106 protein-coding genes, 1 tRNA gene and 2 pseudogenes (1 of these 109 running past the window's edge) are annotated in these 113,303 nt (G+C 70.9%); 63 read left to right on the top strand and 46 right to left on the bottom strand.

All coding sequences use genetic code 11. From position 1 onward, the window contains the following. Positions 1–1,242 precede the first annotated feature (1,242 nt). A complete protein-coding gene (locus tag ABT053_RS11425; protein ID WP_350968839.1) occupies positions 1,243–2,238 on the bottom strand; it encodes a LacI family DNA-binding transcriptional regulator in 996 nt (331 codons plus the stop codon). Positions 2,239–2,665: 427 nt separating this feature from the next. Here ABT053_RS11425 and ABT053_RS11430 point away from each other — a divergent pair, with 427 nt between their 5' ends. Further along, positions 2,666–4,426 carry a discoidin domain-containing protein gene (locus ABT053_RS11430; RefSeq protein WP_350968840.1) on the top strand — a complete coding sequence of 587 codons (1,761 nt, stop codon included), beginning with the start codon at positions 2,666–2,668 and terminating at the stop codon, positions 4,424–4,426. A gap of 186 nt (positions 4,427–4,612) precedes the next feature. Then, positions 4,613–5,476 carry a DUF1996 domain-containing protein gene (locus tag ABT053_RS11435; RefSeq protein ID WP_350968841.1) on the top strand — a complete coding sequence of 288 codons (864 nt, stop codon included), beginning with the start codon at positions 4,613–4,615 and terminating at the stop codon, positions 5,474–5,476. 262 nt (positions 5,477–5,738) lie between these two features. Here ABT053_RS11435 and ABT053_RS11440 read toward each other — a convergent pair whose 3' ends face one another. Then, positions 5,739–6,662 (bottom strand): hypothetical protein, encoded by a 924-nt coding sequence (locus ABT053_RS11440; RefSeq protein WP_350968842.1) that lies wholly within the window; start codon positions 6,660–6,662, stop codon positions 5,739–5,741. Between the two features lie 406 nt (positions 6,663–7,068). On the opposite strand from ABT053_RS11440, the gene ABT053_RS11445 reads away from it, so the two are divergent. From ABT053_RS11445 to ABT053_RS11460, 4 genes are all read left to right on the top strand, one after another. Next, complete coding sequence (locus tag ABT053_RS11445; RefSeq protein WP_350968843.1) at positions 7,069–7,833, top strand: 2,3-dihydro-2,3-dihydroxybenzoate dehydrogenase; 765 nt, start codon at positions 7,069–7,071, stop codon at positions 7,831–7,833. Between the two features lie 52 nt (positions 7,834–7,885). Further along, positions 7,886–9,067, top strand: a complete 1,182-nt coding sequence (dhbC, locus tag ABT053_RS11450) for an isochorismate synthase DhbC (RefSeq protein WP_350968844.1) — start codon at positions 7,886–7,888, stop codon at positions 9,065–9,067. Positions 9,068–9,319: 252 nt separating this feature from the next. Beyond that, positions 9,320–9,988, top strand: coding sequence for an isochorismatase family protein (locus ABT053_RS11455; protein ID WP_350968845.1), 669 nt, complete (start codon positions 9,320–9,322; stop codon positions 9,986–9,988). Between the two features lie 80 nt (positions 9,989–10,068). Continuing rightward, entirely contained in the window at positions 10,069–10,350 is a 282-nt protein-coding gene (locus ABT053_RS11460; protein ID WP_350968846.1) for a metal-sensitive transcriptional regulator, read from the top strand. A gap of 44 nt (positions 10,351–10,394) precedes the next feature. On the opposite strand, the gene ABT053_RS11465 is transcribed toward ABT053_RS11460, so the two are convergent. Next, entirely contained in the window at positions 10,395–10,871 is a 477-nt protein-coding gene (locus ABT053_RS11465; protein WP_350968847.1) for a helix-turn-helix domain-containing protein, read from the bottom strand. Between the two features lie 173 nt (positions 10,872–11,044). Then, positions 11,045–11,377 (bottom strand): Cd(II)/Pb(II)-sensing metalloregulatory transcriptional regulator CmtR, encoded by a 333-nt coding sequence (gene cmtR, locus ABT053_RS11470; protein WP_350968848.1) that lies wholly within the window; start codon positions 11,375–11,377, stop codon positions 11,045–11,047. 82 nt (positions 11,378–11,459) lie between these two features. On the opposite strand from cmtR, the gene ABT053_RS11475 reads away from it, so the two are divergent. Further along, the gene (locus ABT053_RS11475; RefSeq protein ID WP_350968849.1) at positions 11,460–12,383 is read left to right on the top strand and encodes a cation diffusion facilitator family transporter; all 924 of its coding nucleotides are present in this window, start codon (positions 11,460–11,462) and stop codon (positions 12,381–12,383) included. Between the two features lie 165 nt (positions 12,384–12,548). Here the strand turns inward: ABT053_RS11475 and modA are convergent, their stop codons facing one another. Beyond that, complete coding sequence (gene modA / locus ABT053_RS11480) at positions 12,549–13,367, bottom strand: molybdate ABC transporter substrate-binding protein (protein ID WP_350968850.1); 819 nt, start codon at positions 13,365–13,367, stop codon at positions 12,549–12,551. A gap of 282 nt (positions 13,368–13,649) precedes the next feature. On the opposite strand from modA, the gene ABT053_RS11485 reads away from it, so the two are divergent. The 3 genes from ABT053_RS11485 to ABT053_RS11495 all read left to right on the top strand — a co-directional run bounded on the left by ABT053_RS11485 (position 13,650) and on the right by ABT053_RS11495 (position 16,822). Then, positions 13,650–14,132 carry a GNAT family N-acetyltransferase gene (locus ABT053_RS11485; protein ID WP_350968851.1) on the top strand — a complete coding sequence of 161 codons (483 nt, stop codon included), beginning with the start codon at positions 13,650–13,652 and terminating at the stop codon, positions 14,130–14,132. Between the two features lie 549 nt (positions 14,133–14,681). Further along, complete coding sequence (locus tag ABT053_RS11490) at positions 14,682–16,253, top strand: aldehyde dehydrogenase family protein (RefSeq protein ID WP_350968852.1); 1,572 nt, start codon at positions 14,682–14,684, stop codon at positions 16,251–16,253. Positions 16,254–16,315: 62 nt separating this feature from the next. Beyond that, on the top strand, positions 16,316–16,822 hold the full coding sequence (locus ABT053_RS11495) for a type II toxin-antitoxin system RatA family toxin (protein ID WP_350968853.1): 507 nt from the start codon (positions 16,316–16,318) through the stop codon (positions 16,820–16,822). Between the two features lie 393 nt (positions 16,823–17,215). Here ABT053_RS11495 and ABT053_RS11500 read toward each other — a convergent pair. Then, positions 17,216–17,289: transfer RNA gene (locus ABT053_RS11500), tRNA-Pro, on the bottom strand. 35 nt (positions 17,290–17,324) lie between these two features. Then, positions 17,325–18,248, bottom strand: a complete 924-nt coding sequence (locus tag ABT053_RS11505) for a metallophosphoesterase (RefSeq protein ID WP_350968855.1) — start codon at positions 18,246–18,248, stop codon at positions 17,325–17,327. Positions 18,249–18,328: 80 nt separating this feature from the next. On the opposite strand from ABT053_RS11505, the gene ABT053_RS11510 reads away from it, so the two are divergent. Beyond that, positions 18,329–18,787: a GatB/YqeY domain-containing protein gene (locus ABT053_RS11510; RefSeq protein ID WP_350968856.1), complete on the top strand. Its 459-nt coding sequence runs from the start codon at positions 18,329–18,331 to the stop codon at positions 18,785–18,787. Positions 18,788–18,990: 203 nt separating this feature from the next. Here ABT053_RS11510 and ABT053_RS11515 read toward each other — a convergent pair whose 3' ends face one another. Further along, on the bottom strand, positions 18,991–21,267 hold the full coding sequence (locus ABT053_RS11515) for a transglycosylase domain-containing protein (protein WP_350968857.1): 2,277 nt from the start codon (positions 21,265–21,267) through the stop codon (positions 18,991–18,993). A 267-nt stretch (positions 21,268–21,534) separates the two neighbouring features. Here ABT053_RS11515 and ABT053_RS11520 point away from each other — a divergent pair, with 267 nt between their 5' ends. Continuing rightward, entirely contained in the window at positions 21,535–21,831 is a 297-nt protein-coding gene (locus tag ABT053_RS11520; RefSeq protein WP_012887233.1) for a WhiB family transcriptional regulator, read from the top strand. Between the two features lie 186 nt (positions 21,832–22,017). Here the strand turns inward: ABT053_RS11520 and bagB are convergent, their stop codons facing one another. Then, a complete protein-coding gene (gene bagB / locus ABT053_RS11525; RefSeq protein WP_350968858.1) occupies positions 22,018–23,145 on the bottom strand; it encodes an ATPase BagB in 1,128 nt (375 codons plus the stop codon). Beyond that, positions 23,142–24,146: an ATPase BagA gene (gene bagA / locus ABT053_RS11530; RefSeq protein WP_350968859.1), complete on the bottom strand. Its 1,005-nt coding sequence runs from the start codon at positions 24,144–24,146 to the stop codon at positions 23,142–23,144. The genes bagB and bagA overlap by 4 nt, the downstream gene beginning before the upstream one ends. Positions 24,147–24,550: 404 nt before the next feature. Between bagA and sp36 the strand changes: the two genes are divergently transcribed. From sp36 to ABT053_RS11550, 4 genes are all read left to right on the top strand, one after another. After that, a complete protein-coding gene (gene sp36 / locus ABT053_RS11535; RefSeq protein ID WP_344742745.1) occupies positions 24,551–24,706 on the top strand; it encodes a Sp36 family protein in 156 nt (51 codons plus the stop codon). Beyond that, positions 24,703–25,161, top strand: coding sequence for a RidA family protein (locus ABT053_RS11540; protein ID WP_350968860.1), 459 nt, complete (start codon positions 24,703–24,705; stop codon positions 25,159–25,161). The genes sp36 and ABT053_RS11540 overlap by 4 nt, the downstream gene beginning before the upstream one ends. 427 nt (positions 25,162–25,588) lie before the next feature. Then, positions 25,589–26,425: an NUDIX hydrolase gene (locus ABT053_RS11545; protein WP_350968861.1), complete on the top strand. Its 837-nt coding sequence runs from the start codon at positions 25,589–25,591 to the stop codon at positions 26,423–26,425. After that, positions 26,422–27,294: an MBL fold metallo-hydrolase gene (locus tag ABT053_RS11550; RefSeq protein ID WP_350968862.1), complete on the top strand. Its 873-nt coding sequence runs from the start codon at positions 26,422–26,424 to the stop codon at positions 27,292–27,294. Before ABT053_RS11545 ends, ABT053_RS11550 begins: the two co-directional genes overlap by 4 nt. A gap of 303 nt (positions 27,295–27,597) precedes the next feature. Here the strand turns inward: ABT053_RS11550 and ABT053_RS11555 are convergent, their stop codons facing one another. Continuing rightward, positions 27,598–28,278, bottom strand: coding sequence for a Crp/Fnr family transcriptional regulator (locus ABT053_RS11555; RefSeq protein ID WP_329088899.1), 681 nt, complete (start codon positions 28,276–28,278; stop codon positions 27,598–27,600). Positions 28,279–28,365: 87 nt separating this feature from the next. On the opposite strand from ABT053_RS11555, the gene nth reads away from it, so the two are divergent. Both nth and ABT053_RS11565 read left to right on the top strand, forming a co-directional pair. Further along, positions 28,366–29,085, top strand: a complete 720-nt coding sequence (nth, locus tag ABT053_RS11560; protein ID WP_350968863.1) for an endonuclease III — start codon at positions 28,366–28,368, stop codon at positions 29,083–29,085. Between the two features lie 116 nt (positions 29,086–29,201). Beyond that, entirely contained in the window at positions 29,202–29,846 is a 645-nt protein-coding gene (locus tag ABT053_RS11565; protein WP_350968865.1) for an NUDIX hydrolase, read from the top strand. Between the two features lie 152 nt (positions 29,847–29,998). Here the strand turns inward: ABT053_RS11565 and ABT053_RS11570 are convergent, their stop codons facing one another. Continuing rightward, complete coding sequence (locus ABT053_RS11570; protein ID WP_350968866.1) at positions 29,999–30,529, bottom strand: HEAT repeat domain-containing protein; 531 nt, start codon at positions 30,527–30,529, stop codon at positions 29,999–30,001. A gap of 72 nt (positions 30,530–30,601) precedes the next feature. Between ABT053_RS11570 and ABT053_RS11575 the strand changes: the two genes are divergently transcribed. Continuing rightward, the gene (locus ABT053_RS11575; protein WP_350968867.1) at positions 30,602–31,801 is read left to right on the top strand and encodes a MarP family serine protease; all 1,200 of its coding nucleotides are present in this window, start codon (positions 30,602–30,604) and stop codon (positions 31,799–31,801) included. Positions 31,802–32,199: 398 nt separating this feature from the next. On the opposite strand, the gene ABT053_RS11580 is transcribed toward ABT053_RS11575, so the two are convergent. From ABT053_RS11580 to acs, 5 genes are all read right to left on the bottom strand, one after another. Beyond that, complete coding sequence (locus ABT053_RS11580) at positions 32,200–32,640, bottom strand: DUF309 domain-containing protein (RefSeq protein ID WP_350968869.1); 441 nt, start codon at positions 32,638–32,640, stop codon at positions 32,200–32,202. A gap of 13 nt (positions 32,641–32,653) precedes the next feature. Further along, positions 32,654–33,577 carry an alpha/beta fold hydrolase gene (locus ABT053_RS11585; RefSeq protein WP_350968870.1) on the bottom strand — a complete coding sequence of 308 codons (924 nt, stop codon included), beginning with the start codon at positions 33,575–33,577 and terminating at the stop codon, positions 32,654–32,656. Further along, complete coding sequence (locus ABT053_RS11590; protein ID WP_350968871.1) at positions 33,574–34,041, bottom strand: phage holin family protein; 468 nt, start codon at positions 34,039–34,041, stop codon at positions 33,574–33,576. Before ABT053_RS11590 ends, ABT053_RS11585 begins: the two co-directional genes overlap by 4 nt. Next, positions 34,038–34,193 (bottom strand): hypothetical protein, encoded by a 156-nt coding sequence (locus ABT053_RS11595; RefSeq protein WP_350968872.1) that lies wholly within the window; start codon positions 34,191–34,193, stop codon positions 34,038–34,040. The genes ABT053_RS11590 and ABT053_RS11595 overlap by 4 nt, the downstream gene beginning before the upstream one ends. A 965-nt stretch (positions 34,194–35,158) precedes the next feature. Then, positions 35,159–37,144 carry an acetate--CoA ligase gene (gene acs, locus ABT053_RS11600; RefSeq protein WP_350968873.1) on the bottom strand — a complete coding sequence of 662 codons (1,986 nt, stop codon included), beginning with the start codon at positions 37,142–37,144 and terminating at the stop codon, positions 35,159–35,161. A gap of 428 nt (positions 37,145–37,572) precedes the next feature. Here acs and ABT053_RS11605 point away from each other — a divergent pair, with 428 nt between their 5' ends. The 9 genes and pseudogenes from ABT053_RS11605 (at position 37,573) to ABT053_RS11645 (ending at position 46,407) form a co-directional block, all read left to right on the top strand. Next, on the top strand, positions 37,573–38,511 hold the full coding sequence (locus ABT053_RS11605) for a Fic family protein (protein ID WP_350968874.1): 939 nt from the start codon (positions 37,573–37,575) through the stop codon (positions 38,509–38,511). A 675-nt stretch (positions 38,512–39,186) separates the two neighbouring features. Next, on the top strand, positions 39,187–39,426 hold the full coding sequence (locus ABT053_RS11610) for a hypothetical protein (protein ID WP_350968875.1): 240 nt from the start codon (positions 39,187–39,189) through the stop codon (positions 39,424–39,426). Positions 39,427–39,926: 500 nt separating this feature from the next. Then, positions 39,927–40,973 (top strand): septum site-determining protein Ssd, encoded by a 1,047-nt coding sequence (ssd, locus tag ABT053_RS11615; protein WP_350968876.1) that lies wholly within the window; start codon positions 39,927–39,929, stop codon positions 40,971–40,973. Further along, positions 40,970–42,133: pseudogene (locus tag ABT053_RS11620) on the top strand (TadA family conjugal transfer-associated ATPase); the annotation flags it as partial. The gene ssd and the pseudogene ABT053_RS11620, both read left to right, overlap by 4 nt. A 581-nt stretch (positions 42,134–42,714) precedes the next feature. Continuing rightward, entirely contained in the window at positions 42,715–43,335 is a 621-nt protein-coding gene (locus ABT053_RS11625; RefSeq protein WP_350968877.1) for a type II secretion system F family protein, read from the top strand. 711 nt (positions 43,336–44,046) lie between these two features. Next, positions 44,047–44,589, top strand: a complete 543-nt coding sequence (locus ABT053_RS11630) for a type II secretion system F family protein (protein ID WP_350968878.1) — start codon at positions 44,047–44,049, stop codon at positions 44,587–44,589. A gap of 303 nt (positions 44,590–44,892) precedes the next feature. Beyond that, positions 44,893–45,150, top strand: coding sequence for a DUF4244 domain-containing protein (locus tag ABT053_RS11635; RefSeq protein WP_350968879.1), 258 nt, complete (start codon positions 44,893–44,895; stop codon positions 45,148–45,150). Between the two features lie 65 nt (positions 45,151–45,215). Next, positions 45,216–45,527, top strand: coding sequence for a TadE family type IV pilus minor pilin (locus tag ABT053_RS11640; RefSeq protein WP_502991731.1), 312 nt, complete (start codon positions 45,216–45,218; stop codon positions 45,525–45,527). 487 nt (positions 45,528–46,014) lie between these two features. Further along, positions 46,015–46,407, top strand: coding sequence for an Rv3654c family TadE-like protein (locus ABT053_RS11645; protein ID WP_350968881.1), 393 nt, complete (start codon positions 46,015–46,017; stop codon positions 46,405–46,407). Between the two features lie 376 nt (positions 46,408–46,783). On the opposite strand, the gene ABT053_RS11650 is transcribed toward ABT053_RS11645, so the two are convergent. Continuing rightward, entirely contained in the window at positions 46,784–49,087 is a 2,304-nt protein-coding gene (locus tag ABT053_RS11650) for a DEAD/DEAH box helicase (RefSeq protein WP_350969257.1), read from the bottom strand. Between the two features lie 203 nt (positions 49,088–49,290). Here ABT053_RS11650 and ABT053_RS11655 point away from each other — a divergent pair, with 203 nt between their 5' ends. The 5 genes from ABT053_RS11655 (at position 49,291) to ABT053_RS11675 (ending at position 56,304) form a co-directional block, all read left to right on the top strand. Further along, the gene (locus ABT053_RS11655) at positions 49,291–49,641 is read left to right on the top strand and encodes an STAS domain-containing protein (protein ID WP_030916965.1); all 351 of its coding nucleotides are present in this window, start codon (positions 49,291–49,293) and stop codon (positions 49,639–49,641) included. Between the two features lie 2 nt (positions 49,642–49,643). After that, a complete protein-coding gene (locus ABT053_RS11660; protein ID WP_329088933.1) occupies positions 49,644–50,096 on the top strand; it encodes an ATP-binding protein in 453 nt (150 codons plus the stop codon). An 854-nt stretch (positions 50,097–50,950) separates the two neighbouring features. Then, complete coding sequence (locus ABT053_RS11665; RefSeq protein WP_350968882.1) at positions 50,951–53,281, top strand: sodium-translocating pyrophosphatase; 2,331 nt, start codon at positions 50,951–50,953, stop codon at positions 53,279–53,281. A 181-nt stretch (positions 53,282–53,462) separates the two neighbouring features. Continuing rightward, on the top strand, positions 53,463–53,936 hold the full coding sequence (locus tag ABT053_RS11670) for a SixA phosphatase family protein (protein ID WP_350968884.1): 474 nt from the start codon (positions 53,463–53,465) through the stop codon (positions 53,934–53,936). Between the two features lie 142 nt (positions 53,937–54,078). After that, positions 54,079–56,304, top strand: a complete 2,226-nt coding sequence (locus ABT053_RS11675) for an FUSC family protein (RefSeq protein ID WP_350968885.1) — start codon at positions 54,079–54,081, stop codon at positions 56,302–56,304. Between the two features lie 219 nt (positions 56,305–56,523). Here the strand turns inward: ABT053_RS11675 and serB are convergent, their stop codons facing one another. Then, positions 56,524–57,747 (bottom strand): phosphoserine phosphatase SerB, encoded by a 1,224-nt coding sequence (gene serB, locus ABT053_RS11680; RefSeq protein WP_350968887.1) that lies wholly within the window; start codon positions 57,745–57,747, stop codon positions 56,524–56,526. 115 nt (positions 57,748–57,862) lie between these two features. Here serB and ABT053_RS11685 point away from each other — a divergent pair, with 115 nt between their 5' ends. Together ABT053_RS11685 and ABT053_RS11690 are read left to right on the top strand one after the other, a co-directional pair. Further along, entirely contained in the window at positions 57,863–58,621 is a 759-nt protein-coding gene (locus tag ABT053_RS11685) for a GNAT family N-acetyltransferase (RefSeq protein ID WP_350968888.1), read from the top strand. Further along, on the top strand, positions 58,618–59,541 hold the full coding sequence (locus ABT053_RS11690; RefSeq protein ID WP_350968889.1) for a lysophospholipid acyltransferase family protein: 924 nt from the start codon (positions 58,618–58,620) through the stop codon (positions 59,539–59,541). Before ABT053_RS11685 ends, ABT053_RS11690 begins: the two co-directional genes overlap by 4 nt. 147 nt (positions 59,542–59,688) lie before the next feature. Here ABT053_RS11690 and ABT053_RS11695 read toward each other — a convergent pair whose 3' ends face one another. The 5 genes from ABT053_RS11695 to ABT053_RS11715 form a co-directional block, all read right to left on the bottom strand. Then, positions 59,689–60,369 carry a response regulator transcription factor gene (locus tag ABT053_RS11695; RefSeq protein ID WP_350968890.1) on the bottom strand — a complete coding sequence of 227 codons (681 nt, stop codon included), beginning with the start codon at positions 60,367–60,369 and terminating at the stop codon, positions 59,689–59,691. Between the two features lie 319 nt (positions 60,370–60,688). Further along, entirely contained in the window at positions 60,689–61,240 is a 552-nt protein-coding gene (locus tag ABT053_RS11700) for a hypothetical protein (RefSeq protein WP_350968891.1), read from the bottom strand. Between the two features lie 296 nt (positions 61,241–61,536). Next, complete coding sequence (locus ABT053_RS11705; RefSeq protein ID WP_350968892.1) at positions 61,537–62,076, bottom strand: hypothetical protein; 540 nt, start codon at positions 62,074–62,076, stop codon at positions 61,537–61,539. A gap of 109 nt (positions 62,077–62,185) precedes the next feature. Further along, on the bottom strand, positions 62,186–63,298 hold the full coding sequence (locus ABT053_RS11710; RefSeq protein ID WP_350968893.1) for an S-adenosylmethionine:tRNA ribosyltransferase-isomerase: 1,113 nt from the start codon (positions 63,296–63,298) through the stop codon (positions 62,186–62,188). Beyond that, positions 63,295–63,960 (bottom strand): SDR family NAD(P)-dependent oxidoreductase, encoded by a 666-nt coding sequence (locus ABT053_RS11715; protein ID WP_350968894.1) that lies wholly within the window; start codon positions 63,958–63,960, stop codon positions 63,295–63,297. The genes ABT053_RS11710 and ABT053_RS11715 overlap by 4 nt, the downstream gene beginning before the upstream one ends. A 123-nt stretch (positions 63,961–64,083) precedes the next feature. Here ABT053_RS11715 and ABT053_RS11720 point away from each other — a divergent pair, with 123 nt between their 5' ends. Continuing rightward, positions 64,084–65,232: a GAF domain-containing sensor histidine kinase gene (locus ABT053_RS11720; RefSeq protein ID WP_350968895.1), complete on the top strand. Its 1,149-nt coding sequence runs from the start codon at positions 64,084–64,086 to the stop codon at positions 65,230–65,232. Next, positions 65,229–65,879, top strand: coding sequence for a response regulator (locus ABT053_RS11725; protein WP_350968896.1), 651 nt, complete (start codon positions 65,229–65,231; stop codon positions 65,877–65,879). Before ABT053_RS11720 ends, ABT053_RS11725 begins: the two co-directional genes overlap by 4 nt. 302 nt (positions 65,880–66,181) lie before the next feature. On the opposite strand, the gene ABT053_RS11730 is transcribed toward ABT053_RS11725, so the two are convergent. After that, complete coding sequence (locus ABT053_RS11730) at positions 66,182–66,889, bottom strand: hypothetical protein (RefSeq protein ID WP_350968897.1); 708 nt, start codon at positions 66,887–66,889, stop codon at positions 66,182–66,184. A 171-nt stretch (positions 66,890–67,060) separates the two neighbouring features. Here ABT053_RS11730 and ABT053_RS11735 point away from each other — a divergent pair, with 171 nt between their 5' ends. Next, a complete protein-coding gene (locus ABT053_RS11735) occupies positions 67,061–69,766 on the top strand; it encodes a protein kinase domain-containing protein (protein WP_350968898.1) in 2,706 nt (901 codons plus the stop codon). Between the two features lie 145 nt (positions 69,767–69,911). On the opposite strand, the gene ABT053_RS11740 is transcribed toward ABT053_RS11735, so the two are convergent. Next, positions 69,912–70,631 carry an Rv1486c family protein gene (locus ABT053_RS11740; RefSeq protein WP_350968899.1) on the bottom strand — a complete coding sequence of 240 codons (720 nt, stop codon included), beginning with the start codon at positions 70,629–70,631 and terminating at the stop codon, positions 69,912–69,914. A gap of 66 nt (positions 70,632–70,697) precedes the next feature. Between ABT053_RS11740 and ABT053_RS11745 the strand changes: the two genes are divergently transcribed. From ABT053_RS11745 to ABT053_RS11760, 4 genes are all read left to right on the top strand, one after another. Beyond that, positions 70,698–71,492, top strand: a complete 795-nt coding sequence (locus ABT053_RS11745) for an ABC transporter ATP-binding protein (protein ID WP_350968900.1) — start codon at positions 70,698–70,700, stop codon at positions 71,490–71,492. A 103-nt stretch (positions 71,493–71,595) separates the two neighbouring features. Further along, positions 71,596–72,789: an SPFH domain-containing protein gene (locus ABT053_RS11750; protein WP_350968901.1), complete on the top strand. Its 1,194-nt coding sequence runs from the start codon at positions 71,596–71,598 to the stop codon at positions 72,787–72,789. A 139-nt stretch (positions 72,790–72,928) separates the two neighbouring features. Further along, on the top strand, positions 72,929–73,684 hold the full coding sequence (locus ABT053_RS11755) for a sulfite exporter TauE/SafE family protein (protein WP_350968902.1): 756 nt from the start codon (positions 72,929–72,931) through the stop codon (positions 73,682–73,684). 30 nt (positions 73,685–73,714) lie between these two features. Beyond that, positions 73,715–73,942 carry a DUF8836 family protein gene (locus ABT053_RS11760; protein WP_329088968.1) on the top strand — a complete coding sequence of 76 codons (228 nt, stop codon included), beginning with the start codon at positions 73,715–73,717 and terminating at the stop codon, positions 73,940–73,942. A 195-nt stretch (positions 73,943–74,137) separates the two neighbouring features. Here ABT053_RS11760 and ABT053_RS11765 read toward each other — a convergent pair whose 3' ends face one another. From ABT053_RS11765 to ABT053_RS11785, 5 genes are all read right to left on the bottom strand, one after another. After that, positions 74,138–75,004, bottom strand: a complete 867-nt coding sequence (locus ABT053_RS11765; RefSeq protein WP_350968903.1) for a Rieske (2Fe-2S) protein — start codon at positions 75,002–75,004, stop codon at positions 74,138–74,140. Between the two features lie 89 nt (positions 75,005–75,093). Beyond that, on the bottom strand, positions 75,094–75,648 hold the full coding sequence (locus ABT053_RS11770; RefSeq protein ID WP_350969258.1) for an HD domain-containing protein: 555 nt from the start codon (positions 75,646–75,648) through the stop codon (positions 75,094–75,096). A gap of 101 nt (positions 75,649–75,749) precedes the next feature. Continuing rightward, a complete protein-coding gene (locus ABT053_RS11775; protein WP_350968905.1) occupies positions 75,750–77,960 on the bottom strand; it encodes a molybdopterin-dependent oxidoreductase in 2,211 nt (736 codons plus the stop codon). A 106-nt stretch (positions 77,961–78,066) separates the two neighbouring features. Continuing rightward, on the bottom strand, positions 78,067–78,780 hold the full coding sequence (locus ABT053_RS11780; RefSeq protein WP_350968906.1) for a hypothetical protein: 714 nt from the start codon (positions 78,778–78,780) through the stop codon (positions 78,067–78,069). Then, positions 78,764–79,024 carry a hypothetical protein gene (locus tag ABT053_RS11785; RefSeq protein WP_350968907.1) on the bottom strand — a complete coding sequence of 87 codons (261 nt, stop codon included), beginning with the start codon at positions 79,022–79,024 and terminating at the stop codon, positions 78,764–78,766. Before ABT053_RS11785 ends, ABT053_RS11780 begins: the two co-directional genes overlap by 17 nt. Positions 79,025–79,491: 467 nt before the next feature. Here ABT053_RS11785 and ABT053_RS11790 point away from each other — a divergent pair, with 467 nt between their 5' ends. The 3 genes from ABT053_RS11790 to ABT053_RS11800 all read left to right on the top strand — a co-directional run bounded on the left by ABT053_RS11790 (position 79,492) and on the right by ABT053_RS11800 (position 81,058). After that, the gene (locus tag ABT053_RS11790) at positions 79,492–80,355 is read left to right on the top strand and encodes a helix-turn-helix domain-containing protein (RefSeq protein ID WP_350968908.1); all 864 of its coding nucleotides are present in this window, start codon (positions 79,492–79,494) and stop codon (positions 80,353–80,355) included. 46 nt (positions 80,356–80,401) lie between these two features. After that, on the top strand, positions 80,402–80,608 hold the full coding sequence (locus ABT053_RS11795) for a DUF397 domain-containing protein (RefSeq protein WP_350968909.1): 207 nt from the start codon (positions 80,402–80,404) through the stop codon (positions 80,606–80,608). 255 nt (positions 80,609–80,863) lie between these two features. Beyond that, entirely contained in the window at positions 80,864–81,058 is a 195-nt protein-coding gene (locus tag ABT053_RS11800) for a DUF397 domain-containing protein (protein WP_350968910.1), read from the top strand. 125 nt (positions 81,059–81,183) lie between these two features. On the opposite strand, the gene ABT053_RS11805 is transcribed toward ABT053_RS11800, so the two are convergent. Both ABT053_RS11805 and ABT053_RS11810 read right to left on the bottom strand, forming a co-directional pair. Continuing rightward, positions 81,184–82,638, bottom strand: coding sequence for a catalase (locus ABT053_RS11805; RefSeq protein ID WP_350968911.1), 1,455 nt, complete (start codon positions 82,636–82,638; stop codon positions 81,184–81,186). Continuing rightward, on the bottom strand, positions 82,635–83,081 hold the full coding sequence (locus tag ABT053_RS11810) for a Fur family transcriptional regulator (RefSeq protein WP_350968912.1): 447 nt from the start codon (positions 83,079–83,081) through the stop codon (positions 82,635–82,637). Before ABT053_RS11810 ends, ABT053_RS11805 begins: the two co-directional genes overlap by 4 nt. Positions 83,082–83,214: 133 nt before the next feature. On the opposite strand from ABT053_RS11810, the gene ABT053_RS11815 reads away from it, so the two are divergent. Together ABT053_RS11815 and ABT053_RS11820 are read left to right on the top strand one after the other, a co-directional pair. Beyond that, the gene (locus ABT053_RS11815) at positions 83,215–84,321 is read left to right on the top strand and encodes a CapA family protein (RefSeq protein ID WP_350968913.1); all 1,107 of its coding nucleotides are present in this window, start codon (positions 83,215–83,217) and stop codon (positions 84,319–84,321) included. 71 nt (positions 84,322–84,392) lie between these two features. After that, positions 84,393–86,120 (top strand): SDR family oxidoreductase, encoded by a 1,728-nt coding sequence (locus ABT053_RS11820; RefSeq protein WP_350968914.1) that lies wholly within the window; start codon positions 84,393–84,395, stop codon positions 86,118–86,120. A gap of 102 nt (positions 86,121–86,222) precedes the next feature. Here ABT053_RS11820 and ABT053_RS11825 read toward each other — a convergent pair whose 3' ends face one another. The 4 genes from ABT053_RS11825 to ABT053_RS11840 form a co-directional block, all read right to left on the bottom strand. Continuing rightward, positions 86,223–86,618 carry a RidA family protein gene (locus ABT053_RS11825; protein WP_350968915.1) on the bottom strand — a complete coding sequence of 132 codons (396 nt, stop codon included), beginning with the start codon at positions 86,616–86,618 and terminating at the stop codon, positions 86,223–86,225. Positions 86,619–86,721: 103 nt separating this feature from the next. Further along, a complete protein-coding gene (locus ABT053_RS11830; protein WP_350968916.1) occupies positions 86,722–87,468 on the bottom strand; it encodes a DNA-3-methyladenine glycosylase family protein in 747 nt (248 codons plus the stop codon). Positions 87,469–87,558: 90 nt separating this feature from the next. After that, positions 87,559–88,308: a haloacid dehalogenase type II gene (locus tag ABT053_RS11835; RefSeq protein ID WP_350968917.1), complete on the bottom strand. Its 750-nt coding sequence runs from the start codon at positions 88,306–88,308 to the stop codon at positions 87,559–87,561. Positions 88,309–88,456: 148 nt separating this feature from the next. After that, on the bottom strand, positions 88,457–89,098 hold the full coding sequence (locus ABT053_RS11840; RefSeq protein ID WP_350968918.1) for a protoglobin domain-containing protein: 642 nt from the start codon (positions 89,096–89,098) through the stop codon (positions 88,457–88,459). Between the two features lie 286 nt (positions 89,099–89,384). Between ABT053_RS11840 and ABT053_RS11845 the strand changes: the two genes are divergently transcribed. After that, complete coding sequence (locus ABT053_RS11845) at positions 89,385–90,170, top strand: ArsR/SmtB family transcription factor (protein ID WP_350968919.1); 786 nt, start codon at positions 89,385–89,387, stop codon at positions 90,168–90,170. 74 nt (positions 90,171–90,244) lie between these two features. Here the strand turns inward: ABT053_RS11845 and ABT053_RS11850 are convergent, their stop codons facing one another. Further along, the gene (locus ABT053_RS11850; protein ID WP_350968920.1) at positions 90,245–90,712 is read right to left on the bottom strand and encodes a YkgB family protein; all 468 of its coding nucleotides are present in this window, start codon (positions 90,710–90,712) and stop codon (positions 90,245–90,247) included. A gap of 275 nt (positions 90,713–90,987) precedes the next feature. Between ABT053_RS11850 and ABT053_RS11855 the strand changes: the two genes are divergently transcribed. From ABT053_RS11855 to ABT053_RS11890, 8 genes are all read left to right on the top strand, one after another. Beyond that, positions 90,988–91,488 carry a methylated-DNA--[protein]-cysteine S-methyltransferase gene (locus ABT053_RS11855; protein ID WP_350968921.1) on the top strand — a complete coding sequence of 167 codons (501 nt, stop codon included), beginning with the start codon at positions 90,988–90,990 and terminating at the stop codon, positions 91,486–91,488. Between the two features lie 69 nt (positions 91,489–91,557). Further along, entirely contained in the window at positions 91,558–92,067 is a 510-nt protein-coding gene (locus ABT053_RS11860) for an RNA polymerase sigma factor (protein ID WP_350968922.1), read from the top strand. Further along, on the top strand, positions 92,064–92,684 hold the full coding sequence (locus tag ABT053_RS11865; protein ID WP_350968924.1) for a methylated-DNA--[protein]-cysteine S-methyltransferase: 621 nt from the start codon (positions 92,064–92,066) through the stop codon (positions 92,682–92,684). Before ABT053_RS11860 ends, ABT053_RS11865 begins: the two co-directional genes overlap by 4 nt. Further along, positions 92,681–93,427: a 2OG-Fe(II) oxygenase gene (locus ABT053_RS11870; protein WP_350968925.1), complete on the top strand. Its 747-nt coding sequence runs from the start codon at positions 92,681–92,683 to the stop codon at positions 93,425–93,427. Before ABT053_RS11865 ends, ABT053_RS11870 begins: the two co-directional genes overlap by 4 nt. Before the next feature lie 78 nt (positions 93,428–93,505). Continuing rightward, positions 93,506–93,823, top strand: a complete 318-nt coding sequence (locus tag ABT053_RS11875) for an Ada metal-binding domain-containing protein (protein ID WP_350968926.1) — start codon at positions 93,506–93,508, stop codon at positions 93,821–93,823. A 589-nt stretch (positions 93,824–94,412) separates the two neighbouring features. After that, on the top strand, positions 94,413–94,562 hold the full coding sequence (locus ABT053_RS11880; RefSeq protein WP_350968927.1) for a hypothetical protein: 150 nt from the start codon (positions 94,413–94,415) through the stop codon (positions 94,560–94,562). Positions 94,563–94,571: 9 nt separating this feature from the next. Further along, the gene (locus ABT053_RS11885; protein WP_350968928.1) at positions 94,572–95,099 is read left to right on the top strand and encodes a YetF domain-containing protein; all 528 of its coding nucleotides are present in this window, start codon (positions 94,572–94,574) and stop codon (positions 95,097–95,099) included. Positions 95,100–95,458: 359 nt separating this feature from the next. Next, a complete protein-coding gene (locus tag ABT053_RS11890; RefSeq protein ID WP_350968929.1) occupies positions 95,459–96,106 on the top strand; it encodes a TetR/AcrR family transcriptional regulator in 648 nt (215 codons plus the stop codon). Positions 96,107–96,452: 346 nt separating this feature from the next. On the opposite strand, the gene ABT053_RS11895 is transcribed toward ABT053_RS11890, so the two are convergent. Then, the gene (locus ABT053_RS11895; RefSeq protein WP_350968930.1) at positions 96,453–97,301 is read right to left on the bottom strand and encodes a hypothetical protein; all 849 of its coding nucleotides are present in this window, start codon (positions 97,299–97,301) and stop codon (positions 96,453–96,455) included. A gap of 202 nt (positions 97,302–97,503) precedes the next feature. Between ABT053_RS11895 and ABT053_RS11900 the strand changes: the two genes are divergently transcribed. After that, positions 97,504–98,010 (top strand): tetratricopeptide repeat protein, encoded by a 507-nt coding sequence (locus tag ABT053_RS11900; RefSeq protein WP_350968931.1) that lies wholly within the window; start codon positions 97,504–97,506, stop codon positions 98,008–98,010. Between the two features lie 314 nt (positions 98,011–98,324). Here the strand turns inward: ABT053_RS11900 and ABT053_RS11905 are convergent, their stop codons facing one another. The 7 genes and pseudogenes from ABT053_RS11905 to ABT053_RS11935 form a co-directional block, all read right to left on the bottom strand. Next, positions 98,325–99,740, bottom strand: a complete 1,416-nt coding sequence (locus tag ABT053_RS11905; RefSeq protein WP_350968932.1) for a hypothetical protein — start codon at positions 99,738–99,740, stop codon at positions 98,325–98,327. 192 nt (positions 99,741–99,932) lie between these two features. Next, positions 99,933–102,515, bottom strand: coding sequence for an ATP-dependent chaperone ClpB (clpB, locus tag ABT053_RS11910; RefSeq protein ID WP_350968933.1), 2,583 nt, complete (start codon positions 102,513–102,515; stop codon positions 99,933–99,935). Positions 102,516–102,715: 200 nt separating this feature from the next. Beyond that, positions 102,716–102,968, bottom strand: a pseudogene (locus ABT053_RS11915) (heat shock protein transcriptional repressor HspR); the annotation flags it as partial. A 2-nt stretch (positions 102,969–102,970) separates the two neighbouring features. Further along, on the bottom strand, positions 102,971–104,170 hold the full coding sequence (gene dnaJ / locus ABT053_RS11920) for a molecular chaperone DnaJ (RefSeq protein WP_350968934.1): 1,200 nt from the start codon (positions 104,168–104,170) through the stop codon (positions 102,971–102,973). Positions 104,171–104,204: 34 nt separating this feature from the next. Next, the gene (grpE, locus tag ABT053_RS11925) at positions 104,205–104,828 is read right to left on the bottom strand and encodes a nucleotide exchange factor GrpE (protein WP_350968935.1); all 624 of its coding nucleotides are present in this window, start codon (positions 104,826–104,828) and stop codon (positions 104,205–104,207) included. A 28-nt stretch (positions 104,829–104,856) separates the two neighbouring features. After that, positions 104,857–106,734 (bottom strand): molecular chaperone DnaK, encoded by a 1,878-nt coding sequence (dnaK, locus tag ABT053_RS11930; protein ID WP_350968936.1) that lies wholly within the window; start codon positions 106,732–106,734, stop codon positions 104,857–104,859. A gap of 526 nt (positions 106,735–107,260) precedes the next feature. Continuing rightward, the gene (locus ABT053_RS11935) at positions 107,261–107,752 is read right to left on the bottom strand and encodes a hypothetical protein (protein WP_350968937.1); all 492 of its coding nucleotides are present in this window, start codon (positions 107,750–107,752) and stop codon (positions 107,261–107,263) included. A gap of 186 nt (positions 107,753–107,938) precedes the next feature. Between ABT053_RS11935 and proC the strand changes: the two genes are divergently transcribed. The 6 genes from proC to ABT053_RS11965 all read left to right on the top strand — a co-directional run. Continuing rightward, positions 107,939–108,733, top strand: coding sequence for a pyrroline-5-carboxylate reductase (gene proC / locus ABT053_RS11940; protein ID WP_350968938.1), 795 nt, complete (start codon positions 107,939–107,941; stop codon positions 108,731–108,733). Positions 108,734–108,908: 175 nt separating this feature from the next. After that, positions 108,909–110,147, top strand: coding sequence for an MFS transporter (locus tag ABT053_RS11945; protein ID WP_350968939.1), 1,239 nt, complete (start codon positions 108,909–108,911; stop codon positions 110,145–110,147). Positions 110,148–110,392: 245 nt separating this feature from the next. After that, positions 110,393–111,556 carry an acetoin utilization protein AcuC gene (locus ABT053_RS11950; protein ID WP_350968940.1) on the top strand — a complete coding sequence of 388 codons (1,164 nt, stop codon included), beginning with the start codon at positions 110,393–110,395 and terminating at the stop codon, positions 111,554–111,556. Between the two features lie 37 nt (positions 111,557–111,593). Beyond that, the gene (locus ABT053_RS11955; RefSeq protein ID WP_350968941.1) at positions 111,594–112,373 is read left to right on the top strand and encodes a phosphatase; all 780 of its coding nucleotides are present in this window, start codon (positions 111,594–111,596) and stop codon (positions 112,371–112,373) included. A 322-nt stretch (positions 112,374–112,695) separates the two neighbouring features. Continuing rightward, positions 112,696–112,899, top strand: coding sequence for a helix-turn-helix domain-containing protein (locus ABT053_RS11960; protein WP_012887307.1), 204 nt, complete (start codon positions 112,696–112,698; stop codon positions 112,897–112,899). A gap of 306 nt (positions 112,900–113,205) precedes the next feature. Further along, positions 113,206–113,303 carry the 5' portion of a 30S ribosomal protein bS22 gene (locus ABT053_RS11965; RefSeq protein ID WP_018654693.1) on the top strand. It continues 1 nt past the right edge of the window, so the window shows 98 of its 99 coding nt (coding positions 1–98); its start codon is at positions 113,206–113,208; only part of the stop codon is in view: it crosses the right edge, with 2 bases visible at positions 113,302–113,303.

Raw genomic sequence — 113,303 nt, forward strand, 5'->3', positions numbered from 1 at the left:
CCGTGCGCAGCGCGATGTTCTCGGAGAACTCCGCCTCCTCCTCCTCGTGGCCGATGAGCTTCCACGCGGTGTAGATGAGGAAGGCGCCGAAGATGCCACCGGTCCGGGGGCGCCCGGTGAGCCCGCCGCTCCTGTCGCTCCTGTCGCTCCGGGCGGTCCCGCGGCTCCCGGGGATCCCGCGGGTCCTGCCGGTCCCGGGGCTCCGTCGGTTCCCGCGGGCCCGGGTGCTCCGGTGGCGCCCGTGGCTCCGGTGGCTCCGGACGGTCCGGTCGCTCCGGCGGCGCCGGTCGCCCCGGTCGCTCCCGTCGCGCCGGTCGCGCCGGTGGCTCCGGCCGGGCCGGCGGCTCCCGTGGCTCCGGTGGCCCCCGGGGCTCCCGGCGCGCCCGCTGGTCCCGTGGGACCGGGAGGACCGGGAGGACCGCCCGCGGGACCCGCGGGACCCGTGGGCCCCACCGGACCCGCGGGACCGGCCGGCCCGCGGGCGCCGGGCAGCCCGATTCCCGGCAGCCCGTCCTCGCCGTCACGGCCGTCACGGCCGTCGCGGCACCCGCAGCGCTTCCTGCCGCACTTGCACTTCTTCCGCGCGACGGTTCCCATCACATGGATACGCGAATGGCCGGATCTGCCGGTGACCTTGCGAGCCGGGGCAGTCTGCTTGTCGACGGTTCGCGTGCTGAGAAGAAGGGTTGACGTGGCGTCGGAGGTGGCGCTGGCCGGGGTCTGGCAGGAAAGCGCCAGGACGGCGCCGATTGCTGTTGCTGCGACGGACCAATTTCGAGCACGTTTGCCGGAATTAATAGTTGGAGCCCGTCTTCTACCGCTAGAAGTCATCGCATTCCATGTCTTTTGTGATCTAAGGGAGTCTGATTGCCTAAACCGCGACAGTGGCGGCAAGCAGGAGTTACCCGATGATCGACATGGCAAAGCGTAATTCCCGTTAACAAGGTTTAAACGGATTCGTCAACGACGGGAATATGTCCAAATTATTTATTTTCCCTGCTATGTACGCTTGGCGGATGGTTATTCCGCCCACTCTTCTATCCGACTTAAGGGCCGTTAGCGTCCTGTGGGGATTTTTGTCGTGATTTACGGCTCACGAATCGCGGCCATTGAGGCGTACGATCTCATCGCCGGATTCCCGATCCGGCGGTCGCGCCGTTCCGGCGCCGTCGAGATCGGCCGTACAGGCATGCGGGCCGGCGGGTTCCCGGCCAGGCGTGGAGCACACTTCCGGAACACGTCCTAGCTGGACTCCCGCACCACGAGCTGGGTCGGGAGGATCACCGGGGACGCGGGCTCGCCTCTCAGCAGGCCGAGCAGCAGGCGGGCCGAGGCGGCGGCCTGCTCGCCCATGGGGCTGCGTACCGTGGTGAGCGGGGGGTCGGTGTAGAGGGCCGCCTCGATGTCGTCGTACCCCACCACCGCCACGTCGTCGGGCACCCGCCGGCCCGCCCGGCGCAGCGCCCGCATGGCGCCGATCGCCATCAGGTCGTTGGCGGCGAACACCGCGTCCAGCGCGGGGTCGTCCTCCAGGAGCTGTGCCATGGCCTCGGCCCCGGAGATCCGGGTGAAGTCGCCGATGGCCACGATCGAGCGCCGTCCGGTCTCGCTCAGGACCTCGCGGTAGGCGCCGATCCTGTCCTGGGCGGCGGACATGTCCAGCGGGCCGGAGATCGTGGCGATCCGGCGCCGCCCCCGTTCCAGCAGGTGCCGCACCGCCTGGGCGGCCCCGCCGGTGTTGTCGTTGTCGACCCACGGCACGTCCAGCCGGAAGGCGGGCCTGCCGTGGGAGACGAGGGGGACGCCCGTGGCGGCGAGCGCCGCGGGCAGGGGGTCGGCACCGTGCATCGACACGAGCATGACCGCGTCCACGTGGCGGGCGGCCACGAACTGCCGGGCCCGCACGCGGGCGTCGTCGGAGCCGGCGAGCATGAGCACGACCTGCTTGCCCGCCGCCTCGAACTCGCGGCTGGCCGCGCGCACGACGGTGGAGAACATCGGGTCGTCGGAGACGAGCCCGGACGACGGATCGGAGACGATCACCGCGATGGAGTCGGTGCGCCGGGTCACCAGGCTGCGCGCCGCGGGGTTGGGGGTGTAGCCCAGGTCGTTCACCGCCCGCATGACGAGGTCGCGGATGTCGGAGGCGACCGTCGGCTCACCGTTCACCACCCTGGAGACCGTCGACTTGGACACGCCGGCCCGGGTGGCGACAGCCTCCAGGGTGGGTCGTCTCATGTGGTTCTCCCGCAGTTCGTACCGCCGCCGGACCGGTGGTGCCTGAACGCGCGGTCCCACCCTTTCCAAAGCTTAGTCGGTGATCATGAAGAGAGCGCTCCCTCACAAAGGGTGACCGGAAGGGAGATTTCTGTCAATGCCCGGAACCGAGCCGGATTTTCCCTCGCGACGGCCGACGGGAGAAATCCGGGAAAGCGCTCCCCGAAGAGGATCTTCTTAGCCCCAGCTCACAGCTCGTTGTAACGATGCAAACGATTATCCGGGAGCGCTCCCCGAGATGTGCGGATGATTGCCGGATCATGTGTAGACCGTTTCGTCCTGGTTAAACGGACACTTGACAGCCCTTGTCGGATGAGAGCAATCTCTGGTTGAGAGAGCGCTCCCCGACTCGATACCGGTACGCACCCCCCACTCCCGAGGAGACGCGATGCCCTCGTCCCGAAGTCCCGGCCGCCGTATGGCCCTGCTGATAGCCGCGGCCGTCACCCTCGTCACGTCCTGTCTCGCGATCATGCCCGCGACGGCCGCCGACGCCCTCATCTCCCAGGGCAAGACGGCGACCGCCTCGTCCTCGGAGAGCACTGCGGCCTTCCCCGCGTCCGCCGCCGTGGACGGCAACCCGGGCACCCGCTGGTCCAGCGCGTTCAGCGACCCGCAGTGGATCCAGGTCGACCTCGGCGCCAGCGCGAGCATCACGCAGGTGACGCTGAACTGGGAGGCCGCCTACGGCAGGGCCTTCCAGATCCAGACCTCGCCCAACGGCACCACCTGGACCCCGATCCACTCCACGACCACCGCCACCGGCGGCACCCAGACGCTGGCCGTCACCGGCACCGGCCGCTACGTGCGCGTGTACGGCACCCAGCGCGCCACCGCGTACGGCTACTCGCTCTGGGAGTTCCAGGTCTACGGGACCATCGGGGGCACCAACCCGACCCCGACCCCGACGCCGACGCCCACCCCGACGCCCACCCCCGACCCGGGCGGGCTCAAGCTGCTGTCCTACGGCAGGCCCGGCGCGGCCTCCACCTCGCAGAGCGACGGCAACTGCTGGGAGTGCACCCCGGCCAGGGCGTTCGACCGCGACGCCGCCTCCCGCTGGGCGACCAGCTCCACCACCGGCTGGGTCGACCCGGGCTGGATCTCCGTCGACCTCGGCGCCACCGCGCAGATCAGGCAGATCGTCCTCCAGTGGGACCCGGCCTACGCCAGGGCGTTCCAGATCCAGGTCTCGGACAACAACACCACCTGGACCCCGATCTACTCCACGACCACCGGCACCGGCTTCAAGCAGACGCTGACCGTCAACGGCACCGGCCGCTACGTGCGCATGTACGGCACCCAGCGCGCCACCCCGTACGGCTACTCGCTGTGGGAGTTCCAGGTCTGGGGCACCGGTGGCGCCCCGATCACGCCGCCGCCGCTCCCGCCGGACCCGGCCAACCCGCCGACGACGCTCGTCTGGAGCGACGAGTTCAACGGTGGCGCGGGCACCAGGCCCGACTCGGCCAAGTGGACCCAGGACCCGGGCACCGGCCCGAACAACGAGCTTGAGTACTACAAGCCCGAGAACACCGCGATGGACGGCGCCGGAAACCTCGTCATCACCGCGCGGGAGGAGACCACCGCCGGATCGTCCTGCCCCGGCGGCCCCTGCCGGTACACCTCCGGCCGCATCAACACCGGCGGCAAGTTCACCTTCACCTACGGCAAGGTCGAGGCCCGCGTCAAGGTCCCGAAGGGCAACGGCCTGTGGCCGGCGTTCTGGATGATGGGCGCCGACTTCCTCACCGGCAGGCCCTGGCCGTACAACGGGGAGATCGACATCCTCGAGGTGCTCGGCAAGGACGTCAAGACCTCCTACTCGACCATCCACGCCCCCGCCTACAACGGCGGCGGCGGCATCGGCTCCCCCTACACGCTGCCCAACGGCGCGGACTTCTCCGACGACTTCCACGTCTGGGCCGCGACCTGGGACAGCAAGGGCATCGTCTACAGCCTGGACGGCCGGACGGTCCTGACCCTCAGCAAGGCGCAGGTCGAGGCGACGCGCGGGCCGTGGGTCTTCGACCACCCGTTCTACATCATCCTCAACCTCGCGGTGGGCGGCGACTGGCCCGGCCCGCCGGACGCCAGCACCGGCTTCCCCAAGCAGATGCTCGTCGACTACGTGCGCGTCTACAAGTAACCGCCTCACGCAAGTGACCCTCTTCCGCGAATGACCCCCCGCTCCGGCACGGCTCACCCGAGCCGTGCCGGAGCCTCCCCGGAACCGGAGCCCCCACGGCCGGAACACCCCCCAAAAAGGAGTCCATCCATGCACCCGGCACCAGCCCTAGCCCGTCTACGACGCCGGTTACGCCCATTGACCCTGGTGACCGCCATAGTGGCGCTCCTGGGTACGTCCCTCGTCATCCACACCACCCAGGCGAGCGCGACGTCGAAGGCCCAGGCGGACGGTTCGTCCGCCGCGGTCGTACGGGTGGCGGAGTTCCTCGCCGACTGCCCGTTCAGCCACCGGCTGCCCGACGACCCGATCATCTTCCCGGGCATGCCCGGCGCGTCGCACATGCACAGCTTCTTCGGCAGCACCACCACCAACGCCAACACGACGCTGGCGTCCCTGCAGAGCTCCCCCACCAACTGCAACCCGCGTACCGACCTGTCGTCGTACTGGGTGCCGACCCTCTACAACGGCAACACCCCGGTGGAGCCGACCATCACCACGTTCTACTACCTGGGTGAGGGTGTGCGCGACGACATCGTCGCCCGGACCCAGCCGCTGCCGCTGGGCCTGCGGATCGTCGCGGGCAACGCCAAGGCGACCACCCCCAACGACCCGACCAGCAACGCCCGCTGGTCGTGCCTGCACGCCGGTCACGTCCCGCCGTCCAAGGACTTCGTGACCTGTCCGGCGGGGACCATGATGGAGTCCTACCTGGACTTCCCGCAGTGCTGGGACGGCCGGAACCTGGACTCGGCCGACCACAAGAGTCACATGGCCTACCCGGTCGGCCAGGCCTGCCCGGCCTCGCACCCGGTGCCGGTGCCGAAGCTGCGCCAGGTGCTGCGCTATCCGGTGAACGGGAACCCGGCCAACTTCCGGCTGGCGTCGGGGCGCGGATACACCATGCACGGCGACTTCTTCAACGCCTGGCCGGTGGCCGAGATGGAGCGTCGCGTTCGTGACTGCATCCGCCCGGTCATCAAGTGCGGCGCGGACGGCACCCCGTCCTGACGCCGGAATGCCGGATTCGCATCCCGTCCTGACAGCGGTGTGCCGACCTGACATTCCGTTCTGACAGCGACGTGCCGTTCCGGCATCTCGTTCGACGGCACCGGTGCGGGAGCCGACCTCCGCGCCGATCCCCCGTGCCGTCCCCGGCGGCGGGACCCAGAAATCGGGTCCCGTCGCCGGCGGGCGTCACGGGGAGGTTCGAGAACTCGAAAGGGGAGAACTCGCAGGGGAGGTTTTTACGTCCCTACCGGGTTGCACGTCCCTACTGGGTTGCGCCCTCGCCCGTCTGAGGCTGCTCGCCCTGCCCGCTCTGCTCGTCCTGCCCGTCCTGCTCCTCCTGCTCGGCGAGCGTGCCGCACTTGAAGCCCGCCTCCCGTTCGGGCTGGAGCTGGAGGCTGCCGAGGTTCGTGGTCTCGATCGGGCGCCGGAAGGTGTCCAGCTTGTCGCAGTCGTAGAAGACGTACGTGCCCTCGCTCTCGCCGAGCAGCATCATCCACCTGCCCTCGTAGAGGGGCTTGTCGTCCTCGGCGTTCTTGATGACGGCCCACTGGTCCTGGAACCCGACGAACGGCAGGAGGTCGTTGGCCTGTCCCGTCTCCTGGACCTCGATCGCTCCCGTGATCATCTGCAGGATCAGCAGGAACCCCAGGCCGACGCCCGTGAGAGCGCCGGTGAGCACCTTCATGCCGGCGCGGCCGACGGGCTTGCGGCGCAGCAGCCGGAACGGCACCAGGAACGTCAGCACGCCCAGCCCCACCGCCACGACGACCATGGCGGCGATGTCGAGGTCGCCGACGAGGTTCAACAGGCCCCAGTAGGTCGCGCCGGACCACAGCGCGGCGATCAGGGCGGCGATCCAGGGGCGTTCCCGTACGGCCGTCGCGGCCCTCCCGACCGTGCCGCGGGTCAGCTTGTTCACCAGCCAGCCGAGCCCGACGACGAGGCCGAGGAGCGGCACGACGACCAGCAGGAGCAGGATCAGCGTTCCCATCAACCGGCCGAGCAGGACGGACTGGTCGATGCCCGCCTGCTGCGGGCTGATGTTGAACACCCCGTACATCTGCTCCACGCCGAGGTAGAGGACGGCGTAGAGCGCGACGCCGATCGGGACGATGACCGAGCCGATGCGCTCGATCATCGCCAGGACGCCGGAGTTCTCCTCCTCCACGGGAGGTTCGGCCCTCACGGGAGTTTCGGTCCCGGTGCGGGGTTCGGCGGGGGGCGCCGGGGGAACGTACCTCTGTTGCTCTGAAATATCCTGACTTGTCACGAACGATGATGTTAGGACACGGCTGTTGACACGATGTTGACTGCACATAAACGCGTAGATTTGCGCCCTTAACTGGGGAAGCCCGAGGGGCCGCTCCGTCCCCCCGGGGGGTGCCGCCGCACGGGCCTCCCGGCCGACCGCCCTCTCCGCGAGCACCGTGTCCCATGAGCCGGAGTGGTCCCACTAACTTCCCTGATGTCCTCCTGATCTGTGAAAAGTAACTATAAGTTTTTGCTGCGCAACCCAAAGTGATGGGGCTAGCCTGCCTACCGTCACAGGCTGACGACGGCGAGAACGGCGAGAACGGCAAGGCGGCGAGGACATGGTGACGGAAGGCGCGGTGGCCGTGGTCACCGGTGCGGCACAGGGCATCGGCGAGGCGGTGGCGCGAGCCCTGGCCGCGACGGGCACGCGCGTCGCCGCGCTCGACGTGAACGCGGAGCGGGCCGGGCGCGTCGCCGCCGAGCTCGGCGTCGCGGTCGCCTACGCCTGCGAGGTCACCGACAGCGTCGCCGTCGACGACGTGGTCGAACGGGTCGAGGCCGACCTCGGCCCGATCGGGCTGCTCGTCAACGTCGCCGGAGTGCTCTGCTCAGGACCGGCCGTCGCCATCAGCGACGACGACTGGGCCCGCACCTTCGCCGTCAACACCGGCGGGGTCTTCCACCTGTCCCGCGCGGTCGCCCGCCGGATGATTCCCCGCAGATCCGGGGCGATCGTCACCGTGGGCTCCAACGCCGCGGGCGTGCCCCGGACGAACATGTCGGCCTACGCCGCCTCCAAGGCCGCCGCCGCGCAGTTCACCAAGTGTCTCGGCCTGGAGCTGGCGCCGTACGGCATCCGCTGCAACGTGGTGTCGCCCGGCTCCACCGACACGCCCATGCAGCGCGCCCTGTGGACCGGCGGCCACGACGCCCGCACGGCCATCGAGGGGTCGCCGGCCGCCTTCCGGGTGGGCATCCCCCTCGGCAGGCTGGCCGATCCCGCCGACGTCGCGGACGCCGTCCTCTTCCTGGCCTCCGACCGTGCCAGGCACATCACCATGCAGGACCTGTACGTCGACGGGGGCGCCACGCTCCGGTCGTAGTACCGCTCCCTCCCCCGTTCCTGGATCCCTCTCGACAGGAGACCTCTTCACCATGTCGTCGAACGACGTCCTCACCATGTCTCGAATGCCCGACCTGCTGGGAGATTACGAGCCCGGCACCTTCTTCTTCACCTCGCCGACCCGCACCCTGCTCGCCAGGGGCGTGGTCCAGGAGGTTCCCGACCACGGGACGACGAGCCTGCAGGGGCGCGTCGCCTCGACCCTGCGCGACGCACGCGACTCCGGTCACCCCAACCCCGTCGTGGTGGGCGCGATCCCCTTCCGCGACGACCGTCCCGCGCGCCTGCTGGTGCCCGCCGCCGTCTGCTGGACGAGCCCGCCCGCCGGTCCCTCCACCACGTTCGAGCGGATCACCGAGACGTTCACCGGGTCCGGCCCGGTCTCCGACCCCGGCGACTACGTGCGCGGCGTGGAGAAGGCGCTGGCCAAGCTGACCGCCGGAGAGCTCCAGAAGATCGTGCTCGCCCGCACCCTGGACATCACCCTGGGTGCCCCCGTCGACGTCGGCCGCATCCTGCGCAACCTCATCCGGCGCGACCCGCAGGCCTACGGCTACGCGGTCGACCTGCCGTCGAGCGGCGGCACGGCCCGTACCCTCCTGGGAGCCAGCCCCGAACTGCTCGTCTCCCGCTCGGGCCGCCGGATCACGACGAACCCGCTCGCGGGATCCGCGCCCCGCCACCCGGACCCCGTCGTCGACCGCGAACGGGCCCGCGCCCTGCTCGCCTCGGACAAGGACCTCCGCGAGCACGCCCTGGTGATCGAGAGCATCGTGGAGGCGCTGCGCCCGTACTGCAGCAGGCTGTCGGTTCCCGCCGGGCCCTCGCCGCTGTCCACCGCCTCCATGTGGCACCTGTCGACCCGGATCACCGGCGTGCTGGACGACCCGGCGGTCACATCGCTGGAACTGGCCACGGTGCTGCACCCCACCCCCGCCGTCTGCGGTACGCCGGCGAGCGCCGCGCGCGAGGCCATCGAGGAGATCGAGTCGTTCGACCGCGGCCTGTACGCGGGCCTGGTCGGGTGGGGCGACGCGACGGGCGACGGAGAGTGGGTCGTGACCATCCGCTGCGCCGAGGTCGCCGACCAGACCCTGAGGCTGTTCGCGGGGGCGGGGATCGTCGCGGGGTCGGTGCCGGAGACCGAGCTCGCCGAGACCACCGCCAAGTTCCAGACCATGCTCCGCGCCGTCGGCCTGCACCAGGACCGCTGACCCGCCGTCGCGGGGGACGACGCGCCGGTACGGGAGAGGACGTGTGATCGCGGGCGGTGACCCGCGATCGCGGGGGACGGCCTGTGGCCGCGGGGGCGGCCCGCCACCGTGAGAAGGCTCCGCCACCCCGAGAAAGACCCGGCACCGCGGGAAGACCGCACGAGAACCGCAGGAACCGCAGGAACCGCAGGAACCGCAGGAACCGCAGGAACCGCAGGAACCGCGAGGAAAGCAGGAAAGGAGACAGTGCCCGTGGCCCTTCCCCAGATCGCCCCCTACCCGCTGCCGGGAGAGGACGACCTTCCCGAGAACCGGGTGAGCTGGCGCCCCGATCCGCGCCGCGCCGTCCTGCTGGTCCACGACATGCAGAACTACTTCCTTTCCCCCTTCGCCGCCGGTGCCCCGCCGCTGACCGGGCTCGTCGCCAACATCGGTCTCCTGCGCGACGCCTGCGCCGCGCTGGGGGTCCCCGTCGTCTACTCGGTGCAGCCCGGAGGCCAGAGCGAACGCGAGCGCGGCCTGCTCCAGGACTTCTGGGGTTCGGGGATCCCCGGGCTCCGGGAGAGCGAGATCGTCGCGAGCCTCCTTCCCGCGGAGACCGACATCCTGCTCACCAAGTGGCGCTACAGCGCCTTCTGCAGGACCGACCTGCGCGCCCGGATGGAGGCGATGGGCCGCGACCAGATCATCGTCTGCGGCGTCTACGCGCACATCGGCTGTCTCGTGACCGTCTGCGACGCCTTCATGCAGGACCTCCAGCCGTTCCTCGTCGCCGACGCCGTCGCCGACTTCTCCCTGGAACACCACACCATGGCCCTCACGTACGCCGCACAGCGCTGCGCGGTCACGGTCGTCACCCGGGGGGTGCTGCGCGGCTGGGAGCTCGCCTCGCCGCCCGCCGAGGTGGCCGGGGGCGTGTAGCGGGGACCCGGTTCGCGAGGCCGCCGCGAATACTATCCGGGGGTATCCTTCAACAGGGGAGACCGAGCGGAGGGGGAGAGATGCACGGATACGCCACCAGCAAGCAGGACCACCTGCGACGGCTGCGCCGGATCGAGGGGCAGGTGCGAGGGCTGCAGCGGATGGTCGAGGAGGACAAATACTGCATCGACATCCTCACCCAGGTGTCGGCGGCCAACCGGGCCCTGCAGTCCTTCGCGCTGTCCCTGCTGGAAGAGCACCTGGCGCACTGCGTGGCCGAGGCCACGGCCAAGGGCGGCGCCGAGGCCGAGGAGAAGGTCAAGGAGGCGTCCGACGCCATCGCCAGGCTCGTCCGTTCCTGAACGCGCCGCCGTCACCGTGTCCGTCGCGTGCCCGTCGCGGGCGGTCACGCGCCGGTAGTCTCCTCGACCTTCTCCAGGTTGCGCTGGAAGTGGGCGCAGCCGGTGAAGTCCTCGTGGTCGCGGGCGAGGGCACACTCGATCATGTGGAGTGACGACCGCGCCTGGGCGACGCGCCGCGTCAGGTCCGCGTGCCTGCGGCGCAGGACGTCGCGTCGTGCCTCCGGATCGCCGGTGGCGATCATTTCCCGGATGTCGGTGAGGGAGAACCCGGCCTCCTTGGCGCGCAGGATCACCGCGACACGATAGAGGTGGTCGCGGTCGTAGCGGCGCCGGTCGGCCCTGACCCGGGTGGGGCTCAGCAGCCCCATCGCCTCCCAGTGCCGCAGGACGTGGGCGGGCAGGCCGAACCGCCGGACGCGCGCGTACCGGACGGCTCTTCCTGGCCGTGCCGCTGTTCGTCGCCGCCGCGCGCCGCCCCTGACGGCCGGCGGGTCGGCGTGTAAGACGGGTACGACAGGCATGGCGGATATGTACGCGTACGGCTAACCGGTCCGCGCGCCCGGCACGGTCACGACCGCGAACGTTCGGTTCGGCCGATCCGTCGCGGGCCGATCCCGCCAGGTCGTCTCACGCCGTTGAAAAGCGCTGGACAGGCGGTTATGGGGCCGGGGAACCGGGTGATACCGGTATGGGGCTATCCCGCCGGATCCGCCTCGTGCACGTCCCGGTGGTCGGGATCGACGGCGAGCACGACGTGGAGCAGGTCCTCGATGGCGTGGGCGAGGCGCTGGTCGGACAGCTCGTACCGGGTCTGGCGCCCCTCGGGCACCGCGACCACCAGGCCGCAGCCGCGCAGGCACGACAGATGGTTGGAGACGTTCTGGCGGGTCAGCCCGAGCTCGTCGGCGAGCCGTGCCGGGTAGGTGGGTCCCTGGAGGAGGGCGATGAGCATCCGGCAGCGGTTGGGGTCGGCCAGCGCCCGTCCGAGACGGGCCATCGCGTCAAGGCGTGTCGCGGCGGTGAGCATGGTTATCACAATACATCGCTTGCTGTATATACAGTGGCTGCTGTATAAACACTGAGGACTGTACCGACGGGGATGGAGCACCATGGGGCACGGACACGGGCACGGGCACACGACGCCGACGGCGGCCACGGCACACCGCGGGCGCCTGGTCGTCGTGCTCCTGCTGACCATCGGGGTGCTCGTCGTCGAGGTCGTCGGCGCGGCGCTGTCGGGCAGCCTGGCGCTGCTCGCCGACGCCGGGCACATGGCCACCGACGCCGCGGGCATCGCGCTGGCGCTGTTCGCCGTCTGGATGGCCGGAAAACCGGCCAGTGCCCGGCGGACCTTCGGCTACCAGCGGGCGGAGATCCTCGCCGCCGCGATCAACGCGGTCGTCCTGCTCGCCCTGAGCCTCTACATCCTGTACGAGGCCGTCCGGCGGTTCGCCGACCCCGAGCCGGTCGGCGGGACGGTGATGCTCGTGGCGGCCGCGGTCGGCCTGGCCGCCAACGCGATCGGGCTGTGGCTGCTGCGCCCCGGCCAGACGGAGAGCCTCAACCTGAGGGGTGCCTACCTGGAGGTCCTCGGTGACCTGCTGGCCTCGGTCGCGGTGATCGTCGCCGCGGTCGTCATCGCGCTCACCGGCTGGACGACGGCCGACCCGATCGTCTCCGTCGTCGTCGCCCTGCTGATCGTGCCGCGCAGCTGGAGCCTGCTGCGCGAGGCCGTGGACATCCTGCTCGAAGCGGTTCCCCGGGGCGTCGACCTGGAGGAGGTCCGCAGGCACCTGCTGGAGACGCCGGGTGTCATCGACGTCCACGACCTGCACGCCTGGACCATCACCTCGGGGCTTCCCGTCATGTCCGCCCACGTCGTGATGGAGGACGGCGTCCTGGTCGACGGCTCCTTCGGCCCGGTGCTGGACCGGCTGCACGAGTGCCTGGCCGGTCACTTCGACGTCGAGCACTCCACCCTGCAGCTGGAGCCCGCCGGTCACGCGGACCACGAGGGCGCCCGGCACCGCTGAGGGGCTCCGGTGGCCTGCTGGGGAGAGACCACCGGGATCCGTTCCGCGCGACCGTCGCGGCCGCGTCCAAGGGGACGAGGGGATGAGGGGACAGTCGGCCGGTCCGCGCGGAGCGGCGAACGGAGGACGCGGCAGGGTCAGGTGGGCGCGGAGGCGTCCGGCCGCTCAGGGGGCCTGGAAACCGGCCTTGGTCAGCACGTCCTCGCCCTGCTGCGACAGCACCAGGTCGACGAACTGCCTGGCCGCCTCCGGGGCGGGCGCGCCGGACAGGACCGCGATCGGGTAGTCGTTGATCGCCTTCTCGGCCTCGGGGAAGTCGATGCCGTCGACCTTGCCGCCGGAGGCGATGACGTCCGTCTTGTAGACCAGGGCGGCGTCGACCTCGCCGAGCTCGACCTTGGTGAGGGTGGCCTTGACGTCCTGCTCCAGGGTGACCGGGGTGACCTTGAGCCCGGCCGCGTCCAGGGCCTTGACGGCGGCGGCGCCGCAGGGCACCTGCTCGGCGCACAGGGCGACCTTGACCTTCGGGTCGGTCAGGTCCTTGAGGTCGTCGACCTTGGCCGGGTTGTCGGCCGGGACGGCGATCTGCAGGCTGTTGCGCACGAACGTGGTCGGCGAGGCGGCCAGGGAGGCGTCGGTGACGGTCTTCATCGTGGCCGGGCTCGCGGCGGCGAACACGTCGGCCGGGGCGCCCGCGACGATCTGCTGGGCCAGGGTGGCGCTGGAGCCGAAGCTGAACCGCACCGTCGTGCCCGGGTGCGCGGCCTCGAAGGTCTTGCCCAGCTCGGTGAACGTCCCGGTCAGCGACGCGGCGGCGAGCACCGTCAGCGTCGTGGCACCGCCCCCGGAGGCGGCGGGAGTGGAGGCGGGAGCGGGGGCGGAGGCGGCGGGGGCCGGACCGCCGGCGCCGCAGCCGGACAGGGTGGCGGCCAGTGTGAGGGCGAGGGGGACCGTGACGGCCCACCGGGAAAGACGCCTGAACAACGAGGGCTCCTTACTGACTCACCGTGCCGACCCGGAACGTCGCCGGGAACAATCACCATACCTCGCACATTCGTCCCCGAAGAAGAGACCTCCTGAGCAAACACGCCATGTACTGCCTTGCGGCCATCGCATCTGCGATGTCCCGGCATCTCGTACGCGGACCGGTATCACGGCCCGTCCCGGCAACCATGTGAAGGGAAGCGCGCGCGACGGCGGCCCGCCGGTGGATGATGTCATGCCGCACCGTCGCGTCCACCGAACGCCGGAACGAATGGATCGGACATGGATCTGCTGCCCTTCGACACGGCGCACGCGTCCACGGTCGCGGGCTGGCCCGCCTCGTCGCGGGAAGTCGCGATGTGGTGCGGGCGGCACGAGTTCCCCCTGCCCGCGCGGGTCGTCGCCGACTGGCAGCTGGGGGAGGACGTGCGCTCCCACCTGCTCCTCGCGGACGGGGACCCGCTCGGCTACGGGGAGCTGTGGGTCGACCCCGAGGAGGGGGAGATCGAGCTCGCCCGGATCATCGTGGCCCCCGGTGCCCGGGGCAGGGGGATTGGGCGGCGGCTGGTGCGAGGACTGGCCGCGCTGGCCCGGGACGCCGGTTACGCGAACGTCTTCATGCGCGTGCACCCGGACAACGACCGGGCCCTGCGGTGCTACCGGGGAGCCGGTTTCCACACGGTCGACGCTCACCTGGCGGCGGAGTGGAACGTCTCCCAGCCGGTCGGCTACGTCTGGCTGCGGCACGACGACCCCGGCCCCTGACGGCTCCGGCGCGGCCGGGTTCGCGAAACCGACCGGATTCGCGAAACCTACCGGGTTCGCGAACCTGCCGGGTGGGCGAACCTGCCGGGTTCGCGAACGAACACCTCGGCGCGAGGTCACGCACGGTGTGCCTTCCGAGCCGGAACGACGTCACCGATAAACCGGCCGCTCGATTTCGCCGAAGCGGGCTAAACAGTTAAGTCACGTGATTCAAACAGCCTTCCGAGGTGGGATCCGCACGGCCGGGGCCGCACCGGCGAGACCTTCGCGCACGCCCCGCATCGGCGCCGGAGGAATGCTGTTCGGCCTGCTCAGAGCATTGATCCGGCTCGGGGTCGAACGCGTGGACCGGCACCGCTCGTCACCGGCGAGGTCCACCGGCGAGGTCTCGCCGGTGTTTCCCGGCCCGTGCCGGAGGAAACGGCCCCGAGCTCGATAGGAATGGCCCTCCGGCCGATAAGCAACCCTTATGGCGCATCCGTTGTCCAGCCGTATTGCCGCACATAGCGTAAAACATGAGCCGTGGCCGGACCGAGCGGAGGAGGAAACGTGAAATTCGGAATATATCCTGCCTATATTGGCGGCCAAGATGTCACCGGTGACAACGCCCGGTTCGTCCACACACTCACCGCTCGGGCCCTCATGGAGGACACCTTCCCCAGCCTGCGCCTCAAGCGCGACCTCGACCTGGGAGTCGCCGATCCGCGTACGGCGGGGAAGAGTGTCGTGGGGGCGTGCGTCGTCGCCGACGAGAGCATGACGGCCATGGCCCTCGAGTCGGCCGCCCGCGCCGCCCCCGAATGGCGCCGCGTCCCGCTCGCCGAGCGGATCGAGATCGGACGTCGCATCGCGGAACGGATGCTCGAACACCTCGACACCCTCGTCGAGATCCTCGTCGCGGAGGGCACCCCGCACTCCGCGGCCAAAGGCATGATCGGCGGGCTCCCGTTCACCAGCTGGAGCCGGGAGACACTCGAATGGTGCGCCGAGCAGATGGAGTTCCGCCGGTGGGACGGCGACCGCGAGATGATCCTGCGCCGCGTCCCCGACGGCGTCGTCTGCATCAACCCTCCGCAGAACGCCGCGGCGGTCAACGCGCTGAACGGCCTCACCGCCCTCCTGGCCGGTAACACCGTGGTGGTACGGGCACCCCGCGGGGTCGCGCTCAGCTGCATGTACGCGATGCGGGAGATCGCGGCTCCGGTGCTCGAAGAGGCGGGAGCACCGCCCGGAACGCTCAACGTCCTCTGCGGGCCGCCCATGCTCGACGCCTGGATGGCCAGCGAGCACGTCGACGACGTCCTCTACTTCGGGGGCAGCAAGAAGGGGCTCGAGTTCGAGACCGACTGCATCGCCGCGGGCAAGAAGCCGATCCTGGAGCTCGCGGGCAACGACTGCTGCGTGGTGTGGCACGACGCCGACCTGGACGCCACGGTGGAGACCCTCACCGAGTTCTTCATGAACTCCGGCCAGATCTGCAACGTGCCCAACCAGGTGATCGTCCACCCGGAGATCGCGGACGAGCTCGTCGAGCGGCTGGTCGCGGCCACCAGGAGGATCCGGCCCGGATATCCGGACGAGACCGACGTGGTGCTCACCCCGGTCCTCGGGGTCGACTGGTTCTTCGGCTGCCTGGGCGAGGCGCTCGCCAAGGGCGCGAAGCTCGTCCACGGCGGCCGTCGTCTGGAGGTCGACGGCTCACCGTCCGACACCGGGTTCTTCGTCGAGCCGAGCATCGTCCGGATCGACGGCCTCCGGGACGCGAGGTCGCTGTCGGTGGTCCGCGACGAGACGTTCTTCCCGCTGCTGCCGATCATCGTCCCCGAGGCGGGCACGACGGACGACGCCCTGCTGGAGGAGGTGCTGACCTTCGTGAACGGCAACGCCTACGGCCTGCGCAACTCCTTCTGGTCGACCGGGAACGCGACGATCGAGCGGGTCCTGGAGGGGGTCGTCAACGGCGGCAACCTGAAGATCAACGATTCGCACACCGCCTTCCTCCCCTTCCTGCCCAACCAGGGCGGGCCCGGTCTCACCGGCGGCGCCTTCGGCGAGGCGAGTCACCCCATGCTGCGCACCACCCATCTGCAGGGCGTCAGCGTCATCCGCCCGGCGGCCTGACGCGACACGGACCGATACAGACCGACGGCGGACCAACGGCGGACTGAAGAGGAGCACCCGTCATGACATCTCGTACCCTGAAGGCCACGGTGCCGGCGACGGCCGCCGAGGTGATCGAGCGGCTCGGCGACGAGCCGGCATTCCCCGCGTACGCCCGTGACATCGTCTCCGTCTCCGACACCGGCGACGGGCTCCGCCAGTGGGTGCTGGCCTTTCGCGGCGGCACGGCGAGGTGGACGCAGCGCAGCTGGGGGGCCGGAGGCGGCTCGCAGCCGCACCGCATCGAGTTCGAACAGGTCAGCGGGGATTTCCAGCACCTCAAGGGAACGTGGACGAGCACGGACCTCCCCGACGGCTGCGAGGTCGTGTTCGACGTGGACTACAGCACGAGCGTCCCCCACCTCGCGGGCGCGATCGACTCCGCCGTCGGGCGGGTGCTGGTCCGCAGCGCCCACCAGATCATGTTCGCCGTCGGAGGCTCGGTCCACGTCACGTCCGGCGACCGGCACCTCCGGGACATGCCGGACGGCTTCACCCCGGAGGGGACCACGGGCGACGCGCTCCGGTGACGCCCCGGATCCACGGGATCCGGCCCCGCCGGGGCTCTCACGGTCGTCCGTACGCTGTCACCGGCGGGGCTCTCAGGTCGTCCGTACGCTGTCACCGGCGGCCCGGCCCGGACGGATGAGAAAGAATTCCCGTCATGGGCCGATCGTCGGAGTCGAATCCCCTTTTCTGCCGGGTCGTCTTTTCACCGGAAAGACATTTAGGGGATGCCGCGGATGCGATTCGGGGACATCCGGATTTCGCGGCCGATGGCGTGCCCGGCGACCCGGCGCCGATCGAACCGCATTTGGTGATCTTGACGCGCCCGCAGCGCGCGATCAACCGGACCTGGGAAAGCGAAAGGCCGTTCCTGATCTCTCAGGAACGGCCCTTTACCTCGGGACTTCACTTCGACGTCGGGGTGACAGGATTTGAACCTGCGGCCTCTTCGTCCCGAACGAAGCGCGCTACCAAGCTGCGCCACACCCCGGTCACACGCCCGGTCTTGCTCGTGCTTGGAAAAGTCTAGCGGACTTCGTGGGTGCTTGCGTCGCCGCGACGGCGGGGCATCAGGGTCAGGAGGCTCGCCTCCGGATAGCAGGCGAAACGGACCGGGGCGTAGGGGCTGGTGCCGAGACCGGCGGAGACGTGGAGGTAGGCGGAGTCGTGGCGGCTCATGCCCTTGACGCGGGCCCGGTCGATGCCGCAGTTGGTGACCAGGGCGCCGTAGAAGGGGACGCAGAGCTGGCCGCCGTGGGTGTGCCCGGCGAGCAGCAGCTGGTAGCCGTCGGCGGCGAAGCGGGTCAGGTTGCGGGGCTCCGGCGAGTGCATCACGCCCAGGCGCAGGTCGGCCGCCGCCGGGGCGGGACCGGCGATCAGGTCGTAGCGGTCGAGGTTGATGTGGGAGTCGTGGATGCCGCCCACGGCCACGTCGAGATCGCCGACCTTGAGGCGGGCGGTGGTGTTGTTCATGTCCAGCCAGCCCTCGGCGGCCATCGCGGCGCCCAGCTCCTCCCAGGGGAGGGAGGGGATCTTCTGGCCGTAGTCGGCCTTGGACGTGCGCCAGAGGTAGCGCGCCGGATTCTTCGGCCGAGGCTCGTACATGTCGTTGGAGCCGTAGACGAACAGGCCAGGGCGGGACAGCAGGGGCTCCAGGGCGTGCATGAGGGGCGTGATCGCGTCGGGGTGCGAGATGGAGTCGCCGGTGTTGACCACCAGGTCGGGGTTGAGGGCCCCGAGCGAGCGCACCCAGTCGATCAGCCTCCGCCTGCCGGGGGTGAGGTGCAGGTCGGACAGGTGGAGGATGCGTACGGGCCGCTGCCCCGGCTCCAGCACGGGCACGTCGAAGCGGCGCAGCCGGAACGCGTTGCGCTCGACGACCGAGGCGTACGCGAGGCCGGCCAGGCCGACGCCGAACAGGGACAGGGGCACCGCGGCTGCTTTCCTCACCTTCTCATCATGCCCGAGATCGGGCCCTCGAACGGAAACTCGGGATACAGCCGGGCTGGTGAGGCGGCAAGATGGACGGCATGAGCGCATTGAAGGACAAGCTGAAGGCCGATCTCACGGCCTCCATGAAGAGCAGGGACGAGATCCGCACCCGCACGATTCGCATGGCCCTCGCGGCCGTGAACGTCGAGGAGGTCTCGGGAAGGACCGCACGCGAGCTCAGCGACGACGAGGTCGTCAAGGTGCTGGCCAAGGAGGCCAAGAAGCGCCGCGAGGCGGCCGAGGCGTTCAGCGGTGCCGGCCGGGTGGAGCAGGCCCAGGCGGAGGTCGACGAGCAGGCCGTGCTGGAGGCGTACCTGCCCGCGCAGCTGTCCGACGAGGAGCTCGCCGGGCTCGTGGACGAGGCCGTCGCCGAGAGCGGTGCCAGCGGGCCGCAGGCGATGGGCCAGGTCATGAAGATCGTGAACCCGAAGGTCGCCGGACGCGCCGAGGGCGGCCGCGTCGCCCAGGCCGTACGGGCCCGCCTGGCGTCCTCCTGATCCGGTCTGACCCGATCTGATCCGAGCCGATCAGAGCTGACCCGAGCCGATCAGAGCTGATCCGAGCCGATTCGAGCTGATCCGATACGCCAGAGCCCTTCGTCCGACACGACCAGAGCCCTTCTCGCCGGACCTTCGAAGGTCCGGCGAGAAGGGCTCTGGCGTTCCGGGGTTCCCCCGGGACTCCCGGGGCTCCGGTGGCGTTACGGGACGGGCGGGGCGATCGGGGCGCCGCCGTTCGCGTCGAACGGGAAGCCGTTGTTGACCTCCTCGTTGTCACCGCCGTCCGGCGGGCCGAACGGGCCGTCGCCGTTGTCGCCGCGGTCACCCCGGTCGTCGCCGGGGCCGCCGTCGTCGCGCTTCGGCGGCGGCTTGGGCGCGCACCGGCCGGCGGAGCAGCCGCCGAAGCGCTCCATGTTCACCGGGGTGAAGGGGGACGCCTCGACGCCCTTGAGCGCGCCGAGCATGGAGTCCTTCCAGATCCGCCCGGAGATCGAGGCGCCGTACACGTAGCTGTAGTAGCGCCCGCCGATGGTCACGCCGGTCAGGTCGTACTTGAAGGCGCCGCGCGGGTCGCCGAGGCTCACCGCGGAGGCGAGGTCGGGGGTGAACCCGGCGAACCAGGCGGCGGTGTAGGCGTCGGTGGTGCCGGTCTTGCCCGCCGCCGGACGGCCGATGCCGCCGACCTCGGTCATCGTGCCCTTGGTGAAGACCCCGGACATGATGTGGCTGGCCGCGTCGGCGACCTCCTCGTCCAGGACCTGCTTGCACTTGGGCTTGTACGAGGTCTTCTTGCCGTCGCGGTCGGTGCTCTCGGTGATCACCATCGGGCTGCAGTAGGTGCCGCGGGCGGCGATCGTGGCGTAGGCGGCGGAGACCGTCACCGGGTCCATCTCGTTGATGCCGAGGGTGAAGGTCTCGAACTCCTTCAGCGCCCTGCCGTCGGCCCGCTTGATGCCCAGGCTCTTGGCCATCTTGACCGTCTCGCAGAGGCCGACCTCCTGCTCCAGGCGCATGAAGAAGGTGTTCACCGAGCCCAGGGTGCCGGTGGTCAGGGTCTTGAAGCCGCCGCCGCCCTCGCTGGAGTTCTTGACCTCGTGGGTTGTGTCGCCGACCCCGTCGCCCTTGCAGTCGCGGAACGTGCCCCTGCTGGGGGCCCGGTAGCCGGAACCGGTGCCGAAGCCGTCGTTCAGCTTCATGCCCTGGTCCAGGGCGGTCAGCAGGGTGAAGGGCTTGAACGTGGAGCCCGCCTGGAAACCCGCTCCGCCGCCGTGGGCCTTGTCGCCGACGAGGTTGTAGCTGATCTCGTTCTTCTTCTTGTTCCTGCCGAACTTGCGGCTGGCGGCCATCGCCTTCACGGCGCCGGTGCCGGGAACGACCATCGCCTGCGCGGCGACCGGCTTGTCGCTGGTCTTGACGTACTCCTTGATCGCCTTCTCCGAGGCCTTCTGCGCCTTCGTGTTGAGCGTCGTCTTGATGACCAGGCCGCCCCGCTGCAGCAGCCTCTCGCGCTGCTTGCGGGTCTTGCCGAAGTCCTCGTTGGTCGCGATCTCCTGCCGCACGTAGAGGCAGAAGTACGGGTAGGCGCTCTCCTCGCAGCCGCCGGGGGCCTCGATGTTCTTGAAGCCGAGCTTCTTCCGCTTGGCCTCCTCGGCCTCCGGCAGCGTGATCTTGCCGAGTTCGGCCATCCGGTTCAGCACGGTGTTGCGCCGCTCCAGCAGCCGGTCGCGGGAGGCCTTGCCCGCGTTCGGGTCGGTCACGCTCGGGTTCTGCACGGCCCCGGCGAGGGTGGCCGCCTCCCACAGGGTCAGCTTCGAGGCCGGCTTGTTGAAGAAGCGCCGGGAGGCGGCCTGGATGCCGTAGGCGCCCGCGCCGTAGTAGGAGATGTTCAGGTAGCGCTCAAGGATCTCCGACTTGGTGTACTTCTCCTCGATGGCGAGCGCGTAGCGCAGCTCGTTGAGCTTCCTGGAGAGCGTGGGAGCGATGGCGGCGGCCTGCTCCTCCTTGGTCTCCGCGGCGTTGAGGAGCACGAGCTTGACGTACTGCTGCGTGATGGAGGAGCCGCCCTGGACCACGCCGCCGCCCGAGACGTTCTTCACGGCCGCGCGGAAGGTGCCCTCGATGTCGATCGCGCCGTGCTCGTAGAACCGGAAGTCCTCGATCGCCACGATCGCGGTCTTCATGACGTCGGCGACCTCGTCCAGCCTCACCGACTCGCGGTTCTCGAAGTAGAACTGGGCGAACTGCTTGCCGTCGGCGTCGAGCAGGGTGGTCTTCTCGGCGAGGGGGGGCTCCTTGAGCTCCTCGGGGAGAAGACGCAGCTCGTCGGCGGTCGCGTTCACCGTCATCCCCGCGCCGCCCACGGCCGGGAGCGCGACGGCGGCGACGAGCACACCCATGACAGCGGCAGCGCTGATCAGCTTCAGCACATTACCGATCGCGCCGATCACAGACACCTGGTCTTTGCCTTGAGCTTGCACGAGACCCAGGGTACGTCGGACGGATGCCGCAAACGGTAACGGAACGCCATCTTAGCCGGGCTTTGTCCCGTTATCTCAGGCAGGTGACTAGTCATTCCCGGCCAGATGGCCGTGGATGACCATGTGAGAATTTGGTCCCGCCGGGGTCTGTCGGCCCGAACGTCTGGTTGCGTACGTTCTCTTTCTGCAGCAATTGAATACCGAGGCCCGACGCCCGCGCCCGTCGGCCCAAGTCACGACTGACCACCTAAAGGGGAGTGGGGTCGAATGTGGATCACGGATTGGACCTCCCGTGCGGCCTGTAAGGGTGCGGATCCTGACGCTTTGTTCGTTCAGGGTGCTGCCCAGAACCGAGCGAAGCTGATCTGCCGAGGATGCCCGGTCCGGACCGAGTGCCTCGCCGATGCGCTGGACAACCGCATCGAGTTCGGGGTGTGGGGCGGGATGACCGAGCGCGAACGCCGCGCGCTGTTGCGCCGGCGACCGGATGTCGACTCCTGGCGGGACCTGCTGGAGTTGGCCAAAGAGGAATACGAGCGGACTAATGAGCTGATCGCCGGCTGAGTTCGCGCCCATCCCGTACGGCTGGCGCCGGGCGCCAGCCGTACACGCATGTCACGGGCCGGAGAGCGCGCGTCGCCACGCGTGTTCGCGTGTTCTCCGGATCCGTTCGACGGCGCTTCGTTCGTCGAAGCCCCGTCTGATGACGCGGGGTCACGCGGCCACGCCGCCGCCCCGTACGGCCGACGGTTAGCGGGTGGCCAGGAGGTCGCCCACCTCGCGCAGTCCCTCCAGGTCGTGCACGTCCTGCGACATGGCGGGGACCCGTGCCACGGGCACCGTGGGATGGGCGGAGATGAAGTGCTCCTCCTCGCGTCGCTCGCGGGCGGCCAGCTGCATCCGGCCGGCGTGCAGCCGCAGCACGGCGGAGGTGAGCTCGTGCTCGCCGCGCGACTCCAGGTCCTCCGCGGCGGCGGTGCTCCGCGCCCCGGACAGCATGGACGCGGGCGAGCGGTGCACCCGGTTGACCACGAGACCCGCCAGGGGCATGCGCTCCTCGGCGAGCCTCTCCACGAAGTAGGACGCCTCGCGCATCGCGTCGCGCTCGGGCGAGGCCACGACGACGAACGCCGTCCCCGGGGCCTGCAGGAGCCGGTAGGTCTGGTCCGCCCGCGCCCTGAAACCGCCGAAGACGGCGTCCAGCGCCGACACGAACGTCTGCAGGTCCTTGAGCACTTGCGCGCCCAGCAGCTTGGTCAGCGCCCCGGCGACGATGCCGAACCCCGCGTTGAACAGCTTGAACGCGCTGCGCCCCCCGGCCTTGGCGGGAAGCATGAGCACCCGGATCAGCTTGCCGTCGAGGAAGCGGCCGAGCCGCTCGGGAGCGTCGAGGAAGTCGAGCGCGGAGCGCGACGGCGGGGTGTCGACGATGATCAGATCCCATTCGTCCGACCGCCTGAGCTGGCCCAGCTTCTCCATCGCCATGTACTCCTGCGTGCCGGAGAAGCTGGACGACAGGGACTGGTAGAAGGGGTTCGTCAGGATCTGGCGGGCTCGCTCGGGGTCGGCGTGCGCCTCGATGATCTCGTCGAAGGTCCGCTTCATGTCGAGCATCATGGCGTGCAGCCGGCCCTCGCCCTCGACGCCCATGACGGGCCTGGGGGTGTTGTCGAGTTCGGTGAGCCCCATCGACTGCGCCAGCCGCCGCGCGGGGTCGACCGTGAGCACCACGGCGGAACGGCCGCGCTCGGCCGCGCGCAGCCCCAGTGCCGCGGCGGTGGTCGTCTTCCCCACACCGCCGGAGCCGCAGCAGACGACGATCCGGGTGTCCGGATCGTCGATGATCGCGTCGAGGTCGAGGAACGGGGGTTTCTTCACGCTGCTCCCTGGGTGCGGATCGATTCCGCCAGCTCGTACAGCCCCGACAGATCCACCCCGTCGGCCAGCAACGGCAGGTCGTAGCGGGGGCGGGCGGCCTTGTCCAGCGCCCGCCTCTCGTGGCGTTCCAGCTCGGTGCGGCGGGCGTGCTCGGCGATCTCCTCGGTCAGCGCCTCGGCCACCGCGACCGCGCCGGAACCGCCGTCGGTGAGCCCCGCGGCCTTGAGGCCGAGCACCAGCTCGGTCGGGTCGAGCCTGTCCTCGGCGGCGGCCTCCAGGACGGAGGCGGGCAGCAGCGACTCGCGGACCATGTTGACGAAGATCCCACCGGGCGGGAGCCCCGCGGCACGGAGCTCGCGCAGGCCGTCGAGGGTCTCCTGGACCGGCATCTCCTCCAGGAGCGTGACGAAGTGCACGGCGGTCTCGGGGGAGGAGACGACGCCGTTCACCAGGTCGGCGTGGTTCTTGATCGGGCCGACCCTGGCCAGCCCGGCGACCTCGTTGGTGACGTTGAGGAAGCGCGCGATCCTGCCGGTCGGCGGCGCGTCCAGCACGACCGCGTCGTAGACCCTCTTGCCGTCCTTGCCCTTGCGCCGGACGGCCTCGCTCGTCTTGCCGGTGACCAGGACGTCGCGGAAGCCGGGGGCGATGGTGGTGGCGAAGTCGACGATGCCGATCTTGCTGAGCGCCCTGCCCGCCCTGCGCATGCCGTAGAACATCTCGAGATATTCGAGCATGGCCTCCTCGGCGTCGACGGCCAGCGCGTAGACGTCCCCGCCGCCGGGCGCGACGGCGATCTTGCGCTCCTCGTACGGCAGCGGCGGCAGGTCGAAGACCCGGGAGATCCCTTGGCGGCCCTCGACCTCGACCAGCAGGACCTTTCTGCCACCCGCCGCGAGGGCGAGCGCGAGTGCGGCGGCCACCGTGGTCTTGCCGGTGCCGCCCTTGCCGGTGACGACGTGAAGGCGTACGCCGTCCCAATCGGTGTCGCGAGCTCTCACCCTTCGAAGGCTACCCAACGGCTACTTGACAACTCCTCGGCGCCTTCCCCCGGAGAGTGCGCACCGGTACGGCCCCTCGGCGGGCGGGGGTGGCCTAGCCCCTTTGTTGGTATTCGCCCGGAGAGCGGAAGATATGCCTCCCGCGGGTGCCTCCGTGACCGATCGCCCTGTTCAGCACGGTCGTGCGGGCCGTACGCGACGGGATCGGAGCGGGAGGGGGTCCGGCGTACGGCCCGGGAGACCCTGGGTGGTCGTGTCGCTAAACGATCGGGATCGGAAAGTAAATATGCCGATTCTCACAGCGGGCCGGTCCGGCCGTCCGCCCGATCGTCGGCTCGCCTCCACGGGTGCCGCCGGCCGGAGGTGGTCCGCCTGCCGTGGGCGGTCTCGCTAATGTGTCCCGCATGACGAAATGGGAGTACTCGACGGTGCCGCTGCTGGTCCACGCGACGAAGCAGATTCTTGACAACTGGGGCCAGGACGGCTGGGAGCTCGTCCAGGTCGTGCCGGGTCCCAACCCCGAGCAGCTGGTCGCCTACCTGAAGCGGCCCCGGCAGTGACGGCCGAGGAGAGACTGGCGGAGCTGGGCCTGACCCTGCCGGAGGTGGTGCCGCCGCTGGCGGCGTACGTCCCGGCGGTGCGTTCCGGTGATCACGTCTACACCTCGGGGCAGCTCCCGATCGTGGACGGCAAGCTGGTGACCGCCGGCAAGGTCGGCGCGGAGGTGGACGTCGAGGACGCCTACGAGCTCGCGAGGGTGTGCGCGCTCAACGCCCTCGCCGCCATCGCGTCGGCGGCCGGAGGGCTGTCGAACATCGTCCGCGTCGTCAAGGTCGTCGGCTTCGTGGCCAGCGCCCCGTCCTTCACCGGCCAGCCGCAGGTCGTCAACGGCGCCAGCGACCTGCTCGCCGCGGTGCTCGGCGACGCGGGCAAGCACGCCCGCAGCGCGGTCGGCGTCGCCGTCCTCCCGCTGGACGCGCCGGTCGAGGTCGAGGTGATCGCCGAGGTCCGCTGAGGTTCGCTGAGATCCGCCGAGGTCGTCGGGTCCTCGGGAGTCTGGAGCCTGGGACTTCGGGATCTTTGCGGACCCGGTGGATCGGTGGGCCGGTGGATCGGTGGAGCCCTGACGGGCCCGGCGGTCACCGGAGGCGGAAGGTCCCTGGTGGCCGTTGAGGCTCGCCGGCGGTGGCCGAGGTCCCGGGCAGGTGACCGGGCCGGCCGGGGCCGTACGGGTGCCGTGGGGGCTCGCCAGGGGCCGTACGGGAGCGTTGTGCCCCGCGTGGCCCTCCGCGGCGCCGGTGCGGCCCCGTGATTGTCCGGGACGGTGCCGTGATTGTCCGGTGCGGCCCCGTGATTGTCCGGGACGGTGGCGTGATTGTCCGGGACGGTGCCGTGCCACATGATGGACCTGAAACAGAGCGGTGTTCTGGTGGAGGGTCTCAATGGGCGGTATTCCGCTTCCCGGTGAGCTGGGCGAGCGCGCACGCGACATCCTGGCCGGGCGGGTCGCCCCGGTCCCGGCCCGGGACGCCGCCACCGTGGTCGTCCTCCGTGAGGAGGCCGGCGGGCTGGAGGTCTACCTGCTGCGGCGCAAGGCGAGCATGGCCTTCGCCGCGGGGGCCTACGTCTTCCCCGGCGGGTCGGTCGACCCGCGCGACACCGACCAGGTGATCGACTGGGCGGGCCCTCCGCCCGAGGCCTGGGGCGAGATCTTCCGCGCGGACGAGCGGACCGCCCGGGGCCTGGTGTGCGCCGCCGTACGGGAGACGTTCGAGGAGTCGGGGGTGTTGCTGGCCGGTCCGTCCGCGGAGTCCGTGGTGTCCGACACCACCGGCGACGACTGGGAGGCCGACCGGCTCGCCCTGATCGGCAAGACCCTGTCCTTCGCCGACTTCCTCGGCGGGCGCGGCCTGGTCCTCCGCTCCGACCTGCTCCGTCCCTGGGCGCACTGGATCACCCCCGAGGTCGAGACCAGGCGCTTCGACACCCGGTTCTTCGTCGCGGCGCTCCCGGCCGGCCAGCTCACCCGCGACGTCGGCGGCGAGGCCGACCGGGTCGTCTGGATCAGGCCCGCCGACGCGCTCGACCAGGGCGGGACGGGCCAGATCTTCCTGATGCCCCCGACGCACCGCACGCTCACCGAGCTGAGCGTCTACGAGAAGGTGCCCGAGGCGCTCGCGGCCGAGCGTGAGATCGTGACCTTCATGCCGAAGATCGCCGAGGTGGACGGGGAGATGCGCATCGTGCTCGACGACGACTACCGGTTCGGCGCGCGGTGAGCGGGCTGCGGATCCCCCTGGAGGGACCTGACGGGGCCGGTACGGACCACACGCTCAACCTTCTCGCCCCCAACCCCTCCGAGATGACCCTGGACGGCACCAACACGTGGGTGATCGGCCTCAGGGAGGCCGGTGGGCCCGCAGGACCCGGGTTCGCCGGACCTGGGTTCGCCGGACCCGACGAGGTCGAAGGGGGCGGGGGGTTCGGGGAGGAGGTGCTGGTCGTCGACCCGGGACCGGACGACGACGAGCACCTCGCGCGGGTCGCCCGGCGCCTGGAGGGCCGCAGGGTCGTCGCGATCCTGCTCACCCACGGCCACCACGACCACAGCGGCGGCGCCGCGAAGTTCGCCGGACTGGTCGGCGCGCCCGTCAGGGCCCTGGATCCCGCGCACCGGCTGGGCGAGGAGGGGCTCGGCGCCGGCGACGTGATCACGGCCGGGGACCTGGAGCTGCACGTCGTGGGCACGCCCGGTCACTCGTTCGACTCGCTCTGCTTCTGGCTGCCGCGGGACCGGGCGATCCTCACCGGCGACACGGTGCTCGGCCGAGGTACGACCGTGATCGCCCCGGACGGCGACCTGGCCGACTATCTGCGCTCTCTCGACCTGCTGCGGGCGAGGGCCGAGCGGGTCGGGGCCGAGGCGCTGCTGCCCGGCCACGGTCCGGTGCTGCCCGACCCGATCGGCGTCCTCGACGGCTACATCGCCCATCGGCGGCGCAGACTCGACCAGATCCGGGAGGCCAGGCGGCGGGGGGCGGCGACGCCCCGGGAGGTCGTCGAGATCGTCTACGCGGACGTGGACAGGTCGCTCTGGCCCGCCGCCGAGATGTCGGTCCGCGCGCAGCTCGCCTACCTCGACAGTTAGCCCCGTAGCCCCGTAGCCCCGTAGCCCTGTAGACCCGGCTCCGGGGCCCGCTTCGGTGGAGAGGGGTGCACCCGGCTCCGGGCTCGCCTTCGTGGAGAGGGCCGGGCTCGGCTCCGGGCCCGGCCTCGTGGAGAGGGCTGAGCTCCGTTCCGGGGTCCGGCCTCGGGGAAAGACCGCTCTCGGAAGCGGGGAGGAACCGCCCTCGGAACGGGAGGGACGACGGCCCTCGGAGCTGGAAGGACCGTTCTCGGAACGGTCCTTTTCCGGGTGATCCGTCCCCCTGGGACTCCGGGCCCTCACGGGTCAGCGCGAGCGGTTGTGCAGCCGCTCCAGGTCCATGATGACCACGGCCTTGGCCTCGATGCGCAGCCAGCCCCGCTGGGCGAAGTCGGCCAGCGCCTTGTTCACGGTCTCCCGCGAGGCGCCGACCAGCTGGGCCAGCTCCTCCTGGGTGAGGTCGTGGTGGACCCGTACGCCGTCGTCGATCCGCTGGCCGAAGCGCTCGGCCAGGTCGAGCAGGGCCTTCGCCACCCGGCCGGGCACGTCGGTGAAGACCAGGTCGGCCAGCACGTCGTTCGTGCGGCGGAGGCGCTGGGCCAGGGCCCGCAGCAGGTGGAGGGCGACCTCGGGCCGGCCGGTCAGCCAGGGCCGCAGGTCGTCGTGTCCGAGCCCGGCCAGGAGGACGTCGGTCAGCGCGGTGGCCGACGCCGTACGGGGACGGGGGTCGAACAGGGACAGTTCGCCGAACATCTCGCTCGGACCGAGCACGCTGAGCAGGTTCTCCCGGCCGTCTGGCGAGGTCCGGGAGAGTTTGATCTTGCCTTCGAGCACCACGTAGAGGCGGTCTCCGGTCTCGTTCTCGCTGAAGAGGGTCTGCCCCTTGGACAGTTCCACCTCGGAGATGCTCGTGCGCAGCGCGGCGGCGCTCTCACGGTCGAGCGCGGCGAACAGAGGGGCCTTGCCCAGCACGTCGTCGGAGTTCACAGTGCCTCCTGTTTCACGGCTCACGCAGTCATTGTGACCCATCCCACCGTGCCGCTCTTCAGGGGGCCTTGAGCGTAGGCTGTCTGAGTGCTTCGCAACGTCAGCCCCGGTGGTGAATCCCAGCTTGCCCTGGTTCGTCGAGCCCGTCGAATGGACCGGATTCTGGTGGAAACCTACCCTGACGCCCACTGTGAGCTTGACTTCCGTGATCCTCTGCAACTGCTGGTCGCGACGATCTTGTCTGCTCAATGTACGGATAAAAGGGTTAATACGGTAACTCCTACCCTTTTTGCCAAATATCCCGCGGCGGAAGACTACGCCGGTGCCGATCGGGCCGAGATGGAAGGGATCATCCGGCCCACCGGGTTCTTCCGCGCCAAGACCAACAGCATCATCGGGATGGCCCAGGCCCTGTGCGAGCGCCACGGCGGCGAGGTGCCGGGGAAGCTCAAGGACCTGGTCGCGCTGCCCGGGGTCGGCCGCAAGACGGCCAACGTCGTGCTCGGGAACGCCTTCGGGGTGCCCGGCATCACCGTCGACACCCACTTCCAGCGGCTCGTCCACCGCTTCGGCTGGACCTCGCAGACCGATCCGGTGAAGATCGAGCACGTCGTCGCAGAGCTCATCCCGAAGCGCGACTGGACGATGATGTCCCACCGCCTGATCTGGCACGGCCGCCGCGTCTGCCACGCCCGCAGACCGGCCTGCGGCGTCTGCCCGCTCGCCGCGCTCTGCCCCTCGTACGGCATCGGCCCCGTCGATCCGGTCCAGGCCGCCAAGCTGGTGCGTCCGGGCCCCTTCTCGTGATTTTCCCCTGATCGTCGCAGGTGGCCGTCCGGCCGGTGTTCCCGCGTCTCGCGGATCCGCCGGCACCGGGAAGCGCGGGGCGGGACACCGTGTTGCAGAGAACCGGAGGTGTGCCCGTGGAAGAGGTCCCTGGGTGGTTGGAAACGCTGGCGGAGCGGGCCGCGAGGACACCGGTGTCCCCGATGATGCGCCCCCCGGTGTCCGGGGGGCGGCGGGCCGCGGTGCTCCTGCTCTTCGGCGAGGGGCCGCTCGGCCCCGACGTGCTGCTCATCCAGCGGAGCTCGCGCGGGCGCACGCACGCGGGACAGCCCGCGTTCCCCGGCGGCGGGGTGGACCCCGAGGACGACGGCCCGATCGGCGCGGCGCTGCGCGAGGCGAGCGAGGAGACCGGTCTCGACCCGGCGGGCGTCCGGGTGCTCGGGACCATGCCCGAGCTGTACCTGAGCCACAGCGACAACCGGGTGACCCCGGTGCTCGGCTGGTGGCACACGCCCTGCGTGGTGCACGCGGCCTCGCCCGACGAGGTGGAGTCGGTGGAGCGGGTCCCGGTCCGCGAGCTCGTCGACCCGGCCAACCGGATCAGGCTGCGCCACCCGAGCGGTCACACCGGACCGGCGTTCCGGGTACGCGGGCTGCTGGTGTGGGGGTTCACCGCGGGGGTGCTCGACGGGGTGCTGGGCGGTTCGGGGTTCGAGCTTCCCTGGGACCGGTCACGGGTCGAGGACATCCCGCCCGACGTGCTCAACCTCGCGTCCCGCTGAGACGTCATCGCTCCTGCGCCTTTGGTTCCCGCGCCTTCGGTCCCGCGTTCTCGGTTTCACGTCTTCGGGTCCGCGTCCCGCCGAGTCGTCCTCGGCGTCGTCGTCTCCGCGTCCTCGGCTCCACGTCTTCGGTCCCGTGTCCCGTGTCCCGTTCAGGCGTCCTTGACCTCGCGGCCCGTTGACAGGGCGAGGCCGAGGCGGGCCCAGTCGGCCACGTCGTCGTCGGGGTCGAGGGTGAGCCGCCGCAGCGCGGCCAGGCCCGTCGGGTCGGGCGGGCTGCCCATGATGTTCGGCAGCGCGTAGGCGGCCCCGTACCTGATCCGGGGGTCGTCGTGCTCGGCGAGGGCGATCACCGACGGCAGCGCGCGGCGGTCCCTGAGGTGGCCGAAGGCGATCAGCACCGAGTAGAGCACCAGGCAGTCCTCCTCCCGGACCGACAGGGTGCGAAGTACCGGCAGTGTCCGGTCGACGAATCCGAGCCGTCCCAGGATGTCGACCCCGAGCATCCGCTCGGCGGTGGTCCTCCCCGAGCAGAGCCTCCGCGCCGCGGTGAAGGTCTCCAGATCGCCGCGTTCCTGCAGCTGGGTGATCGCGCGCCAGCGGGCCGCGCCCTCCTGATCCCGTTCGCGCAGTGCCGTCTCGATGAGAGACTCCACGGCCGCCGCCCCTCCGATCATCGCCATCCGGCCACGATAACCGCAGAGACCTCACAGAAGGTGTGCACGCGCGGGGCGGCGGCTGGATACCGTAAGGGAGTGAGCGGTGATCTCCTCGATCTCATCCTGATCGCCCTGATGGTGGCCTTCGCGGTGTCGGGATACCGCCAGGGGTTCATCATCGGTGCCCTGAGCTTTGTCGGTTTTGTCGGTGGCGGGTTGCTGGGCATGTTCATCGCCCCGCCCATCGCCGGGGCCGTGGTCGACGGCGAGACCGAGCGCGCCCTGCTCGCGATCGTCATCGTCTTCCTCTCCGCCACAGTTGGGCAGTTCGCGTCGTCCACGATCGGCGCGGTGGTCCGCAGCCATGTCACCTGGGAGCCCGCCAAGGTCGTCGACGCGGTCGGCGGCACCTTCGCGAGCGCCTTCTCCGTGCTGATCATCGCGTGGCTGATCGGCTCGCTGCTGGCGTCGTCGCAGTTCACCCTGATCAGCGAGCAGGTCAACAGGTCCCTGCTGCTGAGCACGGTCGACCAGACGCTGCCCAGCGCGGCCAAGGAGCTGCAGGAGCCGTTCAAGAACTTCATCGACACCTCCGGCTTCCCCAAGGTGTTCGACGCCATCGGGGGCGGCCAGCTCGTCGACGTCTCGCCGCCCGACCAGAGCGTGGCGAAGGGCAACAGGCAGCTCACCCGGGCGCGCCGGGGCATCGTCAAGGTCCAGGGCGTGGCCACGAGCTGCCGCAAGCACATCGAGGGCACCGGGTTCGTCTACGCCCAAAACAAGATCATGACGAACGCGCACGTGGTCGCCGGGGTCAACCAGGGGCTGCAGGTCACCGACTACCTCAACAAGACCCACCCGGCCAAGGTCGTGCTCTACAACCCCGACCGCGACATCGCCATCCTGCACGTCACCGGGCTCAACATGCCGATCCTGCGCTTCGACGGCACCGCGGAGAAGGGCGACGACGCGATCGTCGCCGGGTTCCCGCACGGTCACGGCTACACCATGAACGTGGCCCGCATCCGGGTGCAGCAGAAGGCCAAGGGGTTCAACATCTACGAGCGCAAGACCGTCGTCCGTGACGTGTACGCCATCCGCGGCCTGGTCCGCCAGGGCAACTCCGGCGGGCCGCTGCTCACCCCCGAGGGCAAGGTCTACGGCGTCGTCTTCGCGGCCGCCCTCGACCAGCAGGAGACCGGCTACGTGCTCACCGCCGCCGAGGTCGCGCCGGACGCCGAGGACGGCTCCAGGCTCTTCAACCAGGTCGACACCCAGGAGTGCGACCAGAACTAGCGCGTCGCCCTTCGTCCTCCGTTCCGTGACGTCCCTGACGTTCGTGATGCCCCTGACACTCGGTTCCGCTCCGGGGCGCCCGGTCTTTTCCGGTAGCGCCCTGTCAGCCTTCGCGGTAACCGGCACGGTCTCCTGACACTCCCGTCCCGCGAACCGCGCGGGCGATGTCCGAGCGTTATGCGGGCGACGTTCGGGCATCGTGCGGGCGATGTCCGAGCGTCGTGCGGGCGATGTCCGAGCGTCGTGCGGGCGTCGTCCGAGAGCGGTCCGGGCGGCGTCCGGAAGCGGTCCGGGCGGCGTCCGCGTACGTCACCGGGACTTCGCCGTCGCGTCCGGGCGGCGGGGGCAAGGGTCGGGGATCAGGGATCAGGGGGACGAAGGTCAGAGGGGCGGAGGGTTCAGAGGAGGGCCTCGATCCTGGCGATGGCCGCCTCGGCCTCCAGGTCGTCGAGCTCGTGGGCGATCCTGGCGATCCGCTCGTACGGCACGCCGTAGCCGCTGATCCGGTCGGCGCCCCGCGCGAACAGCGTCGCGGCCCCGCGGCGGTTGCCCCGTTGCAGATGGGTGAGGCCGACACAGATCTGCGCCAGCCCCTGCCACAGTTCGCGTTCCTCCTCGGGAGAGGTCTTCCAGCGGCCCTCCAGCACCTCGTGGGCGTGGAACGGCCGCCCCTCGCGGAGCAGGCGGCGCGCCTCCGAGAGGGCCTCCTCTGCGCTCGGCGCGTAGTCGTCCGGGATGCGCTCGACACCCTCGGCGCCGTGCGGCAGGGGACGCCCGAACGCGTCGCGGGGACGCTGGTTGCGCGGCCTCCCGTCGGGATCCCGGTCCCGCCCGTTCACCGATCCCGCCCGTTCACCGGTCGGGCTCCGGATCCGACAGCCAGGCGACGAGCTCGGCGTCGAACTCCTCGGGGCGCTCCTCGTGCGGGAAGTGCCCGACGCCCTCGATCAGCCGCCACCGGTAGGGGGCGGCGACGTAGCGGCCGGAGCCCTGGGCGGTGCGCGGCAGGATGTGCCCGTCGAGCGTGCCGTGCAGCTGCAGGGTCGGCACGTTGATCTGGGTACGCATCGTCCTCGCGTAGCGCCACCCGTCGGGGCGGAGCTGGGAGCGGCCGAACCAGCGGTGGTACTCCAGCGCGCAGTGCGAGACGTTGCGGATGCGGAACGCGTCGCGGTAGGTCTTCGACACGTCCTCCTCGGGCCAGCCGGGGCCCGACCACTGGTCGAGCAGCCGCCCCACCCTGGCGCCGGAGTTGGCGGTCAGGCGCCGCTCGGGAAGCAGCGGCGCCTGGAAGCCCAGTGCGTATCGGGCCGCCCTGAACTGGCCGAAGGGCTCGGTGAACAGCGTGGTGCGAAGCCGCCGGGGGTGCGGCGCCGAGACCGGGACCAGCCGCAGGACCGCCTTGGGATCCGTCACGGCCATCGTCCAGGCGAGCAGCCCGCCCCAGTCGTGGCCGACGACGATCGCGCCGGTCTCGCCCAGCGCCCGGATCAGCCCGGCCGCGTCGGCGGCCAGGGTGTGCAGGTCGTAGCCGCGCGGAGGCTTGTCACTGGCTCCGTAGCCCCGCAGGTCGACGGCGACGGCCCGGTAGCCCGCCGCCGGGAGCGAGACGAGCTGGTTGCGCCAGCTCCACCAGAACTGCGGGAACCCGTGGAGCAGCAGCACGAGAGGGCCCGTACCGGCCTCCACGACGTGGAAGCGGGTGCCGCCGGCGTGGACGGAGCGGTGGGTCCACGGCCCCTCGACCATGACCAGGGACTCGTCGGGTCTGCTCACTGGCCGGGTCTCGCCGGGTCGCGACGGCCGTCCGCCTGGACGGTGGGGACCGGGACCGCGCCGGGAGCGGTCTCCGGCTCGCCGGTCCTGATGGTCTTGAGCGAGCGTAGCGTCCGCTTCATCCCGGTCAGGCCCTTGAACCGCCGCATGCCGATGAAGACCAGCAGCCCGGCCGTGAGCAGGTAGAGGACGGTGACGATCAGGAAGGCGGCCCAGGGCCACAGGCCCGCGCCGATCAGGGCGTAGGCGATCGTGAACGAGGCGAGGATCAGGCACAAATGGGCCATGAACGCCGCCGCGCCGAAGAGCCCCACCGCCGTGCCGATCCGTTTGGCGTCGAACCTGAACTCGGCCTTGGCCAGCTCGATCTCGGCGCGGACCAGGGTGGATATGTGGTCGCTGGCGGCTGCTACCAGCGTGCCCAGTGACTCCTCCTGTGGTTCAGCGGGCGGGATATGTGTCATGGACGATCTCCTATCGAGGGCCTTTGTCGAACATCATGCTGCGCGCTGAGGCGGTCGCGCACGCACACCCGCAGCGGAATCGTCGCCGGAACCGGCGCCGCGAGCACGCCGGTGGTCATCGCGTACGTGTCATCAAATACCTGCGTCGTCAAGACTTCAGACTTTAGTCCCGGGGAGGAAGGGAGGCGGGGGACTGCACCGGTTTGGTGAGGTCTCGGCTGTCCGGTGGTGAGAATCTGCACCACGGGCCCGTTGCCGGGCGGGTGAGTCGTGGAGCCTGTACGGGACCGCCGGATCCTCGGCCGGGACTGCCGAGCCTCCGGGGCCTTCAGGCGGGGCCGTCGGGCGCTTGGCCGGGACCGTCGAGTCCTCGGCCGGGACTGGCGGGTCTGGTGGGTCTGGTAGGTCTGCTGGGGTCTGGTAGGTCTGCTGGGGTCTGGTGGGCTGTCTCGTGGGCTCTTGAGGGTTCTTGGCCGGGACGGCGAGCGCCGGGGTGACTCCGGGCCCGTACGGGCGGGAGTTCCCCGTTTTGTGCGGCCCTCGGCCCCGAAGAAGGTGTCAACGGGCCGAGGGCTACCCCGGCGACGGCCCGGTGAACGTCGTCGGACGAACGTCACCGAACCGCTGAGACCGGATCCGGGAGGACCGTGAGGGGACCGTGAGGAGGGCCTCCCGAGCCGCGAGTCCTCCTGCCGAAGGCGTCGACGAAGACGTCGGCGGAGAGGTCCCGGAAGGCCGTTGGAGGCGTCACCGGAGATCCCGCCTCCGGGAAAGCCGCCGAAGGCCCCCGCGAACTCACGCGAGCCCGCAGAGCGAATTCACGCGAGCCCGCAGACCTCGCGAAGTCTGTGGAACTCCACGGACGCTGGGTGAAGTCCGTGGAGTTCGCGGGGAGCTCACGGAGAGGTCTCCGCGGGGACCCGTGGTGGTCAGGAGATCAGGTGGTCAGCAGGTCCGGCCTCTTTAGGTGGGCCGTGCCCGCCGTACCCGCCGCGTCCGCTGTGTCCACCGTGTCCGTTGTGCTCGCCGTGCCCGCCGCGTCTTCGGCGGGCACGGCGGGCACGGCAAGTACAGCGGCTCCGGCGTTTCCCCGGGCCACCCCGGTGTCCCGGCTCGCTCAGTCTTCGCTCTTGGCGCTGGGCAGCTTCTCCGAGATGAGGTTCATCACCGTGCTGTCGGCCAGGGTGGTGACGTCGCCGACGCTGCGGTTCTCCGCCACGTCACGCAGGAGACGCCGCATGATCTTGCCGGAGCGGGTCTTGGGCAGCTCGGGGACCACCAGGATCTGGCGCGGCTTCGCGATCGGGCCCAGCGCCTTGGACACGTGGGCGCGCAGCTCGGCCGCGATGTCCGCGCCCTCCTCGGCGTTGCCGCGCAGGATCACGAACGACACGATGGCCTGCCCGGTCACCGGGTCGGTCGCGCCGACCACGGCCGCCTCGGCGACCTTCGGGTGGGAGACCAGCGCGGACTCGACCTCGGTGGTGGAGATGTTGTGCCCGGAGACGAGCATGACGTCGTCCACCCGGCCGAGCAGCCAGATGTCACCGTCCTGGTCCCTCTTGGCGCCGTCGCCCGCGAAGTACATGCCCTCGAAGCGGGACCAGTAGGTGTCGATGTAGCGCTGGTCGTCGCCCCAGATCGTGCGGAGCATCGACGGCCACGGGTCGCGGATCGCGAGGTAGCCGCCACCGCCGTTGCCCACGCTCCGGCCCTGGTCGTCGACCACGTCGGCGGTGATGCCCGGCAGCGGGCGCATGGCCGCGCCGGGCTTGCCCTCGGTGACGCCGGGCAGCGGGCTGATCATGACGGCGCCGGTCTCGGTCTGCCACCAGGTGTCGACGACCGGGGTACGGTTGCCGCCGATGTGCTCGCGGTACCAGACGTACGCCTCGGGGTTGATCGGCTCGCCGACGCTGCCCAGGATCCGCAGGGACGACAGGTCGTACTTGGCGGGGATGTCGTCGCCCCACTTCATGAACGTACGGATGGCCGTGGGGGCCGTGTAGAGCAGCGTGACCCCGTACTTCTGCACGATCTCCCAGAACCGGCCGCGGTGCGGGGTGTCCGGGGTGCCCTCGTAGATGACGCTGGTCGCGCCGTTGGCCAGCGGGCCGTACACGATGTAGGAGTGGCCGGTCACCCAGCCGATGTCGGCGGTGCACCAGTAGACGTCGGTGTCGGGCTTGAGGTCGAACACCGCGTTGTGGGTGTACGCGGCCTGGGTGAGGTAGCCGCCGGTGGTGTGCAGGATGCCCTTGGGCCTGCCGGTCGTCCCGCTGGTGTAGAGGATGTAGAGCGGGTCCTCGGCGCCGTTCGGCCGCGCCTCGTGGACCTCGGGCTGCCGGTCCACGATGTCGTGCCACCAGACGTCCTTGCCGGTCTGCTCGACGTCCTGGCCGGTCCGCCGCACGACGAGGACGTGCTCGATGCCGGGGCACTCCGCGACGGCCTCGTCCACGGTCGGCTTGAGCGCGCTGGGCGCGCCGCGACGGTAGCCGCCGTCGGCGGTGACCACGAGCTTGGCGTCCGCGTCCTTGATCCGGCCGCTGAGCGCGCTCGCGGAGAACCCGCCGAAGACCACCGAGTGGATCGCTCCGATGCGGGCGCAGGCGAGCATCGTGATCGGCAGCTCGGGGATCATCGGCATGTAGATCGCGACCCGGTCGCCCTTGCCGACCCCCAGCTCCTGGAGCGCGTTGGCGGCCTTGGAGACCTCGCGCAGCAGGTCGGAGTAGGTGAGCGTACGGGTGTCGCCCTCCGGCTCGCCCTCCCAGTGGTAGGCGACCTTGTCGCCGCGGCCCGCCTCGACGTGGCGGTCGACGCAGTTGTAGGCGATGTTGAGCTCGCCGCCGACGAACCACTTGGCGAAGGGCGGGTTCCACTCAAGGGTGGTGTCCCAGCGCTTCGACCAGGCCAGGCGGTCGGCCTGCCGCTCCCAGAAGGCGAGGCGGTCCCGTTCGGCCTCCGCGTAGGCGTCGGCGGTCACGTTCGCGGCCGCGGCCAGGTCGGCAGGAGGTGCGAACCGCCGGGTCTCGCTCAGCAGGTTCGACAGCGTCTCCTGGGTCTCACGCGACTCGGAACCAGGGGTCTCCGGGGCCACTACGCACTCCTCACGTACTGCTATCGACTAGTCGTGTCCCACTTCACCAGGCCACCCGTGTCCGCCACAAGAGGTCTAGACAGGTCTGTACCAATCGGTGATGGGGGAGCATATGCATTCAAAACGCCTTACTTCTGGGGATAATCACCCTCGAACCGTTGCGTTTTCGACACCGTAGGAATGTAGACGGCGTTATTCAACGCGCAGCGGCGGCGCGGTGCGCCGGGCGGTGTCATGTGCTCGGTGAACGGTTCGCCCGCCGTTCACCGGGGGTGACTTCCGGGAGGGCCGCCGGGGCCGGATCCGCGCGGTCGATCTCCCGGCCGGTCTCCCGACGTCCCGTTCCCCGATCTCCGATGGAAGACCTTCCCCGGGCGCCTCCGGCCTGGTCGGGGCCTCGCCGAGCGGTCCCGATAGGGTCAGGCAGCGTGAACGACCCATTGGCTGTCATCGCGGGAATGCCCGGAGTGTCCGAGGCGGTCACCGACGCGCGCAAGGCCGTCGACCGGCTCTACGGGCACCGCGTGCTGCGGCGCAAGAGCCCGGAGGTGTCGGCCAGATCCGCGCTGCGCGGCGCCCGCGCGTCAGCCGCCCTGGAGGGCGTGGACGTGCCCTTGGAGGTCATCCCCGAGGTCACCGATCCCACCGTGCAGGGCGCGCTGCGCGTCTCGGCCGAACTGGGGCGGCTCGGCACCACCTGGCGCGCGGCGCCCCGCCAGGTGCTGGCCAGGCTGCACACGCTCGCCGCCTCGGGACTCGTCGGGGAGGGTGAGACTTCCACCGGTGGAGGTCTCAACGGTGGAAGTCCCGCTGGTGGAGGTCTCACTGGTGGAGGTCCCGCTGGGGACGGCGAAGGTCTCAACGGCGAAGGTCTCAACGGTGGGGGTCTCACCGGAGACGGTGAAGGTCTCACCGGTGGCGGTGCGAGAGGCCTCGGCCGTCCGAGGGCCACCGCGCTGGCCCCCGACCCGCTCGGCCTGGGGGCCGCCCCCGGGCCACGGGAGGCGGTAGCGCGGGTGGACGGGCTGGTCCAGCTGGTGACGGCCTCCTCGAAGGCCCCCGCGCTGGTGCTCGCCGCCGTCGTACACGCGGAACTGGCCGTGCTGCGCCCGTTCGGGACGGCGGACGGGGTGGTCGCGCGGGCGGCCGAACGGCTGACGCTGGTGGAGTTCGGCCTGGACCCGAAGTCGCTGGTGGCCGTCGAGGTGGGCCACCTCGAACTCGGCCCGGCCTACGCGGAGGGGCTGAGGTCGTACCTGAGCGGCACCCCCGACGGCGTCGCCGCGTGGGTGCGGCACTGCGCGTCGGCGGTCGTGCTGGGCGTGCGCGAGGCCACCGCGATCTGCGAGGCCATGCAGCGCGGCTGACCTCGGACGGGCCACCGCTCGTCCCGGCGGATGGGGTTCGGGCGGGTGACGTCTGGGCGGGTGGCGGCGAGGACATCCGTGCTCGTCCCCGCCCGGCTGCGTGCCTGGGTTGCTCGCGTCCTCGGCGTGTCCGTGGGTCCGAGGGGTCGCTTGTCGCGGTGTCCGTGTCCGTGTGTCCGCTTGTCGCGGCTTTGGATCCGGCCCGCGTACCGCTTGCTCGTGTCCCCCGAGCGACGGCCGCCTTCACGCGGCCTCGAAGCCTGGTCGACGTCGCCTGTGTCTCTGGGTGACGAGTGGCGCCGTGTTCGTTCACCGAACGTCATCGATTACGGACATCCGGAGTCGCCGCCCTCACGAACCGACGGCGCCCCTGGTGCGGGGCGCCGTCGCCGACACGTTCCTACCGGGTTACCAAGCGTGCACCTGATAATCGCTGGAGCGGGACAAGCCCACTCAAGCGCGCCTCCCGCGGCTGGCGGCGCGTGGGTACTCGGCGGCCGTGCCCGGACAAGTGGTCCGTGAAACCTTTGTACGTCCGATCCGTGCTGATGGGAACCCCTGGGAGCAAGACCTTTACGGATCAGGGGACATTACTGGACGAACCCTCTCTTATGACTTTTTATGCACCTAGATCCCTGGTCGGTGCGGTGTCCGGCGGGAGGCTCGACGCCCCTGATGATGATCACTGAGTGTGACCGTCACCCGCCCGTACGCGGAGCGCATCTTGGCGGGGCCGTATCCGGAGACTGGACCGTTACATTAAAAAAAGTACTGGAAATCAAGGATTACTCCTCGACGAAACTCAAGTTGATCGGGCAGCATGAGGTGGTATCTCCCCAAACCGGAGTAACTGCGCATGGGTTGCATCGCAATCCTCTTGCCATGCTCTGGTGGCTGTTGAAAGCTTTCTTCTGAAACGGGACCGGCTCTACCCCCCCAGAGCCGGACCGGTTGGCGACCCCCGCTCTCCCCCCCGGCGGGGGTCGCCCCTTTTTTCCGGCGGCCCTCTGCCCAGACGGCACGTTTTCCCGGTCTCGTTCCCACCCGGTCCCGCTCACGCTCCGTCTCGTCCCCCCGGTCTCGTCCCCCCGGTCTCGTCCACCTCTGTCTCGTTCACGGCACGGAGGCCAAGGCGTCTGCGGAACGCCCCTCCGCCTTCCGGGTACGGCCTCTCCCCTCCACGTACCGTTGCACCTCCCGGCCGAAGCCCGCATGCGCCGTGTCCTCGACACCGCGTACTGACCCCTCCCTTGTACTGAGTGCACCCCTATGTACGGGCTCGTGCACGGGTGCCGGCCGCTGGTTTTCCACAGGGCGGGCCGTGGGCGGCAGGTTGTCCACAGAGCGGTATTCGGTGTCCCGAGGAGGGGCGGCCGTCACGGAGAGTGGGGCTCCCGCACTTCAGGGAGGCATCCGTGGACCGCCCACTGGTCATCACCGAAGACCACGATCTGCTCGACGACCTGCTCCGCGTCGCCGCCGCGGCCGGAGCCGAGCTCGATGTCGCCCACGTGCCCGCGCACGCCCGGCCCTACTGGAACCGTGCCCCGCTGGTCGTCGTCGGCGGCGACGTGGCCGACGCCCTGGCCGCGACCGGCCCGCCACCTCGCTCCCGCGTCTTCCTGGCCACCCACACCTGCGAGGATCCCGACACCTGGCGCAAGTGCGTCGCGGTCGGCGCCCAGGGCGTGCTGGAGTTGCCCGCCGCGGAGCGACAGCTGGTCGACGAGTTCGCCGACGCCGTCGAGCCGTCCGCGAGATCCGGCTCCGTGGTGTGCGTCGCGGGCGGCCGGGGAGGGGCGGGAGCCAGCGTCCTCGCGGGTTCGCTGGCGCTGGCCGCGTCCCGGCGGCGCGTCCGCGCCCTCCTCGTCGACGCCGATCCGCTCGGCGGAGGTCTGGATCTCCTGCTCGGGCAGGAGGAGTCCGACGGAGCGCGCTGGTCCGACCTGGTCGCCCGCGAGGGCAGGGTCAGCTACACCGCGCTCCAGGCGGCCCTGCCGACCTTCGCCGGGCTGACGCTGCTCTCCTTCGACCGGGGCGAGGTCGGCCCGATCCCGGCCGAGGCGATGCGCTCCGTCCTCGAGGCGGGCCGCAGGGGCTTCGACCTGGTGGTCGTCGACCTACCGCGCCATCTCGACCAGGCCGCGGTGGAGGCGCTCGGACGAGCCGCCACGACCCTCCTGGTCGTCACCGCCGACGTGCGCGGCGTGCTCGCCGCCGCCCAGGTGCTCACCGGGTTGCGCGGGCACACGGGTGAGGTGCGGGCCGTCGTGCGCAGCGGGGTCCTGAACGACGACGTGGTGACGACCTCGCTCGGCATCCCGCACGGCGGCAGCCTCCCCGACCAGCCCCGTCTCGCCGCCGCGCTCGACCGGGGTGACGTGCCGCCACTCGGCCGCCGCACCTCTCTCGGCCGGTTCTGCGCCGCGTTCCTGAACGAGCTGTTCGGACCGGGCGCGTGAAGCGGGCGGAGGGCGCCGTGACAGTCTCGCCGGAGCTGGTGGAGGCGGTCCGCGTACGGCTGGCCAGGACGGGTGTCGAGCCCAGCGCCGCGCACGTCACGGTCGCCCTGCGGGCCGAGCGGGCGATGCTCGGCGACGCGGAGATCCTGGCCGTGGCCCGGGTCCTGTGCGCCGACCTCATCGGGGCGGGTCCGCTGGAGCCGTTGCTGGCCGAGGCCGAGGTCACCGACGTGCTGGTGAACGGTCCGCGCGAGGTGTGGGTCGACGACGGCAGCGGGCTGCGCCTGACCTCGGTCGTCTTCCCGGGCGAGGACGCGCTCCGGCGGCTCGCGCAGCGGCTCGCCGCCGCGGCGGGCAGGCGCCTCGACGACGCGTGCCCGTATGTCGACGCCCGTCTCGCCGGAGGCGTCCGGCTCCACGCCGTCCTTCCGCCCGTGGCGCCCAACGGCACCTGCCTTTCCCTGCGGCTCCCGCCCAAACGCACCTTCACCCTTCCCGACCTGGTTGAAGCGGGCGCGATCAGGGCCGACAGTGTCGCCGTTCTGACCGCGGTGATCGAGTCGAGGCTCGCCTTCCTGGTCACGGGCGGCACGGGTACGGGCAAGACGACCATGCTCTCCGCCCTGCTCTCCCTCGCCGATCCCGGGGAGAGGTTGCTGCTGGTCGAGGATTCCGCGGAGCTGAGACCGCTTCATCCCCACGTCGTCCGCCTGGAGTCGCGCCCGGCCAATCTTGAGGGCGCCGGTGGTGTCTGCCTGCGCGACCTCGTCCGGCAGGCCCTGCGGATGCGTCCCGACCGGCTTGTCGTCGGAGAGGTGCGCGGGGCCGAGGTCGTTGACCTTTTGAGCGCTTTGAACACGGGACACGAGGGAGGTTGCGGCACTTTGCACGCCAACACCGCGACCGACGTGCCGCCCCGCCTGGAAGCGCTGGGATGCGCGGCGGGCCTCAGCCGGGAGGCGGTCCACAGCCAGATCGCCGCCGCCCTGGACGTTGTCGTCCACCTGGTCCGCGACCATGCCGACGGCCGCCGCCGGGTCGCCGAGATCTGCATGATGGTCCGCCGTCCCTCCGGGCTGGTCGAGGCCGAACCGGCCCTCACCTTCACCCCGGACGGCCAAGTGATCCCCGGTCCCGGCCTGCCCGCTCTCGCGGCCCGAGCACCCGGCGTCCACGCCTTGTCGGCTCCCCGGCGCGAGCCTCGCGTCTCATCCCGTTCATCGGGGTCGTGCGAGCCACCCACGGCATCCCGGGCCGGGGCTCCCGCGCGGGTCGGTCCTTCCAGGGATGCCCCTTACCAAGGCGTCGTCGGCTCGTCGTCTCCCAATGGCCCATCTGCGGACATACGAGATCCTTCACGTCATCCCGCAGGCCCGCATCCCGCGCATCCGTATGCCGCACATCCGCATCCCACACATCCATATCCCGCACGTTCGCGAGAGTTCTTTCCCGGCATCGCGGATCCCGGCCCGGCGATGTCCGTGCCCGATCGCCACGGGGAGTGCCGACCGGATGTCCTTGTTCGCCCGAGCTCCGACGAGCCGATGTCGTGGCCGCTGTCACGTTCGCCGTCACAACCGGCGGAACGGCCAGTGTCACAGCCGACATCACGGTCGGTGTCACAGCTGGTACCACGGTCAGTGGCACGGCCGGCGTCATAATGGCGACCGCCCTGGTTCTCGCCGCTCTGGCGGTCTGGTTGTGGGCAGGAGCGGATCCGGGCACCGCCCGCCTGCGCCGGATGAGACGTCGAAACCAGGTCGTCTCGGGTTCCCTCCGCGAGAGGTTCGCCGCCCGGTCGCGGCCTTCCAAGCGTGTGGAAGCCTGGCGGGCCGCGTCGATCGAGCTGTGCCAGGGACTCTCCGCGGAGCTCACGGCGGGGCGGACGGCGGGTGAGGCGCTGGCACGGGCCGTGGGGGCGGCGGGGTTTCCCGATCCCGTCGTCCTGCGTCCACTGGTCGCGGCCGCGAGAGACGGAGGTGACGTCCCCGCCGCGCTGCTGGCGGTGGCACCCGAACACGGAGGAGAGGCGTTCCGGGGGCTGGCCGCCTGCTGGAAGGTGAGCGTGACCGCCGGGGCGGGATTGGCCGTTCTCGTCGATCGTGTCGCCGACTCCCTGCGAGAGGCCCAGGCTCATCGTCACAACGTCACCGCCCAGCTCGCCGGTCCCCGGGCCACGGCCCGGCTGCTCGCGGGTCTGCCCGTTCTCGGTCTGCTGATGGCGGCCGGTCTCGGCATGCGCCCGCTGCATTTCCTGTTCGGCGGCCCGGCGGGTGCCGGCTGCCTGGTCGTCGGCCTCGCGCTCGACGCCTGCGGGATGTGGTGGACCCACCGTCTGGTCACGCGTGCCCAGCAGGCTTGATGACCGCGTGACCAGGTGTGAGGGGCCGGGCCCGTGTGGCCAGTTATTCCATACGGCCAGATGTAAGGGGTCTGAGGGATCGGGGCTGGGAGGAGAGCGCGGCCGGGTGTGAGGAGTCGAGTCTGAAGGGCCGGGGCTGGGAGGACAACGCGGCCAGGTATGAGGAGTCGGCTCCGAGGGGCCGGGGGGGTGAAGGGGACAGCTCAAGGGGCCGGGGCTGAGGAGGACAGGGCTGGGAGAACAGCTTCGAGAGGACGAATGACAATGATCATTTTGCTGGCCGTGGTGCTCGCCGGGATCGCCGCCCGGCTGTGGAGCACTCGGAGAGAACCCGCCGACCGGCTCCGCCGCGTGCGGCGCTCATCCCATCCGGCAGGGTTCCCGGAGATGTCGCAGGAGGCCGAAGCACCCGCGTTCTCCCTGTCCACGGGCACGGCCCGTGCTCCTTCCGCGCACATGGTTCGCGACGCGCCATCGCGCGTGTTTCGCGATACGTCCGCGAGCACGACTCGCGGCACAGCCGAGAGGAAGGTCCGCGGTGCGTCAGGAGGGAAGGTCCGCAATGCGTCGGGAGAGAAGGCCCGCGGTGCGTCAGCGGGGAACGCTCGCGGGGGGTTCGAGGGGAAGGCTCGCGAGCCGAGGGGGAGGCGGCGGCCGGGCCGGAGCGAGGTCGCGGTCGCCCTCGCTCCCGGGCTGGCGGCGTTCCTGGCCGTGGGTGGCCTGCCGGGGGCGGTCGCGGGCGTCGCCGGTTTCGGGATCGCGCTGGTGGTCCTGCGGAGGCGGGAGTCCCCCGAACTGCGCGAGGAACGCCGAAGGGTGACGGCGGATCTGCCACTGGCGGCCGATCTCATGGTCGCCTGCCTGCGCGCCGGCCAGCCGATCACCGGCGCCCTCGATGTGACGGTGGAGGCGATCGGCGGGCCGTTGGGCGAGAGACTGGCCTGGGTGAGTGGCCGGCTGAGGCTGGGAGCCGCGCCGGAGAGCGCCTGGCAGGCCCTCGACTCCGAGCGTTCGCTCGCCCCTCTGGCACGGGCCATGAGCCGGGCCGCGCTGAGTGGCGCACCGGTGGCCGATGTCCTCATCAGGCTGTCCGACGACTCCCGCCGTGCCGCTCGCGCCGCGTCGTCGGCAGCCGCCCAGCGGGTGGGGGTCCAGGTCGTGGCTCCCCTGGGGTTGTGTTTTCTGCCCGCCTTCGTCTTTCTGGGAATCATCCCGGTCGTTGCCGGTCTCGCCGGTGAGGTGCTGCTTCCCTGAGTTATCCACAGGGTTTTCCCCGACGGGGCCGGGTTATCCACAGGAAAACGATGATTCCTGTGGATAGAGCTCTGGAAATATCCCCATCTGGCCCCCGGAAACGGCTTCCTTCGTTCGCAGGAGGCCGTTTCGTGCTTTCTATCGACATTCTCTGCAACCCGGCTGTGGACAACTTCCCCGCTGTGGACAGTCCGAGGTTTTCCCCAGAATGCGGTTCGGGTCAACGGGGCCACGGGCGCATGGAGAACCCTGGCAGGACCGATGCCGGACGGTGGGTCCGGCGGAGATCTCCAGGAGGAGCAGATGGCTCGAACCGGTGTCGTTCGCGCGCGGCCCGACGCTGTTCACACGCGGCGCGACTGGTCGCGGTGGCCACGTGCCCGGTGGGCACTGCTGACCACCGGCGCGCATCGCGACCGAGGCATGTCCACCGCCGAGTACGCGGTCGGAACGATCGCCGCCTGCGCTTTCGCCGCCCTTCTTTTCAAGGTGGTGACGAGTTCCGAGGTCCAGCAGATGATCACGGCTTTGATCAACCGAGCGCTCACCGTGGCCGGATGATCCTCCCGGCGTCGGTGCCCGTTTCTCGCCGGTCGAGGGGTTCGGTGACCGCGGAGACGGCTGCCGTGCTACCTGCCCTCATGGTCGTGCTGGGAGCGGGGCTGTGGGCCGTGGCGGCGGTCGAGGCGCGACTGGAGTGTGTGGACGCCGCGCGGGCCGGGGCTCGGGCCGCCTCGCGCGGCGAGCCGCTTGAGCGGGTCCGGGGTGGTGTCCTGTCGGCGGCTCCGGCGGGTGCCGTGGTCGCGGTGACCCGGAGTGCGGAGAAGGTGCGGGTGGAGGTGTCCGTGCACGTCAGGCCTCGCTGGGGTGCCTCGCTCCCGAGCGTGACCGTTCACGCGACCGCCGTCTCCATCACCGAGCCGGGATTGGGGCCATAGGTCACGGCTCGCGGCCGGGCTCGCAGGGGTCCCTCGGTTCACCGTCACAGTCAGCCCCCGCTCGACCATGTCTGTGGCGGCGGTGCCAGTCAAGTGCCGACCAGAGCCCATGTGCCGACCAGAAGACCGGAACCGGGCCAGGGGACCAGGGGACCACGGGAGAGGAAAGGGACATGGGTGTGGCGGGGGAGAGAGGTCGGTATGGGCGCGAGTACCGGCGCGCGTGGAAGGGAGGCGCAGCGAGGGTCGGCGATGCCAAGGAGAGGGGCGTGGCTGTGGCGGGGTGAGAGGTCGATACAGGTGCGAGTACACGCGCGCGCGTGGAAGGGAGGCGCAGCGAGGGCGGAGACGAGGAGGAGGAAGAGGGGGCGTGGGTGTGGTGGGGCGAGAGGTCGGCACGAATACAGGCGCGCGCGTGGAGAGAACGCGCAGCGAGGGTCGGCGATGACGGGGAGAGGGCGTGGGTGTGGTGAGGCGAGAGGGCGGCATGGGCACGAGTACGGGCGCGCGTGGAAGGGGCGCGCAGCGAGGGTCGGCGACGATCTGGACGGTCGGGCTCATGGCGCTGGTCTTCGCGGTCGCGGTGGCGGTCGTGTTCGCGGGCATGGCGAGGGTCGCGCGTCACCGGGCGCAGGGCGCCGCCGACCTGAGCGCGCTCGCTGCCGCCCGGCTGGCCTTCGCGGATCCCGGCCGAAGCTGCGTGAGGGCTTCCTCGCTCGCCACGGACAACGAGGTCAGGGTCACTCGATGTTCTCTCAGCGACGGTGGCATCGCGGACATCGAGGTGACCATGGAGGTATCACTGCCCCTGAGAGGACCCGTGGCGATCACCGCCAGGGCACGTGCGGGTCCCGTGCACATCACCGATCCCGGCCCTTGACGACAGGCTGACGAAACCGCCCCTGAGGGCGAGCTGACGAAACCCATCCCTGACGACGAGCCGATGAAACCGGTCCCTGACGACAGGCTGATGAAATCTGTCGCGCCTGTGACGCTCCACCACTGGCCGATCATGATCGGTGGTGTCACCGATGACGGGCTGATGAAATCTGTGGTGCCTGTGGTTGTCCCGCCCCCGGCTCCCCGGCTCCAGCGATCTCGGCTCCCGCGCCTCCCGGCCCCTGCGGCCCTCGGCTCCCGGCCCCCATGACCCCCCGGCTCCCCTCGGCTTTCCCGGGTCCTCCAGCTGTCCTGCCCCTGGCTCTTCCCCGTCATCATGCTCTTCCCCGCTGTCACGTTCGCGGGTCTCCCCGCTGTCACGTTCGCGGGTCGTCCTGGGAGAGCAGGACGGCGAGGAGGCGAAGGGCTCCGGCCTTGTCGAGGGGTTCGTTGCCGTTGCCGCACTTGGGAGACTGGATGCACGAGGGGCAGCCGCGTTCGCACTCGCAGGAGGCGATGGCCTCGCGGGTGGCCGTGAGCCAGTCGTGTGCGCGGGCGTAACCGCGTTCGGCGAAACCGGCGCCGCCCTCGTGGCCGTCGTAGACGAAGACGGTGAGCAGCCCGGTGTCGGGGTGGAGTTCCGTGGAGACACCTCCGATGTCCCAGCGGTCGCAGGTCGCGAAGAGCGGCAGCAGGCCGATGGAGGCGTGTTCGGCGGCGTGCGCGGCACCGCCGAGGTCCACGCCCTCTCCGGCCAGGGGGATGATCGCCGAGATGGGTAGCGTCCACCAGACGGCGCGGGTTCGCAGTGTGCGCGGGGGCAGGTCGAGGGGTTCGTCTCCCATGAGTTCGCCGCTCTGGGCCCGGCGCTTGAGATAGGCCACCACCTGACTCGTCACCTCGACCGCGCCGAAATGGAGCTCTCCCTGCCCGAGAGGGTGCGAGCGAAAGGATTCGATGACCGAGATGTCGGTGACGTCCCTGGCGAAGGTCGTGTAGTCGGGAGTCCCGGCCTCGACCAGCGCGACCCCCGCCTCCAGGTCGAGTTCGGCCACCAGGAACGTCTCTCCCTGGTGCACGTAGACGGCGCCGGTGTGCACGGCGGAGTGAGCCGAGGGCTCGTCCACGGTGCCGAGCAGCCGCCCGGTGGACATCTCGACGACCTGGACGGGCGCGGCGCCCGCCCCCCGGATGTCGGCGAGGTCGGTGGCGCGTCTCCGGCTGGTCCAGAACCAGCCCGCGGCGCGTTCCCTGAGCAGGCCGTCCCCGACCAGGCCCGCGAGCACCTCCTTGGTGGTCGGGCCGAAGATGTCCAGCTCGTCGTGGGTCAGCGGGATCTCGGCCGCCGCCGCGCACAGGTGGGGCCCCAGCACGTACGGGTTGCCGGGGTCGAGCACGATCGTCTCCACGGGGCGGCCGAACAGGGCTTCCGGGTGGTGGACGAGATAGGTGTCCAGGGGGTCGTCCCTCGCGATCAGCACCGCCAGCGCGTCCTGTCCGTCCCGCCCGGCCCTCCCCGCCTGCTGCCAGAGGGAGGCGCGGGTTCCCGGCCACCCCGCGATGAGCACGGCGTCCAGGCCGGAGATGTCGACGCCGAGTTCCAGCGCGTTGGTCGTCGCCAGGCCGAGCAGTTCGCCGGAGCGCAGCGCCTTCTCCAGACCCCTGCGGTCCTCGGCCAGATATCCCGCCCGGTAGGCCGCCACCTTGCCGGGCAGGTCCGCGGGCGCCTCCCCGTCGGCGATGAGGTCCTGGAGTTTGGCCCGCGTGGTGAGGGCCACGGTCTCGGCGGCCCGGCGGGAGCGTACGAAGGCCAGGGTCCGCACGTCGGCGGCGACGAGGTCGGCCAGGAGGTCCGCGCTCTCGGCGGTCGCCGGGCGGCGGACAGGGGCACCGCCCTCGCCGCGCAGATCGGTCAGGGGTGGTTCCCACAGCGCGAAGGTGGTCGCGCCCCGGGGGGAGGCGTCGGTGGTCACCTCGGCCATCTGGAGGCCCGTCAGGCGGTTCGCGAAGATTCCGGGCTCGCTGGCCGTCGCCGAGGAGAGCAGGAAGGCCGGGCTGGAGCCGTAGCGGGCGCAGATCCGGCGCAGGCGGCGCAGGATCTGCGCGACATGGGAGCCGAACACCCCCCGATAGCCGTGGCACTCGTCCACGACGACCATCCGGAGCCGCCGCCAGAAGAGCGACCACTGGGCGTGACGGGGCAGCAGCCCGCGATGGAGCATGTCCGGGTTGGTGAGGACGTAGTTGGCGTGCTTGCGCACCCAGACCCTCTCCTCGAAGGAGGTGTCGCCGTCGTAGGTGGCGGCCCGGAGCCCGGGAGGATCGAGCTCGCGCAGCGCGCGGAGCTGGTCGGCGGCCAGCGCCTTGCTGGGCGACAGATAGAGGACCGTGCCGCCGTCGAGCGTCGAGGAGAGCGCCGGGACCAGGTAAGAAAGGGATTTTCCCGATGCGGTCCCTGTGGAAATGATCACGTTTTGGCCACGGTGGATCAGGTCCGCGGCCTCGGCCTGATGTGGCCACAGGCCGGAAATACCGTGGTTCGCCCAGCGCGTAACCAGCCGCTGGTCGACCCAGTCCGGCCACCGGGTCTCACCGGCCTGACGTGCGGGAACGCGCTCAACATGGGTGACACGCCCATGACGTGCGGGAACGTCGAGGAGGCGGCTGAGCGCGGTGCCCACTCTGAGGGGCGAGGATGAGGGCGGGGTCACTGGTTTCCAGTCTCACATCTGTGGGCAGAGTCGCCGGGAATCGTGATTTCGTATAGACACTGAGCGTACGCATGGTTGAATGCCGCGCGTCGGGGCTTGTCGTCCGGGGGCCACCCGGTCCCAGGAAGGCACGCTCGAATCGGTACTTTCGCAGGCAAGGCGCTGGAGGATCTGTGGATCTGAAGTTGGACCACCATTCCGAGGACCGTCTCACCATCGTTGAGGTCGAGGGTGAGATCGATGTCTACACCGCGCCCAGATTGCGTGAGCTCCTGATCGACCTGGTCAACAAGGGGAATTTCCACCTGCTCGTCAACATGGAGAAGGTCGACTTCCTTGACTCCACGGGCCTTGGTGTCCTGGTCGGCGGGCTCAAGCGAGTTAGGGCGCACGATGGCTCACTGGAGCTTGTCTGCACCCAGGAGCGCATCCTGAAGATTTTCCGGATCACCGGACTGACAAAGGTCTTCGGGATCTACGCCTCGGTCGACGAGGCCAAGGAAGCTCACGGTCGAGACAAGTAGTCGTGGCTACCGTCGAGCTGACGTTCAGCGCTCTCCCCGCGCATGTGCGGACGGCACGCCTGGTCGCCACGGCTATCGCCAGGCGCACCGGTGTGCAGGAGTCGCTGCTGGACGAGGTAAGGCTCGCTGTCGGTGAGGCGTGCTCGCGGGCCGTGGAGGCACATCGCCTCCACTGTCCGGGGGAGCCGATCCGGATCGAGCTACGTGATGACTTGGGGCGTTTCGAGGTGACGGTCACCGACTCCGCCCCCAGTGACAGTGACGAGCTGGAGCATGATCGAGCCCTTCTGGGGTTCGACGATCCGTTCGGGCAGCTTCCCGATGACCTGATGGCCGGTTTCGGCATCGCGGTCATCGCGGGGCTGGCCGACGACGTTCAGGTCTACCCGAGCCAGAAGGGCATGTGCATACGCATGAGCTGGCCGGCGGCGACGAACGGGATGTCTCCGGTCTGACACGGAAGACTTCGGCGGCCGGGTGTGTCCATGTGGATACGCCCGGTTGTTCGTTTGGAGGGGGCATGCGGCCCCGAGGGGCTGTGACCCCAAGGGTCTGAAGAGGCTGCGGTCCCAGGGGCAGGAAAGGGCTGCGGTCCCGGGGGCCGGGAAGGGCTGCGGTCCCGGGGAGCCGGAAAAGGCTGTGGTTCCGAGGGGTGCTCGCCCGTGACGTCCACCCGCACCTGCCCGGCCCCGTTCGGAGGTTCGGCCTTCCGAAGGTCCGGCCGCTCGACTGTCCGGAGGGCTCACCGTTCGAAGGTCCGGCCGCCTGACCGTCCGGAGGGCTCACCGTTCGAAAACCCGGCCGCCCGACCGTCCAGAGGTCCTACGTCCGCAAGGTCGGCGGCCGTCCGGAAGGGGCGGCGAGAGGGCCGGTGGCCGACGGCTGGTTCGCCGGAGGGTTGTCTCCGGTGTCCACATGAGCCCCACCTGCGTCACCCGATGCGGGGATCTCAATTTCGGCTCAAACTTAATTTGGCTGTTTCTTGCCTGAAACTGGGTCGAAATAGGGGCGGGCGGGACAGGTGTGACCGGTGAAATGACCTCATAAGCAGGTCGGTCGTCAGGAGGCACTGTCCGGGTCGCCAAATGTGCGGGGGCAGAGGCTTCATATCCGCGTCGTCGCTGCGTAGACTCCCGGAACCGGCCAAGGTTTATCCTTCGGAGCGGCCCGCACGCGAGCCGCCCTCCGTGGGGGTCTGCAACTGGAAGCGGCACTGCCAACCATCCCGGATGTGCGCCGCTTCAGCCGCCTAACCTCATCGCAGCGCACTCCGGGCAGGACGTGTTCCCGTCTTGCCAAGGAGAGTCGGATGTCTGTGCTCCATCTCGCCGCTGCAGAGCCAGCGGTATCCCTGAGTGGTCACCACTTCACCATCATCATCGTGGTCGCCGTCGTCGCCCTTCTCGCACTCGCCGTCGCCGGCACCCTGGTGCGCGAGGTGCTGGCCGCCGACCAAGGCACCGAACGTATGCAGAACATCGCGAGAGCCGTCCAGGAAGGGGCTTCCGCGTACCTTACGCGGCAGTTCCGGACACTCGCGTTGTTCGTCATCCTGATTCCGTTCCTGCTGTATCTCCTTCCCGCCGAGACGACCAGCGTGAGGATCGGCAGATCGGCTTTCTTCGTCGTCGGCGCGCTGTTCTCCGCGCTGACCGGATTCATCGGCATGTGGCTGGCGGTGCGCGGCAACGTCCGCGTCGCCGCCGCGGCCCGCGCGTCCGGTGAGAAGGTCGCCATGCGGATCGCCTTCCGCACCGGCGGCGTGGCCGGAATGATCACCGTTGGCCTCGGCCTCCTCGGCGCGGCCGTGGTGGTGATCACCTACGGGGGCGACGCCCCGGCCGTGCTGGAGGGCTTCGGCTTCGGCGCCGCGCTGCTCGCGATGTTCATGCGAGTCGGCGGAGGCATCTTCACCAAGGCCGCCGACGTCGGCGCCGACCTGGTCGGCAAGGTCGAGCAGGGCATTCCCGAGGACGATCCGCGCAACGCCGCCACCATCGCCGACAACGTCGGCGACAACGTCGGTGACTGCGCGGGCATGGCCGCCGACCTGTTCGAGTCCTACGCGGTCATGCTCGTCGCCAGCCTGATCCTGGGCAAGGTGGCCTTCGGCGTCGAGGGACTGGTGTTCCCGCTGATCGTGCCCATGATCGGTGTGATCACGGCGATCATCGGCATCTTCGTCACCGCCCCGCGCGCCGGCGACCGCAACGCGATGGCCGCGATCAACCGGGGTTTCTTCATCTCGGCGGCCATCTCGGCGATCCTCGTCGCCGTCGCGGCCTACCTCTACCTGCCGGCGACCTTCTCCGGGCTGACCGGGGTGAGCCCGCAGATCGCCGCGGTCACCTCGGACCCGCGCCTGATCGCGGTCGGGGCGGTGCTCATCGGCCTGGTGCTGGCGAGCGCCATCCAGATCCTCACCGGCTACTTCACCGAGACGAACCGCCGTCCGGTGCGGGACATCGGCGAGAGCTCCCGTACGGGCCCCGCCACGGTCATCCTGTCCGGCATCAGCGTCGGCCTGGAGTCGGCGGTCTACTCCGCGCTGATCATCGGAGCGGCCGTCTACGGGGCGTTCCTGCTGGGCTTCGGCAACGTCACCATCGCCCTGTTCGCCGTGGCGCTGGCGGGCACCGGCCTGCTGACCACGGTCGGCGTGATCGTTTCGATGGACACCTTCGGCCCGGTCTCCGACAACGCCCAGGGCATCGCCGAGATGTCCGGCGACGTCGAGGGCGAGGGCGCCCAGGTCCTCACCTCGCTGGACGCCGTCGGCAACACCACCAAGGCGATCACCAAGGGCATCGCGATCGCCACGGCCGTGCTCGCCGCGACCGCGCTGTTCGGCGCGTTCCGTACGGCGGTCGAGACCCAGCTGGCCGGGGCGACGGCGAGCGTGAAACAGGCGCTGGGCTCGTTCAGCTCGTTCAGCCTGAGCGTCGACTCCCCGAACGTGCTGGTCGGCCTGATCATCGGCGCCGCGGTGGTGTTCATGTTCTCCGGACTGGCGATCATGGCGGTCGGCCGCGCGGCCGGGCGGGTGGTCTTCGAGGTGCGCGAGCAGTTCCGCACCAAGCCGGGGATCATGGCGGGGACGGAGCTGCCCGACTACGGCAGGGTCGTCGACATCTGCACCCGCGACTCGCTGCGGGAGCTGGCGACGCCCGGCCTGCTGGCCGTGCTGACCCCGATCGCCGTCGGTTTCGCCCTCGGGTACGCCCCGCTCGGCGCGTTCCTGGCCGGTGCCATCGCGTGCGGCACGCTCATGGCGGTGTTCCTGGCCAACTCCGGTGGTGCCTGGGACAACGCGAAGAAGCTGGTCGAGGACGGTCACCACGGCGGCAAGGGCTCGCCGGCCCACGAGGCCACCATCATCGGTGACACCGTCGGCGACCCGTTCAAGGACACCGCCGGACCGGCGATCAACCCGCTCCTCAAGGTGATGAACCTCGTGGCGCTGCTGATCGCCCCGGCCGTGGTGACCTACGCCGACAGCCCCGTGCTGCGCATCGGCATCACGGTGCTGGCGGTGGGCATCGTCATCGCCGCGGTCGTCATCTCCAAGCGTCGTTCGGCGAGCATCGCCCCGACGGAGGAGAGCAACTCCGACCGCGAGCCGGAGCCGGTCTCCAGCTGAGCAATGTTTGACGAAGGGGTGCACGGGCCGCGTGCACCCCTTCGGCGTGTGCGGGACACCCCAGTGGGAAACTGGCCGGTATGGAACAGCAGCCCTCCGGAGGCAAGACACTCGTCCTCATCCTGCTGGCGATGGCCGCGGTGTTCGCGGTGATCGTGGGCCTGGCCATGTGGGCGTCGCGATGACGGCGCGCACGCTCGTCGTCCTGCGCCACGCCAAGGCGGTCCACACCTCCGGCCTCGCCGACCGCGAGCGGCCCCTCACCGAGATCGGCGAGCGCGACGCCCTCAGGGTCGGCGCGGCTCTCGCGGGCATGGACCTCACCCCCGACCTGGTGCTCTGCTCGCCGTCGGTACGGACCCGGCGGACCGCGGACCTGGCGCTCCCCGGCGCGGAGATCCTCATCGAACCGGCCATCTACGAGGCCTACCCCGACGAGCTGCTCACGCTGATCCGGCGGAGCGACCCCGAGGTCGGCACGCTGGTCCTGGTCGGTCACAACCCCGGGGTCCAGGAGTTGGTCACGCAGCTCACCGCCGTCGACGGCGACGCCGGGTTCCCGCCCGGCGCGTTCGCCGTCATCGAGGTCGACGGCGAGTGGTCCGGGCTCGACACCGGTCGCGGTATCGCCCGCTGGAGCCCCAAGAAGCACTGAGACGAGCCCCCCGCGGGTCCCCGGAAAGCACTGGAAGAGCCCCCGGAAGTACTGAGACGAACCCCCCGGTGAGATCCCCGGACGTACCGGGATCCGGCGCGGTTCCGGGAGGGGCGGCGCGAGAGGCGCGATCGGGGGTGGCATGCGAGGGCTCACCGGCGCGCTGCGCGCCGACTTCCGGCTCTCCGGCCGTCCGGCCTGGGGGTACGGCCTGCTGTGCGCGCTGGTCATCTGCCTCCCCCTGATGCTCGGTGTCCTGCTGGGCCACCTCCAGATGGGCGCCTCGGTGGCCCTGGGCGGCTATCTCACGCTCTTCGGGGACGCCCCGGGCGAGCCGTACGGTGATCGCGTCCGGGGGTTGCTCGTCACCACGACCGCGGTCACGCTCGGTGTCGGTCTCGGGGCGCTCATCCAGCCCGGCCCCCGGTCGGTCGCCGTCGTGGTGGTCGGCCTGGTCGCGGCGGCGGGCGTCTACTGGCCGGCGCTGGGCACCCCCGCGGTGCTCTCCGTGAGCCTGGCGTACTTCGCGCTCCCCGGGATGAGCGTGCCGCTCCACATGGGGGTCACGGCCGCCGGCGGCCTGCTGGCCGTGCTGGTGGTCGTGGCGGTCTGGCCGGTACGGCGTCTCCGGCCGCTCCGCAGGGCGGTGGAGGAGGCCGGTACGGCGCTGGCCGACCTCCTGGCGGCCGGGGGGAGGGCGCCGCTCGCGGACGAGAGCTGGGAGCCGCTGCGCTGGCGGGCCGTCACCGCGCTGAAGGACCTGGACAGGGCGCTCTCCCTCTACCGGATCTCCGTGGAGGACGACCGGTCGCCGGAGCGGCTCCCGGCCACGCTGGCCCGCGTCTTCCAGCACACGATCGCGCTGCGCGTCCTGCGCGCGGCGGCGGTGGAGGCGGGCATCGGGACGGAGTGGGTCCGGGAGCTGGACGAGGCGGTCGGGGTGCTGGCCCGCGCGCTGCGGGAGGCCGCGCTGCTCGGCGGTTCGTCGCGGATCCCGGAGGCGCTGGCCGCCATCGGGCGGTTCGCCGACCGGGTGGACGAGATCCGCGCGACCGCCCGCGCGGGCGGCACGCCACTGCCCGCGGCCGTCCTGGTGGGGCAGATGCGCCAGGGGGTGGACCGGATCGCGATGGCGGTGCGCTCGGTGGCGCGGCAGGCCGCCGAGGGCGTCGAGGTGGGCCCCCGCCCGCCGAGGTTCGTACGGCCCCGCAGACCGGTGGTCTCGGCGGGGCACCACCCGGTCCGGGTGGGACTGGCGGTGATCACGGCCATGACGCTCATGGTGCTGGTCCACGAGCACTACGCGAAGTGGTTCGTGGTGACCGTGGCGGTCAGCCTCCGGCCCGCCTACCGCGACACGGTGGAACGGGTGCTGCTGAGGGTGCTGGGCACGGCCGTGGGCGCGATGGCCGCCGCGGTGGTGCTGGCGATCGCGCCGGGTCATCTGTACCTGACGCTCTTCATCTCCGTCTGCGCGGCGCTGGGCTTCGCGCTGCGCGGGTCCGGCTACGGATACTGGGCGATCTTCTCCACACCGCTCTCGCTGATGCTGTCCGACTTCTCCCTGCCGCTCGACTGGGGCGCGGCGGCGGCCAGGGTGGGGCTCACGGTCGCGGGCGGCGCGCTGGCGCTGCTCTTCGCCCGGCTGCTGTGGCCCAGGGGGCACCGGGCCCGGCTGACCGCCAGGGTCGCGGAGATGCTCGACAGCCACGCCGTCCTGGTGCGGTCGCTGATCGACAGGGACCCCGCCCAGGTGGACGTCCGTGGCTTCGCCGCGGCCGACGCCGCCGGGCGGCTCGCCGACTCCCTGGACCTGCTGGACAAGGAACCGGGCGGCAGCGCGCCGAGGCGGCTCAGGGAGTCGCTGACGGCGGCCGGGCGGTTGCGGGACAACGCGCTCGCGCTGCTGGCGGTGCCGCCGCCCGAGGAGGGGGCGGGGCCCACGGTGACGGTCCTCGACCTCGTCGCCGACCGGCTGGAGAAGGTCGCCGAGGCGGTCAGGACGGAGGAGGCCGGGGTGCCGCCCGACGATCTCGACGCGGTGCTCGACGAGCTCGGCGCGTACGTGGACGCGCTGGCCGCCCGCCGCCTGGACGAGATCGCCGAACTCGCGGAGCTCGCGGAGCGCGCGGAGCGCGCCGATCCGGCTGATCCGGCTGATCCAGTTGATCCGGCCGATCCGGGTGATCCGGGTGATCCGGCCGGTCCGCACGAGGACGTGGCCAACAGGATGACCGGCCTGCGCCGGCGCGTCAGGCACGCCGCCGCCGCGCAGCCCGCCCTGCGGGGCCTCGGCGCCGAAGCCGTACGGCTGGCCGCCCTCACCACCCCGAGAAGCCGGCGGCCCGCCACCCCGGAGAGCCGGTAGCCCACGACTCCGAGAAGCCGGTAGCTCACCACCCCGGAAAGCCGGTAGCCCGCCACTCCGAGAAGCCGGTGGCCCGCCACCCCGGAAAGCCGGTAGCCCACCACTCCGAAGAGCCGGTGGCCCGCCACCCCGGAGAGCCGGTAGCCCGCCACTCCGAGGAGCCGGTGGCCCGCCGCCCCGAGGCGCGAGCGGCCGCGACCGTCCGCGAGCTCGGCACGGTCAGCGTTCGGCGGTTGTGACACCGTCCTCGGCGTCGGCGTCCTCCACCTCGGCGCGGGGGATGCCGAGCAGGTAGAGGATCGAGTCGAGGTAGGGGACGTTGACCGCGGTGTCGGCGGCGCGGCGGACCACCGGCTTGGCGTTGAACGCGATGCCCAGCCCGGCCGCCGCGATCATGTCCAGGTCGTTGGCGCCGTCGCCGATGGCCACGGTCTGGCTGATCGGGATCCCCGCCTGGCGGGCGAAGCGCTCCAGCGCCCGCGCCTTGCCCGGCCGGTCGACGATCTCGCCGACCACCCGCCCGGTCAGCACGCCGTCGACGACCTCCAGGGTGTTGGCCGCCGAGTAGTCGATCCCGAGGTCGTCCACGAGGGCGTCGGTGAGCTGCGTGAACCCGCCGCTGACGATCGCGAACCGGTAGTCGAGCCGCTTGAGCGTCCGTACCAGCGTCCGGGCGCCGGGGGTGAGCACGAGCTCCTTGCGCACCTTCTCGAAGACCTCCTCCGAGAGGCCCTTGAGCAGCGCGACCCGGCGGCGCAGCGACTCGGCGAAGTCGAGCTCGCCGCGCATCGCCTCCTCGGTGACCCTGGCGACCTCCTCCAGGCAGCCGGCGTGCGCCGCCAGCAGCTCGATCACCTCGGCCTGGATGAGCGTCGAGTCGACGTCCATCACGATCAGCCGCTTGGCCCTGCGGTGCAGGCCGGTCCGCTGCACGGCCACGTCGACCTGCTGGGCGTGCGCCTCGACGGCGAGCTCGGCCCTGAGGGTGTCGGGGTCGGCGCCGGAGAGGGAGAGCTCGATGCAGGTCACCGGGTAACTGGACAGGCGCTCGATCCGGTCGATGTTGGCACCGGCCGCGGCGATCCGCCCGGCGATGCCCGCCATCGCGGCGGGCTGCAGCGGCGAGCCGAGCACGGTGACGTTCAGCCGCCCCCTGCGCCGCTTCTCCTTCGGGTCGGAGCCGGTGGACAGCTCCACCTGCAGCCCGAGATCCTCCGCGGTCCGCTCGACGGCGGTCCAGAGGGCACCGAGGGTGCCGCCGGTGCCGGTCGGCGTGTCGCCCGCGTACGAGACGAGGACGCCGAGGGTGAGCCGGCCGCGGATGACGACCTGCTCCACGTCGGCGACGATGACGGGGAAGCCGGCCAGGACCGAGAAGAGGCGTGAGGTCACGCCCGGTCGGTCGGGGCCGTTCAACGTGATCAGAAGCGTGCGCTGGTTCATCGGTTCCTACGGTACTTGGCTCCGGATCGGACCGTGAATGTGGTTCATCATCCGGACGCCTGGAGTTCGCGGGGCACTCAGGTCCCGCGTCACCTGCGGCTGTCTTCATGAACTCATGACGACCCTTCCCATGGAGCCGCGCCTCGCCCGCTACAGCGTCGGGCTGGCCGCTACCGCCGTCGAGATGCGCGAGGCCCAGCGCCTGCGCCACCGGGTCTTCGCCGAGGAGATGGGCGCCAGGCTGGACAGTCCCATCACCGGCCTGGACGTCGATCCGCTCGACGCCTACTGCGATCACCTCCTGGTGAGATGCGACGACACGGACGAGGTCGTCGGCACCTACCGGCTGCTCGCGCCCCGCCGGGCCGACCGCCTCTACTCCGACTCCGAGTTCGACCTCGGCGCGCTGGCGGGCATCCGGGGGGACATGGTGGAGGCCGGACGGGCCTGCGTGCACCCGGGCCACCGGGGTGGCGCGGTGCTCGGGCTGATGTGGGCGGGAATCGCCCGCTACATGGAGGCAGGGGGGTACGGCTGGCTGGCCGGGTGCTGCTCGGTGCCGACGTCCGACGCCGCCGGGATCATGGAGCGGGTGCCGCTCTCCCCGCCGGGCTACCGCGTCACGCCGCGCCGCCCCTGGCGGGCGGACCCGGTCTCCGCCGTGCCCACGCAGCGGGAGGACGCCTCCGCGGCCGCCACGAGGCGGGACCGGGCGCTGCCGCCGCTGCTGCGCGGCTACATGCGGCTGGGCGCCTGGGTCTGCGGCCCGCCCGCCCACGACCTCGACTTCGGTACGGCCGACTTCTTCGTGCTGCTCTCGATGAACGAGGCCGACCCCCGCTACCTGCGCCACTTCCTGGGAGCCACCCCGTGAACCCGTGGATGCCGACGGCGCCGTGCGGTCCCGCCAGCTGTCTTCTCCCGCCGGGATCGAGGGCCGCCTGGCCGCGCAGGACGATGCGCCTGGCGGCGGTCGCGCTGGTCGTCCTGGCGGGGACGGCGCTCGCGTTCGCGGGCCGCGGGCTCGGCACGACGGGCAGGCTCCGGCTGACGAGCGCCTGGTCCCGGCTGGTGCTGCGGGCCGTCGGCGTACGGGTCGAGGTGCGGCAGGGCTTCGCGTTCATGGCCGGTTCCGTCTCCGGACTCCGCCCGGTCACCGGCGTCTCCGGGCACCGTTCGGCCACCGGCGTCTCCGGACTCCGCCCGGTCGGCGACGGGCCGGCCGGGGCGGCCCCGCTGGTCGTGGCCAACCACGTGTCGTGGCTGGACCCGCTCGTCATGGCGGCGGTCCTGCCGTGCCGCCTGCTCGCCAAGCGGGAGGTGCGGGCGTGGCCGGTGGTCGGCCTGCTGGCGGCCGGCGCGGGCGCGCTGTTCATCGACAGGGACCGGCTCCTCGCGCTGCCCGAGGCCGTCGACGGCGTGGCCGCCGCGCTCGCCGACGGCCACCCGGTGGCGGCCTTCCCGGAGGGGACGACCTGGTGCGGGCGCGGGATGGGCTCCTTCAGGCCCGCCGTGTTCCAGGCCGCCCTGGACGCCGGTGCCCCGGTCAGGCCGGTGGCGATCAGGTATCTGGAGGGGGACGACGTACCGGCCACCGGGCCCGCCTTCGTCGGCGACGACCCCCTGTGGGCCTCGCTCCGCCGCGTGGTGGCCGTCCGGAGGCTGACGGTGCAGGTGACGATGCTGCCCGCTGTGTGGGGACGTGACCGCAGGGAGCTGGCCTGGGCGGCCGAGTCGTCCGTCGCCTCGGTGGTGGTCGCCGGGGCCGCGCACGGCCTCCCCGTCGCCGCCTGACGTTCCGGATCCCCTCGGGAGGACCGTACGCCGCCTCGCGCGGGGGCCCGGTCCCGCGCGGAGAGGAACAGCAGCTCAGGCCGAGCCCAGGAGGACCGTACGCCGTCTGGCGCGGAGGCCCGGTCCCGCGCGGAGAAGAACAGGGGCTCAGGCCGAGCCCAGATAGGTGATGACGGCCGCCACCCGGCGGTGGGTGTCGGGGCTGTTCTCCAGGGCCAGCTTCATGAAGATCGAGTTGACGTGCTTCTCGATGGCCGAGACCGACAGGTGCAGCGCGCGGGCGATGCCTCCGTTGGACAGGCCGTGGGCCATCTCCCTGAGCACGTCCAGCTCCCTGGGCGTCAGCTCCGCGGGCGGGGGACCGCCGCGTACCCCGCGCTTGGCGAGCAGGCCCTCCACCACCTTGGGGTCGATCACCGAGCCGCCCGCGGCCACCGACCTGATCGCGCCGAGCAGCTCGTCGATGTCGCCGACCCGGTCCTTGAGCAGGTACGCGCGGCCCTCGGTGCCGTCCCTGAACAGGTCTAAAGCGAACATCGCGTCGGAGAACTGGGAGAGCACCACGACCCCGATGTCCCGTGAGGCGGCGCGGACGCGGTGCGCCGCGTCGATGCCCTCCATCCCCGGGCGGACGAGATCGGCCGAGCCCGGCATCCGGATGTCGGTGACCACCACGTCGGGGCGCAGCCGCCCGGCGGCGTCGAGCAGCTCGTCCGCGCTGCCCACGGCGGCCACCACCTCGATCTCACCGGAGGTCTCCAGGAGCCTGCGGGTGCCCTCGCGTACCAGGTAGTGGTCCTCGGCCAGGACGACTCTCAGATCAGCCATGAATCTCGACCACGAATCTCGGCCATGGGCCCGCGCACCGCCCGGAACTCGCCATGGGGAGATCCTGCCCGGTCCGGGGGCGCCGTGCATATGAGGTTGGCCGCACTCTGTGGTCCCGCTCCGTGGTCGCGCCCCGGTCTCGCTCCCCGGTCCCGCTCCTTGGTCCTGCTCCCCGGTCCCGCGCCCCGGTCCCGTTCCCTGGTCCCGCGGCGCGCTTCCGGGCGCGGCTCCGGCGCCCGGAGAGAGGCCGGGCCCCGTCCTTTGGCAGGACGGGGCCCGGCGGGAAACACAGAGACCGCGGGGAACGCGGAGACCAGGGTCAGCGCACGATGCTGGTCTTGACCTTCTTCACGAAGTACCAGCTCTTGATGCCCATGCGCTCCAGCTCGTCCCTGGAGAGGTTCTCGGCACCGGTCGGGACGTCGTAGCTGTCGACGCCGAGGATGGCCTGCGCGGTCCGTCCCGACTTCTTGCCGAGCTTCACCGTGATCGCGAGGGTCTCGTACTCGTCGACCTCGACGACGTTGGGGTTCCAGCACCAGAGGCCGTCCTCGTAGCTGTCACACGTGGTGCCCTTGGGACCGGCGACCTTGAGGACCTTCGAACCCTTGGGCAGTAGGCCGCCCGTGAAGAAGTAGTCGGCCTGGTGAGGGCCCTTGTTGACGGCCTTGATCTTGTAGGTGATCTTCCCGTTCGCCTTGACCTTCTTCGGCGCGGAGACGGTGATCGCGAAGGTGGAGTACGGCTCCGCCTTGACGACCGCCGCCGGTGCCTGCGCCGAAGCGGCCGAGGAGGGGGCGGCGAGGAGCATGCCGCCGGCCAGCGGGGTGACCAGAGCAATAGCGACGATCTTGGAGATCGGGTGGCGCATCAAACGTCTCCCAGCTGAAGAGTCAAGGGGACGTCTGGAACGTCCCATAAAGTCCGCAGCGTTTTATCACATATGCAGAGATAAAGAGAAATTATATTCCGCTATAGGAATTTCTCGGGAACGGCTTGATGCGGTGCCGTGCCGGACGGCGCGGGCCCCTGCCCGCGCGTCCGGCGCGTGCCGCGTCACCGCCCGGCCGGGGCGTTTCCCGGTGTCGCGATCTCCCTTGTTTTCGGTGATCGCCCCTGGTCAAAGGCGTTTTCGGTAATCGCCCCGGCCAAAGGCGGCGAGTGCGGTCAGCGGAGGACCCGGGTCTTCACCCGCACGTACTTGACGTCGGTGCCGACGTCGATGCCGTGGATGTCGAGGGTGCCCAGCCCGCCCGCGGGGACGTCGATCGAGGCCGAACCGAAATCGGCGGTCGCGGTGCCCCGGGCGCTGTTCCTCAGCCAGACCCTGACCTTGAGGGTGGCCGTCCTGCCGGGGTTGAGGGTGTCGAGCAGGCAGCCCACCTCGCGCCCCGAGACCTCGCAGTACGAGCCGGCGGGCTTGCCGACGATGCGGACCCTGGAGGCCTGCGAGGGAAGGTAGCCGCCGACGTAGGCGATGTCGGTGTACCACTTGCCGACGTTCTTGATCCTGAGCGTGTAGACGTACGAGTCGCCCGCCCAGGCCCTGCGCGGATAGGAGACGGTCGTCTTCAGCGGCGCGAGCGGCTGGTCCGCGACTCCCTGCGGCGCGGTGGTCCGGGGAGCCGCGGCGTTCGCGGTTCCGGGGGTGAGCAGCATGCCTCCCGCCAGGGCGATGGCGGCGAAGGCGGTCAGGTGCCGGCGCATTTCTTTACTCCAGTCGGAATTAGGTGATCCCCGTCGATTACCGCCCCAGCATGCGGGGCCCGACTTGGAAAACCCTTGTGACTGACTGGCCGGCTATCCGGCTATCCGGCTATCCGGCGATCAGGTGGACGTCGCCGAATTCGTGCCAGAGATAGCCCTCCCCGAGCGCCTCCGCGTACGACCGCGAGAGCAGGTCGCGCCCGGCGATCGCCGACAGCATCAGCAGGTGGCTGGAGCGCGGCTCGTGCAGCCCGGTGAGCAGGCCGTTCACCGCCCGCACCCCGACCTCGGGGGTGACGATGTGCGAGGTCCAGCCGTCCGCGGCCCGGACCCGGCCGGTGGCCAGCGCGGCTGTCTCCAGCGCCCGGACCACGGTCGTGCCGACCGCGATCACCCGGCCGCCGGACTCCCGCGCGAGCTCCACCTGCCGCGCGGTGGCCTCGGGCACCTCGAACCGCTCCGGGTACGGCGGCTCGTCCTTCTCGGGGGACGCCACCCCCGTGTGCAGGGTGATCGGCGCGATCCCGACCCCGCGCGACACCAGGGAGGTCACCAGCCCGGTGGTGAACGGCCGCCCCGCGCTGGGCATCTCCGCGCTGCCTGGCCGGACCCCGAACACGGTCTGGTAGTCGGCCAGCGGCCAGTCCCTGTCCACGTACGAGTAGCGGATCGGCACGCCGTACCGGCGCAGGTAGCCGGTGACCTCGCGGTCCAGGCTCGCCCGCCACAGGCGCGGCGTCTCGCGCCCGAGCAGCCGCAGCGTCGCCCCGCCCGGCAGCGGCAGCCACTCCCCGTCCGCGCCGCCCCGGTAGGGCTCACCGGCCGGCTCGGTGCTCTCGGGGCCTCCGGGAACCCCGGGAACCCCGGGAACACGGCGCCGCCGGAGCTCGACCAGCCACGTCCCGTCCTCCCGCTCGGTGGAGAAGTGCACCGCGAGCCGGTCGAGCCGGACGGCGGCGGGGAGCGTGCCGGAGTTGTTGACCACCAGCAGGTCGCCGGGGCCGAGCAGGCCGGGAAGCTCGGAGAACGCGTGGTGGCCGACCTCCCCGGTGCTCCGGTCCGAGACCAGCAGGCGCACCCCGTCACGGGCCAGCCCCCGGGCCTCCGGCGGCTCGTGCGCCTCCAGCTCGCGCGGGAGCACGAAGTCCGCGGCCATGGCGTCCGCCACGGGCAGGCTCGCGACCCCTCCCCAGTCTCCGGTACGGCCCTCCCGCCCGCTCATTCGTGCCTCACCCGGCCGCTGTCCGGGCGGTCGGCGATGAGCCGCCGCAGGGTGGGCACGACGGTCTCCGGGGCCGGGGCCTCCGCCGCCTCCCCGGCGCCGACCGCGTCGGCGAGCATGCTGGTGGACATCTCACCCGGATCGACCCACCAGACCGCGACGTCCGGCTCCTCGACGGCCAGCACGTGGGAGATCTGCTCCAGGGCCGCCTTGGTCGCGCCGTACCCGCCCCAGCCCTCGTACGCCTCCACCGCCGCGTCGGAGGAGATGTTCACGATCGCGCCGCGCCGCTCCCTGAGCCCGCGCAGGTTGGCCTGGATCAGCGCCAGCGGGGCCAGGACGTTGATACGGAACAGCTCCTCAAGGGTGTCGGCCGGGTATCCGGCCAGCGGTGGCAGCGGGACGGCGCCCAGCCCCGACGCGTTGTTGACCAGCAGGTCCAGCCCGCCGTGTTCCCGTACGGCCAGCGCCAGCCGGTCCCGGTGGGCGGGGTCGGCGACGTCCCCGGCCAGGGCGAGGGCGCCGAGCCCGGCCGCGGCGGCGCGCAGCGCGTCCTCGCCCCGCGCGGTGAGGATGAGCCGCCAGCCGTCGGCGGCGAGGGAGCGGGCCAGTGCCAGGCCGAGGCCGCGGGAGGCGCCGGTGATGAGTGCGGTCTTCGTCATGCCTCGACGCTAGGAGCCGGGTGCCCGCCCCACATCGGCCGCCGGACCCGGCCCGGGATGGGCTGATGGGCCTAGGACCGATGGCGTACGCGGTGGCCGCCCGCCACCGCCTAGAGTCGGTTCGTGAGCCCCGGGAACAAGGAGAGCGAGGACGGCGAGGACAGGGACGCCGTGCTGCACGCGGTGAGCTCGGCCGTCCTCGCGGTGACCAGGCATCTGTCGGTCCGGGAGGTGCTCCAGGTCATCGTGCGGTCGGCGCGGCGGCTGCTGGACGCCCGCTACGCCGCGCTGGGCGTGCCCGACGACCAGGGGGCGTTCGCCGAGTTCGTCGCCGAGGGCATCTCCGACGAGCAGTGGGACGAGATCGGGCCGATGCCCCGCCAGCACGGCATGCTCGGCGCGATGCTGCGCGAGGGCGCGCCGGTCCGGCTGCCCGACATCCGCAGGGACCCCAGGTTCGAGTACTGGCCGCGCGCCCATCCGGTGCTCAAGGACTTCCTCGGGGTGCCGATCCTCGACGGGGACGAGGTGCTCGGCATCATCTTCCTGTCCAACAAGCGGGCCCCCGGCGGGTTCACCGAGGCCGACCAGCGGCTGCTCACGATGTTCGCCGCGCACGCCGCGATCGCCCTCACCAACGCCCGCCTGTACGAGCGGGGCAGGGAGCTCACGCTGGTCGAGGAGCGCACCCGGATGGCGAGGGAGCTGCACGACGCGGTGACCCAGAAGCTGTTCTCGCTGCGCCTCACCGCGCAGGCCGCGGCGTCGCTGGTCGTCGACGATCCCGTACGGGCGCTGCGGGAGCTCGACCGGGTGGAGCGGCTGGCGGGCGAGGCGCTGGCCGAGCTGCGCGCGGTGATCGTGGAGCTCCGCCCGGCCGAGCTCGACCGGCACGGCCTGGCCGAGACGCTCCGCAAGCACGTCCGCCTGCTCGACCGGCTGCACCCGGCCGCGTTCTCGTTCGAGGAGGCCCCGGTGTGCGAGCTCGAACCGGCGACCGAGGTGGCCGTCCTCCGGGTGGCCCAGGAGGCGCTGCACAACGCCTCCAGGCACTCGGCGGCGCGCGCCGTCGAGGTCCGGCTGGGCTGCGAGGGCGGGCGCGTGTTCCTGGAGGTGAGCGACGACGGGGCCGGGTTCGACGTGACCGCCGCGGCGGGCCGGGGGCTGGGCATCGCCTCGATGGGCGACAGGGCGGAGTCCGTCGGCGGGGTCGTACGGGTGAGGTCGGAGCCCGGACGGGGCACGCTCGTCCGGATGGAGGTGCCCGGATGATCCGCGTCCTGATCGCCGACGACCACCCGGTCGTCCGGCAGGGCCTTCGCACCTTCCTGGACCTGCAGGAGGACCTCGACGTGGTCGGCGAGGCCGCCGACGGCGCCGAGGCGGTCGCCCTGGTCGGGTCCCTCGCCCCCGACGTGCTGCTGCTCGACCTGAGGATGCCGGTCCTCGACGGGCTCGGCGCGCTGCTCCTGCTGGGCGAACGCGGGCTGTCGCCGAGGGTGCTCGTGCTGACCTCGGTCAGCGACAGGGGCGACGTGGCCCCGGCGATGCGGGCGGGCGCGGCGGGGTTCCTCTACAAGGACGTCGAACCGGCCGCGCTCGTGCAGGCGATCCGGGCGGTGCACGGCGGCCAGGTGCTGCTCGCTCCCGAGGCCGCCGAGGCGATGCTGTCGGGTCCCGGGCCCGTCCCGGCCCCGGGGGAGGGCGGGCACGAGGGCAGGCACGTGGTGCCGCTGACCGACCGGGAGCGCGAGGTGCTCGCGCTGATCGCGTCGGGCCGCTCCAACCGGGAGATCGCCAGGCAGCTCACGGTGGCGGAGAAGACGGTGAAGACCCACGTCTCCAACGTGCTGATGAAGCTGGGCGTGCAGGACAGGACCCAGGCCGCCCTCTACGCGGTACGGAACGGCCTGGCCTGACGGTACGGCTTGCCCTGGCCTGACGGCGCGGTCTGGCCCGACGGCACGGCACGGCACGGCCTGGTCTGACAGCGCGGCACCGGGCTGGACGCCGTCAGGCCGGACGCCGGACCTGACGGCGTGTGAACCTGGCGACGCCAGGCCTGACGACGCCGGACCTGACGGCGTTTGAACCCGGCAACGCCAGGCCTGACGGAGCCGGACCTGACGGAGCCGGACCTGGCGCCGCCGGATCGGGCGCCGCCGGATCTGGCGGTGGCCGGTCCGGCGGTACCCGGTCCGGGCGTGGGACCCCTACGCCGTCAGGTGTCCTTCTTCTCCTCGCGCCGGTCCGGCGGCGGCGGGGGCGGCGGAGGCGGGGGCGGTGGGGGTGGTGGGTTGTAACCGCCCCCTCCGCCCTTGGACTTGGGTTTGGGCGGCGTGGGGTGGACGATCTTGGTTTTGACCGTCTTGAGGTAGTACCAGTTGGGGAAGGCCAGCCGCTTCCACTCCTCGCGGCTGAGGTCCCCGCCTCCGGTCGGGACGTTCCAGGTGTCGGCGCCGAGCTTGGCGACCGCGATGCCCTTGGTCCGCTTCTTGAGCTTCACCCAGATGCGTACCGTCTCGGAGTCGCCCTTCTCGAGGATCCATGGCGTCACGCACCAGAAGCCGTCGTCGTAGAAGTCGCAATCAGTGCCTTTGGGGCCTTTGTAGTAAACGGTGTCGTTAATGCCTTTTGGTAGGACGGTCCCGCCGACGTAGAAGTAGTCGGCCTCTCTCGGCCCCCGGTTGGTGACCTTGACCTCGTACATGAACTCGCGGCCGTTCCTGACCCGTTTCGGTGCCTTCACCGAGACCTTGAACGCCGACCAGGGCCTGTCCTGCCGCGCCGAGGCGGCGGCGGCCAGCGCGGGCAGGGGCGCGGAGGGGGCCAGGGGCGGCGCGTTCACGACGGCGGCCGAGGCGGTGGGGACGATCGCGAGCGGAGCGATGAGGCTGAGACCTAGAAGCGTGCCGAAGCTTCGGCGCATGGGCGTCTCCGCACGAGCTAGGGGTGATCGTAGTCACCATTTGTTTCATGAATTATGTCGTAAGCAGGACTCGCCGGAATAGTGAATGATCTACCTCAACATTCCTTGTTTGCGTATCTTTGGTTACTCGGGGACGCCAGCGACTCACGGCTGGACAACGGGGAGGCTCACGTGCCGGACACGAACCCGCTGCGCAGGGAGGACCCCGAGTCACTGGGTGACTACCGGCTGCTCGGCCGCCTCGGCGAGGGGGCACAGGGCGTGGTCTACGCGGGCCGTGGACCCGACGGGGCGATGGTCGCGATCAAGCTGCTCCACCCCCGGCTGAGCGACACCGGCATGGACGGCGACCGGTTCCTCCGCGAGGTCTCCGCCGCCCGCCGGGTGGCGCCGTTCTGCACGGCCCAGGTGCTGGGCGCCCACATGGACGGCGACCGCCCCTACATCGTGAGCGAGCTGGTCGAGGGCGTGTCCCTGCAGCGGGTCGTGCAGTCCGAGGGACCCCGGCGCGGCAACGTGCTCCACCGGCTCGCGGTCGGCACCGTGACCGCGCTGGCCGCCATCCACCGGGCGGGCATCGTGCACCGCGATTTCAAGCCCAGCAACGTGCTGCTCGGCCCCGACGGACCCCGCGTGATCGACTTCGGCATCGCCAGGGCACTGGACTCGGCGATGACGGTGACGAGCGGTGTGGTCGGCACCCCCGCCTACATGTCGCCGGAACAGGTCTCCGGGCACCGCGTCGAGCCCTCGTCCGACATGTTCAGCTGGGCGCTGACGATGACCTTCGCCGCGACCGGGCGGCCCGCGTTCGGCCAGGACAGCGTGCCCGCGGTCATCTACAGGGTGATGAACGAGAGCCCCGACCTGTCCGCGCTCCCCGACACCCTGCGGCCGATCGTCGCCTCCTGCCTCAGCAAGAACGCCGCGGAGCGGCCCAGCGCCTCGGAGGTGCTGTTCGCGCTCCTGGAGACCCAGTCCGACGAGACTCCCGCCGCGTCGGCCGTACCGCTCGTGCCGTCCGTACCGCTCGTGCCGTCCGTGTCGCCTGTGTCCCCGGCACCCGCCGACAAGCGGCCACCCGCCGACGAGCAGCCGCCCTCCGGTAAGCGGTCGCCCGCCGACGAGGGGGCGCCCGCCGGTGAGAAGCCATCCGCCGACGCACCCGCGGACGCACCCGCCGACGGACGGCCGCCCGCCGGTGAGGGGTCGTCCGCACCCGAGACGGTGTGGGTGCGACCGTCGGGGGAGGACCCGAGGGGCAGGAGACCCGATGCCACCTCCGGCCGTGCTCCCGGTGGCCGTCCCGGCGCTGCTCCGGGTGCCGCCCCCGATGCCCCCCGGAGGCGCCCAGGCGCGCCGGGCGGGCCTCCGCCCGTGGTCAACCCCTTCGCCTCCCCCGCGGGCCCCGCGCGCTACCCGGGCAACCTGACGCCCGTGGGACGGCGGCCCGCTCCGGTTCCCGTACCGCCCGAGGGGGTCTACCCCCCGCCGCCGCCACAGCGTCCGGACATCTTCGCCGACGCGGCCCCCGCGGCGCCCGGCGAGCCCGGCGAGCGCGGGGCGCGGCGCAGGCGCGCCGTCCTGGTGACCGCGGTGCTCTCGGGGGCCCTCACCCTGGCCGCCGCCGCGCTGGTGGCGGTGCCGAACCTGCGGGGCGACGCCACGACCCCCGAGGACCCTCCGGCCACCCGGAACGCCCTGGCCGGCGACGGTACGGGGAAGCCACCCCCGGTCCCCTCCACCCTGTCCCCGGCGACCGCCTCCCCGGCTCCCCCCACGCAGACCACGCAGACCACGCAGACCACGCAAGTCACGCAGGCTCCCACCGCCGTCACGCGGGCGATGACCCCCGCGCCCACGGCGAGCCTCACGACCGCCCCCACCCCCGGGCCGTCCGAGCCGCCCGCCCCTCCGGCCACGGCGGTGACCTTCGACGGCCAGGACGGCAAGACGCTCAAGGGGCACACCAAGGCCGTCCAGTCCCTCGCCGGCGTCAAAATCGGGAAGAGGCTCACCGTCGTCTCGGGCAGCCAGGACGGTTCGCTCGGGCTCTGGGACCCGGCCAAGCACAAGCGGCTCCACCGGCTCCGTGGCCACCGGGGCGAGGTCTACGCGGTCGCCACCGTCACCTTCGGCGGCAAACCGTACGCGGTGACCGGCGGCTACGACCACTCCGTCCGCCTGTGGAGCCTGAAGTCCCGCAAGAGCACGGCCCTGGGCCACCACCCCATCGCGGTCTTCGCCGCCGCGGCCGGCACCGTGAACGGTTCGCCGCTCGCCGTCACCGGGGACGGCGACGGCACCCTCTACTTCTGGAACCTGAAGAGCCGCAGGCTGCTCAAGACCATCTCCGCGCACCGCAACGACGTCAACTGGCTCGCCTTCGGCAAGGTCGGCAAGCGGTCCGTCGTCGTGTCCGCCAGCGCCGACGAGACGCTGGGCGTCTGGGACCTCGTCACCAGGAAGCGGTACGGCAAGGTCTACCGGGGGCACAGCGGGCCGGTCTTCTCGGTGGCCTTCGGCAAGCTGGGCGACCGCACGGTGATCGCCTCGGGCGGCAAGGACAAGAAGATCAGGATCTGGGACCCCAAGACGTCCAAGACCGTCGGCAAGCCCCTCGGCGGCCACGGCGGCAACGTCTACTCCCTGGCGTTCGGCGAGGTCGACGGCCGCACGGTGCTGGTGTCGGGCAGTACGGACGGGACCGTCCGGCTCTGGGACCCGGCCGGGGGCAAGCCCCTCGGCAAACCGGTCAAGGCCCACAAGGGCGGGGTCTACTCGGTGGGCGTCATCACCGTCGGCGACCGTACCCTGGCCGTCTCGGCGGGCAGGGACCGCGCGGTCAAGCTCTGGAAGCTGACCTCCGCCCGGTGATCCGCCCCCGGACCGTCAGACCGGCTCGGCCGAGCTCTGGAAGCTGACCTCCGCCCGGTGATCCGCCCCCGGGCCGTCAGACCGGCTCGGCCGAGCCCTGGAAACCGACCTCCGCCCGGTGATCCCCCCCGGGCCGTCACGGCCGTCAGACCAGCTCCGTGATGGCGTGGTGGGCGACCACCCGGGCCCGGCGCACCGCGCGGTCGAGCTCGCGCAGAGCCTCACCGCGTACCGCGATCTGGCCCGAGGTGAGCCCGCGGTCGTCGGCGACCCGGAGCACCGCGGCGAGGCGGGCGGCCAGGGCGGCGACCCGGTGCGCCCTGGCGGGGTAGCCGGGGGCCAGGCCGTCGTCCACGATCTCCAGCCGCCGATGGCCCTGGACGGGCCCCTCCACGCCGAGCAGGGCGTCGGTGGCCACGCGCATGGCACGGGTCAGCTCGTGCTCCGCCTCGGCGAGCGAGGGCAGGTCGGGGGCCGTGGTACGGGCCTCCAGCACGGTCCAGCGAACCCCGGCGTACGATGACCCGCGGCGGTCGTTTACCGGGATCAGCCCGAGGCACCTGCTGGGAAGCACGGCTGTCGCCGCCTGCCCGGCCTCGATGGCGGCGGAGTTGAAGGGGGGCGGTCCGGTGAGCCCGAGCGGGTCGCCCGCGATGGGAAGGGCGAGGCGCAGCGACCTCATGCCCTCGATCCGCAGGTCGGCGAGGAACGCCCGGAGGGGGAGGTCGCCGGTCTCACCGGCGACGAGTTGGGGGCCTGCCTGCCGCTCAACGCGGTCGGCGGCCTCGTCGAGGCCTACCTGTCCGGCGAGCCAGGCATTGCCCCAGCAGACCAGGGTGGCCGAGATCGGTGAATCAGGGTGCACCGATCCACGATATGCGCTTGCCCTGCAATAGGTTTTGTTCCAGCGATTCACAAGGAGGCATAAGGGATGGGCGGTCAAGTGCTTCGGCTACAGGACGTCACCGTCCGCAGGGACGGAGCGGCCCTGCTGCGGGAGATCGACTGGACCGTTCACGAGGACGAGCGGTGGGTCGTCATCGGTCCCAACGGCGCGGGGAAGACGACGTTGCTGCAGGTGGTCGGGGCGATGCTGTTCCCCACCGAGGGCGTCGTCGAGATCCTGGGCGAGCGGCTCGGTCAGAGTGACGTCTTCGAGCTCCGGCCCCGCATCGGGCTCGCGAGCGCCGCGCTGGCGGAGAAGGTTCCGCCGGAGGAGAAGGTCATCGACCTGGTGCTCACGGCCTCGTACGCCATCCTCGGCCGCTGGACGGAGGAGTACGACTCCCACGACGTCACGCGCGCCGTCGAGCTGATCGACCAGCTCGGCTGCGCCCACCTGATCCGGCGCCGGTTCAACACGCTGTCCGAGGGCGAGCGCAAGCGGGTCCAGATCGCCCGCGCGCTCATGCCCAACCCGGAGCTGCTGCTGCTGGACGAGCCCGCCGCGGGCCTGGACCTGGGCGGGCGCGAGGACCTGGTCCGCCGCCTGGCGACGTTCGCGCACGACCCGAAGGCGCCGACCATGGTGCTGGTCACCCACCACGTGGAGGAGGTGCCCAGCGGGTTCACCCACGCGCTGCTGCTGCGGCACGGTTCCGTGGTGGCCCAGGGCCCGATCGACCAGGTGATGACCGCGGAGAACCTGTCGCGCACCTTCAGCGTCCCGCTCACCCTGGACCGGGGGCGCGACGGCCGCTGGTACGCACGGGCGCACCAGCTCTGAGGTAGTTCCGAGATCGTTTCGGTCGTTCAAAGGCCGGTGAAGGGAAAAGCAAATATCCTGCCGGGTCAAGAGTTCCACGTGACTCGACCACCCGGGATGGCTCATGGAATGGCTTGTCGCCGCGCTCGTCGTCGTGGCCGTGGCGGGGTTCGCCGCCTACCGGACGGTCCGCGTCGTGCCGCAGGCCACGGCGGGCGTCGTGGAGCGGTTCGGGCGCTACCACCGGACGCTCGCCCCCGGGCCGAGCCTCGTGGTGCCGTTCATCGACCGGATCAAGGACATGGTCGACCTTCGCGAGCGGGTCGTCGCCTTCCCGCCGCAGGCGGTCGTCACCGCCGACAACCTCGTCGTCTCCGTCGACACGGCCGTCTCCCTCCAGGTGGTCGACGCCCGCGCGGCCACCTACGAGATCGCCAACTTCCTGGTCGCCGTCGAGCGGCTCGTGGTGACCACGCTGCGTGACGTGGTCGGCGCGATGGACGTGGACCGCGTACTGGTCTCCCGCGAGGAGATCGAGGCCGGGCTGCGCGAGACGCTCGACGCCGCCACGGGCGCGTGGGGCCTCCGCGTCGGCCGGGTCGAGCTCACGGCGGTCGATCCGCCCGTCTCCGTCCAGGAGTCCATGGAGAGGCAGGCCCGCGCCGACCGCGACAGGCGGGCCGCGGTGCTCGCGGCCGAGGGGCGGAAACAGGCGGCCGTCCTCGCCGCCGAGGGCGAGCGGCAGGCCGCCGTGCTGAGGGCGCGCGGCGAGGCGGAGGCCACGGTGCTCAGGGCGCGGGCCGACGCCGAGGCCAGGGCGACGCGGGCCAGGGGGGAGGCCGACGCGATCGACCTGCTCTTCCGCGCCGTCCACGAGGGCAGGCCCGACTCGGAGCTTCTCGTCCACGAGTACCTGCGGGCCCTCCGCGGGGTCGCCAAGGGGGACGACGGCACGCCGGGGAGTGCCTCACCGGACCTGAAACGGGTCCTCGAAAGCCTGGCGGACCTCCTCCCTGCCAAGGAGGAGTCCCCGGACGCGGAGGGGCCCCCGGACGTGAAGAGGCCCTTGGACGTGGACAGGTCCTCGGGCGAAGACAGGTCCCCGGACATGGACAGGGCTCCGGGCATGGACAAGTTTTCGGGCGAAGACGGGTCTCCGGGCACGGACAGGTTTTCGGTCTGGGACGAGTTCCCGGGCACGGACAGGCCTCCGGCCGGGGACGGGCCCCCGGGCACGAACAGGCCTGACCGGACGGAGGGATTCCCGGTCAGAGGGGGATCCGCGGTCAGGGACGCTCCCGCCGAGGACATCCCCTGAGAAAGCGTCCTTAAGGACACGCCTTAAGGACGCCCCTTAATGACACCCCGGCCACCGGACGACCGTCGATCTCCTCTTACCATCCGGTGAGTGCCGTGCACCTGTCATGGGCGCGAGCCTTACCAGTGAGGGGAAGTGCATGACACCGTGGGAGGCGGTCGCGATCTTCGTGGCCGGCATCGGGGCCGGGGGCATCAACGCCGTCGTCGGTTCCGGGTCTCTGATCACGTTCCCGACGATGGTCGCGCTGGGCATGCCGCCGGTCGTCGCCAACGTCTCCAACACCGTCGGCCTCGTCCCCGGATCGCTCACCGGCGCGCTCGGCTACCGGGCCGAGCTGAGGGGACAGCGCCGGAGGCTGGTCAGGCTGGCCGTCCCCGCGGTGGTCGGCGCGGTGGCCGGCGGGGTGCTCCTGCTCTACCTTCCCGCGGAGACGTTCGACATCGTCGTGCCCGTCCTGATCGGCGTGGCGTGCGTGCTGGTGGTGATCCAGCCGAGGCTCAACGGATGGCTGAGCGCCCGGCGGGAGCACGCCCGCCCGCACGGCGGCCCCTGGCTCTGGGGCGGCGTCCTCGCGTGCGGCGTCTACGGCGGCTACTTCGGCGCGGCCCAGGGCGTACTGCTCATCGGGCTGATGGGCACCTTCCTCGACGACCGCCTGCAGCGGATCAACGCGGCCAAGAACGTGCTCGCGCTGCTGGTCAACGCGGCGGCCGCGGTGCTGTTCATCGTGATCGCGGAGGTCGACTGGCTCGCGGCCCTGATGGTGGCGCTGGGCGCCGCGATCGGCGGCTTCCTCGGCGCGAAGATCGGCAGGAGGCTGCCCGCCCCGGTGCTGCGCTGGTTCATCGTCTGTATCGGAGTCGTGGCGATAGTCAAACTGGTGTACGGGTGAACCTGCCCCCTACCGGGTACCTATATAGGTATGAAAGGTGACAAAGTCGAGGTTGTCATCGACGCAGGAGACAGTTCCCGTACCTACGAGGTCAGCGCCACCAGAGCGGGCCGCCGCGTTGAGGTGGCCAACGCCCGAGGCGGCGTCGTCGAGGTGAGCGAGGTCACCCGGAGCGGAACGGCCGTGCGCACCGCCCGCTTCATGTCCAGCCGTATTCTCGCCCTGGTCGAACACCCCGCCGACGGCAAGCCGGCATAGACCGGTCCGGCGGCGGGCCGGCTCTCGTCACGCCCGGGTGGGACGCGCCCGATCACGGACGCGCCCGATCACGGTCGTACCTGATCACGGACGCGCCTGTCACGGACGTGACGATCACCCCTGGGCGGGGCGCGGAGCCCGCGTCGCGCCCAGGTCACCGGACGCATGCCCCCGTACGGGAGCCATGGGGTCCGGTCACATCTGCGCGGGGCGGACCTGGAGCACGCCGTCGCGGCGGATCCGGGTCTCGAAGGACGGCTGGGGAGCGGTCGCCGGGCCGTGCACGACGGCTCCGTCGGAGAGCCTGAAGGTGCTCCCGTGCCACGGGCAGACCACGCAGGCGGTCCCCTCCTCCGAGATCAGCCGCCCCTGGTGGAGCGGGCCCGCCAGGTGGGCGCACTGGTCGGCGAGCACCGTGACCCCGGTGCCGACGCGCAGCACGAACAGGTCGATGTAGCCGAGCCGCCGCGTCACCGGACGCCCGTCGGGCAGGTCGCCGAGCTCGCACAGGTCGTGCCAGCCCAGCGGGACCAGGTGGGCGACGGACTCGGCGTGGTTGGCCCCGGCCGCCTGCCGGTAGGCCAGGTGGCCGCCGAGGTAGCCGCCCAGGCTCGCGGCGCCCAGCCCGGCGAACGACAGCACCCGCCCGGTCCGGTCGCGCCCGGCCATCCGGAACACCAGCGAACCGGCGTAGAGCCCGAGGGCGGTCAGGTTGGCGATCGCGTGCACGAACCCCACCCGCTGCTGCTCGCGGTGGAGCGCGGACCAGTCGGTGACGCCCGCGGCCACCGCGGGCATCGCGGTGGCGAGCCCGCCGGCGACCAGCACCCGCGACGCCCGGGGGTCGTGACGGGTCACGTCCAGCACCGCCGTCGCGGCCCAGAGCCCCAGGCTGAGGTTGGCGAGCGGCGGATGGAGCGGCTTGCCGGTCGGCACCCCGTGCAGCAGGTCGCGGAGCGGCCCGGGGCCGATCCGCCGGCGTACGGCCTTGGCGAGTATGCGGATCGGCCTGTCAGCCCTGGGTGAGCGCTCGATCCGATCGGTGAGCTCGACCCCGGGCACCAGACGTCTGAAGGTCCGGCGCCCTGTTTTTACGGTTTCCTTCACCATCGCCCCTTTCTCAACCCATAGGGACCTACCCGAGAAAGACGTTATGCACGCGCCAAATGCCCCCGGCTGACGGAGAGGGCGATGATCTCGGTGGCGTAGGCACCCAGTGTCGCCGATCCCTCCTCGATGATCTTCACTTTTTCCAGCACCTGCTCGGCCGTCACCTTGTACAGCGACCAGGTGCCGCCCTCGTTGTGATGGTTCGCCATGATGGGCGCGATCCGGTCGAGGGCCTTGGCGAACCGGGCCTCCGGGGTCCTGCGTTCCTCGAACTCGTCCCAGAGCTCGCGCAGCCGGGTGGCCTGGTCGCAGGGGAGCAGCCCGAAGATCCGGTCGGCGGCCTTGCGCTCGATGCCCAGCTGGGCCTCGACGGCCGAGGCGTCGTAGATGAACGTGTCTCCCGCGTCGATCTCGACGATGTCGTGGACGAGCAGCATCGCGACGACCCTGTCGAGGTCGGTGCCCGGTGGTGCGTGCTCGGCCAAGACCATCGCCAGCATGCCCACGTACCAGGAGTGCTCGGCGTCGTTCTCCCGCCGCGACCCGTCCATGAGGGTGTTGCGGCGGACGACGCGTCTGAGTTTGTCGATCTCCATGGCGAAGGTGAGCTGAGCGTGCAGACGGTCCTGTGCTGGAGGGGTGGTCACGCGCGCAAGCCTAATGCGCGTCGATCCCGCTTTTCCGAGCGATCATGGGATCACGCCCGGCCGAGGGTGACCGGAACCCCGTTGAACACGGCGTTTCCCGAGGGCGCGTCCACGACGGAATCGTCCGTGAGCGTGTTCGCGTTCACCCCGGCGTGCTTGGCGGCCACCGGTTGCGAGGTGCCCGAGTGCCCCCACCCGTGGGGCAGGCTCACCACCCCCGGCATGATCGTGTCGGTCGGCTCCAGCGGCACGACCAGCTCGCCCGCGGCCGAGCGCACCACGGCGCGCTCGCCCAGCCCGAGCCTGCTCACGTCGTCCGGGTTGATCTGCAGGGTGCACCGGTTGGTCCCGCCCACCAGAGGTTCCACGTTGTGCAGCCAGCTGTTGTTGGACCGCAGGTGGCGCCGTCCGATCAGCACGATCTCCGCGGGCGGGACGGCGAGCCGCCCGCGCAGCCGCGCCGCGTCCTCGACCAGCCGCGGCGGGGCCAGCTCCACCCGCCCCGAAGCCGTACGGACGATCTCCGCCAGCCGGGGCTCCAGCGGGCCCAGGTCGATACCGTGCGGGTTCGCCAGCAGGGTGGCCAGGGAGAGCCCGTACGGGCCGAGCCTGAGCATGGCGTCCAGCCGCCGCTCGGCCCCGCTGCCGCCGTCCAGGGAGGCGCGCAGCTCGGCCGGGTCCGCGCCCTCCACCGGGGAGCCGGGCGTCTCGACGGCCCTGCGGAGCATCCGGTCGAGGATCAGCTCGTCGAGCGCGGCCGGGTCGGCGTCCGCGCCCTGCCCGGAGGCGATCATCGTCAGCCGCGCCATGATCTCGGACTCCGAGGGACGCCCCGGCTCCAGCGGCAGGACCGGCGGGGAGAACCGCGCGTAGTTGCGGACCGCGAAGGCCAGCAGCGACAGGTCGTAGTGCGGCGACTGCGTCACGCGCGGCGGCGGCAGGATGACGTTCGCGTGCCGGGTGGTCTCGTTCAGGTACGGGTCCACGCAGACCATGAACTCCAGGTCCCGGAAGGCCCGGTCCAGCCGGGGCCCGCCCGGCGCCGACAGCACCGGGTTTCCGGCCACCGTGACCAGCCCCCTGACCTGTCCCTCGCCCGGCGTCTCGATCTCGTCGGCGAGGGTGGCCACCGGGATCTCGCCGTTCGCCTCCGGCAGCCCCCGGACGCGGCTGTGCCAGCGTCCCGTGACGTACGGCCTGCTCCGGCGGCCGTTCTCCACGGCGGGCTTCGCGAACATGACCCCGCCAGGGCGGTCGAAGTTGCCGGTCAGCACGTTGACGACGTCGACCAGCCACTGCGCGACGGTGCCGAACTCGGCGGTGCAGGTGCCGATGCGGGCGTAGACGGCGGCCGTCGGGGCCGCGGCCAGTTCGCGTGCCAGCCGTACGATCTCCCCGGCGGGCACCCCGCACATCGGGGCCACCGTCTCGGGGGCGAAGTCCTCCGCCAGCCGCCTGACCTCGTCCAGCCCGTTGATCCCGACACCGTCGATCTCGATCTTGGTGTCGGCGTCGGCGTCGGCGTCGGCGTCGGCCGAGGTGAGGTTCTCGGCGAAGAGGGTGTGGACGATGCCGAACAGCAGGTAGGCGTCCGTACCCGGGCGGACGAACAGGTGCTCGTCGGCGAGGGCCGCGGTGCGGGTGCGGCGCGGGTCGACGACCACGAGTTTGCCGCCGCGCCCGCGCAGGGCCTTGAGGCGGCCGGGGAAGTCGGGGGCGGTGCAGAGCGAGCCGTTGGACTCCAGCGGGTTGGCGCCGAGCATCAGCAGGTAGTCGGTGCGGTCCAGGTCGGGCACCGCGATGGCGAGCGGGTCGCCGAGCATCAGGCCGCAGGAGACGTGCTTGGGCATCTGGTCGGCGGTGCTCGCGGAGAAGACGTTGCGGGTGCCGAGGGCGCGGATCAGCGCCCCGCCGTACAGGGCGCCCGCCATGGAGTGGGCGTTCGGGTTGCCGAGGTAGACGGCGAGCGACTGGCGGCCGTGGGCGTCGACCACGCCCGCGAGGCCGTCCGCGACCGCGCGGAACGCCTCGTCCCAGGACGCCTCGCGCCACTCGCCGCCCGTCCGGATCATCGGGACGCGCAGCCGGTCGGGGTCCTCGTCGAGGTGGCCCAGGGTGGCGCCCTTGGGGCAGATGAACCCCTTGGAGAAGGGATCGTCGCGGTCGCCCTTGACCGAGGTGACGTGCCCGGCGTCGTCGAGGGTGAGCCGGAGGCCGCAGACGGCCTCGCAGAGGGGGCAGGTCCGGTGCGCTGTTCTCATCGGCACTCCTGAGTTCGGCGAGTGGACTCATCATGGCCGCCGCCCGGTCCACGGGGAAGCCCCGGAGCGCGAACTCCGGGGCCTCCCGTCCTGCGGTCCTCCCGCCTCACGCGGCCTGTCGCCGCCGTCCGGGGAACTCGTCCGGCTCAGGGAACTCGTCCGGCTCAGGGAACTCGCCCGTCGCGGGGAGCGGGACGGCGGTGAGGCGGGTGTCGGGCCCCTCCTTCGCGGCCCGCCCGGTCCGCGGGCTCACCCAGCCCGTCCGCCCGTAGAACCGGTCGAGACCCACCGGGGGACCGGTGGCCTCGTCCCCGCGGACGATCTCGACGGTGAGCAGGTTCGACCACCTGCCGTGCCGGAGGACCACGGCGTCGCGGGCGTAGCACGCCGCCGCGATCTCGGCGGAGAAGGCGTCGAAGTCCTCGGCGCAGGTCCCGGCCCTGGCGAGGACGAGCGCCTTCTCCCCCAGCGCCGAGGGGGTGATCCACAGGACCAGCGGCAGCCGGCCCGAGCGGGTGTGTATCCCGGTCTCCGCGCACGCCCGCCGGATGCGGTGCCGGGAGACCAGGCACCACGCGTGCGCCGTCACCCAGCTCCTCCAGAAGCCGGAGGTGACGAGGACACCGGCGGTGCCGGCCAGAACGAGAAACGGCCACCAGTCGCCCTCCCGGAGAGAGAGGACCACGGTGGCCGTGAGGGACAGGGCGCCGGCGAGCAGGACGACCTCCGTCCGCCAGCGCCACGCCCGGACGAGGAGGCCCGCCCGGCCGGGAGGCCGGCCGCCGTGGCGGCCGTGACGGAGGTCACGCCGCGACGTCACCGCCCACCCCCTCGTCGCGGACGGGCGCCAGGGCGAGCGCGGGAGCGGCGATCCGCTCGGCCTTGAGGAGGTCGAACCGGGGCTCGCGGTAGTGCCTGGCCCCGAATCCGATCCTGGTCACCGTCCACCCGAGCCGATAGGCCCACTCGTCCTGGTCCATGTAGAGCTCTCGGTCGGTCACATAGATCAGATCGAGGATGAAGGTCTTGATTCCGTGGGTTCTGTTGGTACGGTGGAAGGACATAGGAGACTCCCTTCGTGGCTTTGACGCGGAGTTCTTGTGCCAAACCGGGTCGGTGGCCGCCGGCCCGGTGTTTTTTGGGCCCGATAGGGGCACTTTTTTTATGCGTGCGACGCTGGGCCGTCGCCGGCCGATTTTCGCGCTCCCCCTGCTGGCCTCCCCGCGTCGACTCCGTTTCGTGGAAGACGGCGCCGTTGCCGGACAACCGCGCGCCCCTCCCGTACCGCGTGGCTCACGAAGGTTCTCGAAGACGCTCCCCCGGATGATCACCGGTGGCTCCCCCGGTCTTTCGAGAAGCTTCCTGTTCTGATAGTCGCTCAGCATAGATTTGGCTGCAAGACTTGCCGTAAGGAAAAAAGCAATAAACTTCCACACATGCACTGCAAGTGACTGTGTAATTTGCACTATCATTCGTCGGGTTCCTGTTGAGGCCGTGACGCACGCCCGCCCGTCATGGTGAGGAGGTCGTGATGCCGCAACGTGGCAGTCCAGCGCTCCGCCGGCGTCGGCTGGGTCTGGAGTTACGCAGGCTTCGCGAAGGCCTGCACCTGACCGGCGACGAGGTGTCCGAGCGCCTGCGATGGTCGACCGCCAAGGTCAGCCGGATCGAGACCGCCAAGACGCTGGCCAGCGAGGTCGACGTCGAGGTGCTCGCCGACCTCTACGGGGTCGACGAGTCCCTGCGGGAGGTTCTGGTCACGCTGCGGCGCGACGCCGCCCGGAAGGGGTGGTGGGAGAGATACCGCGGTTCCGTGCCCGATGACTACATCACGCTCATCGGGATGGAGGCCGAGGCCACCGTGGCACGAAACTGGGAACCCCAGATCGTGCCCGGCCTTCTCCAGACGGAGGATTACGTCCGGTCCGTCGCCTGGGCGAACCAGCACGCCAGCCAGGTTCCGCCGAGCTGGCTGCAGGACCGGGTCGAGATACGGGTGGCACGGCAGCGCACCCTGCTGCACAGCACCGATCCGCTGACCCATGTGAGCGTGCTCCACGAATCCGTGCTGAAGAACCAGTACGGCGACGACCCTCGCGTCATGCGGGACCAGCTCGTGCATCTGATCGAGGTGTCGGAGCTGGAGCACGTGGAGATGAGAGTCCTTCCCCAGGACGTTCCGCCGCCGGTGTCCACCGGCGCGTTCCTGCACCTGACGTTTCCCGACTTCCAGGACGTCGTCTACGAGGAGCTTCTCCCCGGAGGACGGTTCGTCGAGGACGCGGAAAAGGTCTATCAGTACGAACGCGCCTTTGGTTATCTGATGGAACGGGCCCTCGACGAGACGGCATCACAGGAGATCATTAAAAAGACAATCAAGTACTGGGACAGGTAGCGACGGATTCTCCGCGCCGCGTGTCCCATCATTTTTGGGAAGAATGATGAGCGCAAGCAATCACGATGACGTGATCTGGAAGAAGAGCGTGCGAAGTGGCACCAACGGCAACTGTGTCGAGGTGGCGTCGCTGGGCGGCGGACACGTGGGAGTCCGCGACAGCAAGGACCGGTCGGGTCCCGTCCTCTCCTTCACTCCCGGCGAGTGGAGGGCTTTCGTCGACGGAGTGAGGGACGGGGAGTTCGACCTCTAAGCGGAAGCGGCCCCGGCACTCGCGGAGGAGCACAGGAGCCGCCCACTGGAATTGCCGCGAATCTCGGATTCCTCAACCGTCGGATGGATTCCGGCCTGCCGACGGCCTGGGGAATCATCGCACATCGAGGCGCTGTGCCAGGCTTCGCGCCGGGTGCGCTGGTCACTCTTTAATGTCTTGTAAGTTCTTGATTGCGCCTTCATCCTTAAAGTGCCTTGCAGTGTTCTGTGGGGGAAAGGTGGCGTTGTGTCCGATATGGACCTATCTCAAGTGTGGCGAAAAAGCGGGCTCAGTGCCGCGAGCGGTAACTGCGTCGAGGTGGCCCACCTGCACGGGCGGGGATTCGCGGTCAGGGACAGCAAGGACAGGGGCGGGCCGGTGCTGGTCTTCGGCGGCCCCGGTTGGATCGCGTTCGTCGCCGCGGTGAAGGGCGGGGACTTCGACCTCTGAGCGAATGTTCTTCCAGGACCAGGGGGGCTTGCCCAATGGCGGGACAGCCCCTTTTGCGCGCCGGGAGAAAGCCGTACGGCCCGCACCTCCGGAGAGGCGCGAGCCGTACGAGAGAGGGACCGTGACTACTCGGAGGCGATGCCGAGGCCGTGGGCGACGCTCTGGCCGAGGTCCTTGTGGATGTTCGTCCAGTATTCGACGACGCGCTCCTTCGTCTCGGCGGTGACCTCCGGGGCGGAGGCGTGGCCGACGACGTTGCTCACCAGGTGGGAGCGGTCGGTGTCGGAGAGCACGTTCTCCCACAGGGCACGGGGCTGGACGAAGTCGTCGTCCTCGCGGTGCAGGGTGTAGGCGGAGCGGATGATCTCGCCGGTCACCTGGTAGTGCTCGCCCTCGTACAGCAGCGGGTCGGCCGCGGGGCCGCCGACGCTGTTGGGGGCGTAGACCGGGTCGCCCGGGTTGTTGAAGCGCATGTGGCCGTCCTTGTTGTAGCTGTGGACGGGAGCCTTCGGCGCGTTGATCGGCAACTGCTGGTAGTTGACGCCGATGCGGTAGCGGTGGGCGTCCGGGTAGGAGAACAGCCGGCCCTGGAGCATCTTGTCCGGCGACGGGCCGATGCCCGGCACCAGGTTGGCCGGCTCGAAGCTCGACTGCTCGACCTCGGCGAAGTAGTTGGCCGGGTTGCGGTTCAGCGTGAACCTGCCGATCGTGATCTCGGGGTAGTCGGAGTGCGGCCACACCTTGGTCAGGTCGAACGGGTTGAACCGGTAGTCGGCGGCGGCCTCGAACGGCATGATCTGGACGTTCACCGTCCAGGACGGGTGGTCGCCCTTCGCGATCGCGGTGTGCAGGTCGCGGATATGGAAGTCGGCGTCCTGCGCGATGACCGCCCCGGCCTCGGCGTCGGTGAAGTTCTTGATGCCCTGGTCGGTCCTGAAGTGGTACTTGACCCAGAACTTCTCGCCAGCGGCGTTGTACCAGAGGAAGGTGTGCGAGCCGAAGCCGTGCATGTGGCGCCAGGACGCCGGGGTGCCGCGGTCGGTCATCAGGAACGTCACCTGGTGGGCGCTCTCCGGCGAGAGCGTCCAGAAGTCCCACTGCATGTCGTGGTCGCGCAGGTTGGTGTCGGCGCGGCGCTTCTGGCTGTGGATGAAGTCGGAGAACTTCTGCGGGTCCCGGATGAAGAAGATGGGCGTGTTGTTGCCGACGAGGTCGTAGTTGCCCTCATCGGTGTAGAACTTCAGCGCGAAGCCGCGCGGGTCGCGCTGGGTGTCGGGGCTGCCGAGCTCACCGGCGACCGAGGAGAAGCGGATGAAGAGAGGGGTCTCCCTGCCCTTCTGGAACAGGCCGGCCTTGGTGAACTGGCTCACGTCCTCGGTGATCTGGAGAACGCCGTGCGCGCCGCCGCCCTTGGCGTGGACCACCCGCTCGGGCACGCGCTCCCGGTTGAAGTGGGCCATCTTCTGGATCAGGTAGTGGTCCTGCAGCAGCAGGGGCCCGTTCGGGCCCACCGACTGGGAGTGCTCGTCGCTCGGCGCGGCGATTCCCGCGTCGGTGGTGGTGATGGGCCTGGTGCTCATAGGGGTTCCTCCGGGGGTTCTCTTCGTCGAGTGTCTTCGGAACGACAGCCGGGGCACACGCCCCAGAAGATCACGTCCGCCTCGTCGACCTGGTATCCGGCGTCGGAGACCGGGGCGAGGCAGGGGGCGTGGCCGGTGACACAGTCCACGTCGGTGACCTTCCCGCACCGGCGGCAGGCGAGGTGGTGGTGGTTGTCATCGATCCGCGTCTCGTACCGGGCGGGGCTGCCCGCGGGTTCTATCCGCCGCAGGAGCCCGGCCCCGTGCAACGCGCGCAGGGAGTCGTAGACGGCCTGCAGGGAGACCTGGCCGAGGTGGCCGCGCACACCGTGATGGACGGCGTCCACGTCGAGGTGGTCGCCCTCCCGTACGGTCCGCATGATCGCCAGCCGGGCCGCGGTCACCCGCAGGCCCGCCCGCCGAAGCCGGTCCTCGTCCTCCATGACCACACCGTATGACCTAAATATGAATCATTCAAGTTTGCGACTTACTCAAGTTTCATGCGTGCCGGGGAAACAAATCCGGTGGGGCGAGTTGTGACACAGGCGGCGGGGGAGATGGCATCCTCGGATACCGATGGACACGTACACAGCTCGCCGCCTCGCCCTGGCCGCCGCGATCACCGCCTCAGCCGTGCTTCTCGCGGCCTGCTCCGCGGCCGAGTCGGCCGCCCCCGAATCGTCCCCCGACGTCGTGGAGAAGCCCACCGAACCGGCCGAGGCCACCCCCACGCCCGAGCGCAGGCCGTACACCATCTCCTTCGGTGGGGACGTGCACTTCGAGGGCGTGCTGCGCACCCGGCTGAACGCCGACCCGAAGACCGCGCTCGGCCCGATCGCCAAGGTGCTCAAGCGCTCCGACCTGGCGATGGTCAACCTGGAGACCGCGATCACCACCGGCGGCACCCCCGCCCCCGGCAAGCAGTACACCTTCCGCGCCCCGGCGGCGGCGCTCACCGCGCTGAAGGCGTCCGGGGTGGACGTCGCCTCGCTGGCGAACAACCACGGCATGGACTACATGCAGAGCGGGCTGCAGGACTCCCTCGCCGCGATCAAACGGTCCAGGTTCCCCGTCGTGGGCGTGGGCAGGAACGAGGCCGAGGCGTACAAGCCGTGGCGGACGACCGTGAACGGCAACCGCGTCGCCATCATCGGCGCGACCCAGGTGCTGGACGCGGAGTTCGTCCAGGCGTGGACGGCCACCGGCGACCAGGGCGGCCTCGCCTCGGCCAAGGACGAGGCGCGGCTGATCCAGGAGGTGCGCAGGGCGCGCAAGAACTCCGACACCGTGATCGTCCACCTGCACTGGGGCACCGAGCTGCAGAAGTGCCCCAACGAGGCACAGCGCGGCCTGGCGCCCAAGCTGGTCGCGGCCGGGGCGGACGTCGTCGTCGGCGGCCACGCGCACATCCTGCTCGGCGCCGGATACCTGAAGAACAGTTACGTCAGCTACGGCCTGGGCAACTTCGTCTTCTACAACTGGGGCCCGGACACCGGCAGGACCGGCGTGCTCACCCTGACGATCAACGGCCGCAAGGTGCTCAAGGACCAGTGGACCCCGGCCACCATCCAGGGCGGGGTGCCGATCCCGCTCACCGGGACCGGGCGGCAGCAGGCCGTCACGGGCTGGAAGGCGCTGCGCGGCTGCACCGGCCTGACCGCCAGCCCCGGCCAGTCCGGATAGCCTCCCGAATAGTCCGGCCCTGGAGGGCTCGCGAGAGCCGTTCCGGGCACCTCGTGCGACAGGAGGCCGCGGTGCGGTGGGTGCAATCCGGCGACGTCCGGCTGGCGCTGTTCGAGCAGGGGGACCCCGCGGCCCCGACCGTCCTGCTCGTGCACGGCTACCCCGACACCCACCGCGTCTGGGACGAGGTCGCCGCGCTGCTGCAGGACCGCTTCCACGTGGTCCGCTACGACGTCCGCGGCGCCGGGCTCTCCGGCGCGCCGCGCGCCACCGAGGGCTACGGCTACGACCACCTGGCCGCCGACCTGACCGCGGTCCTCGACGCGGTGGGCAAGCCGGGGGTGCACCTCGTCGGGCACGACTGGGGGTCCATCCAGGGCTGGCGGCTGATCGGCAGGCCGGGCATCGAGGAGCGCGTCCTCTCCTTCACCTCCGTCGGCGGCCCGCACCTGGACCAGGCCGCGCGCTTCGTACGGCACGGCAGGCCGCGCGAGGTCGCCGGGCAGCTCCTGCGGTCCTGGTACATCGGCGCCTTCCAGCTCCCCGTCGTCCCCGAGCTCGTGCTGCGCGCCGTGCTGCCGCGCCTGCTGAACCGGTCGGTGGGGGCGCCCGGACGCCCGGGGCACCCGGCCGAGACCCTCGTCAGGGACGGCCTGAACGGTCTCGGCCTCTACCGGGCCAACATGCTGAACGGCCGCGGCGCGTCCCCCGCCGCGCCCGCGCCCGTGCCGCGGATGCCCGTCCAGCTCGTCGAGGCCACCGGGGACCCGTTCGTCTCCCCCGCGCTGCTCGCCTCGGCGCACCGCTGGACACCCACGCTGTGGCACCGCCGCGTCCCCTCCGGCCACTGGGTGCAGCGCAGCCACCCCGGCGTGCTCGCCCGCATGATCGCCGAGTTCGCCGAGCACGTCGAGGGGGCGCCGCCCTCCAGGGAGCTGCGCAGGGACCGGCCCGGCGAGCGCGGTCCGTACGACGGCCGGCTGGTGGTGGTCACCGGCGCGGGCGGCGGGATCGGGCGGGCCACCGCCCGCGCCTTCGCCGCGCACGGCGCCGAGGTGGTCTGCGCGGACATCGACCTCGACGCCGCGCGCCGCACGGCCGAGGGCATCGCCGCGCGCGGGGGCAGGGGCACGGCGTACGCCCACCGGGTGGACGTCGCGGACGCGGCGGGGATGGAGGAGTTCGCCCGGCTGGTCAGGGACCGTCACGGCGTGCCCGACATCGTGGTCAACAACGCGGGGATCGCGGTGGCGGGCCCGTTCCTCGACCACTCGGCCGACGACTGGCGGCGGACCCTGGACGTGAACCTGTGGGGCGTCGTCCACGGCTGCCGCCTGTTCGCCGCCCAGATGGCCGAGCGCGGCCAGGGCGGTCACATCGTGAACGTGGCCTCGCTCGCCGCCTTCCTGCCCAGCAGGCTGCTGCCCGCGTACTCGACGTCGAAGGCGGCGGTGAAGATGCTCGGCGACTGCCTGCGCGCCGAGCTCGCCGGGCAGGGGATCGGGGTCTCCACGATCTGCCCGGGGTTCGTCTCCACGGGGATCGCGCGGAACGCCACCTACGTCGGCGAGTTCGCCAAGGTCGCCGGGGAGCCGGCGGGGAGGGCGCTGGCCGCGCGCGGGTACCCACCCGAGCGGGTGGCCGCGCACATCCTGCGTGCCGTCCACCGCGACCTTCCCCTCGTCACGGTGACCGCGGAGGGCAGGATCGGCTACGCGCTCTCGCGGATCTCCCCGGCGCTCACCCGCCGCCTGGCCGGGCTCGTCGACGAGCGTGTCATCGACCCCAAACGATCATGAAGCCGCGGGTCGGCGGCGTCTCCCGGAGACCGTGACGGCCCGGCGGACCTCGCTCTCTCCCGGAGAATCCTCAACCGCGCGCGACGCGAAGGCGCGAACACGTCACACGGTGGCGACGCAGTCCATCTCGATGTCGAAGGTCCCCGGCCAGGCGGGAACGGCCACGAAGATCCGGGCGGGTGGCTCGCCGGGGAAGTACCGCGCGTAGATCGCGTTGACCGCGGCGAACTTCTCGACCGACGTGCAGTACACGTTGCACTTGAGCACGTTGTCCAGCGACGACCCGGCCGTCTCCAGGCAGAGTTTCATCTGCTCCAGGACGAGCTCGGTCTGGCGTTCGATGCAGGCGTCCCGGACGACCTCCCCGGTGCCGGGGTCGAACGGGGGAAATCCCGACACGTAGACGGTGTCGCCGCTTCGGGTCACGGCCGAGGTCGGCGCCTTCCACCGTTCCAGGTAGGTCGACAGGGGTTCGACGCGGATGATCTCTCTTTTCATGGTGGCTCTCCTGTTCGTCCGGTACGGGCCGGTCGACGACACGCCCGCCTCGGGTGGATGTTCGGTTGCCGTGGTCCGCCGTCGTGGATCCGGATGGAGCGCGTCAGGCCTGTCCCGGGTGGGACGGCGGCCATGTCGCCGCCGATGACGTGCGCGAGCCGGTGGTCGTCGCCTCGCGGCTCAGGGCGCGGGCCTTGGGGTCGGAGGGTTCGCCGGCGGGTCGTAGCGACCGCCACAGCAGCGCGGCCGCGTAGGAGCGGTACGGCGCCCATCCGGCCGCCATGTCGCGCACCTCGCCTGCTGCGGGCAGTTCGCGGAGCTTCCAGGCCTGGCGGATGGCGCGGCGGATGCCGCCGTCCTGGGCCGGTAGGACGTCGGGCCGGTGGAGTTGACGGATGAGGAACGTCTGCGCCGACCACAGGCCGATGCCGCGTACCGCGGTGAGTGCGGCGATCACCTCGTCGTCGCCGAGCGGGGCCATGTTCTCGATGTCGATCAGCCCGCTCTTCTGCCGTCGGGCCAGGTCCAGGACGCAGGACGCCTTGGCCCGGGACAGGCCGCACTCACGCAACCGCTCGGCGCCCAGCCCGATGACGCCGTCCGGGGCCGGGACGGCGCCGGTGGCCGCGGCGACCCGGTCGAAGACGACGAACGCCACGGCGGCGGAGATCCGCTGTCCGATGACGTGCAGTGCCATCGCGGCGAAGTGACTCGATCCGGTGCGTCCGCCGTCGTGCCACTCGAAGGGATCGGGCTGGCCGTACTCGCCGAGCAGCCGCGCGAAGAGCGGCTCGCGCCCGGCGAGGTGGCGGTACTGACGCTGGAACGCGCTGATGGCTCCTCCTGTCATGTCGCCGGAAGAGCATGTCGCTGGAAGACGCCGTGGTCGTTCGGCGGCGGCGCAGGACTCGACGACGTGGTCATCCGGCGGTCGTACGGCCTATGGGCGCCGGCGCCGGATCAGTTGCCCGGCCAGGGCCGGCAGGTCGGGCGCGACCAGGTTGGGCTGCGGCAGGGAGGCCACCGGCAGCGGCGCGTTGCCCGGCCGGGTGACCAGCCCCGCGGTGTAGCCGGCGCTCTGGGCGCCCACCGTGTCCCAGACGTGCGCGGCGACCATGAAGCAGGTGGACGGCGGCACGCCCAGTTCCTGGGCGACCAGGTGGTACACCCGCGAGGCGGGCTTGTAGGCGCGGACGGTCTCGATGGTGAACTGCCGCTCGAAGAAGCGCGCGAGGCCGGCGTGCTCCAGCGGGCTCTCGCCGTGCGGGTTGGACGGGGAGTTCGTCAGCGTCACCAGCCGGAAACCCGCGTCCTTCATCCGCGTCAGCCCCTCCTCCACGTCGGGGTGGGCGGGCATCGTCAGCATCGCCTGCCCGATCTCCTCGATGTCGGAGTCGGTGACCTTCACCCCGTGGATGTCGCCGACCATCTTGAGCAGGCCTTGGCCGAGGGTGAAGTAGCCCTCGTAGAGGCCGGACAGGGTGAGGGTCATCGAGTACATGATCAGGTGGCCGAGCCACTCGCGCATCACCCGCTTGTCGCCGAAGATCCGCTCGAAGAGCGGGTTCATCGACTCGAAGTCGATCAGCGTCTCGTTGACGTCGAACACGAGCACCGACGGCTCCCCGCCGATCCACTCGGCACCGTTCGGCCTCCGCTGGGTCGCGGACGTTGACAGATTGTCGTTCATGGTTTCGCTCCCCTGTTGAATGACGCTCAGGCGGTCAACCGCCCGTTCTCGGTTCGCTGACGGGCCGGATCGGCTGTTGCGCGATCCGCGTCCCGGGCCTCGCACGCACCCCTGAAAACGAGGCCGGCACGAGGTTCCGGCGTGTTCGTCACCAATCGGCGGCGTCGACGTAGGGCCGGGTCCAGACGGTGACGTGCAGCATGACGGACTTGGTGAAGGCGGCGTGCATGCGGTCGATCCGCTCGGCCGGGGCGCCACCGGCGGCCAGGAAGTCACGGGCGGTGGCGATGACGACCGCGGTGAAGGCCAGCAGATAGCGCATCGGGATGTGATCGAGCGAGTCGGCCCGGTCGGTGGTGTTCTTCTTGGCCCGGGTGTGGCGCAGCCCGATCTCGTGCTGGTAGTTCAGCCAGTCCTGGTCCAGCGGCCGGGTGCAGGCGTCGATGATGAAGCGGTCGAAACGCGGCTTGGACGCGGCACCGTACTCCGGGTTGGGCGTGCCGTCGGGGTGGCCGGAGTAGGCGCGCATGAACGGCAGTTCCCCGAGGCGTTCGCGGTAGGCGGTGACCATGTCGTCGGCCTGGTCGGCAAGGACGCGGGCGGCCTCGGCCAGAGCCCGCTCGTCCTGCCCGGTCAGCCCCACCACGGCCTTGAGCCGTTCCAGGTCCTCCAGTGTCAACGGCGAGACGGCGGCCTCGCCGGTGCCGTAGGTGTAGCCAGGGATCCTCTCGGAATGCTCGGTGACCAGTTTCGGTGTCGGCGTGTGGTCACGCACCGTGCGGCTACTCATGGCAAAGGTCCCCTCTGGTCGGTGCGGCGACGCGGATCGCACCTCGAAGGGTCACGACGCGGCGGTCGCGATCTTCGACGCCGCATTTTCGATCTGTCCGAGCCCGTACGCCCACAGGCGTGCCCGGCTCCCCGCGGTCCAGGCCGACGGGCCCGGCCGCTGCCCCGTCCCCCGGGGAGGCGCTCGGCCTTCCCAGGAGGGCGTACCCCGACGCTAACGGCGAAACGCTTCGATGGCGGTCAAATAGTGGCGGACTTAACCTGGTCATATGGGATGTTCGGAACCTGTGGTCCAGGGGAGCGGAGACACCGACATCGCGGTGATCGGCGCGCTGGTCGCCGACCCCGGGCGGTGCCGGATCCTGCTCGCCCTCGACGACGGCCGGGCCCTGCCCGCCACCCGCCTGGCCGCCGAGGCCGGGGTCAGCCCGGCCACCGCCAGCAGCCATCTGGGCAAGCTGACCGAAGGAGGGCTGCTCACCGTCGAGGCTCGCGGACGCCACCGCTACTACCGGCTCGCCGGGCCCGCCGTCGCCCACCTCATCGAAACCCTGCAACAGCTCGCGCCCGCCGTGCCGGTCCGCTCACTGCGCCAGCACACCCGCGCCCACGCCCTGCGCGAGGCCCGCACCTGCTACGACCACCTCGCCGGGCGCCTCGGCGTCGAACTCATGTCCGCGATGATCGAACGCGGCCACCTGACCGGCGGCGACGGCACCTTCGACCTCGCGCATGCCCGGCGAGACCAGCCCACCGGCTACGGCCACGACGTCGACTACACCCTCACCGAGTCCGGCAGGAGGTTCGTCGCCGACCTCGGCCTGCGCCTGCCGGCGCGCCGGCGGCCCGTCCGCTACTGCGTCGACTGGAGCGAGCAACGCCACCACCTGGCCGGAGCGCTCGGCCGCGGTCTGCTCGACCGCTTCACCCAGGCCGACTGGATACGACGCACCGAGGCCACCCGTGCCATCCACCTCACCGACCTCGGCCGCCAGGGCCTGCGCGACGCCCTCGGCATCGACCTCACCTCCCCGCAGGCGCGTTCGCCCCACGCGACCGAGGAATCACGGTAAAGGCGTGCGTGGGGCGTGGCGGTCGGGTCAGGCGGGAAGTCATCCACCGTCGCCGACCTCCCGAAGCGCGGGGATCACGGGCGCCGGGCGTCTCGCAGGGATTCGGCGGCCGTGAGCAGGGAGGCTCCCAGCAGCACGGTGTCCTTTATCAGGAATTGACCCACGAGAGACAGCTTCGGCTCCCTATGCCGCTGCTGCCAGGCCTCCGGTGTGGTGATCAGGAAGCTGAGCGTGCTGGCGAACATCCCCGCCGCCGCCAGGCTGCCGAACGCCGAGGCCCGGGGAGCCAGCGGTTTCGCCGCGATCAGCGATCCGATCACGATCTCCGCCGCGCCGATGAGTCTGGCCAGCCTCCGCTCGCCGAACACGGTGGCGAGCCGCGAGAACGGCGGACTCGAAGTGATCAAGGGGCGGATGTTCTCGACCTCGTAGTCTTCGAACTTGAGCCGTCCGATCACCACCAGGTTGAGCGCCAGCCCGAAACGAAGCGTGAGGGCCCCCGCCGTCCGAATACCGTCGGCGGCCGCAGGTGATGATCTCATACGGGCATCTCCTCGCATGGTGCATCGCGCTGTCCCGCGTGGGGCCAGCTTACGCCGGCCACGGTCGACAGCGCGCTGAGCAGGGCCTTTGACATGCGGATTCGAGGGGGATCGACCGGCGGACCCGCACTTCCCGTCTCTCGCCGGGGCGGGTCCTGGCCACGTGGTGAACGCGGGGGGATCACCCGATCTCACGTTTTCCGGCCTCCGGACGTCTACAGGGTGTGCAGGGATCGCGCAGGCGGTCCCGTAACCCCGGGAAGGACGAAACGATCATGGCCAGGACCCACACCGTCATCGCGTCGCCACTGGGTGACCTGCTCGCGGTCGCCGAGGACGGCGTGCTGAGCGGGCTGTACTTCGAACGCCACCATCGCGGTCCCAAGCCCAAGGAGCGGGGCGCCTACGACGAGCCGGGTTTCGAGGAGGTGCGCCGTCAGCTGGGGGAGTACTTCGCCGGTGAGCGGACCCGCTTCGAGCTCCCCCTGGCGCCCCGCGGGGACGAGTTCCAGCAGCGGGTGTGGAAACTGCTGGGAGAGATCCCCTTCGGCGAGACCCGCTCGTACGGAGACCTCGCACGGCGGCTCGGGGACGTGTCACTGGCCCGGGAGGTCGGCGCCGCGAACGCCCGCAACCCGCTGAGCGTGATCGTGCCCTGCCACCGGGTGGTGGGCGCCGACGGCAGCCTGACCGGCTACGCCGGGGGCCTGGAGCGCAAGCGGTTCCTGCTGGAGCTGGAGGAGCTGGCCGAGCAGAGGGCGGAGAGACTGTTTTGAGCGACGACCCCACCTCCCGGCGGGCCTGGCCTCCCCCGGGACGCGACCACTCGACGACAAGGTATGACCATGCGCCCCTTCGAGCAGATCGTGACCGACTACGGTCCCATGGTGTTGCGCGTGTGCCGGGCGGTGCTGGGGCCCCAGGACGCCGAGGACGCCTGGTCGGAGACCTTCCTGGCGGCGCTGAGGGCGTACCCGGACCTGCCGCCCGACGCGAACGTCGAGGCGTGGCTGGTGACGATCGCCCACCGCAAGGCCATCGACGTCACCCGCGCCGCCGCCCGCAGGCCCACCCCGGTGGAGACGCCGCCGGAGCGTCCCAGCCGCATCGGCCGTCCCGAGGACTGGGACGGCGACCTGTGGCGGGCGCTGAAGGCGCTGCCCGCCCGGCAGCGCCAGGCGGTGGCCTACCACTACCTGGCCGGGCTGCCGTACAAGGAGATCGCCGCCCTGCACGGCGGCAGCACCGACGCCGCCCGCCGGGCGGCGGCCGACGGCATCAAGACCCTGCGCACCACCTACCCGGAACCGGCCGACTATCCGGAACCGGCCGAGCAGAGGGAAGTGGCCCGATGAGCACCGCATCCGATTCACGTGGCGAGCGGCTGTTCGCGGCGCTTCCCGTCCAGGACGCCCCCGCGATGGCCCGGCTGCGTGAACACCTCGCCGAGCGGGCGCGGCGCGAGGGGATCCTCGACGTCGCCTACCGCACCCTGGACACCCCCGTCGGCACGCTGCTGCTGGCCGCCACCGGCCAGGGGCTGGTACGGGTCGCCTACGCCGTCCAGGACCACGACGCCGTGCTGCGGCAGCTCGCCGAGCGCGTCAGCCCCCGCGTCCTGAACGCCCCGGCCCGCCTGGACGAGACGAGCCGCCAGCTGGAGGAGTACTTCGCCGGCCGGCGGACCCGGTTCGACCTTCCGCTGGACTGGCGGCTGTCGAAGGGGTTCCGGCGCGAGGTGCTGACACACCTGCGCGAGATCGGCTACGGCCGTACCGAGAGCTACGCCCAGGTCGCCGCCGCCGCCGGCAGCCCCCGCGCGGTCCGCGCGGTGGGCACCGCCTGCGCCACCAACCCGCTGCCCGTCGTGGTGCCCTGCCACCGGGTGGTGCGCTCCGACGGCGGAACGGGGGGGTACGCGGGCGGCCCCGAGGCCAAACGCGCCCTGCTGACCCTGGAGGAGGCAGCATGACCACGAGGAGAAAGACCACCACCGAACCCGGCCCGGACGTCTTCGCCCGCCGGGTCGCCTCAGCCGACTGGCAGGCGGTGACCGGCGAGATCAACGAGTACGGGTGCGCCCTGCTGCCCCGGCTGCTGACACCCGGGCAGTGCCGAGAACTGGTCGGTTCGTACGACGAGAGCGACCGCTTCCGCTCCACGGTCGACATGGGACGCCACCGGTTCGGCAGTGGCCAGTACCGCTACTTCGACCACCCCTTCCCCGAGCCCGTCCACCGGCTGCGAGAGGAGCTGTATCCGCGGTTGCTGCCCATCGCCCGCGACTGGTACGGCAAGCTCGGACGTAAGACCGAGTGGCCCGACACCCTGGAAGAATGGCTCACGATCTGCCACGAGGCCGGACAGGGACGACCTTCGCCGATCCTGCTGCGCTACCGGGCGGGCGACTGGAACGCCCTGCACCGCGACGTCTTCGGCGACAAGGTCTTCCCGCTCCAGGTCGTCGTCAATTTGAACGCCCCAGGGCAAGATCACACCGGCGGTGAGTTCCTGCTGGTGGAGCAGCGGCCCCGGGCGCAGTCCCGTGGGACGGCGGTGCTCGTCCCGCAGGGCCACGGCCTGGTCTTCACCACCCGTGACAGGCCCGTGCCGTCCGCGCGCGGCTGGTCGGCGGCACCTGTGCGGCACGGGGTGTCCGCGATCCGCTCCGGAAGCAGGCACACCCTCGGCCTCGTCTTCCACGACGCCACCTGAACCGTCCCACGGCCGAAGGCCCGCCGCCCGCGCCCCCGCCCGGACCGGGCCGCGCGACCGAGCACCGAGGAGGAAGCGGTGACGAGCGGCAAGACCTACACCCTGCTGGGCGCGGATCGCAGACCCTACGAAAGTCCCCGGCCCGGAACCCTCGGCGGTTACCGGCCCAGGAAGATCTACGGGCGGCTGGACTGCCGATCGGCGCTCCGCGCCATCGCCCGAGGCGGCTACGTGAACAGCCGGGTGTTCTTCGCCGACGAGGACACCGCCCTGGCCGCCGGGTATCGGCCCTGCGCGCGGTGCCTTTCGGCCGGTTACCAGGAATGGAAGCAGAGAGCGAGCGGGAGGTCACCCGAGCCGTGGTCGAGGGCAGGGGGAGCCGCGTCACCCCGATGATCGCTCACCGGCTGTCGACGAGGTTGCGTCCGTGGCGGTGACGTATGAATCTCCCGGGGGCGCGGGATCCACGCCGTCGGTGTTCCTCCCTCCCATCACCAGCCGAGACACGGCCTGGATCTCGGGAAACGGCGCGGACGAAGCGGGTACGGTTGGGCGACCAGAACATCGTTGTCGCATCCACCTGGCTGAACACATCAGGTGAATGCGACGGAACAGCAGGGCAGAGCGTCAGAGGGGCAGGGTAGGGCTCCGTGTCACCGACGACGGCGGGGATCGGCGCTCCGGGCCACGGGTACCGGAGGCGGCGGCGGTGGAGGAACCCCCGTATGGAAACGGCCGGCGACAGATCAATCGCAAATCCACTGAGAAACGCGCTGCCACGGCGAAGCCGGGCATGTTCCTCGAAGACCACTTCCTCGAAAACCACTTCCTTGAAGCCCACTTCCTTGAAGACCGCTTCCTCGAAGAGCGCGCCTTCTTGTCAATGCTGTCCCCGCTTTCCCCGCCTGCGCGGGGCAAGACCGTGCCATCGCGGACGCGAAGTGCCGGCGCCCGCTCAGCCGCGCCTGCCATGCCACTCGTTCGCTTGCGTGCGACCAGGCCGTCCGTTCGCCTGCGTGCGACCAGGCCGTCGTTTCGCCTGTGGCGGCGTATCGCCCGCAGGGGCGTCGGCCCGCTCGTCGTTCAGGGCTCGTACGCGGTCGCCGGGGCGTACGCCGTCGCCGTCGGCGGTTGAGGAGGCGCCTTGAACGGTTTCGCTGACGCCCTGATCGGTGACTGGCACCGTGCCGCCTACGCAGCGGTCAAGGCGCTGGCGTTGTTCCTGACCGCCGTGGTGGCGTTCCGGCTCACCGAACGCCGGACCATGGCGGAGTTCGCCCCGTTCGACTGGGTCGCCGCCGTCGCGGTCGGCGCCATCGTCGGGCGTACGGCCACCGCGTCCGATGCCTCGTGGCTGACCGGCGCCGCGGCGCTGCTGGCCCTGCTCGCCGCCCACGCGGCCATCACCAGGCTGCGGTTCCTGCCGGTCGTCAGCCGCCTGGTCGACCCGCCGATGCGAATCCTGATCCGTGACGGAAACGTCAACTGGCGCGACCTGCGTCGTTGCGGGCTCACCGAGGCCGACCTCGACGCCGTACTCCACCAGCACGGCTATCACGGCCCGGCCGGCATCCACCTCGCGATCTTCGAGGCCAAAGGCGCTGTCTCCATTCTGCCCCGCCCTCCGGCCGTGCCGGTGGCCACCACGCCCCCGCCGGGTGTCGACGGGTAGCGCTTGTGACGATGGAACAGCCACACCGCTGATCTGCGCCGGTGTACGGCTCGGCCGCACGCGTCCGGCGAGACGATACTCGGGGTGCTCGGGGTGTCGCCGACGAGCGTGCCGTCGGCCGTCAACCGGGTTGATCGCCCAGGTCAGGTGAACTCTCTCCCGGAGAGGGTGAGGGCCGCCGAGCCGTCATGGTCTCCGGGAGACGCCGTCGACCTGCGGTTTCATGATCGTTCGGGCTGACGACACGCTCGTTGACGGCACCCCGCCCGCCGGGCCCGTCAGGCTCACCGGGGGTGGAGAAATCTCGCGATTGACGAATAAGCACTGACCCCGGTCTGTCAGAGGGGCAAGATGGGGTGGTGTCCACCATCTCCTGCGAGGAGCCGGGTGAGGCTCCACTGCGGCGTCAACCCACCCAACGACGAAGCGCGCGACGTGTCGAGCGGATGCTCGACGCGTGTGCCGACCTGCTGGACGAGATCGGCTACGACGCGCTCTCCACCACGAGGATCGCCGAGCGCGCGGGGGTCGCGATCGGTTCGGTCTACCAGTTTTTCCCCGACAAGCGTGCCCTCACCCAGGCGGTGACCCGGCGCCACGTGGAGGGGTTCGTCTCCCGGATCGGCCGGCGCTTCCTGCTGGAGGACTACGCGGGCTGGTGGGACGCGGTCGACGCGATCATCGACGAGTACGTGGAGATGCACCGGACCGTGCCGGGTTTCCGGTCCCTGCACTTCGGCGACGTCGTCGACCTCAACCTGCTCGACCCCGGGTCCGAGAACAACACGGTGATCGCCGGACGGCTGCGCGGCCTCCTCCTGCAGGAGTACGGGCTGGCCGACAGCGAGGAGTTCGACCTGGCCATCCTCGTGGCGGTGGAGGCCGGTGACGCCGTGCTCAAGCTCGCCTTCCGGCGCGATCCGAACGGCGCCCCGGAGATCGTGGCCGAGGCCAAGCGCCTGATCCGCGGCTACTTGAACCGTCAGTTCGCACGCGTCTCGGTCTGAGAGTCCTGGGCGGAGCGAGTCGCGCGATGGGCTGGATCGTTGGTTCGTGCGTGTTTTGATCTGAGGGATCTGGGCGGAGCGAGCCGTGCGATGAGCTGGTCTGTTGGTTCGCGCGCGTCTCGGTCTGAGAGTTTCAGGCGGAGCGAGTCGCGTGACGGGCTGGATCGTTGGTTCGCGCGTGTCTTGGTTTGAGAGTTCCGGGCGTGGTGAGTCGTGCGACGAGCTGAATTGCTGATTCGCACGTGTCTCGGTTCGAGGGATCCGGGCGGAGTGAGCCGCGCGGGGCTCGGACCGGGAGTGTCCGGTGCGCCTGGGGAGACGTGAGGCCGTGCGAGAGCCGAGGTCGTCAGTTCGCTCGCGTTCCGGTCTGCGGGGGGTCGGGAGGGAGATCCTCGCCGGGGAGCGCGCCGGTGCCTTCCGGAGCGTTCCCGGCACCCCCTGCACCTCCTGCACTCCCGGCACCCTCGGTAATCCCGCTACTCCCGCTACTCCCGGCACTCCTGGCGCCTCCCGCGCCGATCGGGTCCGGCACGGCGAACGCGTGCTCCTCCCGCGCCTCCCCTTCCCGATGCGGCCTGCCCCGGCGTTCGAGCTGGGGCCACCGCTGCACGGGGGCGGCCTCACCGGTCGCCCCGGCCCCTGGGCGCCCCTGCGCCGTCAGCCGTTGCGCTTCGGGCTCCCGCACGTCCTGCTGCTGTGTTCCCGGCGTGCCCGGCGTGCCCGGCATGCCCGGCATGCCCGGCGTGCCCGGCACCCCCGTGTCCGGCCGCCGTGTTTCCGGTCCTCGAACGTGCCGTTCCCAGGTGTGCCGTCTCTGGGGAACGCGCCTCTCGACGTGTCTCCGCGCGCGCAGCCGTCCCTCGTACGACCGTTCCCCACCTGCCACCGGCACGGGCACGACGGCGGCGGGGTCGGACGAGCGCGCTCCGGGCTCGTCGCGGGACCTCACGGAGGGGTCGCACGGCGCGCGGCCGGACGAGATGATCGGCTGAAGATTCCGGTCCCGGGAGGCTCGTTCCACCTTCCTGATCCGGGCGGCGAGCCGCTCGGCGCGGATCCGGCTCTCCAAAGTGAGCAACTCCCGGTGGGCCTGCCCGATCGCCTCCATCTTGACCGAGAGGTATCCGGCGGACCCCGGAACGATCACCGAAAAGGCCAGGAGGAGCATCAACATGAACGATGTCTGCTTGGACATGCCCATCGCGGCTCCTCCCCGTGACACGCTCCTCTAGCAGGACTCGTCGCTCATATGCCCGTTTTGCTGGGGAAAAACGCGTAGCGTAGCCGTAGGTTTGCCCAAGGTAAGGTGGCCAATACCTGCCGTTGGCCGTACGCGGTCGAGCGTCGCTCGGTACTCTCGCGATGTGGCGCATGTGACACGTGAGCAACTTGATCGATTGCTTGAGCAGGCACTTCTGGCCGACGATCACGAAGACCTGGCCCGGCGACTAGAAGACCTGGTCGAGGCGTACGCGTCCGGCGACATATCACGGGCGGCGATCCTCGTGCTCGCCGCCGAGGAGTGGAGACAGGCCGGGCAGCCCGCCCGCGCCTTCGACTGCTTCCAGCGGGCGGTGGACGACGGCGGCGAGGTGAGCGTCGACCCCCGGGCCGGGATCGCCGACACCCTCTTCGAGCTCGAACGGCCGGACGAGGCGAGGGAGGTGATCGCGGCGATCCGCGCCGCCGGTGACGTCACCGCGGCCACCGCCCTCACGGTCGCCGAGACCCTCGTCGCCTACGGCGATCTCGGGGAGGCCCACCAGTGGGCCACCGAGGGGGCGCACCGGGCGGTGGAGGGCAGCGGCGAGCACATCGCCCTGCTCAGAACCCGCTACCGGATCCGCGTCGACCTCGGGCTTCCCGAGGACGAGCTCGACGCCCTCCTGGACGCCTCGCACTGACGGCTGGACGAGCCGGCGCCCTCCGGGACGCTCGCGCCCGACGGTTGGAGAGCTCGGCGCTCCTCCGGACACCTCGCACCGGGGGCCGGACGAGTCCGGTGCCCTCCGGGACGCTCGCGCCGACGGCCGGACGCCCCTTGCACCGACGGCGCCCTCGCCTGCCCGCGCACGCGAAGGGGAGGGCCGTGCCCCGTGAGGCACGGCCCTCCCCTGCGATGGTTCCACGGTGAATTCGTGCCGGTCCACGGACCGGTGGCCGATCCACCGTTTCCTGCGCTTCCTACTTCACGTCGAGGTTCACTCCGTACGGAGATTCACTCCACGTCGAGGTCGGGCAGCGTCCCCTCCAGTGCGGGAAGGGGAACCGCCGTGGTGCCCTCAGCGGCGGTGCCGCTCGCGGCGCCCTCCGTCGCGGTGTCGCTCGTGGCGCCCTCCGCCGCGGTGCCGACGGTGGCCGCGTCGGGCAGCGCGGGGGTCTCCGGGCGTACGGCGGCCGGCGACTCCTCGGTGGGCAGGTTCGCGGTGGGCATGTCCTCCGCGGGCAGGTCGGCCGCGGGCATGTCCGCTGCAGGCAGGTCGGCGGCGGGCATGTCGGCCGGCGGCAGGTTCTCGGTGGCGGCGTCCGCCGGGGCGGGGAGGGGCACCGGAGGCACGGGCTCCCCGGCCGGTGCGACGGGTGCCTCCGGCGCGACCGGCGCGACCGGTGCCTCCGGTGCGACAGCCGCCTCGGCGAGCTCGCCGGGGGCCGGGGGCGCGGGGGCCCGCAGCCAGCTGATGCCGTCGCCGGGGGCGCCCGGCGTGCCCGGCATGCCGGGCAGGTCCGGAGCCTCGGCCACGACGCTCACCCACGAGTTCGTCCACTCGTGCGCGGGAAGGCTCGACAGCCCGAAGGGCAGCGCGTGGAAACCGGCGCCCGCGGCGACGCCCCCGGCGTCGGCGAAGCTGACCACGGCGGCGGGCTGGGCGAGCTGGGGCAGGTCGGTGACGCGGGCGAGCCGGTTCGCGGTCACGGACGTCTCATCGGCGTTCGCGGCCACCGGCGCCTGGGCACCGTCCACGACCGCCGGCGCCTCCGCGCCGCTCACCGTCGCAGGCGTCGCAGGCGTCTCAGGCGTCGCCGGGGTCTCCGTCATCGGCGCCTCCGCGGCACCCGCCGTCGCCGGCGTCTCCGTGCCGGCCACCGGCGCCTGGGCGCTGTCCGCGGCGGCGCTGTCCGCAGTGGCGCTGCCCGCGACGGCGCTGCCCGTGACGGCACTGTCCGCAGTGGCACTGTCCGCAGTGGCACTGTCCACGACGGCACCGTCCGCGACCGGAGGTGCCGCCTCGGCGACCGGTGCCACCTCAGCGACCGGAGGTGCCGCCTCGGCGATCGGCGCCGTCTCGGCGACCGGCGGGGCCTCCGTGCCGGTGGCCGCTCCCGTGTCGCCCGCCGTCGCCGTCGCCGGCGTCTCGGCGGTGGCGGCCGGCGGGGCCACGGTGCCGCCGGTGGCCGGCGGCGTCACGGCGCCGCTCGCGGCCTGCGTCCCCTCGGGTGCCGCGACGGCCCCGGCGACGCCGGTCTCCTCGCACGTGGGGTCCATCGGTCCGGAAGCCCCCTGCACCGCCGCCGTACCCTGGTCAGGGCAGGGCACGACCTCCGCCGACGCCGGAGAGGCCATCGTGAGACCGGCGCCGACCGTGAGCACCGCCATCGCGAGGATCCCTCGGATGTTGCGTGATGAGTTCGACATGCGCATCCCCCTGTTGCGTTCGGTAATCCGATGAAAACCGAACGTAACAGGGGGGTCTCGCCGAGGGGCGGGCTTAGCGCAACGGTGGTCAAGCCATTACCGGGCCCCACCTGCCCGCGGCCGAGCGTTACCGGGCCTTACCGGGCTCCACCTCGCCCGCTGCCATGCCGTTGCCGGGCGCCCCGGTCGCCGTCAGGTCCTCACCGGGCCGATCGCCAGGGAGTCGTTCGACTCGTCGAGGTCGACGAGCACCTCGTCGCCGTCCTGGACCTCGCCGGAGAGCACCTCCTTGGCCAGCTTGTCGCCGATCGCCGACTGGACGAGGCGGCGGAGCGGGCGCGCGCCGTACAGCGGGTCGTAGCCCGTCAGCGCCAGCCAGTCGCGCGCGGCCGGGGTCACGGTCAGCGTGAGCCGCCGGTCCGCCAGGCGCCTGGCCAGGTGGACGACCTGCAGGTCCACGATCCTGGACAGCTCCTCGGTGCCGAGCGCGTCGAACTGGATGACGTCGTCGAGCCGGTTCAGGAACTCCGGCTTGAACGCGTTCCTGACCGCGGCCATCACGGCGGTCCGCTGGGCCTCCTTCGCCATGCCCGGGTCCACCAGGAACTGCGAGCCGATGTTGGAGGTGAGGATCAGGATCACGTTGCGGAAGTCGACCGTCCGGCCCTGACCGTCGGTGAGCCGCCCGTCGTCGAGCACCTGGAGCAGGATGTCGAAGACCTCCGGGTGGGCCTTCTCGACCTCGTCCAGCAGCACCACGCCGTAGGGCCTGCGCCGCACGGCCTCGGTGAGCTGGCCGCCCTCCTCGTAGCCGATGTAGCCGGGAGGGGCGCCCACCAGGCGCGCGACGCTGTGCTTCTCGCCGTACTCGCTCATGTCGATGCGGACCATCGCCCGCTCGTCGTCGAACAGGAAGTCGGCCAGCGCCTTGGCCAACTCGGTCTTGCCGACGCCCGTCGGGCCGAGGAAGAGGAAGCTGCCGGTCGGCCGGTCCGGGTCGGAGATGCCCGCCCGCGCCCGCCGTACGGCGTCGGAGACCGCCTCGACCGCCTGCCGCTGGCCGATCAGCCGCCTGCCGAGCTCCTCCTCCATGCGGAGCAGCTTGGCGGTCTCGCCCTCCAGGAGACGGCCCGCGGGGATGCCGGTCCACGAGGAGATCACCTGGGCGATGTCGTCGGAGCCGACCTCCTCCTTGACCATGGGGTCCTCGGGCTGGGCGGCCTTGCTGGCCTCGGCGAGCTCGGCCTCCAGCTTGGGCACCTCGGCGTACATCAGCCGCGAGGCGGCCTCGAAGTCGCCGTCGCGCTGCGCGCGCTCGGCGGCGCCGCGCACCTCGTCGATCTGCTTCTTCAGGTCGCCGACCCGGTTGAGCCCCGCCTTCTCCCGCTCCCAGCGGCCGACCAGGGCGTTGAGGTCCTCCTGGCGGTCGGCGAGCTCCTTGTGGAGCCGCTCCAGCCGCTGCAGGCTGCCCTCGTCGGTCTCCTTGGCGAGCGCCAGCTCCTCCATCTTCATCCGGTCGACGTTGCGCTGGAGCTGGTCGATCTCCACCGGGCGGGAGTCGATCTCCATGCGGAGCCGGGAGGCCGCCTCGTCGACGAGGTCGATCGCCTTGTCCGGCAGGAAACGGGAGGTGATGTAGCGGTCGGAGAGCGCGGCGGCGGCGACGAGTGCGCCGTCGGAGATCTGGACCTGGTGGTGCGCCTCGTAACGGCCCTTGAGGCCGCGCAGGATGGCGATGGTGTCCTCGACGGTGGGCTCGCCCACGTAGACCTGCTGGAAGCGCCGCTCCAGCGCGGGGTCCTTCTCGATGCGCTCGCGGTACTCGTCCAGCGTGGTCGCGCCGATCATCCGCAGCTCGCCGCGGGCCAGCATGGGCTTGAGCATGTTGCCCGCGTCCATCGCGCCCTCGGCGGCGCCCGCGCCGACCATGGTGTGCAGCTCGTCGATGAAGGTGACGACCTGGCCGTCACTCTCCTTGATCTCCCCGAGCACCGCCTTGAGGCGCTCCTCGAACTCGCCGCGGTACTTGGCGCCGGCGACCATCGCGCTGAGGTCGAGCGCGATCAGGCGCTTGTCGCGCAGGCTGGAGGGGACGTCGCCCGCGACGATCCGCTGGGCCAGCCCCTCGACCACCGCGGTCTTGCCGACGCCGGGCTCGCCGATGAGCACCGGGTTGTTCTTGGTACGGCGGCTCAGCACCTGGATGACGCGCCGGATCTCCGAGTCGCGGCCGATCACCGGGTCGAGCTTGCCCGCCCTGGCCCGCTCGGTGAGGTCGATCCCGTACTTCTCCAGCGCCTGGTAGGTGTCCTCGGGCGTCTCGCTGGTCACCCTGGCGTGCCCGCGCACCTTCTCGAAGGCGTCGAGCAGCGCGTTCGGGCTCGCGCCGTTCGCCTTGAGCAGCGTGGCGACGGGGCCGCCGTCGGTGGCGAGACCGACCAGCAGGTGCTCGGTCGAGACGTAGTCGTCCTCGAGGCCGCGGGCTCGCTGGGCGGCGGTGTTCATCACGGTGAGGAGCTGGCGGGAGCTCGACGGGGCGCTGACCGTGGAGCCCTGCGCCTTCGGCAGGGCCGCGAGCTGCTTCTCCGCCTCGACGCGCAGCTGCTTCCAGTCGGCGCCGACCGCTTCGAGCAGGGGTACGGCGGTGCCGCCGGTCTGGGCGAGCAGCGCGGTGAACAGATGGGCGGGTGCGACCTCGGGATTGCCCTCGGCGGCCGCCCGCCTGATGGCGGAGGAGACCGCCGCCTGGCTCTTCTGGGTGAGCTTGTAGTCCATGCTTGTCAGGCCTCACTCGAAAGTGCTGTGTCGGATGGCGACGCCGGCCCGGCGGGGTCCTCACGGGCCGGTCACAGACGCGTCCTCAAGACGTGGGACGGAGTCTCAGGCGGGGGGCAGCTGGTACTGGATGAGCGCGCGGATCATGTTCATCTCCGCGCGCAGGCGGTGGTTCTCGTCACGCAGGCGCAGGGCCTCCGTCTCGAGGACCAGGATTCGCTTGATGCCCGCGAGGTTGATGCCCTCCTCCTGGGAGAGCCTCTGGACCTCGCGGAGCATCACGATGTCGCGGGTGGAGTACAGGCGTCCGCGACCGGCCGTCCGGCCCGGACTGACCAGGCCGAGACGGTCGTACTGGCGCAGGGTCTGCGGGTGCAGGCCCGACAGCTGGGCGGCCACCGAGATCACGTAGACGGGTGTGTCGTCCGACAGATCGAAGTAGTTGGCTTCCATGGCTACTCGCTTCTGGCCTGTTCGATCAGGTCCGCCCGCGGGTCACCACCCACGGTGGCGTCGCGGAACTCCTCAAGGGCGCCCCTCGCCTTGTCCTCCAGCTGTTGCGGCACCAGGACCTCGACCGTGGCGAGCAGGTCGCCCTTGGTGCCGTCCTTGCGGGCCACGCCCCTGCCGCGCACCCGGAAGGTGCGGCCGTTCGGGGTGCCCTCGGGGATGCGCAGCGTGACCGGCAGCCCCTTCAGGATCGGTACCTTGATCTCGGCGCCCAGCGCGGCCTCGGTGAAGGTCACCGGGACGGTGACCGTCAGGTTCTCCCCCGTCCTGCCGAACACGGCGTGCGGCTTGACGTGGATCAGGACGTAGAGGTCACCGGCGGGACCGCCGTTCTCGCCGGGCGCCCCCTTGGCCTTGAGCTTGATGCGCTGGTTGTCGCCGACCCCCGCGGGGATGCGGGCCTGGATCGTGCGGGTGCTCTTGCCCCGCCCGCTCCCGTCGCACACCGGGCACGGGTCGTCCACCAGCAGGCCGCGGCCCTTGCAGTCGCGGCACGGCTCGGAGAAGGCGAAGTTGCCGAGGTTGCGGCTGGCCGCCCCGGTGCCCTCGCAGGTCGGGCAGACCCGAGGGACGGTGCCGGCCTTGGCGCCGGTGCCTCCGCATCCGGTGCACGCGGAGGAACTGGTCAGGCGGAGCGACACCGTGGTGCCCTCCACCGCCTCGGAGAAGGAGAGCGTGACCTCGGACTCGATGTCCTGGCCGCGCCGCGCCCTCGTCGTCGCCCCCCCGGGGCGGCTCGCGCCGCCCCGGTTGAAGAGCCCGCCGAAGATGTCGCCGATGCGCTCCCCGGCACCGCTCTGCTGCTGTTGCTGGCCCGTCCCCCCGAACAGGTCCCCCAGGTCGAACGGGAAACCGCCCCCGCGCTGGGCGCCCCCCGCGCCCGGGAAGCCGACGCCCGACCCGAACAGCGCCCGCGCCTCGTCGTACTCCTTGCGGCGCTTGGTGTCGGAGAGGATGTCGTACGCCTCCGAGACCTCCTTGAACTTGGCGGTGCTCTCGGAGGTCGCCGAGCTTCCGGGGTTGGCGTCCGGGTGATACTGCCTGGCCAGCTTCCGGTACGCCTTCTTGATCTCATCGGCCGTAGCGGTCTTCGGCACACCAAGGACGGTGTAGTAGTCCTTCTCCAGGTAGTCCTTGGTGCTCATCTACGTTCCTTCTCAGAGATCAGATGTGGGGGTGTCAGTTGTCGTCCGCGGCGGGCTCTTCTGGCTCCGCGACCGCGACGCGCGCGGGGCGGAGCACTCGCTCGCCGATCCGGTAACCGGGCTGCAGGATCTCCACGCAGGTCGGCTCCGTGACGTCGGGGGAGTAGCTGTGCATCAGGGCCTCGTGCACCGTCGGGTCGAACGGCTCGCCCTTGGCGCCGAAGGTGCTCAGCCCCAGCTTCCCGGTGGCCGCCTCCAGTGACTCGCTCACCTTGGCGAAGCCGCCGGTCAGCTCCCCGTGGTCGCGGGCCCGGCCGATGTCGTCGAGGACCGGCAGCAGCTCGGCCAGGACGCCGGCCACCGCCTGCTCCTTGACCGCGACCCGGTCCCGCTCGACCCGCTTGCGGTAGTTGGAATACTCGGCCTGAAGACGCTGCAGGTCAGCGGTGCGCTCGGCGAGCTGGGTGGCCAGCTCGATCGAGGCCAGGTCGGCCGCGAGGGAGGACGACCTGTCGGCCGCCTGCTCCTTGTCGTTCTGGGCCGTCTGGCCCGTGCCCTCGGCCGGGCCCGTCTCGCGTACCTGCCCCGTCTCCGGGTCTATCTTCCGGTTGTCGCGGATCACCGGCTCCTCCTCGGAACCGTTCTCGCGCGTGCTCACGCTGGTGCTCCCCTCGGCTTTCCGCCCGTCACTTGGCGCCGTTGTCGCGCTTCGGCTCGTCGTCCACGATCTCGGCCTCGACCACGTCGTCGTCGGCCTTCTGCCCGCCGTCGGCGGTGGCGTCCGCGTCGGGAGCGCCGGCCGGGGTCTCCGACCCCTGCGCCTGGGCGTAGATGGCGGATCCCATCTTCTGGCTGACCGTGGCGAGCTTCTCCGCGGAGGCGCGGATCACGGACGAGTCGGTGCCCTCCAGAGCCTTCTTCAGCTCGGTGACGGCCTCGTTGACCTCGTTCTTGATGTCGTCGGGGACCTTCTCGGCGTTCTCGCCGAGGAACTTCTCGGTCTGGTAGACGAGCGAGTCGGCGTTGTTGCGCGTCTCGGCCTCTTCGCGGCGGTTCTTGTCCTCCTCCGCGTAGGACTCGGCCTCGCGCATCATGCGCTCGATGTCGTCCTTCGGCAGCGCGGAGCCGCCGGTGATCGTCATCGTCTGCTCCTTGCCGGTGCCGAGGTCCTTGGCGGAGACGTTGACGATGCCGTTGGCGTCGATGTCGAAGGTGACCTCGATCTGCGGGATGCCGCGCGGCGCCGGGGCGATGCCGGTCAGCTCGAAGGTGGCCAGCTTCTTGTTGTACGCCGCGATCTCGCGCTCGCCCTGGTAGACCTGGATCTGCACCGACGGCTGGTTGTCCTCGGCCGTGGTGAAGACCTCGGAGCGCTTGGTCGGGATCGTGGTGTTGCGCTCGATGATCTTGGTGAAGATCCCGCCCTTGGTCTCGATGCCCAGGCTCAGCGGGGTCACGTCGAGCAGCAGGACGTCCTTGACCTCGCCCTTGAGCACGCCGGCCTGGAGGGCGGCGCCGATGGCCACGACCTCGTCCGGGTTGACGCCCTTGTTGGGCTCCTGGCCCGCGGTCAGCTCCTTGACGAGCTCGGCCACGGCGGGCATGCGGGTCGAGCCGCCGACGAGCACCACGTGGGCGATGTCGGAGACCTTGATCCCGGCGTCCTTGACGACCTGGTTGAACGGGCCCTTGCAGCGCTCGAGGAGGTCGGCGGTGATCCGCTGGAACTCGGCGCGGGTGAGCTTCTCCTCCAGGTGGAGGGGGCCCTCGGCCGAGGCGGTGATGTAGGGGAGGTTGATGGAGGTCTCCGACTGGCTGGAGAGCTCGATCTTGGCCTTCTCCGCGGCCTCGCGCAGGCGCTGCAGCGCCATCTTGTCCTTGGTCAGGTCGACGCCGTGCGCGTTCTTGAACCGGTTGGCCAGCTCGTCCACGACGCGCTGGTCCCAGTCGTCGCCACCGAGGTGGTTGTCGCCGCTGGTGGCCTTGACCTCGACGAAGCCGTGGCCGTCCTCCTGGCCGACGTCGAGCAGGGACACGTCGAAGGTGCCGCCGCCGAGGTCGAAGACGAGGATGGTCTCGTCCTTCTCCTTGTCGAGGCCGTACGCCAGCGCGGCGGCGGTGGGCTCGTTGATGATGCGCAGGACGTTCAGCCCGGCGATGGTGCCGGCTTCCTGGGTGGCCTGGCGCTGGGCGTCGTTGAAGTAGGCGGGAACGGTGATCACCGCGTCGGTGATCTTCTCGCCCAGGTAGGCTTCGGCGTCCTGCTTCAGCTTCTGCAGCACGAAGGCGCTGATCTGCTGCGGGTTGGACTTCTTGCCGTCGATCTCGACGGACCAGTTGGTGCCCATCTCGCGCTTGACCGAGCGAATCGTCCGGTCGACGTTGGTGACGGCCTGCCGCTTGGCGACCTCTCCGACGAGGACCTCGCCGTTCTTCGCGAACGCGACCACGGACGGCGTGGTCCGCGAACCCTGGGCGTTGGCGATGACGGTGGGCTCACCGCCCTCAAGAATCGAGACGACGGAGTTGGTCGTCCCCAGGTCGATACCTACCGCACGTGCCATGAGTACGTCCTTGTAGTCAAAGTTGAGTCGATGAGACTCATAGTGGAACCTCGTGTGACGTTTGTCAAACGACTTGAGTCTACTGGGCTCAACCTTCGGACGCGCGTGGGCATTCCCGGTTTCCGGGGGGAAGGTGACGGTGCCCGTCATCCCTCTGACGAGGGAACACGCGGGATCGTTCCCCGGAGGTGACGAGTGTCTCCCGGCCACCTCTCACGGGGGTCGTACGACGCCCCGGCCGCCTTAGGGACAGGTTTTCGGAACGGCTCTCGCGGACGGATCCGGGAAGCGGATTCCAGAGCGGGTGGGCCGTCTCGGCCGCGGCCCGCTCCGGGGGCGCACCCGGAGGACACCCACCGCCCGCCAGGGGCGCACTCGCACTCCGGCGCGGACCCCGGCGCGGGCTCCGCTGCGGACCCTGGCACGGGCTCCGGTGCGGACCCCGGCGCGGGCTCCGGTGCGGACCCTGAGGCGGGCTTCCGGTGCGGTCTTCTCCCGCCTTCGCCCGCGCCGGGTGCCCGCCGCGTCAGCGGGCGCCGTCGACGACCTTGCGGTTGCCGAGGGGCTTCTTGAGCTTGACGGTCGTCACCTTCTGGATGGCGATCTCGATGCAGGCGACGTTCTGGGCCTTGCTGCTCGGGCCCTCCCAGAGGGTGACGGTCACCCGCTTGGAGGTCTGGCGCACGGTGACCCGGTCGAGCACGTTGCACGGCTCGACCCCGGACCACCAGGTGATCCGCAGGCTCCGGCCGTCCTTCGATGGCTTGGCCTTCAGCCACCTGACCTTGCGGGGGTTGTCGGTGTGGCCCTCGGGTTTCGTCGGTTTGGGGGCACCGCTCGTGGACTCGTCCCGGGGGGCCACGCCGTGGCTCGCCGGAGCGGAGGGGACGCTCGGGGGGACGGAGGTGGCCTGACTCGCGGGGCGCGTGGGAGAGGTGGCGGTGACCGTGGCGCTGGGTTCGGTGCCGCAGCCCAGCGCCAGCAGGAGGCTTCCGGCCAGGAAAGAGGTCGCGATCATACGCATACCCCTAAGACGGATCGGGCTCCGGAGAGGTTCAGAAGTCTCTGACATCGCGCTGCCGGACCTCCTGTGCGTACGCGCGCCCGGTCGTCCGTCGCCGGCGACCACTCTGATGGATGATTCCCCCGGTGGCGGGGCCGATAGGCTGCGGGGAGTTTCGATCCACGATTTCGAGGTGCTCACATGATCGCGATTCTTGGCACCGGCAAGATGGGTGAGGCCCTGCTGTCCGGGCTGCTCAGGGCCGGGTTCAAGCCGGGTGACGTGATCGCGACGGCGCGGCGCGCCGAGCGGGGCCAGGCCCTCGCTGAGCGGTACGGCGTGCGGGTGGCCTCCAACGCCGAGGCGGCCAAGGACGCCGACACGATCATCCTCGCGGTCAAGCCGCAGGACATGGGGTCCCTGCTCGCCGAGATCGCGGGGCACATCCCGGCCGACCGCCTGGTCGTCTCCGCGGCGGCGGGCATCACGACCTCGTTCGTCGAGTCGCGGCTCGGCGCCGAGGTCGCGGTGGTCCGGGTCATGTCCAACACGCCGGTGCTGGTCGACGAGGCGATGAGCGTGATCTCCGCGGGCGCGCACGCCTCCGAGGAGCACCTCAGGCGGGCCGAGGACCTGTTCAGCCCGGTCGGCAAGGTGCTGCGCATCCCCGAGTCGCAGCAGGACGCGGCCACGGCCCTGTCGGGCAGCGGTCCCGCCTACTTCTTCTACCTGGTCGAGGCGATGGTCGACGCCGGCATCCTGCTCGGCATGCCCCGCGCCGCCGCGCTCGACATGGTCACCCAGTCGATCGTCGGAGCGGCGATCATGCTCCGCGACTCGGGGGAGCACCCGGTGATCCTCCGCGAGGCGGTCACCTCGCCGGGCGGCACCACCATCGCGGCCATCGCCGAGCTGGAGCGGCACAGCGTCCGCGCCGCCTTCCTCGCCGCCATCGAGGCCGCCAGGGACCGGGGACGCCAGCTCGCCGAGGGCTGAGCCGGGGGCAGGGGGCCCTAGCCGGGGGCCAGAGGTCAGGCTGAGGGCAGAGGGCCGGGCCGAGGGACCAGGGGGCTGGACCGAGGGCCGAGGGCTGGGCGCACCCCCCTCTATTAGGAAACTTTCCTGCATACGGCATCATTTCCCGCGGGACTCCGGGGGAATTGAGGCGATCGTGGAGCAGGCCGTACCGGCGGACGAGCGGGGCGAGCAGGCCGGGCCCGCCGTCTGGACGCGGAGCTTCCTGCTCTTCTTCACCGCCAGGTCCGTCTCCATGCTCGGGGCCGCGATGGTCCCGTTCGCGACGGCGGTGGGCGTGGGCGGGCTCGGCTACGGCTCCACGGGGGTGGGGCTGGCGCTGGCCGCGTGGATGGCGCCCTTCGCGGTGCTCATCCTGTTCGGCGGGGTCTTCGCCGACAGGTTCACGCCGCGCCGCATGATGATCGGCGCCGACGCGGTCAGGGTGGTGAGTCAGGGGACCGCCGCGGCGCTGTTCGTCTTCGGCAGGCCGGACCTCTGGCAGATCCTCGTCATCTCCGCGATCAACGGCGTCGCCGCCGCGATGTACCAGCCCGGCGTCTCCAGCACGGTCCCGCGCGTGGCGCGGGACGTGCAGAGGGCCAACGCCACCCTGCGCGTCTCCGAGTCGATCATGTTGCTGGCCGGTCCCGGCGTCGCCGGCGCCATCGTCGGCTTCTCGGGGGTCGGCGTCGTCTTCGCGATCGACGCCGCGGGGTTCACCGTCAGCGCGGTGTGCCTGCTCCTCCTGCGCCTGCCGGTGGTCGCGGGACCGGTCGCGGAGCGGTCGATGTGGCGCAACCTGCTCGGGGGCTGGCAGGAGTTCCGGTCCAGGACCTGGATGTGGTCGGTGATCCTGGTCTGGGCGGTCTTCGGGGTCACCCTGTTCGGCCCGATGATCCCGCTGGGCTCGGTACTGGTCAGCGAGCGTCTCGGCGAGACCGCCTACGGCCTGGTCATGTCGGCCTCCGGGGCGGGCACCATCGTCGGCGGCCTGGTCGCGATGCGGGTCCGCCCGGGACGGCCGCTGATGGCCGGCGCGATCGGCCTGTTCGGCTTCGCCCTGGAGCCGCTCTCCATCGCCCTGGCGTCGCCGCCCGCGGTCCTCATGGCCGCGCACGTGGTCGGCGGCGCGGGGTGGGCGTTCTGGTCGGTCATGTGGGCCACGAGCATCCAGACCCAGGTCCCGGCGGAGGCGCTCAACCGGGTCACCGCGTACGAGGTCGCGGGCTCGACCCTGTTCGTCCCGATCGGCCAGGTGCTCGCCGGTCCGGTGGCCGGGGTGGTGGGCGCGCCGCAGTTGCTGACCGGGTCCTCGATCGTGGCGGTCGCCGGGTGTGCCGCCCTCCTGCTGGTGCCCGCGGTCAGGGGACTGCGCAGGGTCTCCTCCGTCTGACCCGCCCGATCCGTTTGACCGCCCTGCCGGGGGTACGGCCATTCCAGAAGGTGTGTCCGGGCCTCCGGGCAGCCGCTAAATGTGCCCGTTAATAGCAATAAATCGGGATGTTTCACTTAGATGGAAACGGGCTCCTTCTCCGGGACGGCCGTGTAAACGCCATTCCGTACACGTGCGGTAACGTCGAGCCGGGAGCAGGAAGATCGGCCGTGACGCGCGGCGTCGCGACCAGACAGGGAGTGCGCATGAGCCGGTCCGTGCGGGTTGTCTGGGACGATGCGCTCACCTCGTACGACTTCGGCCCCGGGCACCCTCTCGCGCCCGTGCGGGTCGAGCTGACCATGGCGCTGGCCAGGGAGCTCGGCGTGCTGGACCAGGTGGAGATGGGCGGTTGCGCGCCCGCCACCGACGACGAGCTGGCGCTCGTCCACGAGCGCGACTACATCGAGGCCGTCAAGCGGGTCTCCGCCACCGGGCGGGCCGAGGTGGCGTACGGGATCGGCACCACGGACAACCCCGCCTTCCCCGGGGTCCACGAGGCGTCCGCGCTGATCACCGGCGCCAGCCTGGCCGCCGCCCGCGCGGTGTGGAGCGGTGAGGCGGAGCACGCGGTCAACGTCGCGGGCGGCCTGCACCACGCGATGGCCGCCGGGGCGAGCGGGTTCTGCGTCTACAACGACCCGGGCGCGGCGATCGCGTGGCTGCTCGCCCAGGGCGCGTCCAGGGTCGCGTACGTGGACGTGGACGTGCACCACGGCGACGGCGTGCAGGCGCTCTTCTACAACGACCCCAGGGTGCTCACCGTCAGCCTGCACGAGAGCCCTCGCACCCTCTTCCCCGGCACGGGATTCCCCGAGGAGCGCGGCGCGGAGGGCACCGCGGTCAATGTGGCCCTGCCCGCCGGATGTGGCGACAGCGGCTGGCTCAGGGCCTTCCACGCGGTGGTCCCGCCGCTGCTGCGGGAGTTCGCCCCCGAGATCCTGGTCACCCAGCACGGCTGCGACAGCCACGCCCTCGATCCGCTGGCCAACCTCATGCTCAGCCTGGACGGCCAGCGGGCCGCGTACGCGGCGCTGCACCGGCTGGCGCACGAGACGGCCGGCGGGCGGTGGGTCGTGACCGGCGGCGGGGGGTACGAGCTCGTGCAGGTCGTGCCCCGGGCGTGGACCCACCTGATCGCGGAGGTGGCGGGCCACCCCCTCGACCCTGGGACCGCCACCCCCGAAGCGTGGCGTACGTTCGTCAAGGAACGGACCAACCAGACGGCGCCGCTCACGCTGACCGACGGCCGGAATCCGGAATTTCGCGATTTCTCCGCGGGTTATGACCCAGCAGACCCGATCGACCGGGCCATCATGGCGACGAGAAATGCCGTCTTCCCCTTCCACGGGCTCGATCCCCTCCCGTGACACATGGTCCGTCGGCAAACTGGACTGAGGAACCCCGATGACGCGCGCTGAGCTTCGTGAGCACCTGGTCCGTACCCGGATCGCCGGTGACGTGGCGACCAGCCGGGAGAACAATCTGGACCACTACCGGTCGCTTTCCAACCGTGACCCGCACTACATGTTCGGGTTGACCATGGACGGTGCCTGGTCCTACCGGGACGTGCTGGAGCTGATGGCCAAGTCGGCGGGGGTCGTGGCCGATCCCGGGCACCGGGAGGGGCAGGACACCATCGACCCCGACCGTACGATCGAGGCGGTCGAGAAGATGGGCGACACGATCGCCGGGGTGCTCCGGGGGGAGAACCCCAGGATCCTGATCGCCACCGGCCACCCCACCGGCCTGCTCACCATCCACATGGCCGTGGGCCGGATGCTCAGGGCGCGCGGCGTGACCCTGATGGCCCCGGCCGAGGGCTGGTCGTACTGGGGCAGCGGGTTCGGCCGCAGGCGCAAGATCCGCTATCTGGACGACGTCGCGATGCTCGACGACAAGGGCGCCTTCGTGCACACCCACGACCCCGCCCCGATGCGCGCCATGATCGCCGAGCTGGACGCGGACCGTCCCGATCTGGTGATCGCCGACCACGGCTGGGCCGGGGCGGCGGGCGAGGCGGGCATCCTCACGGTCGGGTTCGCCGACAGCAACGACCCCGCGCTCTTCGTCGGGGAGGCCGAGGGCAAGATCGCGGTCACCGTCCCCCTTGATGACAACGTGCTACCGAGGTATTACGAACCGCTGACGAACCACCTGGTCGAGAGGGTCGTGCGAGCCCTCTGAGACGGGGGATGCGCAAATTAGGACATCCCTATACGGGCATTTCGCGCCTGCATTCCACGCACCTCGCCGACCGTTTGCCAACTTTTTGGTGATTGTGGGCGACTCTAATGGGAGACAGTTGGTCCGTTCCAAGATCAATGCGAGAGGCACGGTCCGGCTGCTGGCCAGCGATTTCAGCTGTTTCGCTGACGCGAGACTCCGACGGCTGAGAAAATAGGGGGTTTGCGTGATAGGGGTCCCGACTTACGCTGACAGCAGTACACGTGCGTGAGCAATGGCACCAGTGGGGATAACCCGGATACACGTGCGGAAGAGGCGTCCGATGGGTGCAGGCGAAAGACCTCTCAGCGAGGTGAAGTTCCTGACGGTGGCAGAAGTGGCCACTGTCATGAGGGTGTCCAAGATGACTGTGTACCGACTCGTGCATTCGGGCGAGCTGCCGGCCATCCGGGTCGGTCGATCCTTCCGGGTGCCGGAGCAGGCGGTTCACGATTATCTGAGGGATGCCTACATCGAGGCAGGTTGAGGCAGGGGTGGGCTCGACGCGTCGAGCCGAGCGGCCGGTGGGAACGATCCGGTCGTGAGGTGAGCCAGACGCGCCGGGGGCCCATGGTCCTGCTCCTTCCGGTCTGACCGGGGCACTGTTTCCGGTATGACCGTTGGAGAGCCGGTCCCTGTCTCGTCGGGGTAGCGACGTGGTCGCCACGTCGTGAGTTCATGCGCCCGGGGTCCCCCCAGGGGCGATCTACCGTGGATCGCCGGTAGTCTGTTGTGCCGGTGTGCTCTCGCGCACCGGTTCGACAATCTCGGCTACCAGCTACCTGGGGGTCCCGTGGGCTCTGTGATCAAGAAGCGCCGTAAGCGCATGGCGAAGAAGAAGCACCGCAAGCTTCTCAAGAAGACCCGCATCCAGCGGCGTAACAAGAAGTA

It is taken from the genome of Streptosporangium sp. NPDC002524 (assembly GCF_040295985.1).
GTDB lineage: Bacteria > Actinomycetota > Actinomycetes > Streptosporangiales > Streptosporangiaceae > Streptosporangium.

Coding starts and splice junctions, on each gene's coding strand:
- ABT053_RS11790 (WP_350968908.1), top strand. CDS start 79,492: ATGCCGCAACGTGGCAGTCCAGCGCTCCGCCGGCGTCGGCTGGGTCTG.
- dnaK (WP_350968936.1), bottom strand. CDS start 106,734: ATGGCACGTGCGGTAGGTATCGACCTGGGGACGACCAACTCCGTCGTC.
- ABT053_RS11785 (WP_350968907.1), bottom strand. CDS start 79,024: ATGTCCTTCCACCGTACCAACAGAACCCACGGAATCAAGACCTTCATC.
- ABT053_RS11645 (WP_350968881.1), top strand. CDS start 46,015: ATGGGCACGAGTACGGGCGCGCGTGGAAGGGGCGCGCAGCGAGGGTCG.
- ABT053_RS11445 (WP_350968843.1), top strand. CDS start 7,069: ATGGTGACGGAAGGCGCGGTGGCCGTGGTCACCGGTGCGGCACAGGGC.
- ABT053_RS11635 (WP_350968879.1), top strand. CDS start 44,893: ATGGCTCGAACCGGTGTCGTTCGCGCGCGGCCCGACGCTGTTCACACG.
- ABT053_RS11510 (WP_350968856.1), top strand. CDS start 18,329: ATGAGCGCATTGAAGGACAAGCTGAAGGCCGATCTCACGGCCTCCATG.
- ABT053_RS11805 (WP_350968911.1), bottom strand. CDS start 82,638: ATGAGCACCAGGCCCATCACCACCACCGACGCGGGAATCGCCGCGCCG.
- ABT053_RS11685 (WP_350968888.1), top strand. CDS start 57,863: ATGACGACCCTTCCCATGGAGCCGCGCCTCGCCCGCTACAGCGTCGGG.
- ABT053_RS11725 (WP_350968896.1), top strand. CDS start 65,229: ATGATCCGCGTCCTGATCGCCGACGACCACCCGGTCGTCCGGCAGGGC.
- ABT053_RS11485 (WP_350968851.1), top strand. CDS start 13,650: ATGGATCTGCTGCCCTTCGACACGGCGCACGCGTCCACGGTCGCGGGC.
- ABT053_RS11545 (WP_350968861.1), top strand. CDS start 25,589: ATGGGCGGTATTCCGCTTCCCGGTGAGCTGGGCGAGCGCGCACGCGAC.
- ABT053_RS11745 (WP_350968900.1), top strand. CDS start 70,698: ATGGGCGGTCAAGTGCTTCGGCTACAGGACGTCACCGTCCGCAGGGAC.
- ABT053_RS11830 (WP_350968916.1), bottom strand. CDS start 87,468: ATGACAGGAGGAGCCATCAGCGCGTTCCAGCGTCAGTACCGCCACCTC.
- ABT053_RS11755 (WP_350968902.1), top strand. CDS start 72,929: ATGACACCGTGGGAGGCGGTCGCGATCTTCGTGGCCGGCATCGGGGCC.
- ABT053_RS11520 (WP_012887233.1), top strand. CDS start 21,535: ATGTGGATCACGGATTGGACCTCCCGTGCGGCCTGTAAGGGTGCGGAT.
- ABT053_RS11810 (WP_350968912.1), bottom strand. CDS start 83,081: ATGGAGGACGAGGACCGGCTTCGGCGGGCGGGCCTGCGGGTGACCGCG.
- ABT053_RS11760 (WP_329088968.1), top strand. CDS start 73,715: ATGAAAGGTGACAAAGTCGAGGTTGTCATCGACGCAGGAGACAGTTCC.
- ABT053_RS11730 (WP_350968897.1), bottom strand. CDS start 66,889: ATGCGCCGAAGCTTCGGCACGCTTCTAGGTCTCAGCCTCATCGCTCCG.
- ABT053_RS11835 (WP_350968917.1), bottom strand. CDS start 88,308: ATGAACGACAATCTGTCAACGTCCGCGACCCAGCGGAGGCCGAACGGT.
- ABT053_RS11850 (WP_350968920.1), bottom strand. CDS start 90,712: ATGAGATCATCACCTGCGGCCGCCGACGGTATTCGGACGGCGGGGGCC.
- sp36 (WP_344742745.1), top strand. CDS start 24,551: ATGACGAAATGGGAGTACTCGACGGTGCCGCTGCTGGTCCACGCGACG.
- ABT053_RS11775 (WP_350968905.1), bottom strand. CDS start 77,960: ATGAGAACAGCGCACCGGACCTGCCCCCTCTGCGAGGCCGTCTGCGGC.
- ABT053_RS11570 (WP_350968866.1), bottom strand. CDS start 30,529: ATGGCGATGATCGGAGGGGCGGCGGCCGTGGAGTCTCTCATCGAGACG.
- ABT053_RS11670 (WP_350968884.1), top strand. CDS start 53,463: ATGACGGCGCGCACGCTCGTCGTCCTGCGCCACGCCAAGGCGGTCCAC.
- ABT053_RS11625 (WP_350968877.1), top strand. CDS start 42,715: ATGAGACGTCGAAACCAGGTCGTCTCGGGTTCCCTCCGCGAGAGGTTC.
- proC (WP_350968938.1), top strand. CDS start 107,939: ATGATCGCGATTCTTGGCACCGGCAAGATGGGTGAGGCCCTGCTGTCC.
- ABT053_RS11610 (WP_350968875.1), top strand. CDS start 39,187: ATGATGATCACTGAGTGTGACCGTCACCCGCCCGTACGCGGAGCGCAT.
- ABT053_RS11905 (WP_350968932.1), bottom strand. CDS start 99,740: ATGTCGAACTCATCACGCAACATCCGAGGGATCCTCGCGATGGCGGTG.
- ABT053_RS11465 (WP_350968847.1), bottom strand. CDS start 10,871: ATGCCTGTCGTACCCGTCTTACACGCCGACCCGCCGGCCGTCAGGGGC.
- serB (WP_350968887.1), bottom strand. CDS start 57,747: ATGAACCAGCGCACGCTTCTGATCACGTTGAACGGCCCCGACCGACCG.
- ABT053_RS11710 (WP_350968893.1), bottom strand. CDS start 63,298: ATGAGCGGGCGGGAGGGCCGTACCGGAGACTGGGGAGGGGTCGCGAGC.
- ABT053_RS11815 (WP_350968913.1), top strand. CDS start 83,215: ATGGACACGTACACAGCTCGCCGCCTCGCCCTGGCCGCCGCGATCACC.
- cmtR (WP_350968848.1), bottom strand. CDS start 11,377: ATGCTCACCGCCGCGACACGCCTTGACGCGATGGCCCGTCTCGGACGG.
- ABT053_RS11475 (WP_350968849.1), top strand. CDS start 11,460: ATGGGGCACGGACACGGGCACGGGCACACGACGCCGACGGCGGCCACG.
- dhbC (WP_350968844.1), top strand. CDS start 7,886: ATGTCGTCGAACGACGTCCTCACCATGTCTCGAATGCCCGACCTGCTG.
- ABT053_RS11950 (WP_350968940.1), top strand. CDS start 110,393: ATGAGCCGGTCCGTGCGGGTTGTCTGGGACGATGCGCTCACCTCGTAC.
- ABT053_RS11665 (WP_350968882.1), top strand. CDS start 50,951: ATGTCTGTGCTCCATCTCGCCGCTGCAGAGCCAGCGGTATCCCTGAGT.
- ABT053_RS11960 (WP_012887307.1), top strand. CDS start 112,696: ATGGGTGCAGGCGAAAGACCTCTCAGCGAGGTGAAGTTCCTGACGGTG.
- ABT053_RS11855 (WP_350968921.1), top strand. CDS start 90,988: ATGGCCAGGACCCACACCGTCATCGCGTCGCCACTGGGTGACCTGCTC.
- ABT053_RS11705 (WP_350968892.1), bottom strand. CDS start 62,076: ATGCGCCGGCACCTGACCGCCTTCGCCGCCATCGCCCTGGCGGGAGGC.
- ABT053_RS11675 (WP_350968885.1), top strand. CDS start 54,079: ATGCGAGGGCTCACCGGCGCGCTGCGCGCCGACTTCCGGCTCTCCGGC.
- ABT053_RS11750 (WP_350968901.1), top strand. CDS start 71,596: ATGGAATGGCTTGTCGCCGCGCTCGTCGTCGTGGCCGTGGCGGGGTTC.
- ABT053_RS11865 (WP_350968924.1), top strand. CDS start 92,064: ATGAGCACCGCATCCGATTCACGTGGCGAGCGGCTGTTCGCGGCGCTT.
- ABT053_RS11590 (WP_350968871.1), bottom strand. CDS start 34,041: ATGACACATATCCCGCCCGCTGAACCACAGGAGGAGTCACTGGGCACG.
- ABT053_RS11895 (WP_350968930.1), bottom strand. CDS start 97,301: ATGTCCAAGCAGACATCGTTCATGTTGATGCTCCTCCTGGCCTTTTCG.
- clpB (WP_350968933.1), bottom strand. CDS start 102,515: ATGGACTACAAGCTCACCCAGAAGAGCCAGGCGGCGGTCTCCTCCGCC.
- dnaJ (WP_350968934.1), bottom strand. CDS start 104,170: ATGAGCACCAAGGACTACCTGGAGAAGGACTACTACACCGTCCTTGGT.
- ABT053_RS11425 (WP_350968839.1), bottom strand. CDS start 2,238: ATGAGACGACCCACCCTGGAGGCTGTCGCCACCCGGGCCGGCGTGTCC.
- ABT053_RS11430 (WP_350968840.1), top strand. CDS start 2,666: ATGCCCTCGTCCCGAAGTCCCGGCCGCCGTATGGCCCTGCTGATAGCC.
- ABT053_RS11460 (WP_350968846.1), top strand. CDS start 10,069: ATGCACGGATACGCCACCAGCAAGCAGGACCACCTGCGACGGCTGCGC.
- ABT053_RS11935 (WP_350968937.1), bottom strand. CDS start 107,752: ATGATCGCGACCTCTTTCCTGGCCGGAAGCCTCCTGCTGGCGCTGGGC.
- ABT053_RS11795 (WP_350968909.1), top strand. CDS start 80,402: ATGAGCGCAAGCAATCACGATGACGTGATCTGGAAGAAGAGCGTGCGA.
- ABT053_RS11860 (WP_350968922.1), top strand. CDS start 91,558: ATGCGCCCCTTCGAGCAGATCGTGACCGACTACGGTCCCATGGTGTTG.
- ABT053_RS11870 (WP_350968925.1), top strand. CDS start 92,681: ATGACCACGAGGAGAAAGACCACCACCGAACCCGGCCCGGACGTCTTC.
- ABT053_RS11840 (WP_350968918.1), bottom strand. CDS start 89,098: ATGAGTAGCCGCACGGTGCGTGACCACACGCCGACACCGAAACTGGTC.
- ABT053_RS11770 (WP_350969258.1), bottom strand. CDS start 75,648: ATGGAGATCGACAAACTCAGACGCGTCGTCCGCCGCAACACCCTCATG.
- ABT053_RS11825 (WP_350968915.1), bottom strand. CDS start 86,618: ATGAAAAGAGAGATCATCCGCGTCGAACCCCTGTCGACCTACCTGGAA.
- ABT053_RS11695 (WP_350968890.1), bottom strand. CDS start 60,369: ATGGCTGATCTGAGAGTCGTCCTGGCCGAGGACCACTACCTGGTACGC.
- ABT053_RS11955 (WP_350968941.1), top strand. CDS start 111,594: ATGACGCGCGCTGAGCTTCGTGAGCACCTGGTCCGTACCCGGATCGCC.
- ABT053_RS11715 (WP_350968894.1), bottom strand. CDS start 63,960: ATGACGAAGACCGCACTCATCACCGGCGCCTCCCGCGGCCTCGGCCTG.
- ABT053_RS11700 (WP_350968891.1), bottom strand. CDS start 61,240: ATGCGCCACCCGATCTCCAAGATCGTCGCTATTGCTCTGGTCACCCCG.
- ABT053_RS11800 (WP_350968910.1), top strand. CDS start 80,864: ATGGACCTATCTCAAGTGTGGCGAAAAAGCGGGCTCAGTGCCGCGAGC.
- ABT053_RS11495 (WP_350968853.1), top strand. CDS start 16,316: ATGACATCTCGTACCCTGAAGGCCACGGTGCCGGCGACGGCCGCCGAG.